Source organism: Catenuloplanes niger, assembly GCF_031458255.1.
GTDB classification, from domain to species: domain Bacteria; phylum Actinomycetota; class Actinomycetes; order Mycobacteriales; family Micromonosporaceae; genus Catenuloplanes; species Catenuloplanes niger.
The window spans coordinates 1491842-1603888 of sequence record NZ_JAVDYC010000001.1 but is presented as its reverse complement, the minus strand read 5'-3'; the positions used below and the strand labels follow the sequence as shown (position 1 = coordinate 1603888).

The window sequence follows — 112047 nt, the reverse complement described above, 5'->3', positions numbered from 1 at the left end:
GCGCCGCCGCCCCGGTGCGACGATCGATCGTGACGGGGATCAGTCGGACACGGGGGATTTGTCATGATCGGGTGGCGAGGAAGCGCGGTGCTGTGCGGTGCACTGGCCGCGGTGACACTGCCGAGCGGCGCGGCCGTCGCGGCCGGCTCCGCGGTGCCGGCCGGGATCGCGTCGGCCGGGATCGCGCCGGCCGAGATCGTGCCGCCCGGGCCGGCGGTGGTGCGGAACGTGGGACTGGACGCGTGCCTGACCGCGGTCAGTGCCGCGACGGTCCTGATGGAGCCGTGCGACGGCAGTCCGCGCCAGGTCTTCCGGATCCAGCCGTCCGGCGGCGCCGGGCACATCATGATCAGGCACAACGGCTGGTGCGTGCGGACCGGCCCGGGCACCGCGCCGCGCGACCCGGCCCGCCTCGATCACTGCACCGAGGAGACGTCCTTCCTCCCCACGTCCCTCTGGCGCGACTCCCGCTTCGTGCTCTACCGGGCCGGCGGCCCGGGCTACTACCCGCTGCGCGCCGGCCAGGTCGGCGAGCCGCCGTTCGTCACCTGGACCGACGACGCGCCGGCGGCCTTCCAGGAGTGGCAGATCCGCCCCGCGATCTAGGCCCTGTATCGACGTGTGCGGCCGGGCTGCGGCGTGGTTCGAGCGCCGGCACCGGGCCCGGCGCCGGTCAGGCGAGGAGGCCGGCGCGGCGGCCGAAGACCGCGCCGGCGGTCAGGCCGGAGCCGCCGGGATAGTTGCCGCTGAACAGGCCGCCGAGCATCTCACCGCAGACGAACAGGCCGGGCAGGTGGCCGCCGCCCGCGGTCAGCACCCGGCCGTGGTCGTCCGCGCGGAGACCGCCGAACGTGAACGTGATGCCGCAGGTGACCGGGAACGCGTAGAACGGCGGCGTGCTGATCGGCAGCGCCCAGTTGCTCTTCGGCGGCGACGTGCGCGCCGCACGCCCGTCCTTGACGGACGGGTCGAACGGCGCCGACGTGTCGATGGACCGGTTGAACGCGGCGACCGTCTCGACGAACGTGTCCACGTGCACGCCCATCGCGTCCGCGAGGTCGGCGGGCGACGACGCGACGATCTCGGTCGCGCCCGGTGCGTCGTACTCCTCGGTGCGCAGCATCGGGCGGGTCGCGGCGTCGAAGACCTGGAACGCCACGCCGCCGGGCTGCCGCAGGATCTCCCCGCCGTACCGGGCGTAGGTGTAGTTCCGGAAGTCCGCGCCCTCGTCCAGGAAGCGCCGGCCGTCCCGGTTCACCACGATGCCCAGCGGATAGCTCTGCCGGGTCAGCCGGTTCGTCAGCGTGCGGTCGCCGGTCCCGGACGCGCCCGCGTCCCACGCCACGCTGTGGCACGACGACCAGTCGCCACCCCGGTCCGCGCCGGCCGCGAGCGCGGCGCGCAGCATGTCGCCGGTGTTCAGCGGCGTGCCGCGGACCAGCGCGCGTTCCCAGCCGTCGCCGAGGTACGCGCGCCGCCACTCCGGATCGGCCTCGAACCCGCCCGCGGCCAGCACCACGGACTCCGCCTCGACCGTGCCACCACCATCCGCGCCACCACCATCCGTGCTGCCGCCGCCCGAGTCCGAGCCCGCGGCCGTGCCGCCCGAGTCCTCGGTGCCGGCGGGCACGCCGAGGCCGGTCGCCGCGCGGTAGCGGACGCCGGTCACCCGGCCGTCGCGCAGCACCAGGGCCTCGGCGCGGTGGCCGTAGCGCACCTCGATGCCGGCCGCGGTGGCCGCGGCCGTGTGCTGTGCGATCAAGCCCTTGCCGCCGCCGGTGCTGCCGATCGCGAGGCCGCCCCAGAACGTGTGCCGGCCGGCCGCGTCCCGGTAGGACTGTCGCTCGTACATCAGGCGGAAGCGCAGCCCGCGCGTGTGCAGCCAGCCCAGCGTGGCGCGGCTCTCCGCGGCCAGCACGCCGGCCAGCACCGGGTCCGTGCGCCCCTCGGTCACCCGTTCCAGGTCGGCGACGAAGGCCTCCGCCGGGTACCGCGGGAGCACGGTCGCCGCGTGCCGGTCGTCGTGGTCCAGGATCCCGGCCAGGTCCGGCAGCCCCGCGTGCGCGACCCGGAACGCGCCGGCCGTGTAGTAGCTGTTGCCGCCGGCCTCGTCCGGCGCGCCCTTCTCCAGGAGCAGCACCCGGCGCCCGCGCCCGGCCGCGGCCAGCGCGGCGCAGAATCCCGCGTTGCCGCCGCCCACGACCACGACATCATAACGATCGTCGATCATGGAGGCCCCCACAACATTGAAAGTCTTGAAGATCCAACTAACTGAATGTATACAGAGACGGGTCGTCGAGTCCACGGCAAGGAGGCGGTGCGATGCGCTGGCGCAGTTCGGTGCCGTACGCGGCCGCCGCGCTGGTCGCGGTTCTGCTGGTCGCGACCACGCTGGCCGGGCGCGGCGGACAGGCCGACGCCGGGTTCCTGGACGGCCGTCAGCTGCGGCTGCTGGCACCGGCCGCACCCGGTGGCGGCTGGGACCAGACCGCTCGCGAGATGCAGGCCGCGCTGCGTGGGACGGCCGGCCGCACCGAGGTCTACAACGTGGCCGGCGCGGGCGGCACGATCGGTCTCAGCCAGTTCGTCCGGCACGACGGCGACCCGACCCAGATGATGGTGTTCGGGCTGGTCATGGTGGGTGCGATCGAGAGTGACGACGCGCCGGTGCGGCTGGACGAGACCACGCCGCTGGCCCGGCTCACCACCGACTACGAGATCCTGGTCGTGCCCGCGGACTCGCCGATCCGGGACCTGTCCCAGCTGACCGAGCGGATGCGCACCGACCTGCCGTCCGTGTCGTTCAGCGGCGGCTCGGCCGGCGGCGTCGAGCAGATCCTGACCGGGCTGATCGCGGGCGCGATCGGCGCGGACCCGGCCCGGGTCAACTACGTGGCGCACTCCGGTGGCGGCGAGGCGCTCGCCACGCTGCTCTCCGGCCGGGCCACCGCGGGCATCTCCGGTGTCTCCGAGATGATCTCCCAGATCGAGGCCGGTACGGTACGGCCGCTCGCGGTCTCCAGCGCGGCCCGGCTGCCGGACCTGCCGACCGTGCCCACGCTGCGCGAACAGGGTGTCGACGTGGAGCTGTCCAACTGGCGCGGAGCGGTCGCGCCGCCGGGGATCAGCGCGGCGGACGAGGCCGCGCTGGAGAAGCTGATCACCGACATGACCGCGAGCGAGGCCTGGCGCCGGACGCTCGCGGACCGTGGCTGGGGTGACGCCACGCTCACCGGACCGGAGTTCGAGACGTTCCTCGACGAGGAGCAGCGCCGCGTCGCGGACGTGCTGGCGAAGATGGGACTCGCATGACGGCACCGGAGGAACGACCGCCCGGCCCGCCCACGGCGAACGATCCCGCCGCGGCGAACGATCCCGCCTCGGCGAACGGTCTTGCCACGCCGGTCGACCCGCGGGACGGGGACGCGGCGGCCGGCGGGACGACGGAGCCCGACGAGGCGGGGGAGGAGCGCGCGACCCTGCTGCTCGCCCTGCTGATGATCGTGGGCGCCGTCGTGGTGCTGACCGACGCCGCGACGCTGCGGGGCGGCGGTGGGCCGGTCGGGCCGGCGGCAGCCCCGATGCTGCTCGGCGTGCTGCTCGGCACGCTGGGCCTGACCCTGTGCGTGCAGTCGCGCGGCGCCGTTCGTACCCTCGGGGCGTTGCGGGACCGGCGCGCGAGACTGGGCCGCCTGGCGGCACTGATCGCCGCGTTGATCGCGTTCGCGGTGGTGCTGCCGTTCGCCGGCTGGACGCTGTGTGCCACCGCGCTGTTCACGGCCGCCGCGCTGCTGCTCGGCGCGCCGCACCCACGCCGGATCGTCGCCTACGGCTTCGCGCTGTCCGGCACCGTGTTCTTGCTCTTCGACGGCCTGATCGGGCTGATCCTGCCGGCCGGACCGTGGGGGTTCTGACGTGGACGCGCTGCTGACCGGGTTCGCGGACGCGCTCACCCCGATGAACCTGCTGTGGGCGCTGATCGGCGTCACGATCGGCACCGCGGTCGGCGTGCTGCCCGGCATCGGCCCGGCGCTGACCGTGGCGTTGCTGCTGCCGGTCACGTTCCGGCTGGAGCCGGCGGCCGCGCTGATCCTGTTCGCCGGCATCTACTACGGCGGCATGTACGGCGGGTCCACCACGTCCATCCTGCTCAACACGCCCGGCGAGAGCGCGTCCGTGGTGACCGCGCTGGAGGGCAACCGGATGGCGCGCGCGGGCCGGGGCGCCGCCGCGCTGGCCACGGCCGCGATCGGCAGCTTCGTGGCCGGCACCATCGGCACGATCGCGCTGAGCTTCGCCGCGCCGCTGGTCGCGGACATCGCGGTCGGGTTCGGCCCGCCGGAGTACGTGGCGCTGATGGCGGTCGCGTTCGTCACGGTCAGCGCGCTGCTCGGCCCGAATCTGGTCAAGGGCGCGGCCAGCCTGGTCATCGGCGCCACGATCGGCCTGGTCGGCATCGACACGCTGACCGGTCAGCCGCGGCTGGACTTCGGCCTGCCCGCGCTGCTCGACGGCGTGGACGTGGTGATCGTGGTGGTGGCGCTGTTCGCGCTCGGCGAGGCGTTCGGTCACCTGATCGCGGGCACCGGCGACAGCCGGGTCAACCCGATCGGTGGCCGGGCCGTGCTGTCCCGCGAGGACTGGCGCCGGTCCTGGCCGGCCTGGCTGCGCGGCACCGCGATCGGGTTCCCGATCGGCAGCCTGCCGGCCGGTGGCGCGGACGTGCCCACGTTCCTCAGCTACTCGCTGGAGAAGCGGCTGTCGAAGCGGCGGCACGAGTTCGGCCGCGGCGCGATCGAGGGCGTGGCCGGTCCGGAGGCAGCGAACAACGCGGCCGCGGCCGGCGTGCTGGTCCCGCTGCTCACCATCGGGCTGCCCACGTCCGCGACCGCCGCGGTCATCCTCACCGCGTTCCAGTCCTACGGCCTGCAACCGGGCCCGCAGCTGTTCACCGAATCCGGCGATCTGGTGTGGGCGCTGATCGCCTCGCTCTACATCGGCAACGTGATGCTGCTGGTGCTGAACCTGCCGCTGGTGCGCCTGTGGGCGCGTCTGCTGACCATTCCGGCGTACGGCATCTACGCCGGCGTGCTGGTCTTCGCCACGCTCGGCACGTTCGCGGCCGGCGGCACCACCACGGACCTGCTGATCCTCATCGGCCTGGGCCTGATCGGGCTGCTGATGCGCCGCGCGGACGTGCCGGCCGCGCCCGCGGTGGTCGGCCTGATCCTGGCGCCGCTGGCCGAGCAGCAGTTGCGCCGCGCGCTGGCACTGTCCGACGGTGACTGGGGCATCCTGCTCTCCGGGCCGCTGACCGTGACGCTGTGGACGGTGGCGATCCTCGCGCTGCTGGCCCCGGCCGTGGTGGCGATGCGCCGCCGGGCCGCCGCGACCGACGACTGACGCCGCTTTCCCTCAACCGGGTCTGATTCGTGCCGATGGGGCATTCGCTGTGTCGTTCACGGGCGAAGGGCCTGTCTGATGAGTCAAGTCGCGGAGCACCGCTCGGGTGGCGTCCTCACCCGTCTGGTGGCCGATACGAAGGTACGTACCAAGATCCTGGCCTCGTCGGTCGTGGTCATCGCGATCACGATCCTGGTCGGCGTGCTGTGCGTGCAGCGCATGTCGTCGCTCGCCGCACAGCTCGACGACATGAACCGGGAGCAGGTCGCCGGCACCGCCCACCTCGGCACGATGCAACAGGGCCTCAGCGGGATGTTCCGCGGCATGCTGCTGTTCAGCCTCGGCGCCGACGCCGCCGCGAAGCAGGACGCCGTCGCGGACACCAAGGAGGCGGACACGATGATCAGCGACGCGCTGGCCGAGTACACCGCGCTCAACGTCGGCACCAACGCCAGCGCGGAGCGGACCACCGCGATCGAGGCGTTCACCACCGGGTTCACCGACTACACGAACCTGCGGGACGTGAACTACTTCCAGCTTCCGCTGCCGGCCGGCTACACGCTGCCGGCCGACCCGCTGGCCGCCTACGGCACGGCCGAGACGGCGATGCGGGACGGGCTCGCGCAGCTGCAGGAGCTGGAGGCGGCGGATTCCGCGGCGGCGGCCGAGGAGGCGCAGTCGTCGTACGCCAACGCCCGCAACACGCTGATCGCGGCCGTGCTGATCGGCGCGCTGATCGCGCTCGCGATCGGCCTGATGGTGGCCCGCGCGATCACCGCGCAGGTGCAGACCGTCGGTGACGCGCTGCGCGCCATGGCGTCCGGTGACCTGACCAAGGACGCGGAGGTGCGTGGCCGCGACGAGATCGGCGCGATGGCGATCGCCACGAACGCGGCCCGCGACGGCCTGCGCACCACGATCTCGGCGCTCTCCGAGAGCTCCCGGACGCTCGCGGACGGCGCCCGCCGGCTCTCCGCGTCGACCGAGCGGATCGCGTCCAGCGCGGCCGAGGCCGCCAGCCAGGCCGACGTGGTGTCGAACGCGGCCGGTGAGGTCTCCGCGAACGTCTCCACGGTCGCGGCCGGCTCCGAGGAGATGGGCGCCTCGATCCGCGAGATCAGCCAGAACGCGAACGACGCGGCCCAGGTCGCGGCGGAGGCGGTCGGCGTGGCCAACCAGACCAACGACACGATCGCGAAGCTCGGCGAGTCGTCCGCGGAGATCGGCAACGTGGTCAAGACGATCACCTCGATCGCGGAGCAGACGAACCTGCTGGCGCTGAACGCGACGATCGAGGCGGCGCGCGCGGGCGACGCCGGCAAGGGCTTCGCGGTGGTGGCCGGTGAGGTCAAGGACCTGGCGCAGGAGACCGCGAAGGCGACCGAGGACATCTCCCGCCGGGTCGAGGCGATCCAGGTCGACACGCAGAACGCGGTCGAGGCGATCGGCGAGATCAGCCGGATCATCGCGCGGATCAACGACTACCAGCTGACCATCGCGTCCGCGGTCGAGGAGCAGACCGCGACCACCGGCGAGATGAGCCGCAGCGTCGGCGACGCGTCCGGCGGCACGTCCGACATCGCCAGCAACATCAACGGTGTGGCGAACGCGGCCCGCGCCACCACGGAGTCGCTGGTCGAGGCCGGCGAGACGGTCGCCGACCTGAACCGCGTGGTCAGCGAGCTGGAGACGGTGGTCGGCCGGTTCCGCATCTGAGGTCAGAAACCGTGCGGGGGTACGGCCGTCGGCCGTACCCCCGCACGGTTTGTCAGGACGGCGAACCCGGCCCGGATCGCCTAGTACCAGCCGGCGGCGTTGGAGTGCTCGAGGGCCGCGCACGGCGTGCTGTAGCGGCCCTTGATGTACCCGAGGCCCCAGATGACCTGCGTCGCCGGGTTGGTCTGCCAGTCGTCCGCGACCGACGCCATCTTGCTGCCCGGGTTCGCCTGCGGGATGCCGTACGCCTCCGAGCTCGGGTTGGCCGCCTTCGGGTTCCAGCCGCTCTCCCGCGTCCACAGCGTGTCCAGGCAGCCGAACTCGGAGACGTCGAAGCCCTGGCCGACCATGACGGAGCAGCCGGTCTTGCGGTGGCCGGAGTAGGAGGCGCAGGACGACGGGACCGGCCCGTCGTACGGCTTGATCGCGGCCTTGGCGGCGTCCTCGGCGGCCTGTGCGGCGGCCGCCTCGGCCTCGGCCGCCGCCTTCCGGCGGCTGACCGCGTCGTTCGCGGCGCGGGCGCGCTTCGCCTGCTCCTCGGCCATCGCGGCGGCGCGCTTGGCCGCGGCCCGCTCGGACTGGTGCAGGCCGGCGGCGAGCTCGGTGTACTCCCGGTGCCGGTCCTTGACGTAGAGCTCCTCGGCGCGGTTCGCCTCCCAGGCGGCCTGCGCGGCGGCGGAGTCCTCGGTGCGGGCGCGATCCTGGTGCAGATAGGTGCCGCCACCGACGCCGGCGATGAGCACGGCCACCGCGGCGGACTTGCCGACCAGCGACTTCACGTGAGGGGTCCCTTCCGCTCGATGGTTCGGCACGCTACCACGATGCGAGAAGTTCTCTCCTGCTCCACGGAGCGCTACCGGACCCCCTTGACGGACTGATGGACATCGATCAGGCTCAGCGTTAGAGAGCGCTCTCCCACGATCTCCTGGAGTCCTCATGTCCGTGAAACGAAGACTGGCGGCGGCGTTGCTGCTGCTCGCCGGGCTGCTCGTGGCCACGCCCGCCGAGGCCGCACCCGTCCTGCTCTCCGAGGCCGCACCCGTCCTGCTCTCCCGCGGCAAGCCCACGCTCGCCTCCTCCGTCGAGGGCGCCGGCACCCCGGCCGCGGCGGCCGTCGACGGCGACGCCGGCACCCGCTGGGCGAGCGCGTTCGCCGACCAGCAGTGGCTGCGCGTCGACCTCGGTGCCACCGCGACGCTGGACCGCGTCGTGCTCCACTGGGAGGCGGCGCACGCCCGCGCGTTCCAGATCCAGACCTCGCCGGACGGGACCGCCTGGACCACCGTCCACGCGACCACCACCGGCACCGGCGGCGTCCAGACGATCACGACCGACGGCACCGGGCGGTACGTACGGGTGCTCGGCACCGAACGGGCCACCGGCTACGGCTACTCGCTGTGGGAGTTCGAGGTCTACGGCAGCACCACGACCTCCGGCGGCGGCACCGACATCGCGGCCTTCAAACCGGTGGCGGCCTCCTCCTACGAGGGTGGCAACGCGCCCGGCGCCGCGCTGGACGGCCGCACCACCACGCGCTGGTCCAGCGAGCACGCGGAGAACCAGTGGATCCGCGTCGACCTGCAGGGCCGGGCCACGATCACCGGCGTGGTGCTGCACTGGGAGTCCGCCTACGGCACCGGCTACCGCATCGAGGTGTCCGACGACGCGGCCGCCTGGACCACGATCTACAGCACCACCACCGGGCGCGGCGGCGTGGAGACGCTGACCGTCTCCGGCATCGGCCGGTACCTGCGACTCGTCGGCACCGCGCGGGCCACCGGCTACGGCTACTCGCTGTGGGACCTGAAGGTGCTCGGCACGGTCGACGCGGCCGGCAGCGCGCCACCGCTGCTGTCCGGGCCGACCCGGCCGCCCGCGACCACCGGGCAGTTCGCGCTCACCGCGCCGGCCGACCAGGCGCTGATCACGGACACCCGGCGGCCCGTGTTCTCCTGGGCCGCGGTCGCCGGTGCCACCCGCTACCAGCTGTGGATCAACGTGAGCCGTACCGACTACGACTTCACCGCGTCCGGCAGCCTGCTGGACGTCTACACCCGGGTCGCGGAGGTGACCGGGACGTCGTACGCGCCGGCCTGGGACCTGCCGGACCGGTGGACCTACCGCTGGTACGTGACGGCCGGCTCGACCACGTCGCAGATCCGCACGTTCGGGCTGTACCGGCCGGCGCTGACCACGATCGCGGACGGCGTACCGGTGATCAACGGTGCCCGGGACGCGAACCGCAGCGGCGCGATCGACCCCTACGAGGACTGGCGCCGCCCGGTCGAGGCGCGCGTGACCGATCTGCTCGGACGCATGACGGCCGAGGAGAAGGCGTACCAGATGTTCTACAACGCGCAGGCGTACCCCCGATCGGGCTGGCACTTCGGCCCCTCGGAGGCGCCCGACCTGCACCGTGACCTGCTGGGGTCGACCGGCACCCGGCTCGGCATCCCGCTGATCTCGGCCGGGGACACGATCCACGGCTTCAAGACCACCTATCCGTCGCAGAGCGCGCTCGCGGCCGGCCGGGACTACCCGCTGCAGTACCGGCTCGGCGACATGCAGCGCCGCGAGCAGGTCGAGCTCGGCACCCGGGGCGTGCTCGGGCCGCTCGCCGAGGTCGGCACGAAGGTGCTCTACCCGCGCATCCAGGAGGGCAACGGCGAGGACGCGTACGTGGCGGCCGCGCAGGTCCGGGCGCTGGTGGCGGGCTTGCAGGGCGGTCCGGAGCTGAACCCGCGCTCGGTGCTGGCCACGGTCAAGCACTGGCCGGGCGAGGGCGCGGGCGGCGAGCAGCTCATCGTGTACGACGGCGTGACCATCAAGTACCACATGATCCCGTTCCGGGCCGCGATGGAGGCGGGCGCGGTCAACATCATGCCGGGGTACGCGGGCAGCTCGTTCCTGGACCCGGGCGGTCCCGGTGCCGGTGACAGCGCGCCGATCCTGGCCTACCTGCGCAACAACCTCGGCTTCACCGGCCTGATCACCACGGACTGGCTGCCGTCCGGCTCCTGGGTGGGCGCGGCGCGGGCCGGCTCCGACGTGATGGGCGGCGCGGACCCGGGCGCGGCCGGCTTCTCGATGGCCACGTTCCTCGCCCAGGTGCCGGCCGCCCGGATCGACGACGCGGTCCGGCGGGTGCTGCGGCTGAAGTTCCAGCTCGGGCTGTTCGAGAACCCGTACGGCGACCCGGTCAACGGCATCTACCGGGTGCACACACCGGCCGACGCGGCGCTGGCCAACCAGGCCGCGCGCGGTTCGCTGACCGTGCTCCGGAACTCCGCGAACGTGCTGCCGCTCCGGCTTCCGGCCGGCAGCGACATCGTGGTGACCGGGCCGCGCGCGACGGACACCGGATCGTGCTGCATCTGGACCAGCTACTTCCACCAGGAGTACGGATCGCTGTCCACGTACGACGCGCTCGCCGCCCGGGCCGCGTCCGCCGGGGTGACCGTCCACCGGGACAGCGCGCCGAATCCGAGCCTGGCGATCGTGGCGGTGGGGGAGCCGTACTACACCCACGCGACGAGCTGGACGCAGACGGCTCCGTACCTGCCGCCCGACCAGCTGGAGCTGATCCGGAGCTGGAAGGCGCGCGGCGTACCCGTGGTGGTGTTGCTGACCATGGCCCGGCCCTACGTGATCAGTGAGTGGCACGAGATCGCGGACGCCGTGGTGGTCAACTTCCGGGCCGGCGAGGAGGTCGGGCCGGCGCTGGCCGGCCTGGTCTTCGGCGATCACCGGCCCACCGGGAAGCTGCCCTGGCAGCTGCCGCGCACGCTCGACCAGGTGCTGCGGCCGGGCGGGCAGGACGTGCCGGCGGACGCGCGGGAGGCGTGGGACCTGCCGTTCGACCTCGGTGCCACGGACGCGCAGCGGGCCGAGATCCGCGCGCACATCGATGCCGGGCGGCCGGTGCCGCCCACCTACGGAAATCCGCTCTACCCCTACGGACACGGTCTGACCTGGTGAGGTGTCGCGGTCCCGCGGCTCCGTCGCGGGACCGCACGTCCGAAGAGCAGCGGACACGCTATCCGGAGGGTACTCTCACTTGACATGGAACTGGGACTGCACATCGCCGACTTCACCTGGGACGGTGGGCCGGCCGCGCTCGGCACCGCGCTCGGCCGCCACGCGCGCAACGCCGAGCAGGCCGGCATCACCCGGATCACGGTCATGGACCACTTCTGGCAGATCCGGGGCGTCGGGCCGTACGAGCACGAGATGCTCGAGGCGTACACCGCGCTCGGCTTCATCGCCGCACACACCGAGACCGCCCTGCTGCACACGCTGGTCACCGGCGTCACCTACCGCGAGCCCGGCCTGCTCGCCAAGGCCGTCACCACGCTCGACGTGCTCTCCGGCGGCCGGGCCGGCCTGGGCGTCGGCGCCGCGTGGAACGAGGACGAGTCCAAGGGCCTCGGCTTCGCGTTCCCGCCGGTCGCGGAGCGCTTCGAGCGCCTGGAGGAGGCGCTGCAGATCTGCCTGCAGATGTGGTCCGACTCCGAGGACGCGTACCAGGGCCGGCACTACCGCCTGGAGCGCACGCTCAACTCCCCGCAGCCGCTCCGCTCGCCCCGGCCGTACCTGCTGATCGGCGGTGGCGGCGAGAAGAAGACGCTGAAGCTGGTCGCGAAGTACGCGGACGCCTGCAACATCGGTCTCGGCCCGGAGTCCGCGCACAAGCTCGACGTGCTCCGCCGGCACTGCGACGACGTCGGCCGCGACTACGCCGAGATCGAGAAGACCGCGATGTTCGCGGTCGACCCGTCCAGCACCACGGAGGACGTGGTCCGCGACGCGAGCGCGGCGCGCGACGCCGGGTTCACGGTCGCCTACGTCTACGCCCACGACATCACCACCCCGTCGAAGATCACCGACATGCTCGGCGAGGCGCTGACCCGGCTCTGACCCGGCACGGTCGGGTGCCACCGCCCGGTGGCACCCGACCGGCGGCGCCACCGGGCGGGTGGCCGCGGTGCGTCACGCCGTCTAAAGTCACGCTGCGTAGGGTTCACAACGACGTCACAGGAAGACGCGGTACGGTCCCGGCGCGCGGAAAAGGGCGTGACGAGGGGAAACGATGGACTTCGCTGATGTCGGCAGGATCCTCCTGCGCCGGTGGCCGATCACCGCGCCGCTGATGTTGCTGACGGTGATGGCGGCCGCGTGGGCGATGCTCGGCCTGCCGCAGCAGGCGAAGGTGACCGGTCACGTCACGTTGCTGCCGCAGCGCGAGCAGTACAGCCCGGCGATCGGTGACACGGTGACGCAGAACCCGTGGACGCCGGTCACGCTGGCCGACGTGATCGAGGTCCGGCTGAGCAGCGCGTCGCTGGCCGAGGAGCTGTTCGCGCGGGGCTACCGCGGCGAGTGGACCGTCTCGGTCACCGACACCGGTGCCGCGATCATCGCGATCGAGGTGCTCGCGGACACCGAGGCGGAGGCCCGCCGCATCATCGACGTGATGGACGGCCTGATCGGCGAGGAGGTCGTGGCCCGCCAGGAGTCGTTCGGCCTGTCCGACGGCTCAAAGATCACCGTTGTCCCGCTGACCGACGCCGACCTGGTCGAGAAGGACAACTCGCAGCGCCGCCGGGTCGCGGTCGTCGCGGCCGGCGCCGGCCTGGCGGCCACGGTCTCCGCCGCCGCCCTCGTCGAGTGGCTCGCCCGCCGCCGCGGGCGCGCGACCACCGGCTACTGACGGGCCGTCACCGGGCGCCGGGGAGCCGGCCGTCAGGTGACCGGCAGCACCGCGACGGTCGTCCAGGTGTCGCCCGACGGCCCGTAGGTGAGGCTGCCGCCGTACCCGCTGATGTCCTTGGCAAGGCTCTTCAGGCCGAAGCCGGAACCGGCGGGGGACCGGGTGCCGTGGCCGCCGGAACTGACGATCGTGATCGTCAGCGACGGGCCGGTGCGGACGGCCGAGACGGCGACGTGGGTGCCGGGACCGTCGTGCCGGAGTGCGTTCGTGGCGGTCTCGCCGACCAGGCGGGCCACGACGTCGCGCAGCGGCGGGCTCAGGCCCGCGGTGAGCGCGGCCGGCAGGTTCTCCGGCAGGTGCAGGCCGGACGCGCGCAGCAGGGCGAGCCGGTCGGGCAGGTCGAGGACCGGTTCGGTGCCGGCCAGCGCGGCGCGGACGTCGGCCAGCGCCTCCCGGCCGGCGGCCAGCACGAGGTCCACCCGGCGCTGGTCGGCCGGGCCGAGCGGCGCGGTCGCGCGCAGCGCCTCGGTCTGCAGCAGCATGACCGTGACCGTGTGGGCGAGCGTGTCGTGCACCCGGCGCGCCAGGCGCTCGCGGTCGGCGGACGCGGCCACCTCCAGGCGCAGGCGGAGGTGCTCGTCGCGCTCGAAGCCGGCCAGCCAGGCGATCATCACCATGACGGCGGCCAGCAGGAAACCCTCGACCGGGCCGTGCCGGGCCGCGCTCGCGGCGGCGACGGCCAGACCGGCGGCCGGGCAGAGCACCCAGCGGGTCAGCGCGGTGCGCTGCGCGGCGGCCGTGAAGATCGCCACGGTGACCGGGAGGAAGCCGATCGCGCGGGCCATCCCGAGGGTGGTGTGCGCCGCGGTCGCGGCGGCCACCACGATCAGCACCGCGGCCGGGAGACGCCGCCGGAACAGCAGCGGGCTCACCTGGGCGACCGCGAGCGGCACCGAGACCGCGGTGCCGGAGCCGGCGAACAGCAGCGCGGCCGCGCCGGTCAGCGCCACGTCGGTGAGCAGCGCGCGGAGCTTTAGCATGGGCACATGATCCGGGTTGTCGTCGTCGACGACCAGGCACTGGTCCGGGAAGGGCTGGGCCTGGTGCTCGGCGCGCAGCCGGACCTGGAGGTGGTCGCGGAGCTGCCGGACGGTCCCGCGCTGCTCACGTTCCTCGAGACGGACACCGCGGACGTGGTGCTGCTCGACCTGTACCTACCGGGCGCGGACGGGATCGAGATCCTGCGCGGCGTCGACGGGCCGCCGGTGCTGATCCTGACCACGGTCGGCCGAGCCGCGGACGTGCGGCGCGCGCTGGCGGCCGGCGCGGCCGGGTTCGTGCTCAAGGACGCGGGCGGCACCGAGCTGGCGGCCGCGATCCGCGGCGCGCACGCGGGCGTGACCGCGCTCAGCTCCTCCGCGGCCCGCCTGCTGTGGCCCGCACCGGAGCAGGACCCGTCCCCGGTACGGCCGCCGGGACCGGCCGGCCGAGGACTGACCGCGCGCGAACGGGAGGTCTGGGGACTCGTCGGGCGCGGCCTGTCGAACCAGGAGATCGCCCGCGCGCTGTCGGTCGCCGAGCGCACCGTGAAGGTGCACGTCAGCAGCCTGCTGGCCAAGCTCGGCGTGACCAGCCGAACCCAGGCCGCGCTGCTCACCCGCGACGGACCTGCCCGAAAGGACTAGATCCTTCGCTCATTCCGCGACCGGCCGCGGGACGGCACCCTGCTGGGGTGAGACGAAAGCTTCTGATCGCCGCCGCCGTCGTCGTGGTGCTGGCCGGGACCGTGGCCGTCGTGAACAGCTCGCGCCTGTGGGGCGGCCGGGCCGGCGACCCGCCGCTGCTGGCGCACCGCGGCATCGCGCAGACCTTCTCGCTGGACGGCGTGCGGAACGACACCTGCACCGCGACCCGGATCCACCCGCCGGACCACACGTACCTGGAGAACACGCTGCCGTCGATGCGCGCGGCGTTCGCGGCCGGTGCGGACATGCTGGAGTTCGACGTGCAGGTCAGCGCGGACGGCCGGCTGATGGTGTTCCACGACAGCACGCTGGAGTGCCGGACGGACGGCTCCGGTGCCGTGCGGGATCACCCGTACGAGTACCTGCGCGGCCTCGACCTCGGGTTCGGCTACACCGCGGACGGCGGCGCGACCCATCCGCTGCGCGGCACCGGCGCCGGCCCGATGCCCACGGTCGAGGAGGTGGTGGCCGCGTTCCCGGACCGGGAACTGCTGCTGGACGTGAAGAACGACGCGGAGGGCGGCCCGGTCGCGGACTACCTGAACACGCTGTCGCCGCAGCGGCGCGCGACCATGGCCGCGTACGGTGGGGACACCGCGATGGATGTGATCCGGCAGCGGGTGCCCGGCTTCCGCGTCGCCTCCAAGAAGATCATGACGGACTGCCTGGTGGCGTACCTCGCGGTCGGCGTGACCGGCATCGTGCCCGGCGCGTGCGCGCACATCGAACTGCACCTGCCGGCACGGTACGGCCGCTGGCTCTGGGGCTGGCCGAACCTGTTCGTGGACCGCATGCGGAGCGTGGACACCCGCGTGGTGCTGGTCGACGGCGACGGCCCGTGGTCCGCGGGCTTCGACACCACCGCGTCCCTCGACCGGGTGCCGGACGGCTGGTCCGGATGGCTGTGGACGAACCGCGTGGACCGGATCGCGCCGTCACTCTGAGCACTGTCCACCGTGGTCGTACGATCCGGCCATGTTCTAGGCTGCGCTCGGTAATCACGGCCTAGGAGAACGATGACGCGCACCACAATCGCCGAGGCTTGCGAGACCGCGATCGAGCGGACCTGGTTCCACCTGGCCGGGCTCGCCCTGATCCTGGTGAACGCGGTCGCGCTGGGCCTGGAGACCTACGACCCGCTCGTCGCGTCGTTCGGGCCGGTGATCCGCGGCATCGAGTACGTCTGCCTGGCCGGCTTCGTCGTCGAACTGCTGATCCGGTTCGGCGCCCACCTGCGGGCGCCGGCCGGGTTCTTCACCGACGCGTGGAACGTCTTCGACCTGCTCATCGTGGTCGCGCCGCTGCTGCCCGGCGTGCGGGAGAACGTGACGCTGCTCCGCCTGGTGCGCCTCGCCCGGCTGGTCCGCACGTTCCGGCTGTTCCCCAGCCTGCGGGTGATCCTGGTCGGCATCCGGCGGGCGCTCCCCGGCCTAGGCAGCTTCCTCTCCGTCATGGTCCTGGTCCTCTACGGGTACGCGATGCTCGGCTGGATGATGTTCGGCGACGCGTTCCCGGCGCAGTACGGCACGGTCGGCCGGGCCATGCTCACGCTCTTCCTGCTGCTGTCGCTGGACGGCATCACGGACACGCTGATGACCGGCCGCGAGGTGACCGAGTGGGCCGTCCTCTATTACGTGTCCTACATGGTCGCGGCCTGCTACCTGCTGACGAACCTGCTGGTCGGCCTGGTGCTGACCGCGCTGCAGGAGGCGCACGAGGAGATGGCCGCGGCCAAGCAGCCGTCCACGGCGGAGACCCAGCGGCTCGCGGACGCGGCGGAGAAGGCGGCGAGCGCGGCCGGCAAGGCGGCGCTCGCGGCGGGCCAGGCCGCGGTCGCCGCCGCGAACCAGGCGGTCACCGCGAGGAACGCCGGCCCGGAACCGTCGGTGCGCGACCAGCTCGCCCAGGTCCGGCAGATCCTGGACGACCTGGAACGGCGCCTGCCCGCGCAACCCGCGCCGGCCCAGCCCGTGCGGGCCGGCCGGTGAACGCGTTCACGCGGCACATGAATACCGCTCAAGCACAGCATGCGGCGCCCGATTGCCACCTGCGGCCGAAGGGGACATCCCGCGGTTGACGGCTCCGGGCGCGCCTGCCGACGCTGGTGATCCCCCGCGGTCTCATCGACGCCAGGAGACGCCCATGATCACCACCAACTCGTCCACCGTCGTCGTCCGGCGGGCGCCCGCGCTCGTACCCGGTGACGTGGTCCGGATCGTCGCGACCGCGCACCCCGGCGACGCCCGCCTCGACCGGGGGCAGGCCGTGCTGGAGCAGCTGGGTCTGGTCGTGCAGTACGGCCGGCACGTCTACGCCGGCACCCGCTACCTGGCCGGCACGGACGAGCAGCGCCTGGACGACCTGAACGCCGCGGTCCGCGACCCGGCCGTGCGCGCGGTGATCGGCGCCCGCGGCGGGTACGGCACCCAGCGGATCATCGACGGCCTGGACATCGACGCGGTCCGCGCGGACCCGAAGATCTTCGTCGGGTTCAGCGACCTGACCGTGCTGCTCAGCCGGCTGTGGCGGGACGCGCGGCTGGTCAGCTTCTACGGCCCGGTCGCGACCTGGGTCGACGACCGCCTCGGCCCGGCCTCGATAGCGTCGCTCCGCGGCGCGCTGATGACCTGCGACGACATCGTGCTCACCCGCGACCCGGCCGAACCGAGCGCGGCGGTCCGGATCGACGGCACCGCGTCCGGACCGCTGCTCGGCGGCAACCTGACCATGATCGCCTCGGACGTGGGCACCGGGTCGCTGCCGGACCTGACCGGCGCGATCCTGCTCCTCGAGGAGGTGAACGAGGCACCGTACCGGTACGACCGCATGCTCACCCAGCTCATCCGGTCCGGCCAGCTGAACCGGCTGGCCGGCGTCGCGCTCGGCCAGTTCACCGGCTCCGGCAGCGGTACGCCGAGCGCCGCGACCGTGGTGGCGGAACGGCTCGGCACGCTCGGCGTACCGGTGCTCGGCGGTCTGCGGGTCGGGCACGGCGCCGGGCAGCTGACCGTGCCGATCGGCGCGCACGCCACGATCGACGTCGCGGCCGGCACGCTCGTGGTCGCACCCGGCGTCAGGTGACCTCGGCGGTCAACAGGCCCACGATCGCGTCGGTCAGCGCGTTCGCGGTCGCGTCCCAGGCCGCCGCGTCCGCGCCCACGCGCTCCTGCTCCGCGCACGTGTGCAGCATCAGCGTGCGCACCATGTCGAAGCGGGCGGCGCGGACCGCGGGCGGCAGACCCGGCAGCAACCGCTCGATGCCCTCGGCCACGGCCAGCAGCTCCGGCACGGCCAGCGCGTCCTCGATCATCACGTCGCGCAGCACCGGGTGCGAGATGAACTGCGCGACGCACCGCGCGTACCAGCTGGGCGCGCCCAGCGCGCTCAGCTGCTCCGTGAACGGCCGGACCATGCACGCCACCCAGTGACGCAGGTCCGTGCGGTCCGGGTGCGCCGCCAGCATCCGCCGCCGGATCTCGTCCACCGGCGCCTGCCGCTCGCGGACCAGCGCGCGGATCAGATCCGTCTTCGTCCCGAAGTGGTAGCCGACCGCGGTGTTGTTGCCCTGCCCGGCCGCCTCGCTCACCTGCCGGTTGGAGACCCCCTCGACACCCCGCTCGGCGAAGAGGCGCTCGGCGGCCGCGAGGATGCTCTCCCGGGTGGCCAGCGCGCGTGTGCTGACCCGGGCGGGGCTGGACGTGTCGGGCATCGGATCACTCCTGCGGGCGAGGTGCCCGACATTCTGCCCCGGCTCAGGCCTCCGCCGCCTCCGGGTCCGGCTCGGGCGTCTCGCGCAGCCGGACCTTGGTGATGGCGTGACCGGTGATCTCGACGACCTCGAGCGTGAGCCCGGCGGTGGCGACCACCTCGCCCGGGACCTTGGGGATGTGGCCCAGCCGGGCCAGGACCAGGCCGGCGATCGTGGTGTAGTCGCCGTCGTCGTCGGCCGCGGCCAGCTCGATGCCGATGTCCGGCAGGTCGTGGATGGGGAAGCCGCCCGGGAGCAGCTGCGCGCCGTCCGGCTCACGGACCACGGAGAGGATGTCCCGGTCGGTCTCGTCGTAGATCTCACCGACGATCTCCTCGACCAGGTCCTCGATGGTGACGATGCCGTCGATGGCACCACGCTCGTCGACGACCAGCGCGAACTGCTGGTGCTGCGCGCGGAGCTGGCGGAGCGCGTCGGACACCTTCAGCGTCTCCGGCAGGAACACGGCCGGGGAGGCGAACTCGCGCACCGGGCCGGTGGCGTCGTAGAGGTCACGCAGGTGCACCATGCCCACCACGTCGTCCAGCCCCATCGGCCCGGTCACCGGCGCACGCGAATGGCCCGACTCGATCAGGCTGCGCAGCGCGTCGTGCGCCGGCGTCTCCGCGCGCAACGACGTGACGTCCCGGCGCGGCACCAGGATCTCCCGCAGGATCCGGTCCGCGATGTCGAACGCGCCGCTGATGATGGTCCGCTGCTCCGGCGAGAAGTCCCGCTGCGCCGTGATCATGTCCCGGATCTCCTCCGTGGAGACCTCCTCACGGCCCGCGCCCGGATCACCGCCGGTCAGCCGGACCACCAGGTTGGTGGTCGTGCCGAGCAGCCAGATCACCGGCCGGGAGACCGTGGCGAGCAGGTCGAGCGGCCGGGCCGCGAGCAGCGCCCACCCCTCGGCACGCTGCATCGCGATCCGCTTCGGCGCCAGCTCCCCGATCACCAGCGTGACGAACGTGAGCAGAATCGTGACCAGCACGATCGCCACCGGCTCCGCCGCGTCCCCGAGCCCACCCAGCGGCCCGATCAGCGGCCGCGCCAGCGACGTCGCCGCCGCCGCCGACGCGAGGAACCCGGCCAGCGTGATGCCGATCTGGATGGTGGACAGGAACCGGTTCGGGTCCCGGGCCAGCCGGGCCAGCGTCCGGCCACCCCGCGACGTCCTCTCCAGCCGCTGCAGCTGACTCTCCCGCAACGAGATCAGCGCCATCTCGCTCCCGGAGAACGCGGCGTTCACGAGCACGAGAATCAGGACCAGCGCAACCTGCGCCCCATAGCCACCCACGGCGAGCCTTCCGAGAACCAACGACCGGCAGAGATTGATCCATATTCTGCCAGTTGGCGTGCGATATCCGGGTTGACCTGGGACAAAGTCACGTCGGCCGGTCGGAATCCACCGGGCCGGCGGATGTGTTTCCGGTGCTGGGCGAGGACCGGGTCGCGTTCGGTGCCGGCGACGGGTCGTGGCGCCGGCCGCGATCCGGGAGGCGGTGGGCTGCCCGGTCGAGGGCTGCGGGACGGATCCGGACTTCTGCGGGCTGATGACCTGGACCGCCGCTACTGGCGCGCCCCGCTGTGGAAAGCGCGTCCCGCTGTGGAAAGCGCGCCCCCGACGGAGCGGCGCCCGGGTGCGGTACGGAAGCGTGGCCGTCGTGTCCACCGTGGATGGCGGTGCTATTGATCACGGGGCGCACCACGTACCGCCGCGACGGTCCTGACATTAGATTTAGATCTTCTGATGTCCGGGCCGGGCGCTCTGCCCCCGGAGTCTCTCCGATCGAAACGGGTGGGCATGTTCGTGCGAAGAATCGCCACGCTGGGGCTGGCGATACTTGTGACAGTCGGTTCGGTGGCGAACAGCGCCGCGGCCGAGCCCGGCGAGCCGGCACCGGTGGTGAGCGAGGACGTCTTTCCCGGCGCGGTGCTCGGTGGTCCACGGACGGGGCCGCTCGCCACGTCGGTGCCGGCGGTGGGCGGTGACTCGCTGCGGGCTCTCGCGGCCGAGCCGACCACCGGCTTCACCTGTGACGGGACCGCCGGGCCCCGGGTCGAGGTGCTGTACGTGCGTGAGGCGTCGATGCCGGACCGGTACGCGGCGATGCAGCCGCTCATGCAGGCCTGGCTGGTCAACACGGACGCGGCGTGGAACGACGGCGCCGCCCGGCACGGCCGCAGCCGGCACATCAGGTACCTCACCGAGACCGTGGACGGTTCGTGCCGGGCCGTGATCCGCAACGTCGTGGTGCCGGCGGGCGCGCTGGCGACGTTCGACGCGTCGATAGCCGCGGTCAAGGCACTCGGCTACAACGCCGCCTCGAACCGCAAGTACCTGATGATCACCGAGGCCACGGTCGTCTGCGGGCTGGCCCAGACCACCGACGACGACCAGCCGGGTGCGGCGAACCTGGCCAACACGGCCGTGCGGTACGCCCGGGTCGACGCCTCCCCGAACTGCCTCGGCGCGAACGCGATCGCGCACGAGTTCGGGCACACGATCGGCGCGATCCAGGACAGCGCGCCGCACCACAGCGAGCCGGGGCACTGCAACCAGGGTTTCGACCTGATGTGTTACGCCGACACGTTCTCGCTGGACTGCCCGCAGTACGACCACAAGCGGATCCCCGACTGCGCCTTCGACGACTTCTTCAGCACCCAGCCGGCGGCGGGGACCTACCTGGCCACGCACTGGAACACCGCCAACAGCGTGTACTTCCGGGCCGGCACCACCGCGGACAACCAGAACTACCCGCGCTCCGGCTGGACCTACTCGGTTCGGAACGTGGCGTCCGGCGCCGCGCTCGACATCGACCCGGCCGGTGGCGCCGTGCGGGATTCGCTGAAGTACCTGCACGCCACCACGGCGTCGAGCACGGCGCCCAGCCAGAAGTGGCTCGTCACGTACGACACCGGTCTGCAGTTGCAGAACCGGGACAGCTTCTACTGCGTGGACACCGCCTACAGCGGCGTGACCGTGGGAACCCGTGTCCTGCAGTACCCGTGCAGCGGGCAGGACGGCATGCGGTGGGCCTACCTGCCGCACGCGGACGGCACGTTCACGATCCTGAACTGGCGCAACGGCCTGGCGCTGACCCAGCCGACCACCGCCGGGGCCCTCGTCGACCAGCAGGTCTACACCGGTGAGGCGAACCAGCGGTGGTCCTTCACGAGGATCGCCGACCCGGCCGGGCCGGTCGACAACGCGGTCTACAACATCGCCGCGCTGAGCAACCGGGCGAGCCTGGTGGCGCCGGTGGCCGCCCAGGTGGGCGAGGTGATCAGCCACGCCGCGCGTAGTGCGAACACCACGCAGCAGTTCCGGCTGGACGCGATCGGGTCGTACTGGCAGCTGGTGCACGTGCGCAGTGGCCTGTGCGCCGCGAACACGCAGGACGCGACGGAGGGTCTCGACCTGACGCTGCGGACCTGCAGCGCCAATCCGCTGGGGCAGCAGTGGACGCTGCGGCCGGTGGCCGACTCGCGGTTCATCCTCGTCAACCGGCACAGCGGGAAGGTCGCGACGATGACCACCGGGCTCGGTTCCCCCATCGAGCAGCAGACCGTCACGCCGGACAACGAGGCGCAGATCTGGGCGTTCGAGCGGGTGTGACCACCGTCTGACGTGCGGCGCCCGTCGCGTGAGCGCGGGCGCCGCACGCGCACATGTCACGCCCGCGTGCGTGTACGGAAAATGTGCGCGCGCTCTTTAGTCTCGGCGCCGACGTGACAGCGACATCACTGCTCCGGCCTTCGGAAAGGGACCCATGCGACATCACTCCCGGCTGCTCGCCGCCGGCCTCAGCCTCCTGCTCGGCGCGGGCCTGGTGGCGCCCGCCACCGCCGCGTCGGCGGCGGATCCCACGGCGAGCGCGCTGCTGCTCTTCGACGGCGGCGGCGAGTCCTTCAACGACGTCACGTACCACTCGTTCCGGATCCCGTCGCTGGTGCGCACCACGCGGGGCACCCTGCTCGCCTTCGCCGAGGGCCGGGTCGCCTCCAACCGCGACTACGGCAACATCAACATGATGGTGAAGCGCTCGGAGAACAACGGGGCCACCTGGTCCGGGCTCGGCGAGGTGACCGGGCAGGGGCAGGGCACCTGGGGCAACCCGACGAGCGTGGTCGGCGCCGACGGCACGATCTTCCTCTTTCTCTCGTGGAACGCGGCGGGCACGAGCCAGTTCGGCGACGAGGGCACCACCCGGATCAGCGCGTGGGGCGAACGCCGGGTCAAGCTCTTCACCAGCAGCAAGGCCGAGGACGGCACGGTGTGGCACGGCCCGGTCGACCTCACCTCGGCGGTGACCCCGCGGACGCACGCGGACGGCTCCGTCTGGGACTGGGACGCGGTCGGGCCGGGCGCCGGGATCCTCACGACGTCGGGGCGGCTGATCGTGCCGGCGACGAACCGCAACATCTACAGCGACGACGGCGGCGTGACGTTCCAGAGCGCTCCGATGGCGGCCGGGCAGGAGGTCACCGGCGAGAGCACGCTCGTCGAACTGACCGACGGACGGTTGATGCGCAACGACACCCCGGTCGGGTCGGTCTGGTCGACGGCCAAGACCAGGTGGGTCGCGCGTGGCACCATCGAGGGCGGCTTCGGCCCGTACGCCCCGGAACCCGCACTGCCGGACCCGCACGCGGAGGCGTCGATCCTGCGGTACAACCTCAACGACCCCGCGCGTCTGATCTTCCTCAACTCCGCGAGCACCGGCACGCGCACGGCCATGCGGATCCGGGTCAGCACGGATGAGGGAGAGACCTGGTCGGCCGGCCGTGCCCTCGCGACCGCCCCGCTGCCGGCGTGGCCGCAGCTGGGCACCGGCCGGGTCGCGGAGGGCGGCTACTCCAGCATGGCGAAGACCGCTGACTTCACGGTGGGCGCGCTCGTCGAGGTCAACGAGGACACCGGGAACAGCCCCACGTCACACCGGTCGATCGTCTTCCGCAAGCTGAACCTGCCCTGGATCACCGGCTGAGCGGCGTGGCCGCCCGTGCCGCTCCACTCGGACGGTGGACAGGTACGGTGCGGCCACGGCCTCGGCCGGAACGTGACAGTGATCGTCCGCGCGACCCGACGCCGGCCCGGCCCGGCGTGGTGCGGTACGGCCCGCTCAGAAGTCGTCGTGGGACAGCTCGCGGCGAAGCGTCGACAGGGATTGCGTGATCAGCCGGGAGATGTGCATCTGGGACAGGCCGATCCGCTCGGCGATCTCCAGTTGCGTGAGGTTGCCGTAGAAGCGCATGGTCAGGATCCGCGCGTCCCGTTCGCTGAGCCCGGCAAGGGCCGGGCTCAGCGAAAGCCTGAGGTCCGTCAGCGCGAATCCGTGGTCCTCCGCACCGAGCGTGTCGGCCAGGGTGAACAGTCCGTCGGTGCCGACCGGGGCGGACAACGAGACCGCCCGGTACGCGAGGCCGCCGCTGAACCCGTCCAGCGTTTCGTCCTCGGTGATGCCCAGGTGCGCGGCCACGTCGGCCACGGTCGGCGAGCGGCCGAGAACGTGGGTGAGTTCCGCCTTCGCCGCGGTGATGTCGACGTGCCGGTCCTGAAGGGAACGCGGAACGCGGACCGCCCACGTGCGGTCCCGGAAGTATCGCTTGATCTCGCCGGTGACGGTGGGGACGGCGAACCCGATGAATCCGGTGCCGTAGCCGGGATCGTACCTGTCCACCGCCTTGATGAGCCCGACGCTGGCGACCTGCAGCAGGTCGTCGTCGGACACCCCGCGGCCGCGGTACCGGCGGGCGAGGCGCCGGCACAGGGGCAGCCACGCCTCGATCGCCCGATCGCGGAGCGCCGGTCGCGCCAGGTCACCCATCGGCACCGCGGTCATCGCCGCCAGGACGCCGATCGCGCGGACGACGCTCCGATCGGCCGGCGACGGGTGCGTTCCGTGGCCGGGTGCCGCGGTGCCGGTGGACCCGTCGGGGCCGGCGGTGCCGGCGGACCGCGCGGGCATGGTGCGGCGCCCCGGCCGGGTGGAGGGGAGCGGCGATCGAACGGTGATGCTCATGGCAGGTCCCTCCCGTCCGCCGACGGCGTGGTACGCACGGCGGCGGACGGTGTATGTGGGATGGGAAGGTCAGCGATCGCCGTTGCGCCGGCGCGGCGGGGTGACGCGGGCCGGACCGGTCATCACGGTCAGGATCGCGGCTCCCACGCCGGCGCTGAGCAGTGCCAGCACCAGCGGCGTCGACCCCTGCCAGCCCAGCAGGCCGGCCTCGACGGCGCCGGTGTTCCGCACCATGAAGATGATCGTCACCACCAGGAGCGACGCGGCGGCGCAGCTGCCGAGGCGGCCGGCGCCGGTCCGGGTGCGGTGTGTCGCCGTGCGCCGCGCCGGATTCATGGCATCGGCGGGCGGAATGTGGTCCTCGCTGGACGACATGCGGGTTGCCCCCTAACGGGGCTCGCCGGGCGACGGCATCGCCACGTGGATGGCGTCGGCGCCGGACGATCCGATGGTACGCCTGTTCGCCCCGTGCCGCCGGGCGCGCCGGCCGTGGGAGGCCTCGCCCGGATGCCGGCCGGCGGGTGACCGGCCGACGGCGGATCGGGCCGCCGGAGCGACCGCGCCGGGCAGCGCCTGCTCGGGGATGATCTGCTCGGGCGGTCCCGGCCGCTGCGAACCGGCCGGGTTCGCGTGCGCCGCGGCGAGCGGAGCGCGGCTCGGCGAGCGGCCACGTTCCGGCACATCGCCGCGAACGGCGTAGGGTGAGGGTCCGACGCGTGGCGGTCCGACGGCTTGTGGCCGAACCCCAGGGGCGCGGTGTCTCACCGACGTGATGTGGGGTGGATCGTGCAGAGCATCGACAGTCATCATATGGATGATCGACAGAAGTTGATCACCGTGGCGCTCGCTGAGATCGCTGCGGGGGAGCACGGCGACACGATCGAGGCGGCGCACGCGTTGACCCGGTGGAGCCTGCGTCTGCTGGACGTCCGCGGGGTGGGCGTCATGATGGCCGATGACCGTGGGGTGCTGCGCTCGGTGGTGGTCTCCTCCGACGCGGTGCGGGTGCTGGAGGCCGCGGAACTCGATCGGGGGAGCGGGCCGTGCGTGGAGTCCCACCGCCGCGCGCGCGTGGTGATCCACCATGACCTCGACGTGCCGGACGACCGCTGGCCGGAGTTCGGGCCACAGGCCCGGGCGGGTGGGATGCGCGCCGCGCACGCGGTTCCCGTTCGTGATGGTGGCACGGCGATCGGTGTGCTGAACCTGTTCCGGGCGTCAACCGGTGGGTTGACCGCCGCGGACGCCGCGGTCGCCCAGACGCTCGCCGACGCCGCCGGCGTCGCGGTCTCCCGGCCGCCGGCCGAGCGGCAGGCGAGCACCGGGGAGATCGCGGCCGCGCTCGCCGACGCGGCGGTCATCGAACGGGCCAAGGGCATGTTGGCGGTACGGCTGCGCGTGGAGATCGACACGGCGTTCGCGGTGATGCGGCGGTTGGCGCGCGATCGCGGCGACGGGCTGGGGGACCTCGCGGCCGCGGTGGTCGCGGGCAGCATCACGGTCGCCCTGCCGCTGTCCGTCGATTCGCGGCCACCCGACGCGGCGGAGACGGAGTAGCAGGGAGCCGATGACGATGACCATGGCGACTCCTGCCCGTGGTGCGGTACGCCACCGGCGGCACGGTGCCGGACTCGAGCCCGGTCAAGGCCGGTAGTGGAGGCCGACCCCGGACTCGCGGCCGGCCATTCGGACGACGAGCGGCGCCGTCTGCGCCGGCTGGTGTCCGCGCTGCGCGCCCACGGTGGCGTCGGCGCGGTGGCCACGCTGTGCCACGCGGACATGCCGGATGTCGACGGTGTCGTCTTGACCGTCGACGCGGCGCACGCCGGGCGGATCATTCTCAGCGACAGCGGCCCGCACGGCGACCAGTTGGAGGATCTGCACGCCGTCCTCGGCGAAGGGCCGTGCATCGACGCCGTCGTCACGGCCGTTCCCGTCATGGCCGACGATCTCGCCCGCCCGCACGCACGGGTGAACTGGCCGCGGTTCGCCGAGCACGCGCCGGCCCGCGCGATCCGGGCGGTGTTCGCCCACCCGGTCCTGGCCGGCGATCGGCTGATCGGTGTACTGAGCGCGTATCGCGCGGACGCGGGGTCGCTGACCGCCGCCGAACGCGAGCAGCTCGGCCGGTACGCGACGGCCGCCGCGGTCGTGCTTCTGGATCACACGCCCGTGCACCGGGCCGGCGGACTCGACCTCGTGCTGCCGGCCCGCGCCGGGGAGGTGCAGCAGGCCGTCGGCGTGGTGATGGAGCTGGCCGGCGTCGACGCTCCCACCGCGCTGCACCGGCTGCGGGACTACGCGCGGCGCAGCGCGCGGCCGATGCAGGACGTGGTGGCCGAGGTCAGAACCTGCCGGCTGCCCTTCGACCCGAGCGCGGTGCCCTGACCGCCCGCCGCCGTTCTTCGTGACTGCCCGGCGGGCGGCACCGGCCGTGGTCGCGTTCTTGGTACGATTTCACGACCCCGATGTCGCTGCCCCAGTCCCAGGCGGCCCCTGGCCTGAAGTGGTGCCTGAAGCGGTGCCTGGAGTGAGCGGTGCCTGGAGTGAAAGGTGCAGCCGTGCGCGGCCACATGTTCCACCGGTGCCCTGTTCCGTCGGGCCGGCGCGGGCGGGAGTCCGGGCCACGGCGCCGGTGAGCGGCATGGACGATCACACGACGTCGATCAGAGGGCTCATCGCGCTGCAGCCCGCGGGCCCGGGCGGCTCGGCCGGGTTCCTGCAACGGGTGTGTACGGCCGCGACGGTGGCGCTGTCGGCGTCCGGTGCCGGCATCAGCGTGATGACCGACGACGGGCTACGCGGAGTGAGCGCCGCGTCGGACCAGCAGAGCGCCGACCTCGAGGAGTTGCAGTTCGTGCTGGGCGAGGGCCCGTGCATGGACGCGTTCGCCACGCGCCGCCCGGTTCTGGTCCCGGACCTCGCCGACGGTGCGACGGCCCGCTGGCCGATGTACACGCCGGCGGCCCGCGAGGGCGGGGTCCGCGCGGTGTTCGCGTTCCCGCTGCAGGTCGGGGCGGCGCGGATGGGTGTCCTCGACGTGTTCCGCGACTGCGCGGGCCCGCTGACCGCCGACGAGCTCCCGCTGGCCCTCGCCTTCGCGGACGTCACGGTGTCCACCCTGCTGGACCGGCAGGAGGATGCCGTCATCGTCGGCACCGGCGACGATCTGGCGGAGGCGGTCGAGTATCGCGCGGAGGTGTTCCAGGCGCAGGGGATGGTGATGGTGCAGCTCGGGGTGACCATCAGCGAAGCCATGGCGCGCATGCGTGCGTACGCGTACGCCGAGAACCGGCCGCTGAGCGAGATCGCACGGGACGTGGTCGCACGCCGCCTGAGGTTCGACCAGGATCACCCATGACCACACACCCCACAGCCTGGAGGCGGGCATGACCACTGTTTCCGTACAACGATTGGCGGACACCTTCGTCGAGGTCGCCGACACCCTGATCGCCGAGTTCGACCTGATCGAGTTCCTGGACATGCTCAGCGAGCGGGCCGCCCGCATCGTCGACGCGGCGGCGGCCGGGGTGGTCCTCGCCGATCAACGGGGCCGTCTCGCGTTCATGGCGGGTTCGGACGAGAACGTCAAACTGCTGGAACTCTTCCAGTTGCAGAACGATGAGGGCCCGTGCCTGGAGGCGTTCCGCACCCGGTAGCCGGTGATCAACGTTGACCTGGGCGGGGCGTCCGCCCGGTGGCCCCGTTTCGCGCCCCGGGCGACCGGAGCCGGTTTCCAGTCCGTGCACGCGTTCCCGCTGCGGCTGCGCGATGAGGCGGTCGGGGCACTGAACATCTTCGGTGCCACCAAGGGCGACGGTCTGCAGAAGGACGATGTAGCGATCATGCAGGCTCTCGCGGACGTCGCCGCCGTCGGGCTGCTGCAGGAACGCGCCATCCGCCGTGCGGAGGCGCTGACCGAGCAGCTGCAGGGCGCGCTCAACAGCCGGATCGTCATCGAGCAGGCCAAGGGCGCGACCGCGCAGGCCCGCAACATCAGCGTCGACGAGGCGTTCGTCCTGATCCGCGCCTACGCCCGCCGCCACAACCGCAGGCTGACGGACGTCGCGCACGCCATCGTCATGGACCCGAACGGCATCGACCTGAACCAGCCGCGGTAGTTCCGGGCCCCCGGCGAGGGCCCGGCCGCGGTCGTTATCTCCGCGCGTGCGTGGCGGCGAGCGTGCTGGCCAGCGCGTCCGGGGCGGACAGGAACGGGGAGTGGGACGTGTCCAGGTCGATGACGGTGGTCGGGGCGGCCGAGATCGCGTCGATCTCGGTGACGAAACGGCGCTGGAGTGCCGCCGGGACCGCCCGGTCGGCGGTGCAGACCAGGTAGGTGTGCGGCACCCGCCCGTACCGGGCCGGCGTCACCGGGAACGTCTCGCCCGGGATGCCGGCGCTGCCGTCCGTGCCGAGCAGCGCGATGGCCGCGTCCGCGGTGGCGGCGTCCACGTCGTGGTAGAAGCAGCCGCGGATCGCCGCGCGCCGGGCCGGGTCGGCCGGGTCGATGCGCAGCGCGCCGGTGGCCGCCGGGTCCGCGCACAGCAGCGCGCCGACCTGCTCGCCCGCGTTCTCCGGCAGGCCGAGGTAGGCCACGGCCGGGCGGCCGGCGACCGGCGCGAACGCGGTCACGTAGATCAGCTCGGCGAACAGTTCCGGTGCCAGCTCGGCCGCGCGCGTGGCGACGATGCCGCCCATGCTGTGCGCGACCACGACGGCCGGCCGCCCCAGTTCCCGCAGTTGCGCGATGAGCGTGTGCGCGGCGGAGGTGGCGGTGACGTCCGCGACCGGGGACGGCGCGGTCGCGAACGCGGCCGGGTCGAACGGGCGTGCCCAGCGCGCCTCCGGCGACCCACCGCGCAGACCGAAACCATCGAGATCAACAGCCAGCGAGGGTACGCCGAGGCGGGCGAGCCGCTGCGTGACGGGGCTCCAGGCCCAGGGGCCGTGCCAGAAACCGTGGACGAGGACGATCGGAGTGGTGTTCACGCCGGTCACGCTAGGCACGGCCGGACGCGGCAACCACGCACAACCAGGACGGGGTTAACGCTGCGGGGACCGGGCCAACGCCGCGAGCCGGGCCTCGGTGCCGGTGCCGGCGATCGGGTGCAGCAACAGCAGCCGCTGACGGGAGTGCGGGCTGGTCACCACGACGCAGCGCAGGTGCAGGCCGTCGATGTGCTTGTCCGAGCAGTGCAGCGCGGACACGTCGTGCTCGTCCCACATCCGGGTGAACTCCGCGCTGGCCGCCCGCAGGTCGTGGACCAGCGCGACCGCGCTCTCGTCGTGCCCGCGCCGCGCCACCACCGCGCGCAGGTCCGTCACGTACGCCCGCGCGGTGCCGGTGTGGTCCTCGCCCGGCTCCAGCAGCTCCCGCCAGGCCGGTGCGGTGAACCAGCGCCAGACCAGGTTCCCCGCCCAGCCGGGCCGGCCGGTGAACGGTCCGAACAGCGCGATGTTGAGCGGGTTCTGCGCGATCACGGTGCCGAGCTCGTCGGCGAGGTAGCCGGGCGTGAGCGAGTTCGCGTGCAGCAGCGACAGCAGTCCGGGGTCCGGCGTCTCGTCCCCGTCCGGGCTGCCCGGCGCGGCCTGCCCGGCCAGCCGGAACAGGTGCTCCCGCCGTTCGCCGGTGAGCCGCAGCGCGCCGGCGAGCGCGGCCAGCGTCGCGGCCGACGGATGCGGGCCGCGGCCCTGCTCCAGCCGCTCGTAGTAGGTGACGGACAGGTGCGCGAGCGCGGCCACCTCGTCCCGCCGCAGGCCGGGCGCCCGTCGTCGCCCGCCGTCCGGCAGGCCGGCCGCGCGCGGGCTGAGCGCGTCGCGCCGCCGCCGCAGGAAGTCACCGAGTTCGGCCAGCCGGGCGGTACGCGAGTGGGGCGCGATCGTCACCGGCACACGGTAACCGGTGCCGGATGAGCAGCCGGTGAACTGGTGCCCGGGCAGCCGCGTATCGCACTGTGCACGACGCTCGCTCGTTCGCGGAAGAAAGGCACCACCTGTGGCGCACAACGGCATCGACGTGGCGGGGCTGGCGGCGGCCGTCACCGGTCACGTCGCGGTACCCGGCGACGACGGGTACGACGCGGAGTGCGCGACGTACAACCCGTACACGCCGCTCCGCCCGGCCGTGGTGGTCGGCGCCGTCAGCGGCCGGGACGTGGCCCTCGCGATCCGGTTCGCGGGCGAGCACGGCCTGCCGGTCGGCACGGTCACCACCGGCCATCAGGCCCGCGGTGTGGACGGCGGCGTGCTGATCAACCTGCGCCGGCTGAACCGGGTGAGCGTGGACCTGGAGGCGCGCACCGCGCGGGTCGGCGGCGGCGCGCTCTGGGCCGAGGTGCTGGCCGCGACCACGCCGCACGGGCTGGCCCCGGTGCACGGTTCCGCGCCCGGCGTCGGCGCCACCGGCTACCTGCTCGGCGGCGGCCAGAGCCCCACGCTGGGCCGCCGGCACGGGTACGGCGCGGACACGATCCGCTCGGTCGAGATCGTCACCGCGGACGGCAGCGCCCGGCGGGTCACCGCGGACTCCGACCCGGACCTGTTCTTCGCGGTCCGCGGCGGTAAGGGCAACTTCGGCGTGGTGACCGCGGTGGAGATCGCGCTGTTCCCGGTCGCCCGCTTCTACGGCGGCGCGGTGTTCGCGTCCGGTGCGGACGCGCCCGCGCTGCTGCACGCGTGGCGCACCTGGGCACCCGCGCTGCCCGAGTCCGCGACCACGTCCGTGGCCGTGCAGCGGCTGCCGCCGGACCCCGCGCTGCCCGCACCACTGCGCGGCGCGTTCGTGGTGGCGCTGCGCTTCGCGTACGTCGGCGACCCGGCCGAGGGCGAGGCGCTGTTCGCGCCGATGCGCGCGGTCGTGCCGCTGCTGGTCGACGGCGTGCTGGACCGGCCGTACGCGGAGGTCGGCCTGATCCACGCCGATCCGCCCGGCCCGCTGCCGTACGTGGACCGCACGGCCGGCCTGCGCGAGCTCCCGGCCGAGGCGGTCGACGCGCTGCTCGCGCTGATCGGCCCCGGCACGGACTGCCCGCTGGCCGGCGTGGAACTGCGGGCTCTCGGCGGCGCGCTCGACCGGCAGCCGGAGCCGCCGAACGCGGTCGCCACCCGCGGCATGCCGTTCGTGCTGTTCGGCTTCGGTGTCGGCGGCCCGGACGCACTGCCGGGACTGCGGAGTCACCTGGCCCGGGTGACGGACGCGGTGGCGCCGTGGGCGCACGACCGCAAGATGGTCAACTTCATGTCCGCGTCCGACGAGAACGACGTGCGTGCCGCGTACGGCGACGAGATCTTCGAGCGCCTGGCGAAGATCAAGCAGGTGTACGACCCGGAGAACCTCTTCCGGGCGAACCACAACATTCCGCCGGGCTGAAAAGGGGCCGGACGGGTGAAGCTGCCGGACACAACGTACTACTTTGCCCGTTTTTGCGGATTTGCCGGTGCGGGGCGGGTAGACCGGACGTGATCGTCCGAGTCTCACGTCAGGAGTTGTCATGATCCGCCACCTCGCGGCCGCCGTCCTGGCCGCGGCCGCCACGGTCGCCGTGCTGCCCGGTGCCGCCACCGCCGCGCCCGCCGCCTTCACTCAGCCCGGCGGGCGTCCCGGCGCCGCCCCGGCCGCGGTGCGACCCGCGCCGGCCGCCGCGCCGTTCGCACGCCTCACGCTCAAGGTCACCGGTGACCAGGTCACCGGCCGCGCCGCCGCGCCGCTCACGCTGACCTGCGGCCCGGTCGGCGGCACCCACCCGGCCGCGCCGGAGGTCTGCGCCGCGTTGAAGAAGACCGGCGGGAACGTCTTCGGGCTGCCGCCGCGCGACGGGGTGTTCTGCACGGCCGACTACCGCCCGGTCACCGCGTCCGCGACCGGGCACTGGGGCAAGCGGGCGATCAACGACCGCCGTACCTTCGGCAACGCCTGTCAGCTCGGCATCGAGGCCGGTGCCGTCTTCACACCCGGGCGAAGCTGACCGGCAGCGACTCCGGGCCGAACGTGCCGAGCGCGGGCCGCCAGGGCAGCGGCTCCGCCGGCAGTTCCGGCGGGCCGAACCGCGCGGCCAGCAGCGGCAGCGCCTCGGTCAGCTCGGTGCGGGCCAGCGCGGAGCCGAGGCAGTAGTGCGGGCCCGCACCGAACTGCAGCAGCGGTGCGTCGTAGCGCGCCGCGATGTCGAAGACCCGGCCGCCGGGGTACGCCCGGGGGTCGCGCTGCGCCGTGGCCACGGCCGTCGTGAAGATCATGCCCTCGGGTACGTCCAGCCCGTGGAACGTCAGGTCGGCCGAGGCGCGGCGGATCAGCGCGCCCGCGGACGGCCGCCAGCGCATGCACTCCTCCACGGCCGAGCCGGCCAGCGACGGGTCGGCGCGCAGCCGCATCCACTGGTCCGGGTGCTCGGCGAACGTGACGATCGAGTTGGAGAACTGGTGCCGGGTGTTGTCGTGCGCACCGAACACCAGCGTGACCAGCAGGTTCCGCACCTCGTCCCGGCTGGCGGTGCCGTCCTCGGCCATCGCGGCGAGCAGCACCGAGATCACGTCGCCGCCGCCCGGCCGGGCGGCCTTGCGGTCCATCAGCCCGGCCACGTACGCGTCCAGGCCGGCCACCGCCCGCTCCACCCGCGCGGCCGTGTCACCGCCGTTGGCCAGGCCGAAGACCAGCCCGATGTCGGCCGACCACTGGCTGAACTCGTCGTAGTCCTCCGCGGGCACGCCGAGCAGCTCGCACATGACGGCCAGCGGCAGCCGGTTCGCGAACGCGTCGACGAACTCGACGCTGCCGCGGTCCTCGATCTCGTCGGCCAGCTGCACCGCGCGCGCGTGGATGAACGGCCGCAGCGACTCCACCATGCGCGGCGTGAACGCGCGCGCGACCAGCCCGCGCAGCCGCCGGTGATCGGCGCCGTCGTGATTGACGATCATCGGCACCCACCAGTCGTAGATGGGGCCGGAGGTGACGCCGTTGGCGCGCAGGAAGTCTGCCCCGCCGTGGTCGAAGCGCTTGTCGCGGAGCAGCTCGCTCGCCTCCGCGTAGCGCACCGTGACCGGGCCGATCGGAGTGTCCGCGTACCAGTTGTCGTCCTGGGCCGCGAACGCCTCCGGCGACGTGAAGCTGAACGATGGTGCCAGCACGTCGAGGTAGGACATTCACGCAGTGTGCCGCAGCGAACACCATGAACGGAATGCCGATCCGGAGGTCATCACGGGTCCCGCACCGATCGGGCACCGCCGGGGCCGGCCGGGGCCCGCGCCGACCCCGCCGGCGGGCGCGGGTCGCGCGTGCCGCCGCCCACCTACCGACATGTTCGATTCACTGTGGACGGTATGGTGTTCCCGTCGCGGCCGGTGGACATCCCGGCCGGAACACCGGCGCGGTGGCCGGTCGGGCCGGACGTGGCGGGCGTGCGGATCGACCGGGCCACCGTGTCCGCCCGGAACGGTGCTCCCCGGCCCGGTGCCCAGGTAACCGGTGGGCGGAAATGCCGGGTGAGCTGCCCGCCCGGGCGCGTGGACGAGACCATTTATGATGGCCACTGCTGTCCGCCGACGGGGGAGGGGCGCGCATGGCTGACGGATGGGCGGTCGACCCGGACCAGATCCGGGACCACGCCACCGCCGTCGACGGCCTGGCCGGACGGATCGACACGGTGCAGGGCGCGAGCGCGCACATCGCGCGGAACGACGAGGCGTACGGGTTGCTCTGCGGCTGGATCGGGGCGGTTCTGGAGGGCCGGCACCAGCGGCAGGACGAGCTGACCGGGCGGCTGCAGAGCAACCTGCGCACCGCGGCCGAGCTGCTCCGCCGGTCCGCGGACGGCTACGACGCCGCCGACGCGGACTCGGCCGCCGGCCTCAGATCCATCGGAAGCCGCCTCGATCCATGAGCGAGCCCGCGGGTGAGGCGTCGCGACCGCGGCGCGGCGGTACACCGGCATGAGCGACAACCCGCTGGTCGCCGACGTCACGTACGGCGAGGACAGCCCGTGGACCGGCGCGGGGCTGCTCGACGGGATCGAGGACGTCTACGTCGCGGTCACCGAGGGGACCTGGGTGGACACCACGCTCGCCGGGGTGGGTCTCGGGCTCGAGGTGGCCTCGGCCGCGCTGGACCCGTTCAGCGCATTGCTGGCCAACGGGCTCGGGTGGGCGATGGAGTACTTCGAGCCGCTCCGCGAGATGCTCGACGCGCTCACCGGGATCCCCGCGATCACCCAGGCGCACGCGGAGACGTGGCGCAACATGGCCGGCTACCTGGAACAGCTCGGCACCGACCTGCAGTCGCACCTGGCCGGGGACGTGCCGGACTGGCAGGGGCACGCGGCGGTGGCCTACCGGTCGCTGATGGTCAACAACGTGGACGCGGCGATGGGACTCGGCGGCGTCGCGCTGCTGATGGCGGCCGCGACCGACGGCGCGACCGAGTTGATCGCGCTGACCCGGGACATCGTCCGCGATCTGATCGCGGACCTGGTCGCGCGCGTGATCGTGTGGGCGGTGGAGGCGATCTTCGTGGTCACGATCCCGGTGGTCGCGGCGCAGATCGCGGCGGCGGTGGTGAAGTGGGCCGGGCGCATCCTGCTGTACACGACGGCACTCGTCACCAGCCTGACCAACCTGTCCAAGCTGGTCGGCTGAGGAGCCCGGATGGCGCGCGGGGGCGGCGGCAGGCCGCCGGGCGGAGGCGGCGGGCCGGGCGGCAACGACGGCTCGGCATCCGGCGGGTCCGGGCGTGACGGCGGGTCCGGGCGTGACGGTGGAGCAGGGACCGGCGGGTCCGGGCGCGACGGCGGGTCGGGCTCCGGCGGGCCGGGCCGCGGCCGCCGACCGGCCGGCAATGCCGGTAGCGCCAGTGAGCGGCACGAACAGCTTGCGCTTTCGCTCGACCTCGGCCAGCCGAACGGCGGAGCCACGCCAGTAGGCGGCGCACGCCCGAATCCCGGCGCGGGCTCGGGTCCCGGCACGGATTCCGGCACCGGCACCAGCTCTGGCACCGGCTCCGGCTCCGGCACCGGCTCTGGCTCTGGCTCTGGCACCGATTCTGGTTCCGGCACTGGCTCCGGTTCCGGCTCGGGATCAGGCACTGGCTCCGGTTCCGGCGGCGGTGGGCGGCCCGATGACCGCGGCGCCGCCGAGGACAACGGAGGCCCTCGCGACGGCGACGGCACCGGCGACGGCGCCGGTGATTCCGGTGCGGCACCGGGCGGTGCCGGCACGCCGGGGCCCTTCGATCCGGTCGACGGCGACTGGGAGCGGTTCGACGCGAGTGACCCCGACGTGTCCCCGGAGGTCCGGGCCGCCGGCGCGACCATGCTGGACCGGCCGGAGGGTGTCAACCGGCCGACCACCGGGCAGCGCGTCGACGACCCGAACGCGGAACCGGTCTACTCCGGCGGCCGTGACCGGGGCCCGGCGAACGACGTCGACCACTCACGCATCCACCGCCCGCCGGACGGCGCGCCGTGGCCGCAGGCGCCCGACGTGCTCTACCAGCACGTGGAGATGAAGATCGCGGCGGACATGCGGGCCGGCGGCGACACCCACGCCGAGGTCGTCCTGGACAACGGCACCTGCGGCACCCGGGCGCGGGACCAGCGCAACGGCGTCGACTGCGACACCCTCCTGCCCGGCGTGCTGCCGGCGGGCAGCACAATGACGGTCTGGACCACCACCGACGGCGGCCAGACGTACTACCGGAAGACCTACCAGGGCGACGGGAGCCTGTTGCGGCCATGACGATGCTGCTCATCGACTACCAGGCCTACGTCGAGCCGATCCCGGACCGGGAGACCGCGGCCGAGGTCTTCGACGACGTCGCGTCCATGATCCGGCAGACCGGCGGCACCGGGCAGGCGATCTGGATCCGCCCGCGCGGCGACGGCGAGGACATCTCGCCCCGCGCGTTCTCCCAGGGGTACGCCGGCAACGGCGACGGCCTGCGGGTCGAGATCGACGTCGAGGCGGGCCGGGCCGCGGTGACCTGGCTGCTGGACGGCACGATCGCGGTGGAGCACCCGCCGGGTGAGCCGCTGACCGTGATGTGGTCGGCCGACGACGCCCCGATCACGCTGTCCGGTTCCCGGGTGCGGGTGAGCGCCGCGACCGCCCGCCGCCTGGTCCTGGAGTACGTCACCACCGGCTCCCGCCCGACGGCCGGCGTGACCTGGGAACCGATCATCTGATCGCCGGGACGCCCGGGGCACCGGCCGTGCCGATGCCCCGCCGTCCGGCCTCAGGAGATCTCGGAGATCTTCCCGACGTGCAGCGTCCCGTCCGTCAGCGGCACGGCGAACGCGTCCAGCACGCTCGCGTCGCCGTCGATCCGGGTCGGTGACGGCCAGGTGCCGCCGCCGCGGGCCTGGTGCCAGAGCCCGAGTCCGGAGCGGACCGTGACCAGTTCCAGCGCCGTGCCGGGCCAGCCGGCCGCGGCGAGCGCGGTGACCTGCCCGGTGCCGGCCCGGGTCGGCACGGCCGCGGACGACTGCCACGCGCCGGCCGCGGTCCGCACCCGGTGGAAGACGCTGCCCCAGTGGGTGACCGTGAACGCGTGCACGGTGCCGTCCGGCAGCGCGGCGGCCGAGACGCCGGCGAGCGTACCGTTCTCGTCGATCTTCGCACTGGAGCGGAAGACACCGGCGGTGCTGCCGGTCCGGTGCCAGACGCCGCTGCCCGGCACGACGGTCAGCACGTGCACCGTGCCGGCCGACGGGCTGACCGTGGCCGCGATCGCGGAGACGGACCCGTTCTGGTCGATCTGGGTGGAGTGCTCGGCCCAGACGCCGCCGGTGCGCTTGCGGTACCAGACGCCGCCGCCCGGGACCAGCGTGAACACGTGCAGGTTGCCGTCGGCATCGGCCGCGATCGCCACCTCGCTGATCTGCGTGTTGTCGTCGATCTTCGCGGCGCTGTTGATCGTGCCGGACGCCTCCCGGCTCTTGTACCAGACGCCGCTGGCGTGCACGAGGCTCACCGCGTGCAGGCGCCCGTCCGGGGTCGCGGCCGCCGCGCTCCGGCGGATGTTCGCGTTGTTGTCGAAGGCCGTGGGTGCCGCCCAGGCGCCGGCCGCGTTCCGGGTCACGTCCCGCACCCGGCCGCGCAGCGCCTCGTCCGCGACGCTGTAGTACGGGCTCATCACGCGCGCCTTGTAGATCGCCGCGCCGCTGCGGGTGCGCCTGCTGTCCGGCCCGAAGAAGTCCACGGTCTCGGTGCACCAGTCGCGGAACGAGTCGTTCGGGTTGTTCAGGTAGCAGGCGCCCTGCGGGTTCTTCCGCACGTCCACCATCGTCTGCACCACCTGCCCGGACGGCTGGCTGCCGACCGCCTTCACGAACGGCCGGTCCCAGGCCGCGCCCGGTGCCGCGAACGTGCCGGTGACCTTGTCGTAGAGGTAGGTGCGCGCGTTCGTGGTCACCCACAGCTTGGCCGGGTCGGACTCGTGGGCCGACACGTCGTGCGCCCACTGGCTGTCCAGCACCACCCGGCGGTCCTCGCGCAGCACCGGCGCGGAGGCCGGGCCACCGACCTCGAGCGAGATCAGCGCGCCTCGCGGGCCGGCCGCGGTGTCGACGTCACCGGCCACCCAGAGCCGGTCGAACTGCGGGTCCCAGAGCGTGGCGTGCGCACCCGCCAGCACGTACTCGCCGTACGCGGTGGCGGACGGGCCCTGCGACGCCGCGTACACCCGCACGTAGCCGCTGCCCCCGGTGGCGGCCACCGCGACGTTGCCGTCCGGCAGCAGCTCGATCGAGTGCCGGTTGTCGGCGGCCGGGGCCTTGTGCGCCCAGATCCGCTTCTTGTCGTCGGCGCCGCCGTAGCCGATCACGGTCGCCAGCCCCGCGCCGTCCACCACCACGACGCGCTGCGCACCCGTCGCCGTACGCCGCAGCCGGAAGTCGTTGCCGCCCCGGAAGCCGGCGAGTTCGGCCGCGGAGAAGCCCCGCGCGGCCGTCGGCGCCCACTCCCACTTCACCGCGGCGGCACTGTTCCAGTTCGGCACCGCGGGGTCCATCTCCAGGATCGTGTGGTTCCGCAGGTCGCCGATCAGGATCGAATAGTCGTCCGCGGCGGCCCGCGCCGGTGCTCCCGGCGCCAGCAGCGCCGCGCACACCGCGGCCGCGACCGCGCCCCCGATTCCCCGTGCGTTCATCGACACTCCATTCAGGATCGATCGTCCGGGCCCGGATGGTAGTGGAGGCTTTCACGTTCCGGCACCGTTGAGCAGGCCGGCCAGGGCGTGCGGCGCGCCGGCGCCGAAGATGAACTCGATGGTCTCGTGGGCCGCGACGGCCTCGGCCCCGGCCCGGTCGAACATCACCCGCTCGTACTCCGCGAGCGCGTCCTCCGGCGCGCCGGGGTGCCGGGCGATCGCCTGGCCGAGTTCGGCGCCGTCGAGCATCGCGACGTTCGCGCCCTCGCCGCCGGGAACGGTCACGTGCGCCGCGTCGCCGAGGAGCGTGACGCCGGGCACCCGGTCCCACCGGTGACGGTCGGGCAGCCGGTGGACGGCGCGCAGGACCGGCGCGGTGTCGGCGTCGGCGATGAGCGAGACGAGGGCGGGTGCCCATCCGTCGAACTCGGCGGCGACGCGCTTCCGGGCGGTGCCGGCGTCGGTGAAGTCGATGTCCTCGAACCACGCGGCGGGCCGGTGCAGCACCACGTACACGTGCACGGTGTCGCCCCTCTCGCGGTGCGCGAGGAAGCCTTCGCCGGGAGCGAGGGCGTACGTCGCGCCGTCGCCGACCGCCGCCGCGACCGCGGGGTGGCGCTCGCTGACGTCGTGCAGGAACGTGTCCACGTAGCTCAGTCCCGCGTACGCCGGAACGTGCGTGGAGAGCAGTGCCCGCACCGTCGACCAGGTGCCGTCGGCGCCCACCAGCAGGTCGGAGACGGCGGTGGAGCCGTCCGTGAACGTGAGTTCGTGGCGGCCGCCACCGGCCGGTGTCACCGTGCGGAGGCGCCGTCCCCACCGCACGGTGCCGCTCGGCAGCGACTCCAGCAGGATGCGGCGGATGTCGCCGCGCAGCGCCTCCGGCCGCGCCATCGAGCCGTCGTCGGGGACGTCGGCGAGCACCGTGCCGTGCCGGTCGAGCACGCGCTGGGCGCCGCCGCCGCGGTGGATGATCGCACGGTACGCCGCGGTGAGCCCGGCGATCTCCAGGGCGCGCTGGCCGTTGTGTTCGTGCAGGTCGAGTTGCCCGCCCTGGGTGCGGGCGCCGGCGGAGGCGTCCGCCTCGTAGACGGTGACGGCGATGCCGTGCGTGTGCAGCACCCGGGCGAGGGTGAGGCCGCCGAGGCCGGCGCCGACGATGGTGACGGGGGTGGTCATGATCGTCCTTCCGTTCCGAAGATTGGACCAGCGGTCCATGGCCACCACTATTGGACCGTCGGTCCAAGTCTGTCAAGATGGGATCATGAGCCCTCGGCGCGGCGACGCGCTCTCCCGGGACCGCATCGTCGACGCCACCGTGCAGCTCCTCGACGCGGAAGGCGAGGCCGGCCTGACGGTCCGCGCGGTGACCGCCCGGCTGGCCACCGGCCGTGGCGCGATCTACCACCACGTGAGCGGCAAGGACGACCTGCTCGCCGCGGCCGCGGACGGGGTCGTCGGCCGGGCGCTCACCGGCCTGGCCGACGACGACGACGCGGAGCGGGCGGTCCGCGCCGTGGCGCTGGCGATCTTCGAGGCGATCGACGCGCACCCGTGGCTGGGCGCGCAGCTGGCCCGCGACCCGGCACAACCGGCCGTCCTGCGGATCTGGAAGACGGTCGGCGGGCCGCTGCGCCGGCTCGGCCTCACCGGAACCGCGCTGCCGAACACCGGATCGGCGCTGGTCAACTACGTGCTCGGCGCGGCCGCCCAGCACGCCGCGGGTGCCCGGCGCGCCCCGGACGAGGCCGCCCGCCGCGCCTACCTCGAGGACCTGGCCACGCGCTGGGCGCAGCACGACGACGACCCGATCGTGCGGGAGACGGCGGCCGTGCTGCGCGACCACGACGACCGGCAACAGTTCCTCGCCGGGGTGGACATCTTCCTGGCCGGGGCGCGAGCCCTGACCCGGCCCGACCGGTCCTGACCCGGCCCGACCGGTCCTGACCCGGCCCGACCGGTCCTGACCCGGCCCGACCGGTCCTGACCCGGCCCGATCGGTCCTGACCCGGCCCGGGGCGCCGTGACGTGCTCGGACCGCGCCGGGAAGCATCGCCCGGGCCGCGGCCGGTCGTCCGCTCGCCGGAGGCCGGTGGGGTCAGCAGCCGACGAACCGGCGGTCGGCGGACCAGCCGGTGTTCGCCCAGGTCTCCGGCGCGGCCGGGGTGAATCCCGGCAGGATCCCGGCCAGCTCGGTGAGCAGCCAGGCGGTGAACCGGGCCGCGCCCTGCGGGCAGGTGTGCACGCCGTCGCTGCTGCGGTCCCGCTGCTGGAACGTCTTGCCCCAGACCGCGGCCGCGTCGAGCAGCCGGGCGCGGCCGGCGGACGCCCGCACGGCCGCGTGGGCGGCGTCGCGCGCGTGCGCCAGCTCGGCCATGTGCGGGGCGTAGAAGTCGTCCGGCCGGATCGGCGGCATCGTGACGACGACCAGGGTGGCTCCGGCCTCCGCGACCGTGCTCGCCAGGCGGGTGTAGGCGGCCTCCTGGTCGCGCACCGTTCCCCAGTCGTAGGTGGTTATCTGGTAGACGACCACCGCGGGGTCCTCGGTGTCCAGCGCGGCGGACAGGGTCTGCCAGGTCGCTGCCGCGTTCGGCCCGACGACGTTGCCGCCGCCCTCCGCGGCGATCGACCGGAACCGCACGCCGGCGGCGGCGAAGGCCTCCGACATCGGTACGGACTGGCCGGCCGCGATCGAGTCGCCGGCGAACAGCACGGTGGCGCCGCCGGGCGGGGCCGGCGCGGGGCCGGCCGAGGGCGCTGCCGTGGTGCAGGCGGAGGTCAGGGCGAGCGTGCCGAGGAGTCCGGTGGCCAGGGTGCGGAAGATCTGCATGCCGTCGACGGTGCCGCCGCGATGTCCCGGTCACCGCGACGCCGTGTCGCAGCTGTGTCGCAGCGGCCGCGTACCGCTGGCGTCCCGGACCGGGCCCGGGATACTCGACCGGTGGTGGCGATACTGCTGATCGAGGACGACCCACTGGTCAGGCGTGGTCTTGAGCTGGCGCTGACCCGGCACGGGTACGACATGCGCACGGCCGGGACCGGGACGGCCGGGCTGCGTGCGCTGACCGCGGCCCCACCGGACCTGGTGCTGCTCGATCTGATGCTGCCGGACCTGGACGGGTTCGAGGTCTGCCGCCGGATCCGCGCGCACGGCGACCTGCCGGTGATCATGCTGACCGCGCGGGCCGACGACGTGGACGTGGTCGGCGGTCTGGAGGCGGGCGCGGACGACTACGTGGTGAAGCCGGCCCGGCCCGCCGTGCTCGACGCCCGCATCCGCGCGGTCCTGCGCCGCAGCGTCGGCGACCCGGACGGCATCCGTACCCACGGTGATCTGCGGATCGACACGGTGGCGCTGACCGTGTCGATCCGCGGTGAGCCGGTCTCGCTGACCCCCACCGAGATGCGGGTGCTGCTCACCCTCTCGCGCAGCCCCGGCCGGGTCTTCAGCCGGCAGCAGCTTCTCGAGGAGGTGTGGGAGCACGGCTACCTGGGCGACTCGCGGCTGGTCGACAACTGCGTACAACGACTCCGCGCCAAGATCGAGACTGATCCGGCCTCGCCCGAGTACGTACGGACCGCCCGCGGCTTCGGCTACCGGTTCGGGCGATGACCGGGCTGCGCGGCCGGTTCCTGGCCGCGTTCGTCAGCGTGACCGTGCTCGGCGCGGTGGCCGCCACCTGGGCGAGCGTCACCTCGGCGAGCGCCGCCCTGGTCACCGCCGCCCAGGAGCAGTTCACCGTCGCGGTCGCGGGCCAGATCGCCGCGGTCGCGCCGGAGCTGCTCCATCCACCCGACCAGGCGAGCCTCGACCGGCTGCGCGCCGCCGTCGGCGCGGACACGCTCGTCACCTACCACGCCCTGCGTTCCGCGGCCGGCACGATCACGGAGCTGGACCTCGGCGCGGTCCGGGCCGCGGTGCGCGCCGAGCGCCGGCTCGTCGCGCAGCGCACCGTCACGGCCGGCCGGCCCGAGCTGCTGATCGGCACACCGGTGCTGGTCACCGCCGTGGACGGCACCCGGACCCCGTCCGGCATCGAGGTCTACACCGTTCGCGATCTGGGCCCGGTCGACCGGCGCATCGACGGGCTCGTCCGGTCCGCCGGGCGGACCGCCGCGCTGGCGCTGCCGCTGTCGGTGCTGCTGGCACTGGCCGCCGCGGGCAGCGTGCTGCGCCCGGTCCGGCGCCTGCGGGACACCGCCCGGCGCCTGGCCGCAGGCGACCTCGGCGCGCGTGCCACGCCGCGCGGCCGCGACGAGCTCACCGACCTGACGGTGACCGTCAACGAGATGGCCGCGTCGTTGCAGGCCTCGATGGAGCGGACGCACCGCATGCGCGCGGAGGCGAGACGGTTCGCCGCGGACGTGTCGCACGAGTTGCGTACGCCGCTGGCCACGCTCACCGCGGTGGTGGACGTGCTGGAGGCCACGACCCGTGACCTGGAACCGGACGCGCGCGAGTCGGCCCAGATGGCGATCACCGAGGTGGGCCGGCTCACCCGCCTGGTCGAGGATCTGGTGGAGGTGTCCCGCTTCGACGCCGGCACCGCCCGGCTGCGCCTCGAGGACGCGGATCTCGGCGAGACGGTACGGGACTGCCTGCGCGCCCGTGGCTGGACCGCCGCGGTGGACCTGTCCGCACCGGACCGCGTCCGGGCCCGGCTGGATCACCGCCGGGTCGACGTGATCGTGGCGAACCTGGTCGGCAACGCGCTCCGGCACGGCCGGCCGCCGGTCCGGATCCGGGTCACCGCCGACGCCGGGCACGCGCTGCTGTCGGTCGCCGACGCCGGGCCGGGACTGCCGGCGGACGTGCTCCCGCACCTGTTCGAGCGCTTCTGGAAACGCGATCCGGCCCGGACCCGTACCCCCGGCAGCGGTCTCGGTCTGGCCTTGGCGCGGGAGAACGCGCGCCTGCACGGCGGTGACCTCACCGCCGCCGACACCGGCGCCGGCGCGCTGTTCACGCTCCGGCTGCCCCTGCACCCCACGGAGGATCGATGAGACGCCACCGGCCGTTGCCGGCCGTGCTGTCGGCCGCGCTGCTGCTGGCCGGGTGCGGGGTGCCCGCGTCGGACCCGGTCGCGGCGGGCGACGCGCCGACCGGGGTGGCGCCGGGCGTGACGCTGTACTTCGTCGACGACGCCGGGCGGCTCGTCCCGCAGCTGCGCGAGACCGGCCGGCTGGGCACCGTCCCGGAGGCGCTGGCGTTGCTGCTGGCCGGCCCGCCGCGGGACGGCGACGTGCACACCGAGATCACGTCCGCCGGCGGGGTGACGCGCGTGGTGGTCACCACCTCGCCGGGACTGATGCACCTGGCCGTGCCGCTCGCCGGCTACGAGGTGACCTCGCGCGGCATCGACCAGATCGTGTGCACCGCGGTCGGCGTCGCGGTGCAGCGCGGCGAGCCCCGCGACATCCGGGTCCGGGTGTCGTTGACCATCCCGTCGCCGGAGTCGGGCACCGTGCGCGACTGCCCGGTCATCGGGGCAGGTCGGTGACGTCGACCCGGGCCGGCGCGGGTTCCGGCACCAGCCACCACAGCGCGGCCGGCACCAGCATGGCGGCGGCGAGGACGGCCGCTCCGGTGCGTCCCCGCGCCCACCGGGCACGGAACCGGACCGGTTCCTCGACCAGGTGTTTCGACAGCATGGCCGCGCCGACCGAGACGGACGTGACGACCGCGGTCCAGGCCCAGCCGTCCAGGCCGGCCCGGTCCGGTGGCAGCAGCACGATGACCGGCCAGTGCCACAGGTAGAGGCCGTACGAGATGCCGCCGGCCCAGCGCAGCGGCCGCCAGGACAGCGCCCGGGCGACCGGTGTGCGTTCGTCGTGCACGCACAGCGCGATCAACGCGGACGCGGCCAGCGAGTAGAGGAACAGCCCGGCCGGGTCGCCGGCGTCGTCGGTCAGCAGCCAGGCCGCCCCGATCCCGGCCGCGAGCAGGGCGGACGGCACGGCCGCCGGGGTTCTCGCCGGCACCGGCACCGCGGCGGCCAGCGCGCCCAGCAGCAGGGCGAACGCGCGGGTGTCGGTGCCGGTGTAGACGCGACTCGGATCGGCCGGATCGACCAGCGCGACCGCCACGAGCAACGAGACGACCGCACCCGTCGCCGCCACCCACCCGGTCCGGCGGCGGCCCGCGATCAGCACCGCCACCGGCCACCCCAGATAGAACTGTTCCTCCACCGCGATGCTCCACAGATGCGCGAAGACCCGGGGTTCGCCGAACCGGTCCCAGTAGCCGGCCGACTCCGCGAGCAGGTGCCAGTTGACCAGGCTCGCCTGCGCCCACGGTCCGTCCGTCAGCGTCGTGCGCCGCAACCGTTCCGACCCGAACGCCCACACCAGCAGGACGGTCACGGTCAGCAGCACCAGCAGCGCCGGGAACAGCCGCCGGATCCGCCGCTCCCAGAACTCGGTCAGGGTGAGGTCCGGGGTGCGCAGCAGCTGCGCGGTGATCAGGTAACCGGACAGCGCGAAGAACAGGTCCACGCCGAGGAACCCGCCCGGCAGGTGACCGGTGTGGAACAGCAGCACGCCGGCGACGGCCAGCCCGCGCAGCCCGTCCAGTGAGGTGACGACTCGCATGCCCGCGACGCTGCCCGCGCCGGGTCCGGGTTCCGCGGTGACGACGTCGCGATCGGGTCGCGAACCGGGACGGTGCCTGCCCGGGCTCAGCGTTCGGTTCGCGTCGGGTCCGCCGGGGCATCGTTCGCGTCGCGCGGGGTCGCCGGGACCTGGTGCGCGTCGCCCGGGTCCGCCGGGGCCCGGTGCGCGTCGTCCGGGGTCGCCGGCCGGCCGCGCCGCAGCCGGGTGACGAGCGGCAGCACCGTCACCGCGACCAGCGCGGCCAGCAGTACCGCGGCGATCGGGCGGGTCAGGAACCCGGCCGGGTCGCCGCCGAAGAGCAGCAGTGACCGGCGCAGCGAGCTCTCCAGCAACGAGCCGAGCACGAACGCGAGCACCAGCGGGCCCGGGTCGAAGCCGAGCTTGCGCATCAGGTAGCCGAGCGCGCCGAACGCGACCACCAGGCCGATGTCGAAGACGCTGTTGTTCACCGTGTACGCGCCGATCAGCGTGATCAGCACGGTGACCGGCGCGAGCACCGCGGGCGGCACGCGCAGGATCCGCACGAACAGCCCGACCAGCGGAATACTCATGATCAGCAGCAGTACGTTGCCGACGTACATGCTGTTCACCACGCCCCAGAACAACTCCGGGTTCTGCGTGACCAGCTGCGGGCCGGGCGCCACGCCCTGGATCAGCAGCGCCCCGAAGATCACCGCCATGGTCGCGTTCGCCGGGATGCCGAGCGACAGCAGCGGGATGAACGACGAGGTGGCGGCCGCGTTGTTCGCGGTCTCCGGCGCGGCCACCCCCTCGATCGCGCCGTTGCCGAACCGCTCCGGCGTCCTCGACCGGCGTTTCTCCAGCGCGTACGCGGCCATCGAGGACAGCACGGCCCCGCCGCCGGGAAGCACGCCGAGGGCGAACCCGAGCACCGACCCGCGCCCGATCGCGCCGCTCGCCTGCCGCAGCTCGGCGCCGCTCGGCCACACGTTGGCGACGCGCGCGGGCGCCTCCGGGGACCGCTGCCGCTCCTCCAGGCTGTAGAGGATCTCCCCGAGACCGAACAACCCCATCGCCACCGGTACGAAGTCGATGCCGTCCGCCAGCGCGAGGCTCTCGAACGTGAACCGTTCCGCGCCGGTGAACCCGTCCCGCCCGACCGTCGCCAGCAGCAGCCCGACCGCGGCCGCGACCAGCGCCTTCAACCGCCCGCCGGCGGAGATGGTGGCGACCAGCAGGATGCCGAGCAGCGCCAGCATCGTGTACTCCGGCGGGCCGAAGTCCAGCGCGAACCCGGCCACGAACGGTGCGACCAGGGACAGCGCCACGATCGACGCGGTGCCGCCGACGAACGACCCGATCGCGGCGATGCCCAGCGCGGTCCCGGCCTTGCCCTGCCGGGCGAGCGCGTGGCCGTCGAACACGGTGACCACGGAGGACGCCTCGCCGGGCAGCCGGAGCAGCACGGACGTGATGGTGCCGCCGTACTGGGCGCCGTAGAAGATGCCGGCCAGCATGATGATCGCGGTGACCGGTTCCAGGCCGAACGTGACCGGCAGCAGCATCGCGATCGTGGCGGCCGGCCCGAGACCGGGCAGCACGCCGATCAGCATGCCGATGAGCACGCCGATCAGGCAGTAGAGCAGGTTCGCCGGTTCGAGGACGACCGCGAACCCGCCGAGCACGTCACCCACGGACGACCTCCCGGGCTAGAACAGGTGCGGGACGGTCACGTCCAGCGCGGCCACGAAGAGCAGGTAGAGCGCGGTCACCAGGCCGAGGCTGAGCAGCGTGGCGAGCAGCCACGACGTGCGGCCGAGGAGGCGCAGCCAGACGAACGCCAGCAGCGCGGCCGGGATCTCGAAGCCGACCACGCCGACCACCGCGGCGAACCCGGCCATGCCGGCCAGCGCGGTCAGCACCGGCAGCGCGCCGCGGGTGAAGCGTTCCGCGTCGCCGGTGACGCGGGCGCGCAGGCCGAGCGCGATGCCGAGCAGCACGAGCGCGCCGCCGAGCACGGCCGGCCAGGCGCCGGGGCCGGGCTGTGCGGGACGGCCGGTGCCGAGCGCGATCGCCCCGGCCAGCGCGGCCGCGCCGAGCGTCGTGACGGCCCCGGCCACGGCCAGGTTCGTCCCGACGCCGGCCGCTCTCACGGCGTACCGCTGAGGTCGATGTCGTACTTGGTGACCAGGTCGCGGTAGGTCCGCAGCGATCCGGTCCACTGGCCGACCAGCGTCGGCCCGTCCACCTCGTTCGGCGTCAGCAGGCGGGTGGCGTTGAAGTCCCGGTACGCCTGCGCCGCGAACGCGGTGCCGAACGCGCCGCGCAGCCGCTCGACGATCTCCGGTGGCGTGCCCTTCGGCACCGCGATCGCCCGCGACTGCTGCACCGGTACGTCGTAGCCGGCCTCGACCGCGGTCGGCGTGTCCGGCAGGTACGACGGGCGGGTCCGGGCGAACGTCACGATCGGCGTCACCGCGCCGGCCCTGATCTGCTCCTGCGCCTCGCCGAGCTGGATCGACGCGACGTCGACCTGCCCGCCGAGCACCGCGGTGAGCGTCGGCGCGCCGCCGTCGAACGGCACCGCGGTCGCCCGCACGCCGGTGGTCTGCGCGAACAGCAACGCCTGGGTGAGCTGGCTGCCGGTGCCGACGCCGGTGGTGCCGTACGTGATCGGCCGCCGCGCGCCGACGATGTCCGCGACCGTCCGGAAGCCGGTGTCCGGGTTCGCGACCAGCACGAAGTCGTCCTGCGAGATGCCGGTGACCACGTCGTACGCGGTGATGTCGACCGCCTCCGCGGGCGAGACCGCGAGCGGCGTGATGTAGGCGAGCGTGCCCGGGAAGACGAACAGCGTGTACCCGTCCGGCTTCGCCGCGGCCACCTCCTTCGCGGCGACCGCGCCGTTCGCGCCGGGCCGGTTCTGGACCGTGACCGGCTGCCCGAGCTCGTCCGGGAGCCGGTCGGCGAGCGCGCGGGCGATCAGGTCGGTGCTGCCGCCGGCGTCCTGGCCGACCAGCAGCGTGATCGCCCGGCTCGGGAAGTCGCCGTCGGTGGACCCGGTGCCGAGGTTCCCGCCGCAGCCGGCGAGCGCAAGGGTGAGGACGGCCGCCGCCGCCCGGATTCGGTGTGTCATGGCGTATCCGACCTCCTGTGAGGTGGGTCACTGTCTCCCGAACGTAAGTCCGTACATCCATGCATGTCCAAATCTCTTATGGCATTGATCGATACCTTGGTGGCATCGGGTGATGCGAAAACGCTCTTAGACAGGCCCGCTCGCCGCTTCCTACCGTGGGCTGCATGCGGCCCACCGAACTGGCGGCCCGGCTGACGACCGGACTGCTGTCCTTCCCGGTCACCCACTTCGACGACCGGCTGGCCTTCGACGAGACCCGCTACCGCGAGCACCTGGCCTGGCAGGCCGGGTTCGGGGTGGCCGGGCTGTTCGCGGCCGGCGGCACCGGCGAGGGCTTCTCGCTCACGTCCGCGGAGACGCGCGCGGTGGTCCGCGCCGCGGTGCGGGAGGTGGGCGGGCGGCTCCCGGTGATCGCGCCGGCCACCGGCGGCACCGCGCGGGCGGTCGCGCAGGCACGGGCCGCGGCGGAGGACGGCGCGGCCGGGCTGCTGCTGATGCCGCCGTACCTCACCGAGGCCAGTCAGGCGGGCCTCGCCGCGCACGTGGACGCGGTCTGCGCGGCGGTCGATCTGGGCGTGATCGTCTACAGCCGGGCCAACGCGGTCTTCGACGACGTGACGGTCGCGGCGCTGGCCGAGCGGCACCCGAACCTGATCGGGCTGAAGGACGGCGTCGGCGACATCGAGCGGATGACCAGGACGTACGCCCGGGTGGGGGAGCGGCTGGTCTACATCGGCGGGTTGCCGACCGCGGAGACGTTCGCGCTGCCGCTGCTGCAGCTCGGCGTGAGCACGTACTCGTCCGCGCTCTACAACTTCCTGCCCGAGTTCGCGCTGCGCTTCTTCGCGGCCGTGCGCGCGCAGGACCGGACGGCCGTCTACGCGATGCTGAACGCGTTCGTCCTGCCGTACCTGGACATCCGCGACCGCAGCAAGGGCTACGCCGTCTCGATCATCAAGGCCGGGCTGACCGAGGTGGGCCGGGACGGTGGGCGGGTCCGGCCGCCGTTGACGGATCTGACCGCCGCGGAGCGGACCGCGCTGGCGGACCTGATCAGAAAGGTGCGGTGATGGATCGCATCGAGCGCGTGACCCTGTCCACCGTCCGGTTGCCGTTGCCGGCCGCGATCAGCGACGCCAAGGTGCTCACCGGGCGGCAGCGCCCGATGACCGAGGTGATGATGCTGTTCGCGGAGATCGGCACGGCGGACGGGCACACCGGCACCGGCTTCGGCTACGCCAAGCGGGCCGGCGGTCCCGCGCAGTTCGCGCACGCGGTCGAGATCGCGCCGGACCTGATCGGCGAGGACCCGAACGACATCGGCCGGCTCTGGACCAAGCTGGTGTGGGCGGGCGCGTCGGTCGGCCGCAGCGGCGCGGCCACCCAGGCGATCGCCGCGCTCGACGTGGCGCTCTGGGACCTGAAGGCCCGGCGGGCCGGCCTGCCGCTGGCGAAACTGCTCGGCGCCTACCGCGACTCGGTGCGCTGCTACGACACCTCGGGCGGGTTCCTGCACGCGCCGGTCGCCGAGGTGATCGACAACGCCACCCGGAACCTGGCGCTCGGCGTCGGCGGCATCAAGATCAAAGTCGGGCACCCGGACCCCGAAACCGACCTCGCACGGGTACGGGAGGTGCGCTCCCGGCTCGGCGACGACGTGCCGCTGATGGTCGACGCGAACCAGCAGTGGGACCGGCCGACCGCACAGCGGATGGGCCGCGCGCTGGAGGAGTTCGGGCTGGTCTGGATCGAGGAGCCGCTCGACGCGTACGACGCGGCCGGCCACGCCGAACTGGCCCGCTCGCTGGACACCGCGATCGCCTCCGGCGAGATGCTGACCAGCGTCGGCGAGCACGCGGAGCTGATCCGGCACGGCGCGGTCGACGTGATCCAGCCGGACGCGCCCCGGATCGGCGGCATCACCCAGTTCCTGCGCCTGGCCGCGCTCGCCGAGCAGCACCACCTCACGCTCGCGCCGCACTTCGCGATGGAGATCCACGTGCACCTGGCGGCCGCGTACCCGCACGAGCCCTGGGTCGAGCACTTCGACTGGCTGCACCCGCTCTTCGACGAGCGGCCGGCCATCCGCGACGGCCGCATCCACCTGTCCACCCGGCCCGGGCTCGGCGTGACCATCAGCGAGCGGGCCCGCGCCTGGACCGTGGACCGCGCGGAGATCCACCAGCGGTGACCGCGACGTCCCGCGGATCGCGTCGGCGACCCGCGGGACACCCCGGTCAGACCTTCCGGCGGTAGACCACCATCGCGGCCAGGTAGGCGACGACCGTGACGCCGGCGCACCAGGCGAGCGCGGTCCAGATGCCGGTGCCGACCGGCTGCCGGTCCAGCAGCGCGCGGATCGTGTCCACGATCGCGGTGACCGGCTGGTGCTCGGCGAACGCGCGGACCGGGCCGGGCATCGTGTCCGTCGGGACGAACGCGGAACTGACGAACGGCAGGAAGATGATCGGGTACGAGAACGCGCTCGCACCGTCCACCGTGGAGGCGGACAGCCCGGCGATCACCGCGACCCAGGTCAGCGCCAGCGTGAACAGTGCCAGGATGCCCACGACGGCGAGCCAGGAGAGCACCCCGGCCGTGGACCGGAAGCCGATGGCCAGCCCGGCGAGCACGATCACGGCCACCGAGATGCCGTTGGAGACCAGCGAGGTCAGCACGTGCCCCCAGAGCGCGGCCGAGCGGGCGATCGGCATCGAGTGGAACCGCTCGAAGATGCCGCTCCGCATGTCGTTGAACAGGCGGAACGCGGTGTACGAGATGCCGCTGGCGATCGCGATCAGCAGGATCCCGGGCATCAGGTAGTTGACGTAGTTGTCCGTGCCGGCCTGGATCGCACCGCCGAAGACGTAGCGGAACAGCAGCAGGAACGCGATCGGCATGATCGTGACGGTGATGATCGTGTCCATGCTGCGGGTGATGTGCCGCATCGAGCGGCCGAGCATCACCGAGGTGTCGCCGAGAAAGTGCGTGGTCATGGCCGCTCCTTCGCGCCGACGACGGACAGGAAGATCTCCTCGAGCGTGGGCTGCCGTTCCACCAGCTCCGTTTTGGCCGGCGGGAGCAGCTCACGCAGCGCGGCCAGCGTGCCGTCGACGACCACGGTTCCCCGGTGCAGGATCGCGATCCGGTCGGCGAGCTTCTCCGCCTCCTCCAGGTACTGCGTGGTGAGGAAGACCGTGGTGCCACCGCCGGCCAGCTTCTGGATCTCGTCCCACACCTCGATCCGGGCCTCCGGGTCCAGGCCGGTGGTCGGCTCGTCGAGGAAGATCACCGCCGGATCCCCGATCAGGCTCATCGCGATGTCCAGCCGGCGCCGCATGCCACCGGAGTACGTCCCGACCGGCCGGCCGCCCGCGTCGGTCAGGCTGAACCGGGCCAGCAGGTCGTCGGCGACCCGCCGCGGATCGGCCACCCGCCGCAGCCTGGCGATCATGACGAGGTTCTCCCGGCCGGTGAGGATCTCGTCGACCGCGGCGAACTGGCCGGTCAGGCTGATCGACTCGCGCACCCGGGCCGGCTGCGCGACGACGTCGAACCCGTTGACGGTCGCGGTCCCCGCGTCCGGTCTCAGCAGCGTGGCGAGGATCCGCACGATCGTGGTCTTGCCGGCGCCGTTGGAGCCGAGGAGCGCGAACACGCTGCCCGGCGCCACCTCCAGGTCGACGCCCCGGAGCACGTCCAGTGCGCCGTAGGACTTGCGCAGTCCGCTGATTCGTATCATGGCCGCCCTGCTCTCATGGTTGTCCCTACTCGACGATCACGTCGGCGGGCGCGAGGCCGTAACCCTTGAGCCCGGCATAGGTGAGCTTGTCCATCCGCGCGCCGGTGAAGTCGACGGTGCGCAGCGCGTTGCGGTACTTGCGGGACCAGGCGCGGAAGGAGACGTCGCGCAGGATCGCGCCGCGGAAGGAGGCGCCCTCCAGCCCGGCCCGGTCGAACCGGACGCTGGTCAGCGCCGCACCGTCGAAACTGAGTTTGCGCAGGTCGGAATAGGTGAAATCGACGCCGGTGAAGGTGCAACGCTCGAACACCACGCGCCGGACGTCGGTCGACCGGAACTTGACGTCGGTCAGCGCGCTGTCCGCGATGACGATGTCGTTGAGCCCGGACGTGCTGAAGTCGGTGCGCACCAGGATCGCGCCACGGAACGTGGCACGGGTGAACTCGCTCGCCGTCATGGTGACGTCGGTCAGGTTCGCACCGTCGAAGTTCGCCTCCGCCACGTCGCTGCCCCGGAACGTGCTGCCGGTCAGGTCGGCGTGGGAGAAGTCGGCACCGCGCAGCGCGCTGCCGTCGAACCGGCCGTTACGGGTGATGACGCCGGCGAAGTCGCCACCGGCCGAGTCGGTGCCGTCGAAGCGCGTCACGGTCTGCCGCTCGAGCACCCGGGACAGGTTGGACACCTCGCGGACGGTCTGCTCGATGTCGCCGATGCTGTCGATGGTCAGCGCCAGCGCGGTCGCCTCGTCCTTGCCCTCGGCGCGCAGCTCACGGAACCGTTCGTGCAGGTCGGCCAGGAGGTCGCGCTTCAGGTCGCCGACGCTCCGCGCGCCCTCGTAGGGGGCGAACACGCCGTTCACGTACTCGTCGATCTTGTCGGTCATCTGCGTCGTCGCCCTCACATCAGGGTGTCGAGCACGCGTTTCGCGTACTCCCAGTTGGCTTTGTTGCGGGCGTAGGTCTCGCGCCCCTTGTCGGTGATCCGGAAGTACTTGCGACGGCCGCCCTGCGACTCGTCGCCCCAGTACCAGGTGATGTCGCCGTCCGCCTCGAGCCGCCGGACGCTCGAATACATCGTGGCTTCCTTCAGCTGGTACTCGCCCTGCGAGCGCTCCGCGATGACCTTGACGATCTCGTAGCCGTACCGATCCGACTCGGTCAGCAGCTTCAGGATCATCGTGTCCGTGTTGCCACGCAGCAGATCGGAGGTGACCTTGCTCGTGCTCATGACGACTAATGTATGGCCTAGTACTGTGACAGTCAAGGTACTTAGCCCATCGGGGTACATGGACCGGCGTAGTACGTGGTCGGCCGCCGGAGGCGCGCGTGGGCGTCGGCCAGGCCCGGGCCGGTGCCGGAAAACGGCTTGCGCGCGCTGATAGCGTTCGCGGCGATGAAGACCTCTACTCTTCGCAGATTGGGGGCCCGCTTCACCGAAGGTGAGTGCTGATGCGCTCCCGCGCGGTGAACACGGACCTCTGGCGGCGCGTCCGGGCCTTTGCGGTGCCGCCCTCGATGATCATGTCCGCTGGTGCGCGCCGTCGCGCCGGCGACTGGGCGGGCGCCTGCGCGGCGGCCCGCGTCGACGTGGACCTCGACCTCCGCGAGCTCGGCCGCACCCACGGCGCCGACCTCGCCGCCGCGATCCGCGCCGACCTCCGGCACCTGGCTCCCGATCTGCTGCGCTGGCACCTGCCCCGGATCGCGCCCGACGGGCTGCTCCGGCCCGCGCTGACGATCGGCCTCGCCCGGTACCCGACCGCCGCCGGTCCACTGTGGCTGGTCGCGCGCACGGCGCCGGCGTGGGCCGACGCGGGCCAGCGGATCAGCCTCGCGGTCTGGCCGGGCGGCCACGCCGGCCGGCACCCGCACCCGCACCCGCACCCGCGCTTCCGCCTCGACCTCCACCGGCACCTCTGGCACGCGCACCACGCCCCGGAGCTCCGCCTCCGTGCCGGCCTGCCGTCCACACCGGACTTTCCGGCCGCCCCGGCTGATCCGGCCGCCCCGGCTGATCCGGCCGCCCCGGCTGATCCGGCCGCGCTGGCTGCGGTGACCGGCTCGGGGGCCGTGTCGGCCGCGCCGCGCGGCGGTGGGCCGGTGCGGCGCGGAGGCCCGGCCACGCTCGCCGCGGTGGTCGGTGCCGTGGGTGGGATCGAGACGTCAGTACCCGGCCTGCCGGATCGGCTGCGGGCGCGGGGATGCGCGGTCGACCGGTGGGCGGCCGAGGCGGCGATCCTGCTGCGGGCCGAGGGGCGGGCCGGCGACCGCGCGATCGCGATCCGGGCCGGGGCCGGCGAGCGGCTGGTGCTGCACCGCGCGGCCGGGGCGCCGCCGCGCCTGACCGCGGGCACCGGCCGCGGCCTGCCGGTGCTGCCGGAGGCGGCGGTCTGGGAACCACCGGACCTCACGTTGCTGCGCGCCGGCCTGATCACGCCGGACGAGCTGCATCCGCTGGTCGCGGCCGCGCTCGTCCCCGGCTGGGTCGCCGCGGAACCGGTTGTGGGAGCAACGGCGAACCCCGCGCGGGTACGCGTGGTGCGCTGCCGCGGCGCCGACCACCGGATCGGGCTGGTGGACGGCGTGCTGCGGCCGCTCGACCACGACGACGCCACGCTTCGCCGGGAGGAGACGCTGGCCGCCCTGACCGGCACGCCGCTGCCCTGTCTGCGCGTCGTCCACGAGCTGCACCGGCGCCCGGCGGGCCTGGACGACGTGCGGGCCCGCCTGGACCACGGCGACACCGAGGGCGCGCTGCGCGACGTCGAGGACCTGCTCGGCCCGGCCGCGGTGCTGCCCGGCGGGCCGCTGCGGGACGAGCTGGACGCGGCCGTGGAGCACCGCGCGACCTACGCCCGGTACCGGGCGGTCACCGGGCCGGCCGACCTCGGCGACCCGGACCACCAGCTGCGGCCACGCACCGACTGGCGGTACGCCGTCGACCGCGGCCACACCCGGCACCGCCCCCGGCGGAGACACCGCTGACCGGGTGGCCGGCGCCCGCGAGACAGCGGATGCCGCCGCTCCGAGCGCGGGACCCGGCGCCTCCGGAACGCGGACGCCCGCCGGAACGAGTGCTGACGCCACCGTACCGGCGAAGGAATTTGATCTTTTGAGAGATGAGGGTGATGACACGGATGCGCAACGACGACCAACTCGGCACCGCGGCGGAACTGCTCGCGCTGCTCGGCGACACGGCAACGGAGGAGCGGCGCGACGTGCAACTGGACGCGCTGACGCTGGCGGTCGCGGCGGACCTGCCGGTGCTGCTGTGGGGTGAGCCGGGGATCGGGAAGACCGCCGGGCTGACGCAGCTGGCGGCGGACCTCGGCCTGCCGCTGACCACGGTGATCGCGAGCGTGCACGAGCCGTCCGACTTCGCCGGGCTGCCGGTGGTGGGCGACGATCCGGCCGTCCGGGGCGTGCCGATGGCGCCGCCGGACTGGGCGGTGCGGCTGGTCGAGGCCGGCCGCGGGCTGCTGTTCCTGGACGAGCTGTCGACCGCGCCGCCGGCGGTGCAGGCCGCGCTGCTGCGGCTGGTGCTGGAACGGCGGGTGGGCGCGCTGACGCTGCCGCCCGGCGTGCGGATCGTGGCCGCGGCGAACCCGCGCGGCTCCGCGGCGGACGGCTGGGAACTCAGCCCCCCGCTGGCGAACCGGTTCGTCCATCTGCGGTGGACGCACGACGCCGCGGTGGTGGTCCGCGGGCTCGGCGGCGTGTGGCCGCGCGCGGTGCTGCCCCGGCTGGACCGCGCGCGGCTGCCGGAGGCGGTCGCCTACGCCCGGCGGGCCGTGCAGGCGTTCCTCACGGCACGGCCGGGCCTGGTGCACCGGCTGCCCGGCGCGGACCAGGCCCGCGGCGGTGCCTGGCCGTCGCCGCGCAGCTGGGACATGGCGCTGCGGCTGATCGCGTTCGCCACCGCGGCCGGCACGTCCCGCGAGGTGCTGTCGATGCTGGTCCGGGGCACGGTCGGCGACGGACCGGGCCTCGAACTGCTGGCCGGCCTGGACCGGCTGGACCTGCCCGGCCCGGAGACGCTGCTGGCCGACCCGGCGGGCGCACCGCTGCCGGAACGCGGGGACCTGCGCCAGGCCGTGCTGGACAGCGTGATCTCCGCGGTACGGGACCGGCCGACCCGGGAACGCTGGGACGCGGCCTGGGCACTGCTCGCCCGCGCGGCCGAGACCGGCCCGCCGGACCTGGTGGTGGTGCCCGCGACCACGCTCGCCGCGCTGCGCCGCGAGGAGTGGGACGTGCCCGCGCTGATCGACCGGCTGGCCGGCACGGTCTCGTTGTCCCGGCGGGCGGTGGCGGCCTGATGGACCTGGAGAAGCTCTACGCCGCGCGGCTGCACGCGGTGCGTGAACGCCCCTACCTGGCGGCCGCGCTGTTCGCGCTGCACGTGGTGGAGTCGCCGGCCACCCCGACGATGGCGGTGGACCGGCACTGGCGCTGCTACGTCTCGCCCGCGTTCGTGGACCGCCGCACCGTGCCCGACCTGGCCGGCGTCTGGGTGCACGAGGTGTCGCACCTGCTGCGCGACCACCACGGGCGGGGCGACGCCTACGCCGCGGAACACGGTGTGGACGGCCCCGGCGAGCGGCTGCGGATGAACATCGCGGCGGACGCGGAGATCAACGACGACGTGTACGACGCGGCGCTGCCGATGCCGCCGGACGCGGTGCGCCCGGAGTCGCTCGGACTGGAAGCCGGCGAGGTGATGGAGTTCTACCTGCGCCGGTTCACGTTCGGCGCGCGCACCCAGCCGTTCGCGTGGCTCGATTGCGGCAGCGGCGCGGACGGTGGCGCCCGGCCGTGGGACCTCGGGCCGGCCGGTGCGCGCGGACTGACCACGGAGGAACGCGACGCGGTCCGGTTCCGGGTCGCGCACGGCATCGTGGGCGCGCCCGGCGACGCGCCGGACGGCTGGAAGCGCTGGGCCGAGCAGGTGTTCCACCCGCCGCAGCCGTGGCGGGAACTGCTCGGCTCCGCGGTGCGGTCGGCGGCGAGCGCGGCCGGCGTGGGGGAGGACTACACCTACCAGCGGCCGGGCCGGCGCGCCACCAGCCTGCCCGGCGTGGTGCTGCCCGCGCTGCGCCGCCGTCCGCCGTCCGTGTGCGTGGTCGTCGACACGTCCGCCTCGGTCTCGGACCGCGAACTCGGCAGCGCGCTGCTGGAGGTGACCGCGATCGGCCGCGCGCTCGGCGGCCGGCGCGACCTGGTCACCGTGATGTCCTGCGACGCGACCGTGGCCACGGTCGGGCGGTTCTGCCGGGAGCGGGACATCCCGCTGGTCGGGGGCGGCGGCACGGACATGCGCGCCGGCGTCGCGGCCGCGCTGGAACGCCGGCCGGACGTGATCGTGCTGCTCACCGACGGTCAGACGCCGTGGCCGTCCGCGCGCCCGGCCGCCCGTACCGTGGTGGGACTGTTTCCCCGGCCGTCCGAGAAGTGGGTGGCCACGCCGCCCTGGGCCCGCGTGGTCCGCGTCGGCGGCTGAGCGCGCGGCGTTCCGGTGTGCGGCTTCCATGCCCGGGCCGCGGCGTTCCGGTGCTTCTCTCTCGGCCGGGTCGCGGCGTTCCGGTGTTGTTCTCATGACCAGATCGCGGCCGGCAGGCCGTCGCTGAAGATCTCCGGCTCCGCGGGTACGCACCGCGCCTCGCCCGCCGCGGCCCGGCGCGCGGTCCACGCCACCGCGGCCGCGTCCAGCACGTCGTCGACCGGCACCAGCCGGCCGGCCGGGCCGATGTCGCTAGGGAGACGGACGCCGTGCCGCCGGAGCAGCTCCGCCCGCTGCATCGCGCCGGACCAGGTCTTCTTGCTGTCCGGCAGCGGGCCACCGGCCATCCGGGCGAAGGACAGCTCGGGGTGGACCTCGATCGTCCGCGGGTGCCCGCCGCCGCGCAGCCACGCGTCCACATCCAAGATCCGCGGACCCAGCCGGTACGCCTGCGCGGACATCCCCTCACCGGCCAGCCGCCGGTTCTCCGCGTTGGCGGCGGCGTAGTCGGCGCAGCTCAGCGCGGCCCGCACCGGCGTGTTGAACACCGACGACGCCCGGCGGCCGAGCTGCGCCCGGGCCTCCCGGTCGGCGCGGCGGCGCGTGGCGTCCGGCAACCCGATCGGGATGTCGATGCCGACCACGTCCAGCGGACCGGCCCACGCGACCAGCGCCGCGATCCCCGGCGCGGCGCCGACCTCGACGCGGTCCTGATCGAGCAGGACACCGACCCAGCCGCCCTTGTACGCGTCGGCACCGAGAACCCTGAACGGCATCCGGCCACGCTACAGCGTCGTGCCCGCCGGTCGATTCCGCTGCTGTGCCTGGTCAAGGCCGGGTGGACCGGACGACCTCTGCGTGTCGGGGTCCGGCATCGCCGTTGCTACAATGCCGCCTCCGTATATCGGGAGGCTTTTCATGCGGAATCTCATCTACCTCGCCCTGGGAATCGCGGGCGTTGTCATTGCCTGGTGGCTGGTGGGCCGGCTCCGCAAGCCTTCGGGCTCCGGCGCTCCGGTCCCGACTACCAAGCCCGTCAAGACGGATTCTTCGGACACTTCGGATTCGTCGGTTTCGGCTACCACCATAACCGACGCCACCACTGTTTCTGACACCACCTCGTCCGGTGCCACGGAGGCGAACCCGGCCACGCCGGCCGTCACCGAGGCGTCCAGCGCCGCCGCCGTTTCCGGTACCGCGACCAAGGACACCGACGCGTCGGCCCCGGCCGCCGCGGCACCGGCCACCGGGACGACGGCGGACTCCGCCGCGACGCCCACGGCGAAGGATGCCGCCGCGAAGGCCGTGGTGAGCGAGGATTCCGCCGCGTCGGCGGCGGGCCAGGAGTCCGCCGCGACGCCTGCGGGGGCTGGCGAGTCCGCCGCGACGCCTGCGGGGGCTGGCGAGTCCGCCGCGACGCCTGCGGGGGCTGGCGAGTCGGCCGCGACGACGGCGGTGGCGGAGCCCGCGATCACGGTGCCGGCCGGCGCGGACGCGCCGGAGACGGCGCCCGCGGATGACGAGGTCGCGAAGCCGGTCTCGGCCGTGTCGTCCCCCTCGTCTCCCTCGTCCGCCGCGGACACCGCGTCGGGTGCGGGTGCGACGCCGCCGTTGCCGGAGGCGGGCATCGCCGCCGACTCCACGTCCACGTCGGTCACGGAGCCGGCCTCGACCGACGCGCCGGTGTCGTCATCCGTCGCGACCGGCGGGTCCGGGAAGAGCGTCACGCCGCCGTTGCCGGAGGCGGGCATCGTCGACTCGGGAACCGCGACGACCACGCCGTCCACCACCGAGACCGTGGCCCCGTCGGCCGCGGTCGCGGCACCGGCGGCCGCCGAGTCCGCCACGTCGGATGCCGAGTCCGCCACGTCGGACGCGAAGCCGGCGGCGACCGCCGAACCCGGCTCCGCGGCGACGGCGGTCTCCGGCGGCACGGACTCCGCTGTCGTCGCCGGTGACGAGCCGGCCAAGCCCGTGAACGACGCTGACCTGGCGTCCGGCGCGGACACCACCCCGGTCGTGGCACCCGCCACGACCGAGGAGCCGGCCACGACCGAGACCACGCCGGTCGCGGCACCCGCCAAGGCCACGCCGGCGCGGAAGACCGCCGCCAAGCGGACACCCGCAGCCAAGAAGGCAGCCCCGGCCGCGAAGGCAGCGCCCGCCGCGAAGGCGACGCGCGCGGCAAAGGCCGCACCGGCCGCCGCCTCCGTACCGACGACGCCGGTTGCACCGGTTGCACCGGTTGCACCGGTTGAGCCGGTTGCGCCGGTCGAGCCGGTTACCGCGTCTGAGCCGGTTACCGCGATCGAGCCGGTCGCGCCGATCGAGCCGGTCACCGCGGTTGGGCCGGTCGAGCCGGTCACCCCGGTGTCTTCCGCCACGGCGGATACGGCGTCGATCGTCGCCGCCACGCCGGCGACTGCCCCGGTGGTCGTTCCGGAGCCGGAGGCCGCGTCGGTGGTCGTTCCGGAGCCGGAGACCGCGCCGGCTGCCGACCCGGAGCCGGTGGTTGCCGCAGACCCGGAGCCGGTGGTCGTGCCGGCCCCGCCCGCCACGGCGTCGGTGGACAACCTGACGAAGATCGCGGGCCTCGGCCCGAAGTCCGCGCAGGCACTGCAGGCAGCGGGCATCACCACCTACGCCGCGCTGGCGGCAGCCGGTGAGGCCGGGGTTCGTGCCGCGTTGACCGCGGCCGGGATCCGGGCCACCACCAGCGTGCCCAACTGGCCGGTCCAGGCCCAGGCGCTGGCTGACCAGAAGAACGCCTGACCTACGTCACCGCTGGCGGCCGCCGCCCGTGCCTCACGGCACGAGCGGCGGCCGCTTCGTCTCAGCACCACTTCGACGTCGCTGCCGACCGGGGGCTCGATGTCACACCACCCGCCGGATGTAACGCGACATGCCCGACATAGGCACGAGGTCCGCGTCGCCGCGGGCACACAGATCTCGGCGGCACGGGCGGCCGCTCCGCTCGCGGGAAGCCGCTCGTGGGAAGTCGGCCGTGGGAAGTCGGCCGCGGGAAGCCGCTCGTGGGAAGTCGGCCGCGGGAAGGCGGTCGCGGAGAGTCGGCTGCGGGGAAATCACTTTCGTTGTACAGATCCGCGCTCCCTGCACGGTGGACGATCGCATCCCGCACGCGGGACACTCGGCGGCTTCCGACCGCTCGCGTCGCACGATCGGGATAAATCACCAAATGTCCTGACGTAGCCCCCGCTTGAGGGCTCAGGACGGCCACGGTGCGATCCGTCGATGGCGGGAAAGCAAGCGGGGGCACGGTCGGCGGCACATCGCAAAAACCCTGGTGAGGCCCGGTATCAGGGCGCCGCGCCGACACCACCAGCCCCGGGAGGAGCGCGGCGTGTCCCGTGGCGTGCGGGAGATCACACGGCGGCCGCACGCAACGCGAGACGAAGCCCCCGACGCGGCACGCGTTGTGAGACGGAGCGCGGCGTGAGACGGAGCGCGGTGTGAGACGGAGCGCGGCGGCTGTGAGCGGCGTGCGGCGATGGGTGGCCGGGGGTGTGCGGGTGGTGGTGGGGCCGCAGGTTGCCGCGAGACCGGGCGCGGCAACCTGCGGCGGAGGGGGAAGGTCAGCGGAGGCGGCGGATGTCGCCGTAGGCGCGGTAGAAGCCGCCGCGGGCGGCCTCGCGGATGCCGGAGACGACGTAGCGGGCGCCGGGCTCGCGGATGCCCTTGGGGAACTGGACCTGCCAGTTGTGGTCGTAGCCGGCGGAGACGACGCGGATGCGGAGGCGGCCGGCGTCCTCGACGCACTCGACGACGACGTCGCCGGCGGCGTCGGCGAGGTCGTGGACGGTCTCGACGGTGGTGGACGGGGCGACCGTGGGCATGGCCGGTGGCACCTTGACGTCGACCGGCTGCGGGACGCTGCCGCCCATCGCGGCCGAGATGGCGGTCTCGCTGGCGTCGATGCAGGCCAGGGTGCCATTCGTGGTGACGATGTAGAGGCGCTCGTCGTGGTACTGCATGGAGTAGGCGGAGCCGCAGCCGGTGGCGAGCTTCCACAGGCGGGTGCCGTCGGCGGCGAAGCAGTAGACGGAGGAGGCGCTGTCACCGGCGAAGACGAAGCGGCCGTCGGGGGAGGCGGCGCAGGAGAAGACGGCGGCGTCGCACTGGTACGTCCGGTGGTGGGTGCCGTTCTTGCCGAGCTCGACGACCTGGCTGCGGGCGGTTCCCGCGTACAGCTTGCCGGGCTCCTGCCAGCCGAACAGGACCGGGCCGCCGGTGCCGGTGTGCCACAGCTCCGCGCCGGTGCGCCAGTCGTAGCTGGTCACGCCCGCGGAGTGGCCGTGGTGCAGGGCGTCGGCGTCGCAGCGGACCATCCAGGCGGAGGTGCCGCGGCCGGGACGCTGCCAGAGGAACTCGTCCTCGTGGTCGATGGCGGAGATGCCGCCGCGCGCGTCGGAGACGCCGAGCACGCCGTCGTGGATGTCCAGCCAGTAGATGTCGATGCCGGGATCGATCGCGTACGCCAGGCGGGGGATCTTGCCGGAGAGGTCGTAGACGTTGCCGTCGTCGCAGCCCGCGTAGATCCAGCCGTCGTCGGCCACGATGCACTTCACGCCGTCCGGCAGGCGGAACTGGCGCTGCACCGAGGCGTCGTGGCCGAGCGTGGTGATCATGCCGCTCTCGTTGCCCACCATGCACACGTCGTCGTCGACGAAGATGCCGAACGCGGCGCTGCCCGACGAGTAACGCCAGAGGATCGGCGCGGCCTTCGCGGTGGAGCGGGTGCTGACGATCTGGCGGCGGGTGACCGAGCGCTTCTGCCGGCCGCCGGCGACGGCCGGCGCGTACCCCTTCCGGACCTTCTCCCCGATCTTCTTGGCGGCCTCGGACCTCGCCTTGTCCGTGGTCGGGAACGACGACCGCTTCACCTGCCCGTGGTCGCCGATGCGTCCATAGCGGATGGTCAGGTCGGTGCCGTCGACGGTCACCTCGTAGAACTTGTGCGCACTGCCGGAGTCCTCGGAGAGCTCGAGGTATGTGGTGTCGGCCGGCATCGGGGAGACCTTTCGTCGGAAGCGAAGTCCCCGGGAACCTATCCAACGGGTACGACAAGAAGCCGCTCCGGTGCTCGCGCGCCCATAGCCAGGACGGGGCGGCTTAAACCAGCGTTTTGTCATGACTTCCGGTGCAGATCAGGCGTGCATCGCATGACGCGCAGCACTTCAGGAGACCCCTGTCGATAGGCCACTCTGGTCCATGTCAACAGCCGAACGGCCGAGAGGGGGCAGAGATGGACGAGCGATACGACTCCTACTGCGCTGTCGATCCGCTCTTCTACGACGCCCTCACCAACACCAAGGCCCGGACCGTCGAGTACGGCGAGGAGCTGGTTCTCCCGGCCGGCTGGAAGCGCGCCGCGCAGGACGACTGGACCGTGGTCGGGCCGGATGGCGACCGGCTGCCGGCACAGGGTTGGAAGGTGCACATCTCCGCACGCCGTGAGGACGCGGCCGAGGTGCTCGCACTCGTCTGGGACTACTGCACCGCCCGGGGGATCGGGTTCAAGTTCCTGCGCGGCCCGCAGATGCTGCTCATGCGCAACAGCAAGTACGCCGGCCGGGGCAGCAGCGGCAAGTTCGTCACCGTCTACCCGCACGACGAGACCGAGCTCGAGGCGGTCTGCGCGGACCTGAGCGCGCTGCTGGCCGGCCGGGAGGGGCCGTACATCCTCTCCGACCTGCGCTACGGCGAGGGCCCGGTCTACGTCCGCTACGGCGGATTCGCGGCCCGCTACTGCCTCGACGAGTCCGGCAAGGTCGTCCCCGCGATCGAGGACGCCACCGGCACGCTCGTCCCGGACCGCCGCGAACCGGTCTTCAAGGTTCCGGCCTGGGTCGAACTGCCCGCGTTCCTCCGCCCGCACCTCGAAGCGCGCGGCGCCGCGAAGGTCGCCGCCGTACCGTACGCGATCGAGAAGGTGTTGCACTTCTCCAACGGCGGTGGGCTCTACACCGGCCGGGACACCCGCACCGGCGACAGCGTCGTGCTGAAGGAGGCGCGCCCGCACGCCGGGCTGGACGCCACCGGCGCGGACGCGGTCACCCGCCTGCGCCGGGAGCGCGACATGCTCCGCCGGCTCGCGGACGTGCCGCAGCTCGCCCGGGTGCACGACGAGTTCCGCCTCGGCGACCACTACTTCCTCGCCCTGGACCTGATCGAGGGCGAGCCGCTCAACAAGGCGCTGGTCCGGCGTTACCCGCTCACCCGGCCGGACGTGACCGACGACGACCTGCGCGCGTTCACCAGCTGGGCGCTGGACGTGCACGCCCAGGTGGACCGCGTGCTCCGCGAGATCCACCGGCGCGGCGTGGTCTACGGCGACCTGCACCTGTTCAACGTGATGGTGTGCCCGGACGACCGGATCACGCTGCTCGACTTCGAGGCGGCCCGGGACGGCACCGAGGACGCCCGGCCCGCGCTGCGCAACCAGGCGTTCGCGGCGCCGCGTGACCGGACCGGGTTCGCGGTCGACGAGTACGCGCTGGCCTGCCTGCGACTCGCGTTGTTCCTGCCGCTCACCGCGGTGCTGCGGCTGGCGCCGGAGAAGGCCGCGCACTTCGCCACGATCATCAGGTCCCGGTTCCCGGACGTGCCGGACTCCTATCTGGACGACGCGGTGCGGACCATCCGTGGCGCGGACGCGGCACCGGCCCGGCCGGTCACGCTGGACCGCGACCGGATCGCCACCGGCATCCTGGCCACCGCCACGCCGGCCCGCGACGACCGGCTGTTCCCGGGCGACATCGAGCAGTTCCGCAGCGGCGGGCTGAGCCTCGGGTACGGCGCGGCCGGCGTGCTGTGGACGCTGCACACCTGCGGCGCCGGCCGGTTCCCCGAGCACGAGCAGTGGCTGGCCGACCGGGTCGCGCCGCCGCCGTCCGGCAGCCGCCTCGGCCTGTGGGACGGGCTGCACGGCGTCGCGTTCGCGCTGGACGCGCTCGGCCGTACCGGCGACGCACGGTCCCTGCTGGACATCTGCCTGGCCGAGCCGTGGCGCGAACTCAACCATGACCTGGTCAGCGGCCTCGCCGGGGTGGGTCTGAGCCTGGACCGGTTCGGCGTGCGGGACCGCGCGGACGAGGTGTTGCAGCTGCTCGCGGACCGGCTCGACGCGGCGCCGCCACCCGCGGAGACCAGCGGGCGCGCGCACCCCTACGCGGGCCTGACGCGCGGCTGGACCGGCCCCGCCCTGTTCTTCCTGCACCGGTACGAGACCACACGCGACCCGGCCCTGCTCGACCTGGCCGCCCGCGCGCTCCGCCGTGACCTGCACACCTGCGTGCTCACCGACGACGGCACGATGCACGTGAACGAGGGGTGGCGGACCATGCCGTACCTCGCGCACGGCAGCGTCGGCATCGGCATCGGGCTCGACCGCTACCTGCGGTACCGGCCGGACGACGAGGCCTTCCGGGACGCGTCCGCCGCGATCCGCCTGGCCGCCCGATCCCCGTTCTACGCGCAGTCCGGCCTGTTCGCCGGCCGCGCCGGGATCGTCGCCTACCTCGCCGCACGGGTCGCCGCCGGCATCGTCGCGGACGCACCCGCGCTGGCCCGGCAGGCCGGTGCGCTGGCCTGGCACGCGTTGCCGTACGGCGAGCATCTGGCCTTCCCCGGGGAGCAGCTGCTGCGGCTCTCCACCGACCTGGCCACCGGGTCCGCGGGCGTGCTGCTCGCGCTGACCATGGCCCGCGATCCGGAGCGCACCGCGCTGCCGCTGCTCGCACCGACCACCGCCGTCGCGCCCGCGCCACGCACGGCCGTACCCGCCGGAGCACCGGCATGAGACTTCCGGCGCGCGGAAGAAAGAAAAGAACAGTCACCCGTCAGAACGACAGAGAGAGAAGGTGTTGAGCATGACGCTGCTCGACCTCCAGGGCATGGACATCGAGGACGCGACCGGCGGCGGCGGGGGCGGCGGGAGCCAGGCCAGCCTGCTGCTCTGCGGCGACAGCTCGCTGAGCGTCACCACCTGCAACTGAGCCTCCGGCTCACGCACCACATACCCGCACGGTCCTGCCCCGGCGCGCATGCGCCGGGGCGGGCCCATATCTGGGGGCGTCATGACGAACCGCATCCTGCTCGGCTGCGTGCGCGCGGCCGGCGGTCACGCGGTCCTGCTGGCGGTCGCGTCGATCATCGGCGCGGTCGCGGCGCTGCTCGTCCCCGCCGCGATCGGCCGCACGGTCGACGCGGTGTTCGCCGGCTCCGCGCACGCCTGGATCGGCATCACGGCCGCGCTGGTCGTCGTCGCCGCGGTCGCGGACGTGCTCACCGACCTCGCCGCCGCCACCGGCACCGCCCGCGCCACCGCGCACCTGCGCCGCGCGCTGCTCAGCCGGATCTTCACGCTCCCGCACCCGATCGGCCGCCCGGCCGGTGACCTGGTCGCGCGGCTCGGCACCCAGGCCGCGGACGCCGGGTCCGCGGTCGGCGCCACCATCGGCGGTCTCGTCTCCGTGCTGCCACCGATCGGCAGCCTGGTCGCGCTCGCGCTGATCGACCCGTGGCTCGCGGTCGCGCTCGTCGCCGGGTTGCTGCTGCTCACCGCGCTGCTGCGCGGATTCGTGCTCAGCGCGTCCACGTTCGCCCGCGGCTACCAGCGCGTGCAGGGCGACATCGCGGCGCTGCTCGCCGAGGCGATGACCGGCGCACGCACGATCGCGGCGGCCGGTACCGCGGAGACCGAGATCCGCCGCGTCCTGCGGCCCCTGCCCGAGCTGGGGAAACACGGCCGGGGTACGTGGTCCGCGCTCGCGGTCGCGGCCGGCCGGACCGCGGTGCTCGGGCCGCTCACCCAGATCGTCGTGGTCGCGGTCGCCGGCGTGCTGCTCACCGCCGGCCGGCTCACGCCCGGCGAGCTGATCGCGGCGCTGCAGTACGCGGCCCTCGGCGCCGGCCTCGGCGCGATCCTGGGCACGCTCAACCGCCTGGTCCGCGCGCGCAGCGGCGCCACCCGCGCCGCCGAGATCATCACTGAGCGCCCCCGCCCGCACGGCGCCCGTCACCTGCCCCCGGCCCGCACCGGGACGTCCCCGATCCGGCCCGCCGGACACGTTGATCATGGAGTGGGGGAGCTGCGTCTCGAGGGCGTCACGGTCCGGGCCGAGGACGGGCGGGTGCTGCTGGACCGGCTCACGCTGGCCGTGCCCGGCGGCGCCGTGGTCGCGGTGGTCGGCCGGTCCGGGGCCGGCAAGTCCACGTTCGCCGCGGTCGCCGGGCGGCTGCGCGACCCGGACGAGGGCACGGTCCGGCTCGACGGCGTGCCGCTGCCCGCGCTGTCCCGGGACGCGCTCGCGGTCGCGGTCGGCTACGGCTTCGAGCGGCCGGCGCTGGCCGGCCGCACGATCGGCGACGCGATCGCGATGGGCCGCGACCCCGGCTTCGTCGCCGAGGCCGCCCGCGTCGCCGCCATCGACGACTACGTCCGGCGGCTTCCCCGCGGGTACGACACGCCGCTGGCGGACGCGCCGATGTCCGGCGGCGAGGCGCAGCGGCTCGGCCTGGCCCGCGCGCTGCACGGCGCCCGGCTGCTGGTGCTGGACGACGCGTCGTCCAGTGTGGACAGCGTGACCGAGGCGCGGATCGGCGCGGCCCTGACCCGGCACGCGCACGGCGTCACCCGGCTGCTGGTCACCCACCGCCGGGCCACCGCCGCCCGCGCCGACCTGGTCGCCTGGCTCGACGGCGGCCGGCTGCGCGCGTTCGCCCCGCACCGGGTGCTCTGGGCCGACCCGGCCTACCGCGCGGTCTTCGCCGGTGCGTCCCCGGTGGCGGCACCGCGCACGTCCGGCGAGACGCCGCCGGCCGCCCGGCCGGGCCGGCACGGGGTGCGGACCGGGTCGCGGCCCGTCGCCGGCGGTGGGCGCGGTGCCGGCTGATGGGCGCGGCCACCCGCTACACGCGGCAGGAGCTCTGGCGGGACCGGCGTGCCGTCGCCGGCCTGGCCGTCGCGTCGCTGGCCGAGACCGCGCCCGCGCTGATCAGCGGATACGCCACCGCGCGCGCGATCGACGACGGCTTCCTCGCCGGTGACGTCGGCACCGGGCTGGCCTGGCTCGGCGGCTACGGGCTGGCCGCGTGCGTGGGCGCGGCCGGCGCACGGGTCGCGTACCGCCGGCTCGGGGACGTGGTCGAACCGTTCCGGGACCGGCTGGTGCGCCGGGTGGTGACCGACGCGCTGCGCGGCGCGGCCCGGCCGGACCGCGCGGCCGTGGCCAAGCTGACCCGTCAGGTGGAGGTGGTCCGGGACACGCTCGCCGGGCTGCTCACCACCGTGCGCGGCTTCGTGTTCAGCCTGGCCGCCGCGATCGCCGGTCTCCTCGCGCTGGCGCCGGTGCTGGCCGGGCTGGTCGCCGTACCGCTGCTGCTCGGTCTGGGGTTGTTCGCGCTGCTCCTGCCGCGCCTGGCGCGGCGCCAACTGTCCTATGTGCGTGCGGACGAGGACCTGGCCGCGACCGCGGAGCCGATGCTGCGCGCGCACCGGGACGTGACCGCGGCCGGTGCCGGCGACTGGGCGACCGGGGTGGTCGCGGACGCGGTCGACGCCCAGTCCCGGGCGGAGCGTGCGCTCGGCACGGCCGGGGCACTCCGCGGCGCCTGCCTCGCGGTCGGCGGCTGGGGACCGCTGATCGTGCTGCTGACCGCCGCGCCCTGGCTGACCGGCCGCGGGATCGGCGCCGGTGTGCTGCTCGGCGCCATGGTCTACGTGCGGCAGGCGCTGGTGCCCGCGCTGCACCTGCTGATGCACGGCCTCGCCCAGGGCGGCCTGCGCTACGGCGTCACGCTGCGCCGCATCCTGGAGCGGCCCGCGCCGCAGTCGCAGCCGGCCCCGGCCCCGGACCGCGGCCTGCTGCGCATGCGTGGCGTCACGTTCCGGTACGGCCCGGCCGCCGCGCCCGTGCTCGACCGCTTCGACCTGGACGTCGACCCGGGCGAGCACCTCGTCATCGTGGGCGCGAGCGGCATCGGCAAGTCCACCCTGGCCGCGCTGATGGCCGGCCTGATCGCGCCGCAGCAGGGTGACGTGCGCTGCGCCGACCGCGTGCTGCTGCCGCAGGAGGCGTACGTCTTCACCGGCACCGTGCTGGAGAACCTGCGCTACCTGGCCCCGGACGCGCCGGTGCTGCGCGGGATCGCCGCGCTCGGCGCCTGGCCGCTGATCGACCGGCTCGGCGGACTGGACGGCCTGATCGACCCGGCCACCCTCTCGGCCGGCGAGAAGCAGCTGATCGCACTCGTCCGGGCGTGGCTGTCACCCGCGCCGCTGGCCATCCTGGACGAGGCGACCTGCCACCTCGACCCGGTCGCGGAGGCCCGTGCGGAGGCCGCGTTCGCGGCCCGGCCGGGTGCGCTCGTGGTGATCGCACACCGGCTCGCCTCCGCCGCGCGCGGCCGGCACGTGCTGCTCTTCGACGGCGCCGCACCGCTGCTCAGCACGCACACGGAACTGCTGCGCACGTCCGCCGCGTACCGCGAGATGTCAGATCCAGCCCTTCTCCTTGGCCAGGTGGATGGCCTCGATCCGGTTGCGGGCGCCGGTCTTCGCGATGATCCGGGACAGGTGGTTGCGCACCGTACCCGGTGACAGCGACAGCGTGCGCGCGATGTCCTTCACCGGCGTGCCGAGCGCGGCCACCTCCAGCACGCGCAGCTCCCGGTCGGTCAGCGGCGACGTCGGCGTCAGCGCCGCGACCAGCAGGTCCGCGTCCACCACCGGCTCACCCGCGGCCAGCCGGCGCACCGCGTCCACCATCCGCTCCGGCGACGCGGTCTGCGCCAGGAACCCGATCGTCGGCGAGACCGTGGCGATCTGCGAGGCGACGCCGGGCCGGCGCGGGTCGACCAACACCAGGATCTTGCTGTCCGGCAGCTCCGAGTGCGCGGCGCGGGCCACGCCGGCCGGGTCCTGCCCCGGCCCGTTGAGCAGCTCGAGGTCGAGCACCGTCACGTCCGGCGGGTCGGACCGCACCGCCTCGATCGTGGCGTCGACCGCGTCGCGCTCCGCGACCACGTCCATGTCCGGATGCGTGGACAGCACGTATCTCAGCGCGCCACGCAGCAGCCCCTGCGGCATCGCCAGCAGAATGCGCACCACGCCGGGCCCCTTATCGACAGATCGACACAACGGGTTAACCACATGGCAATACCCGTTCACATTCAAGCACAGAGGATCGGTTGGGAGCGCGTCCAAACCCGGGTGTAACCCTTTGGCGTCACTGTCGGAAGGTTGTCGCCCGGCCGGGTCGCTTTTGTCGCGACCCGGCCGTTGAGCTGTGCCGATGCGTCAGATCCAACCGGCCTCCTCGGCGAGACGGGCCGCTTCCAACCGATTTCTGCAGTTCAGTTTCCGTACCGCTGAAGATAGATAGTTCCGAATTGTTCCTTCGGACAGAAAAAGTTCGGACGCAATCGCCGCACCGGGCATCCCACGCGCCGCGAGACGCAGCACGTCCCGCTCCCGCGCGGACAGTGGATTGTGCATCGCGGCGAGCGTCGCCAGCGCGGTACCCGGATGAATCATCCGCTCGCCGCGCCCGACCCGCCGGATCAGATCCACCAGCTCGGCCGGCGGCTGCTCCCGCGACGCGAACCCGCGCGCGCCCGCGGTCAGCGCGGCCCGCAGCGCATGCGGCGTGTGCCGCCCGGTCAGCGCCACCACCGCACACTCCGGCAGCTCCGCCACCAGCAGCCGCACGGTCCGCAGCCCCTGCCGCCCCGGCCCGTCCAGATCCACCACGATCACTTCCGGCCTGATCTTGTGTGCCGCCGTCAGCACCTCGCCGTCGTCACCACCCACGGACGTCACCTCCAGCTCCGTGGACAGCACCGCGTGCAGGGACTCGCGCAGCAGCACATGGTTCGAGAAGATCATTGTGCGAATCATCGGTTCGCTCCCATCACGCCTCACCGGCGACGTGCGCCGGCGTCGAAAGTCCGTCAGGCGAGACCGATCACCGGCCCTTGACCAGGGCCGGAACCGGTTGGGAACGATCACCCAGGTGAGTCGGGAACCTCGATCACCCGTGAGTCACGGTGCTGGTCGGCCGGGCGGGGCGCGAACTCCGCGCGGGTGTCCAGCGCGGCCGGGCCGGCCGCCGCGTCCGCCAGCGGCGAACCCGGCTGATCCCCGCCGCGCAGACCGTGGGCCGATCCCGGCACCGCACCACCGGTCGGCGGCCCCACCGGGCCTTCACCCCCACCGGAACCATCCGGCGACGGTACGGCGCGGCCCGCCACCGCCACCGCCCCCGCCGACCCGATCGGCGCGGCGGGAGCGCAGGACGGGCGGGCCGCGGTCTGCGCACCGCGTACCGGGGCCGGGCGACGCGGCTCCATCGCCGGCCACCACCGGCGGCCCGGGTCCGGCGACCAGGCCCGGCCCGGGCCGGGCGCGTGGCGCGACGCGGTGTCGTGCGGTGCCGTGCCGGCCGGGGTTCCGGGCGCGGGCGGCGTCGCGGCGTGGGCTGTCAAACCGGCTCGGGCCGCGTGCGCGGCCTCGGCCAGGTATGCGGCCTGGGCGGCGTATGCGGCCTGGGCGGCGTATGCGGCTTGGGCTGCCTGGGCGGCGTATGCGGCTTGGGCCGCGTATGCGGCGCGGACCGTGGTCACGGCCCGGGCGACGGTGTGGGCCGACGCGTGCGTGGCCGCCCGCACGGTCGCGACCGTGGCGACGGCGGCCAGCCCGACCGGTGTTGCGACCGCCTGGGCGACCGGCGTCACCGTCGCCGCCACGACGGCGCCGGTCCACACGATCGTGCGCGCGGCGACGCCGGAGATCAGGTGGGTCGTGCCCCGCAGGGCCATGACCACCGGCTCGGCCGCCGGCGCGATCACGGACCTCACCGGCGGCACGGCGACAGTCCCGGCAACCGGCGGGAGAACGGCCGCGAGCACATCCCCGGCCGGCACCACCGCCGGCCGCACCGACGCCACACCGCCCACGGCCGTGACCACGCCGGTCGCGGACCGCGCCACCGGATGCGCAGGCACCACCCCGACCGCCGCCGCAACCGCGCCGATCACGGGCGTGGTTACTCGTCGTCCGAGCGCCGCGTCGGCCGCTGTCGTGATGGTTGCGGGCGTGGCCGCCGGTTGTCCGAGTGCCGCGTCGGCTGCTGTCGTGATCGCGGTGGTCGCGGGCGTGGTTACTCGCTGTCCGAGTGCCGCGTCGGCTGCTGCCGTGGCCGCGGTGGTTGCGGGTGTCGCCTCGGTCAGGCTGAGCGCCGCGTCGGTCCCTGCCGTGATCGCGTTGACCGCGGGCGTCGCCATCGGCTGTTCGAGTACCGCACCGGCCGGTGCCGTGGCCGTGCCGCTCGCGGGTGTCACGTGACGTCCGGTGGCCGCGAGGAGCGGCTCCGCCACGACCGTCACCACCGGATCGACCGGCGCCCGGACGGCTTCGGTGACGGGTGCGACCAGGCTGCGAGCCGTCGTGGTGATCGGCGGTGTGAGTGGTTCGGCGACGGGCGTGATCACGACGTCGTCCGTCGTGGCGATCAGCGATGCGACCGGCTCGGCGGCGGACCCGACCACCGCGTCACCCGCGGTACCGGTCAGCGGCGTGCCGACGGCCTCGATCGTGGACGTGAGCGTGTCGCCGACCACGTCGCCGGCCACGTCCGGAGCCGGTGCGGACGCGCCCGAGGCGGCGCCGGCCGAGTCAGGACGCGCGGTGGTCGCGCCCGCGGCTCTGCCGGCTGCATTCGTGACAGGTACGGGTGCATCCGCGGCCGTGACCGCGCTGGTCGTGGCCGCGCGGGCTGTCTTCGTGACGGGTGCGGTCGCGTCCGTGGCGGCGTTGTTCGTGGCTGTGCTTGCCGCGTTCGTGACGGGTGCGCCCACATCCATGGCCGCGCTGGTCGTGGTTGTGCTGCCTGCATTCGTGACGGGTGCGGTCACGTCCGAGGCGGTGCTGGTTGTGGCTGTGCTTGCTGCGTTCGTAACCGGTGCGCTCACGTCCGTGGCCGCGCCGGCCATGTCAGCCGCGTTCCCGGCGGATGCGGCCACCTCTGTGGCCGTTTCAGCCACCTCCGTGGTCGTCTCGACCACATCCACGACCGGGGCGGCCTGTTCCGCGGCCGGTACAGCCTGTTCCGCGGCGGGCGCAGCCTCTTCCGTGGCTGGGGCGTCCTGTTCTGCGGCGGGCGGAGCCGGCTCCGTGTCCGGCGCGGCCTCTTCCGTGACCGGGGCAGCTTCTTTCGTGGCGGGGATGGGCACTTCTGTGACCGGCGCGGTCACCTTCGCGGCCGGTGCCGGCTCGGACGCTGCCCGCTTCCCGTTCGGCACCGCCGCCGCGGTTGTCTCGCCGCCGGCGTGGTGCTGTTCCCGGGTGGTCTCGCCGGCCGGTGCCGTCGCGGGCGTGACGGGCGGCAGGGTCGTCACGATGTCCGTTACCTCCGCCGCCGCGTCACCCACCGTGATCGGCGGTCCGGTGCCGGAGCCCGGTGCGGCCTGGGCGGGGGAGGCGGAGAAGAGCAGCAGGAAGAGCCAGACGGCGGCCGGGCCGAGGGTCAGAAGGGCGAGTTTCAGCAGCAGGCGGTCGGTCGCCTGAGGTCTGCGCCGGCTTGAGCCGATCATCCGTCTCCCGTAGAAATCGATGTCGCTCGGTCGAACCTAGCAGTGCCCTCGCATGATCGCAGCGTGACCGCCGACGGCCCTGGCAGGACGCATGATCGACGCGCGCCCCTGGCCACACCACGCAAGATCGACGAGACTCGGTGGAGGGAGAGAGGCGGGTACGGCATGACCGAGGGGCAGCAGCCGCGCGACTACGACTACTCACCGTGGCTGTTCACGGACCGTGCGGACGACGCGGCGAGGGCGCGGCAGCACACGTACCAGCGGAGTCTCGGCGGCACGATCGGCGCGGGCTGCTTCGTCTCCGAGCACGCGTCGGTGCACCCGGACGAGCTGCGGCTCGGCGACCGCAGCTACGTGGCGGCCGGCGCCTACCTGACCGGCACGCTGCGCACCGGGCGCGACTGCTCGATCAACCCCTATGCCGTGGTACGCGGCGACGTCACGCTCGGCAACGCGGTGCGGATCGGTGCGCACACCTCGATCCTGGCGTTCAACCACACGATGGACGACCCGGACGTCGAGGTCTTCCGGCAGCCGCTCACCAGCAAGGGCATCACGATCGGCGACGACGTCTGGATCGGTTCGCACGTCGTCGTGCTGGACGGGGTGACCGTCGGTGATCGCAGCGTGCTCGCGGCCGGTGCGATCGTCACCCGGGACGTACCCGCGGGCGCGGTCGTCGGCGGTAATCCGGCCCGGGTGATCCGTTGGCGGGTCCCCGCCTCGCGGCCGGCCGGCACGGACCTCGCGTCGGCCGGCACGGACCTCGCGTCGGCCGTCGCCGGGTTCGCCGAGCGCGCCCGCGCCCAGGCCGACGACGTGCTGGCCCGCTGCTGGGACGCCGGCCGCGGTCTCTTCACGGACACCCCCGGCACCCCGCCGACGGTACGGGCACAGTGCGACGCGATCGAGATCGCCGACCTGCTGCTGTCCCGCGCCCCCGGCCAGCTCCCCGCCGCCGAGCAGGCCGACCGGCTGCGCCGCTGGCAGGACCCGCGGACCGGGCTGGTCGGCGAGCTGGACGAGCGCGGCTCACCCCGTACCCCCGGAGCCGGTCTTTTCGACGAACCGGCCGGCTATCACGTGCTGTCCGCCGGTTACGCGCTGGATCTGCTCGGCAGCGAGTTCCCCGAGCCGATCGTGGTGGTCGCCGACGCGACCGCGGCCACGATCGTCGAGGGCCTGGAGCGCCAACCGTGGCACACGAACGCGTGGGGCGCCGGCCACTGGGTGGACATCCTCGGCACCGCGCTGCACCGGAACGCGCGCCGGGGAATCCGCGGTCCACGGGAGACGGTCACCGGCTGGCTGCTGATGCACGCGGACCCGCACACCGGGATGTGGGGCACGCCCGCCCCCGCCGACGGCCTGCTCCAGATCGTCAACGGCTTCTACCGCGCGTCCCGGGGCACGTTCGCGCAGTGGGGCCTGCCCGTCCCGTACCCGGAACGGGTGGTGGACACGGTCCTGCGGCACGCCCGCGACGCGCGCTTCTTCCGCCCCGAGCACCAGAACGCCTGCAACGTGCTCGACGTCGCCCACCCGCTGTGGCTGACCCGCGCCGCCGGCTACCGGGCCGGCGAGGTCACCGCGCTGGCCACCCGGCTGCTCCGGGACGCGCTCGGCCACTGGACCGACGGCGCCGGCTTCGGCTTCCGGGCCCCGCACCCGTCCACCCGCGGCGACCGCGCCACCGTCCCCGGCCTTCAGGGCACCGAGATGTGGCTCGCGGTCATCTGGTTCCTCGCCGACCTGGCCGGCGTCGCACCCGGCCTCGGCTACCGCCCCCGCGGCGTCCACCGCCCGGAGCCCGCCACGTAGCCGGTTACATCGGGGCCGGCGCGGGCACGCCGATCGACAGGGGCGCGACGTCGTCGAGCGCGGCCCGCAGCCGGGTCACGAACGGCCCGGCGTCGTCGCGCTCGAAGATCTGCCGCCCGAACGCGACGCCGGACGCGCCCGCCTTCACCGCGCCACGCGCGCGCTCCAGTGCCTCGTTCGGGTCCACCAGCGCCTCACCCGCGATCAGCACCGGCACCCCCATGGCCGACTCGACCACGGTCCGGAACGTCTCCGGCGTACCCGTGTAGATGGTCTTGATGGCGTTCGCGCCGAGCTCCATCGCGATCCGCGCGCAGTGCCGGACCAGTGCCGCGAACCGCTCCGGGTCCTCCTGGCGCAGCCGCAGGTGGTTGTCGTCGGTGCCGTCCGGGTGGCGGGCCCGCGGGTAGATCATCGCGACGACCGGCACGCCGAGCAGGTCCGCCTCGGTGATCCGGCGGGACAGCTGGTCCAGTCCTTCGTCCTCGAACGGCGAGGTGACGTTGACGTGGCAGGCGATCGCGTCCGCGCCGGCGCGGACCGCGTCGGCCACGGTGCCGACCGGCATCTTCCGGGTGTGCTCGTGCCGCGTGGTGCTGGCGCTGAGGTTCATCACCACGGGCGTGTCGATCAGCCGGTCGGCCGCGGCCGCGAGCGCGCCCCGGAAGCCGAGCACCGCGGTCAGGTGCCCGACGACGTCCGGCGTGAGCAGCGTGCGTACGTCGCGCAGGTGATGCTCGGGCCCGGAGATGAGACCGTCGTCCAGCGGCAGCCAGAGCGCGGCGCGACCGGGCGGGAGCAGCCGGTGCATGCGTCGGTGCAGACCGGGCGGATGGAGCACGTAAACCTCCGTTGGCGACACCGAGCGGCGCGATGACACCGTGCACAATGGAGGCACGTCGCACTCTCTGCTATCGGGCAAACGGGTAAATCGGACCCGGGGATACGTGCCGACGGCGGCAAAAAGACGTTCGGATCTCTATCCGAGCAGGTCAGGTGTGTCGAAGCGGACCAGCACCGCGAAGACCTCCGCGGGTGAGAACGTCCGTGCCAGGATCTCCAGTTTCGCCAGGATCTCGTCGTCGGCCGCGGGCGGAACGCTGTCGGTCAGCGTGGCGATCTCGCCGACCACGTCGTGCGCGCCGCCGTGCATCTGGTCGTCGCCCGGTTTGCCGCCCGCGTGCTCAGCGACGCTCATGATCGGCTCCCTCCATCACGTAGCGGAAACCGACGTCGTTGTTCTGGGCGTCCACCACTCCCCGCCCACGATAGGCGGGGTGGGCCCGCCACGCCTCGTGCCGCCATGAGCCGCCTTTCAGGATGCGCCGATTGTGATGACCGGGTGCGTAGTAGTCGAAGTTCCACTCGAACACGTTGCCCAGCATCTCCACCGGCAGCCGCCGGACCTCCTGCGTGGTGGTCGCGTACGTCCTGATCGGCGTGGTGGCCTGGAAACCGGACTCCATGGTGTTGCCGAAGTCGGTGCCGATCGTCCCGGCCACCGCGGCACAGTCGGTCAGGCCGAGGGAGTGCAGGCAGGCGGCCTCCCACTCGTTCTCCGAGGGCAGCCGGACGGTCTTGCCGTACTGGTCGGTGAGCCAGGCGCAGAACGCGTTCGCCTCGAACCACGACACGCCCACGACCGGCTGCAACGGGTTGCTCAGCGCGGGGGTGTCCCAGGCCCCGGGGCTGCGGATCGGCCGGTCCTGTTGCGAGCGGACGTAGTCGACGATCTCCGATTCGGACAGCCGCGCGAACCGCAGCAACGCGGCCGCGGAGGCCGGCGTGGCCCGCCGCTCGCGCAACAGCCGGACGATCTGGCTGAGATCGCGGTTCAGGATGTTCTGCCGGCGCAGCCACTCGACCACGGACTGCTCGACGGCGCGGGAGTTCGTCACCCACTGCCAGCCCTCGGGCGTCCACCAGGCCTTGTCGTCGTATCCACCGGCCTCCACGAACGTCCGGTACTCGAGGTTCGAGACCGGGAACCGGGAGATCCGGAAACTGCCGAGGCGGACCGTGCGCGTCTCGCTGTCGGTGTCCACCTCGGGCGTGCCCTGCCGGTCCCGGTGGCCGAGGTGCCACTCACCGGCCGGCACCACGGCCAGCGCCTCCGACCCGCGGAAGCCGGGCGTCGGCAGGCGCCACCCCAGTTCGCCCAGCGCGGCCGTGATCGCGGCTCGCCGCGGTCGTTGCACCTCGTCGACCAGGCTGTTCGCCAGCGTCGCGCGGATCTCGTCGATGCCGTTCTCCGCGTCGAGCCCCGCCGCGAGGTACGTCCGGGCGGCGAGCACCGGGTCCACCCGCAGCAGCAGCCGCGGCACGTCCGGCCGGAGCTGCGCCGCGAACTTGAAGAGCTCTCCGTACCGGTGGTCGGCGTACGGTGGCAGACGCCCGGGGGACCAGCGGTGCGGTGCGGCCGGCCGGTGCGCGGACGACTGCCGCTCCTGTTCGGCCAGCGCGACGATCTCCTCGTCCGTGCAGCCGGACGCGGCGAACAGGTGCTGCAGGGACGGGTGGATGAACCGGACCTCGCCGCGCTGCTCCTGGAGGATGTCGAAGTCCTTCGCCGCGTCCAGCGCCAGCGGTGCCTTCGCCGGGTCGTACCGCGCCTCGGCGAGCGCGTCCGCGAGCACCTCGATGGCCCTGGACGGCGCCATCGTCAGTCGTGCGGTCCCGCCCGGCGTGGTGGGGAACGTCAGCCGCTTGGCCAGCGCCGCGAACGCCTTGATCATCGGGATGGTCTCCAGCTCCAGCCACGGGTTGCCGTCGTCCGTGACGGAGCCGGCGCGCAACCGGGCCGCGGCCGAGTCCGAGATGAGATCACCGTGCGGGTTGTCCTGATCGAGATCACGCAGGATCGCGGCCACGATGACCAGCCCGAACAGGCGAGCCTCGGTGCCGACGATGTCGTCCGCGCCCGACTCGAGGAACTTTCGCAGCCGGAACGGGCTCGCGTACAGGTCGGCGATCCGGGCGTCCTCGGCCAGCGCGTTCTTCAGGCGTCGCGCGATCCGCGGGTCGGCCTGGGTGGCGATCGCCACGATGTCGTCGGTCGACAGCGGCCGCAGGCTGACCTCGGTCGCGGGCTCCCTCATCTGGATGAGCTGGTCACGCGTCCGGCAGCTGACCACCACCTTGAGCGCGCCGGTCTCGAAGAGCTGCGTGATGACGTCCCGCCACCGGTACATCCACTCGCGCAGCGGCAGTGAGCGGATGCCGCCCTCGTTGAGTCCGTCCAGCAGCACCGTGCCGCCGTCCGCCAGGAACGTGGGCAGATCGTGCCAGCGCGTGGTGTCGGCGATCATCGACCACTGCCGGGCCAGCCACTCCATCGAGATGTCCGGCTGCGACGGCTGGGCCGAGAGCGCGACGTAGAACGAACCGGGCGCCCGCGGGCCGCCGTCCTGCTGCTGGATCGAGCGGAGCGCCGAACGTGCGTCGAAGTACCGCAGCTGCTGGCTCTTCCCGGTGCTGGGCTCGCCCAGCAACATGACCAGCCGGCGGGTGCGGAGATCGTCCAGCACCTCGTCCAGCGAGCGCGGCCGTTCCGGGCGGATCGACGGCTTCTCCGAACGGGTCAGGCGGGTGTTGATGAACGGCCGGTGCTTCTCCTGCGCCGCCCAGCGCACCAGCCGGAACAGGTCGTACTCGTTGCGGCTCCGCGCTCGGGGCGCGTGCAGCAACTCGTCGTACAGGCTGCGGGTGAGCGAGACCAGGCGAGGTGCCTCCGGGCGCCGCAACTGCTCGATCAGGTCGTGCATGCCGGCGGCCAGCGGAATGCCGGGCAGCGGCGTGGACGTGGGCAGAAAGGCCGGCAACGCGGTGGAGAGCAGGCCCGGCGGACGGACCAGGTCGACCAGCGCCTCCGCCACCCGCGACAGATCCGGGTAGTGGCCACCCCAGTGCAGCGTGGCATCCCGCGGCCACGGCGGCGTGTCGTCCACGCCGGGCCGGTGTCCGTCGATCGCGATGGTGATCTTCGCGCGATTCGCCAGCCGGGTCAGCGTGGCCAGCTCACCCGGTGCCAGCTGCGGTTTCTGGGTCAGCACGACCAGGCACTCGATCGGTGTGCCGGTGTCACCGCCGACGGTGATCGCGTGCACGCCGGACTCGCCCAGGTCGGACTGCAACCGTTCGGCGGCCACCACGCGGTCGCTCCAGATGCCGAACGAGACCCGCGCGCTACCCGTCACTGGCTGACCTCCAGCATCGACCGCGGTCTCATTCGTTCGTAGCCTACCCGTGGCGCACGGTAATGCTACGGGGAGCCGTTCAGCCGATCGACCACTTGGGAAGAGCCACCCGGCGGGTACGATTCCGGCTGCTCGGAACGCGTGCGGATGCTGAGCGCCACCACGAACGGCCAGAGCGCCTGGGCCGCGGCGGCGGTGCGTTCGGCCAGTCCGAGCGGGCCGCCGACCGCCAGCGTCGCGCCGAACCAGGCGACGAGCGCGAGCAGTACCGTACCGGCGGCGAGGGTGGCCGGCCGCCGCAGCAGCCCGGTCCGGGAGCCGCCGGTGAACGGCCACACCGCGAGGGCGGTGAACGCGACCGTCGCCGCCACGGTGTGTGCCGTGGAGCCGCCGTCGCCGGCCGGCAGCGGGAACACGCCCACCAGGGCGGTGGCGATCCCGCCCGCCGCGATCAGCAGTCGGCCGGCGCGGGAGACCTCGGTCAGGCCGGCCGCGGTGACCAGGTGCGCGAGGCCGACACCGAGCAGCGCCGCCGTCATGATCTGCCGGTCGGCCGCGTCGAGTGCGGCCAGGTCGCTGATCGCGTCGCGGAGCGGATCGAAGCCGGGCGGCTGCCGGGACTCGGCGAGCAGCCAGCCGCCGATCAGCAGCACGGGCGCGGCGGCGGAGGAGACGAGGGCGGGCGTTCTCATGCGGGCGACATCCGTTCCCAGGGCGACGGCGTCCCGCCGGACGTGCCCGGCGGGACGCACCGGTCCCGCCGGACGTGCCCGGCGGGACGCACCGTAACCCTAGGCGACCGTGCAGGCCGTGCCGTTGAGCGTGAACGTGGCCGGCTTCGCCGGGCTGCCCGAGTGGGTGGCCTGGAAGCCGAACGTCTGCGTGGCTCCGGCGGTGAGCGTGCCGTTGTAGGAGACGTTGCGGGCGGTGAGCGCGCCGCTCGCGGGGCTGACCGTGGCGTTCCACGAGTTCGTCACGGTCTGGCCGGCCGGGAGCGTGAACGCCAGTGTCCAGCCGTCGACCGTGGCCGTGCCGGTGTTCTTGATCGACACGGACGCGGTGAGGCCGCTGTTCCACGAGTTGACCGCGTAGGTGACCTGGCAGGGACCGGCCGGCGCGGGCGTGGTCGGCGCCGGTGTGGTCGGACCCGGTGTGGTCGGCGCCGGCGTGGTCGGTGCCGGCGTGGTGGGGGACACCGGCGTGTCCAGGCCCATGAAGTGGATGGCGGCGGCCGCGTCGACCGGCAGGTTGTGCGACACCCCGCTCATGCTGATCGCCTCGACCGGCGCCCGGTCGCCGGTGCCGCCGTAGCGGGTGCGGGTGTATCCGGACTGCGGCGTGTCCGTGTAGGCCGGTGTCTGGGACACGCCCAGCACGTTCGTCCACTGCTTGATCTGCTCGCCGAAGTTCGGGTAGCGCAGCACCTCGTCGTTCGTGCCGTGCCAGGTCTGCATGCGCGGCCGCGGCCCGGCGTATCCCGGGTATGCGTTGCGTACCAGGTCACCCCACTGCTGAGGGGTCTTGGTGATCAGCCCGTTGGCGCAGTCGCTGTTCCACTCCGACCCGTTCGTGGTGGCGAAGCACCCGAACGGCACACCGGAGAACGCGGCGCCGGCGACGAAGACGTCCGGGTACACGCCGAGCAGCACGTTCGTCATCATCGCGCCGCTGGACACCCCGGTCACCCCGATCTTCGACGCGTCCACCGGGTAGCGGGCCCGCACGTAGTCGACCATCGACTTGATGCCGACCGGGTCGCTGCCGCCGCCGCGGGTCAGCGCCTGCGGCGAGGCGACGTCGAAGCACTGGCTCGACCGCGTCACCGACGGATAGATCACGATGTAGCCGTGGCGTTCGGCGAGCTCGTCGAACTGGCTGCCGCTGAAGAACGCGGGGCCGGTGCCGGTGCAGTAGTGGACCGCGACCAGCAGGCCCGGTCGCGCGGCGAGGTTGTCGGGCACGTACACGTACATGCGCAGGTTGCTGGGGTTTGCCCCGAACGACGTGATCTCGGTGAGCGAGGCCGCCGACGCGGGCGTGGCCAGGCCGACCGCGGCCATCAGCGCGACCAGCGCGACGGCCAGGACGTGACGAAGTCTCATGGGTGGGTTCCTTAGCGAGTCGCGGACACGAACCTGCGGCGAGGGCTGCCCGGCGCCCCACCGCTCCCGGCCCAGGAAGCATCGACAAGTATCTACGCGATGAGCGCGGCGCGCCAGTCGCCGGGCGTCGCACTGTGCTGTAGGTGCTTGCAATGGTGTGTGAGACACACTATCGTTTCTGGCATGACAATGGATCCGGCGCTCGCGGGCCACCTGCAGGAGCTGCGCCGTGGCACGGTCGTCGTCGCGAGCCTCACCGTGCTGCGCACGCCGGGCTACGGATATTCGCTGCTGGAGACGCTGGCCTCGGCCGGCTTCGAGGTGGAGGCGAACACGCTCTACCCGCTGCTGCGCCGCCTGGAGGCGCAGGGGCTGCTCACCAGCGCGTGGAACACGGACGAGGCCCGGCCGCGCAAGTTCTACACCACCACCCCGCGGGGCGACGCGGTCGCGAAAGCGCTCCGCACCGAGTGGTCCCGCCTCGACGCCGCCATCAACGACCTGTAGAAGGAGCCGGACATGACCACCCTCATCGACCGTTACGTGAGCACCGCGCTGCGCCGCATCCCGGAGGGCCAGCGCGCGGACATCGACCGTGAGCTGCGCGCCTCCATCGAGGACGCGGTCGAGGCGCGCGTCGACGCCGGTCAAGCGCCCGACGCCGCGACCCGGGGAGCGCTGATGGAGCTCGGCGACCCGGACCGGCTCGCCGACCGATACAGCGGCCGGCGTCACCAGCTGATAGGTCCGGAGATCTACCCGGCCTGGCGCCGCACGATGATCGCGCTCTACACCGTGGTGCTCCCGATCGTCGTGACCGTCACCGCGGTGGTGCAGCTGATGGACGACCCCGCGATCGGCAAGGTCATCGGCGGTGTGGTCACCTCGGTCATCACGGTCGGCGCGCACCTGGGCTTCTGGGCCACGGGCACGTTCGCGCTGCTGGAGCGGCTCGGCGTGACCGATTCGCTGCGCCGGCCGTGGACCCTCGACGACCTCCCGGAGTACGAGTCGGGCCGCGTCGCGCACACCCGGCTCGTGCCGAACGTGGTCTGGCCGGTGCTGCTCATCGCCGGTCTGGTGCTGCAGCAGTTCACGTTCACCGACGTGCCGGTGCTGGACCCGGCCAACTGGTCGTTCTGGTGGCCGTACCTCGTCGCGGTCCTGGTCCTGGAGATCGTCTGGGCGATCCAGGTCTTCCGCACCGGCGCCTACACCCGGGCGACCGCCGCCGTGAACGCCGTGCTCGCGCTGCTCACGGCCGTGCCGGTGATCTGGCTGGCGGTGCAGGACCGGATCTTCAACCCGGAGTTCCCCGGCCTCGCGCCCGGCAGCGACGCGCTCTACGTCGCGACCATGGTGGTGATCGCGACGTTCGCGATCGCCACGGTCTGGGACATCGTGGAGATCGCGGTCCGGGCCGAGCGCGCCCGCCGCGGCATCCCGGCCGCCGTCTGAGATCGATGGGGTGCACCGTTGTACGGTGCACCCCATGCGTCTTTCGGTCGGATGCGCGATGTGGACCCTCAAGCCCTGGCAGGGCCGCTTCCTGCCACACCCGTCCAGCGCGGGCGAGCGGCTGCGCGCCTACGCCGGCTGGTGCGACGCGGTCGAGGGCAACACCACGTTCTACGCCACCCCGGCGCGGGAGACGACCGAGGTGTGGGCCGCGGAGACGCCCGAGTCGTTCCGGTTCGTGCTGAAACTGCCGAAGCCGGTCACCCACGAACACCGCCTCTCCGCCGCCGCGTTCCCGCCGCTGGCGCAGTTCCTGACCGCGATCGAGCCGCTCGGCCCGCGCGTCCACGCACTCTGGATCCAGCTGCCCGGCTCGTTCGCTCCCGCGGACGTACCGGCGCTGTCGTCCTTCCTGCGGCGCCTGCCGACCGGTTACCGGTACGCGGTCGAGGTGCGCCACCAGGGGTTCTTCGACGATCCGGCACCGCTGGAGGCGGCACTGGCACCGCTCGGCGTCGAGTGGGTCCCGTTCGACACCACCGCGTTCTTCGCGAAACGCCCGACCAGCGACGCCGAGCGCGAGGCGTGGACGAAGAAGCCGCGCATGCCGCTGCGGGCGTCCGCGCTGACCGGCCACCCGATCGTCCGCTACCTCGGCCGCGACAACCCCGGCGAGACGGCCGACGGCTGGCAGCGCTGGGTCGCCACCGCCGCGACCTGGCTGCGCGAGGGCCGCTCACCCACCGTCTTCATCCACACCCCGGACAACGCGGACGCCCCCGACCTGGCCCGCCGCTTCCACGACGAGGTCCGCGCCCGCGTCCCGGAGCTGCTCCCGCTGCCCACGCCGGAACCGGTCGGCCCGCCGACACTCTGCTGACAAACCGGGCACATTCCTTTCCCGCTTCCGGCGTGGTCACGTTCCCGGTGCTCCCGCGGGCACCGGTCGGCCGCGGGCGGCCTCCCTGCACGTCGCGCGGGTGGTCACGAAAAACCCCGGACCGTGCGCCGGGCCGGTGACGGTCCTCAGCGGAGGCTGGCGGCGGTCAGCGACAGGTGCCGTTCCAGGAGGGCGGCGGCGGTGTCGGCGTCGCGGGCCAGCGTGGCCTCCTCCAGCCGGCGGTGCTCGCCCACGTGGTCCCGGTCCGGCGCGCGCCCGGCCGCCCACGCGCGCACCAGCTCGCTGGCCAGCCACAACCGGTCGAACGTCGCCAGCAGCACCGCGTTGCCGCAGCCCTCCAGTAGCGTCCGGTGGAAGTCGCGATGCGCCCGCGACCACTCCGGGTTGACCCGCGTCGCCTCACCGACGCCCTTGCCGCTCGCCTCACCGCCCGGGCCGCCCGCCTTGCCGCCCGGGCCGATGGTCTTGCCGTGCACCTCGCCGCCGGGGGCGCCGGCCGGGTCGAGGGCCGGGGTACGCGCGAGCCGGTGATGGGCGGCGCGGACGCGGGCCTCCCAATCCAGGTCACCGCGCGCGATCGCCAGCCGTAGCGTGGCCGGTTCCAGCGTGCGGCGCGCCTCGGCGACGTCCTGCCAGCGCTGGTCGGAGCGCTCCGGCACGGCGAAGCCGCGGTTGGTGAGCCGGTCCGCGAGCCCGTCGCCGACCAGCCGGACCAGCGCCTCCCGCACCACCGCGAGGCTGACGCCGTGCGCCCCGGCCAGCTCCTGTGGCTTGAGCGCGGCGCCGGGCGCGAAGTCGCCGCGCAGGATCGCCTCCCGCAGCTCGGTGTAGATCCGCCCGGAGAGCATCTGCTTCGCCTCAGCCATGGCCTTATCGTAGACCATTTGACGGATAATCGATTTTCGGTGTTAGAGTCGATTGTGTTGACAGCCCTCCGGAAGGAACCCCTCATGAACGACCCGTTCGCCCGCCTCCCCGAGGCGGGCACGTTCACGGTCACCAGCACCACGGTCACCGACGGCGGCACGCTCGGCGCCGCCCAGATGTCCGGCCTCTTCGGCGTGCCCGGCGGCAAGGACGTCTCACCGCAGCTGTCCTGGGCCGGCGCGCCCGAGGCCACCAGGAGCTACGCCGTCACCGTCTACGACCCGGACGCGCCCACCGGCTCCGGCTTCTGGCACTGGGCCGTCGCGGACATCCCGGCATCCGTCACCGACCTCCCCGAGGGCGCGGGCGACGACACCGGCTCCGGCCTCCCGCAGCCCGCGTTCCAGCTGCCCAACGACGCCCGCCTGGCCCGCTTCGTCGGCGCCGCCCCGCCGGCCGGCCACGGCCCGCACCGCTACGTGATCGTCGTCCACGCGCTCGCGGTCGACTCCATCGGCGTGCCGGCCGACGCGACCCCGGCGGTCCTCGGCTTCACCATGGCCGACCACATCCTGGCCCGCGCCGTCCTCACCGCCACCGCCGAGATCCCGGCCTGACCACCGTCACCCCCAGCCCGCCGCCCGCCGCCGGCACACGCCTTTCCGGCCGGCTTTCCGGCCGGCTTTCCAGCCGGCGGCTGCGGGGTGCTCCGGGCGACGGGCCGGGTGCGGTCGTCCGGGCACTGCGTCGTCCGGGTCCTGCCGGTGCCGTCGGGTCCGCTGGGGCCGAGTGCGTCGGCCGTCCACGCCGCGTTCGCCCGGTTCGGCCTGGGCGGTGAGGTTTTCGGTGCGGAGTTGCCGTTCGTGGCCTTCGACGCTCCCGCCGATGCCGATTTCGGGGCGATCCAGCGGGTGCTGGCCGATGGTGAGTCGCAGGGCTGGTGGCACTTCGAGGTGGGATGTGGGACCGACCGTTGGTGGCGTTCGGAAAGGTCCTGAGCGCGGCTTGCGGGCGTTGGCCGGGTGCGGGCGGCGGAGCGCGGCATGTCGACGAGCCGGCCAGGCTCGCGCCGGTGATGCCGGTGATGCCGGTGATGCCGGTGATGCCGGTGATGCTGGTGATGCTGGTGATGCTGGTGATGCCGGGGACGTGCGGGACGGCGGCGACGTGCGGGACGGCGGCGACGTCGCGGCGGACCGGTGGGCTCGCGTGTGCGCGGAGATTCGCACCGATCCCGCACAGCGCCCCGGCGGCCCGCTCGCGGAAGCGGGCCGCCGGGGCGTCGGGGCGTCGGGGCGTCGGGGCGTCGGTCGTGCCTGCCGGACCGGCCTGGGGTCGTAGCGCTGGTGGCGCGAGTGCGGCGGGTGGATCCGCGGGGCCGGTGCGGGGACGGTCAGGTCAGGTCGTCGGCGGCGAGGAGGGCGGACATGCCGAGGAACGTGACGCCGGTGCCGACGGCGACGCGGCGCTGGGTGCGGGCCGGGATGCCGGTGGCGCCGATGCGGTGGCCGGCGGCGATGTAGAGGAGGCCGACCAGCAGCTCGATCAGCAGGTAGGCGGCGCCGAGCAGCGCGATGTTGAGGTTCGCGCCGGGCGCGGTGGTGTCGGTGAACTGGGGGAGCAGCGCGGCGAAGAGCAGCAGCGCCTTCGGGTTGCTGATCGCGACGGCGAACTCGTGCGTGATGATCGGCCAGACGCCGTGCCGGGTGGTCGCCTCGGCGTGCTGGGCCTCGGCGCGCATCGCGCCGCGCAGGCTGGTGACGCCGAGCCAGGCGAGGTAGACCACGCCGACCCATTTGATCACTTCGAGCGCGGTCGCGGACGCGGCCAGGATCGCGCCGAGGCCGGCGACGACCAGGCCGATCAGGACGACGAACGCGGCCAGCCGGCCACCCACGCCGGCCAGTGCGCGGAGCGGGCCGTGCCGGACCGCGTTGCTGAGGCCGAGCAGCTGGTTCGCGCCGGGGATCAGCGAGACGAGCAGTGCGGCGGGGATGAAACCGGCCCAGTCGATCATCAGACCAGCGTGCGCCGCGCACCGCTCGATCACCAGCTCACCCGGTGCTCATCCGGTCCTCGACAATGTCGGCGCGCAGCGGGGCCAGCGCGGCCTCGATCTGCGCGGTCTCGTGCGCCGGGACGCCCAGGCCGGTCAGCGTGCCGGCCAGGTGCGCGACCACCGCGTCGAAGTCCGCGTCGGTGATGCCGAGCCCGGCGTGCGCGTCCGACATGGACCGCCCCGGGTACGCCGCCGGGCCGCCGACCGCGACCGCGAGGAACGCGCGCTGGTGCGCCTTGAGCCGGGCCACGTCCACCCCGGCGAAGTATCCGGCCAGGTCCGGATCGTTCAGGACCCGCCGGTAGAACTCGTCGACGGCGGCCCGTACCGCGGCTTCGCCCCCGATGGACTCGTACAGCGTCATGTCTGTCGATGGTTCATCGGCGGCCGCCGTCAGGCAAGGGGCGGCTCGTCGTAGTGCCGGTGCAGGACGGCGCGGCGGCCGTCCGGGTCGAGGCGGCCGATGATCGCCTCGGTGATCTCGTGGAGCTGGGACATCTGCTCCGGGGTGAGCGCGTCGATCACGTGCTGGCGCACGGTCTCGACGTGGCCGGGCGCGGCCTCCTGGACCTTCGCCCAGCCGGCGTCCGAGAGGCGCGCGTTGGTGGCCCGTTTGTCGAGCGGGCAGGGGAAGCGTTCGACCAGGCCGCGCGACTCCAGGCGCTGCACCACGTGCGACAGCCGGGCCAGGGTGGCGGCGGTGCGCTCGGCGAGTGCGGTCATCCGCAGCGTGTGGTTCTCCGCCTCGGAGAGCATCGCGAGCACGTAGTAGTCGAAGTGGGTGAGTTGCGCGTCGCGGCGCAGCTGCGAGTCGAGGACGCCGGGCAGCAGCTCGATCACGGCGAGCAGCCGCACCCAGGTCGACAGCTGTTCGCGGGTGAGCCAGCGGGTGTCCATACCCACAATTGTGCCACGGATGGTTGTAGCGACAACTTGAGTGTGCAATGGTTGTAGCAACAACCAAGTGGATCGAGGGAGATCGTCATGGCACACGTCAGCATCATCGGCAGCGGCAACATGGGGCAGGCCGTCTCGGGCCTCGCGGCCAAGGGCGGCAACTCGGTCGAGCTGTTCAACAGCTCGGACGCGGACCGTGCGGTCACCGGTGACATCGTGGTGCTGGCCGTGCCGTACGCGGCGGTCGCCGGCATCGTCCGGGCCCGCCGTGCCGAGCTGGCCGGCAAGGTCGTGGTCGACCTGACCAACCCGGTCGACTTCGAGACGTTCGACGGCCTGGTCACGCCGGCCGACGGTTCCGCCGCCGCCGAGATCGCGGCCGCGCTGCCGGAGTCGCGCGTGGTCAAGGCCTTCAACACCACGTTCGGCGGTACGGTGGTGTCCGGCTCGGTCGGCGGCGTCGCGACCACCACCGTGCTGATCGCCGGCGACGACGCGGACGCGAAGGCCGCGGTCGCCGCGCTCGTGCAGGGCGGCGGGCTCACGGCGGTCGACGCGGGCAGCCTCAAGCGCGCCCGTGAGCTCGAGGCGCTCGCCTTCCTGCAGATCACGCTGGCCGCGGCCGAGAAGATCACCTGGACCGGCGGCTTCGCGGTCGTCAACTGACCACTCGGCCAGCCGGCGCCGGTCCGCGGCTCGCCCGGGAGCGCCGGTCCTCGACCGGCCCGGGCGGCGCCGGTCCGCGGCGCGGCAGGTGGTGCCCGCCCGGTGCTCCGTGCCCGCCCGGGTCCGCCCGGCGCGGGTGGGCCGCGGGCGGCGTCGCGTTTTCCCTCACGATCCGGGCTCGCCCGCCGATCGGGTCGTCGATGAGCGACGGCGTCATCTACGACAGCGTGCGCACGAGCATCGCCCGGGCGACCGGCGAGCCGGGCGTGCTGTTCAAGACGCCGCGCGGCCCGCACGGTGCCCGGCGGATCGCGCACGAGCGCACGGTCCTGGCCCGGCTGGCCGGACTGCCGGGGGTGCAGCAGGTCGCGCCGGGGGACGGGCACGAGGACCGGCTGGCGCTGATCGCGTACGACGCGCCCACGCTCGCGGAGAGCTGCGCGCACCGGCCGATGGACGCGTCCGAGCTGCTGCGCTTCGCGACCGAACTGGCCGAGGCGGTGGCCGGCGTGCACGCGCGCGGCGTCGTGCACAAGGACCTCAACCCGGCGAACGTCCTGGCCGACGGTGAGCCCCGGCGGCCGATCCTGATCGACTTCGGCCTGGCCACCACGGTCGCGGAGGGCCGGCCCGAGTTCACCCACCACTCCGAGATCGAGGGCACGCTGCCGTACCTGGCGCCGGAGCAGACCGGGCGCACCGGCTGGCCGGTCGACCAGCGCGCGGACCTGTACGCGCTCGGCGCCACGCTCTACGAACTGGCGTCCGGCACGCCGCCGTTCGGGCGGGACGGCGACCCGCTCGACCTGATCCGGCTGCACCTGTCCGCCGTACCGGCGCCGCTGACCGGCGTGCCCGCGCCGTTCGCCGCGATCGTGGCGCGCCTGCTGGAGAAGGAGCCGGGCCGCCGCTACCAGAGCGCCGAAGGGCTGCGGTACGACCTGCGCCGGCTGGCCGCGCACCCGGACGCCGAGTTCCCGCTCGGTGAGCACGACTTCCCGGCGCGGCTCGTCCCACCGGCGCGCCTGGTCGGCCGGGACGAGGAGCTGGCGACGCTGCGCGGGGCGTTCCGGGACGCGGTCGCCGGCCGTACCCGCTGCCTGTTGGTCTCCGGCCCGCCGGGGGTCGGGAAGAGCAGCCTGATCGACCAGCTCCGGCCCACGGTGACCGGCGCGGGCGGCTGGTTCGTCTCCGCCCCGTTCGACGCGCTCCGGCGCGGCGCGGACGCCAGCCCGGTCCGTCTCGCGGTCGCCACCATCGCCCGCATGCTGCTGGCCGAGCCGGAGGAGGAGCTGATCGAGGCGCGCTGGCGGCTGCGCGACGCGCTCGGGGTCGAGGCCGGCCTGCTCGCGGAGATCGTGCCGGACTTCCGGACCGTGCTCGGCATCCCGGCCGATGACGACCCCGGCCACCCGTCGCCGGCCGGAGCGCCCACCGAGCCGGCGGACCCGCGCACCGGCACCGCCCGGCTCGCCCGCGTCGGCCTGAAGCTGCTGCAGGTGGTGGCGCGCCCGGACCGGCCGGTGGTGCTGGTGCTCGACGACATCCAGTGGGCCGGGCCGGCGCCGCTCGGCCTGATCGACGAGGTGGTGGACGCGGACGACCTGACCGGGCTGCTGCTGGTCGGCACGTACCGGGACGCGGAACTGGACCCGGCGCATCCGCTCACCGCGCTGCTGGACCGCTGGCAGCGGATGCCCGTTCCGCCGGTACGGATGGAGCTGGCCAACCTCGGCGAGGCGGACGTGGGTGTGCTGCTGACCGACCTGCTCCGGCTGCCGGCCGAGGACGCGGCCGGGCTCGCGGCCGCGGTCGCCGCGCGCACCGGCGGCAACCCGTTCGACACGGTGGTGCTGGTGAACGCGCTGCGCCGGGAGGGTGTGCTGACGCCCGGCCCGGACGGGTGGCGCTGGGATCCCGAAGCGCTGCGCCGCCACATCGGCGACGGTGACGTGGTCGGCCTGCTCGGCGCGCGGATCGCGGCACTTCCCGCGGACACCGCGCAGCTGGTCGCGGACCTGGCCTGTCTCGGCGGTCACCTCGCCGGCCCGGTGCTGGCCGCGCTGACCGGCGGCGACCCGGAGACCGTGCTCGGGCCGGCGCTGACGGACGGGCTGCTGGTCGCGGAGGGCACGGACGGCGTGCGGTTCCGGCACGACCGGGTGCGGCAGGCCGCGTACACCGTGGGGGACCCGGCGGACCGCGCGGCCCGGCATCTGCGGCTGGCCCGGCAGCTCGCGGACCGGCCCGGCTGCGGCGGGCTCGCGGCGGAGCAGTACCGGCTGGCCGGCGCGACGGTCACGGACCCGGCGGAGCGGCGGCGCGCGGTCGGGTTGCTGGTCGCGGCGGCCGGACAGGCCCGCCTGCTCTCGAACTACGCGGCCACCGAGACCCTGCTGTCGGCCGCGGCCGAGCTGATGCCGGACGGTGACGACGAACTCCGGCTCGCGGTCGACGTGGAGCGGCACGCCGCGCTCGTCGGGCTGGCCCGGCTGGACGAGGCGGACGCCGCCTACCGCGCGATCGCGGCCGCGGCCACGCCGCTGCGGCTGGCTCCGGCCGCGACGCTGCAGGTCGGCAGCCTGATGATGCGCCGGCGGGCGGACGAGGGCTGCGCGCTCGGCCTGAGCGTGCTGGCCGCGCTCGGCCACCCGGTGCCGGACGAGGCGGCGACGGCGGCCGCGGTGCACGACGCGGTCGACCTGGTCTCCGCGTGGGCGTCCACCCCGGACGGACTGCCGGAGAACACCGACCCGGGTACGGCCGCGGCCGGCATGCTGATCAACCAGTTGCTGCTGTGCGCGTACATGGCGCGGCCCGGCGTCGTACCGTGGCTGGTGTCCGAGGGGGTTCGGCTGCGGGTGCGCGGCGGGCCGTGCCGGGAGCTGGTCGGGCCGGCCGCGCACGTCATGTTCCTCACCGTGCTCACCCGCGACGACTACCGCACGGGATATCTCGCCGCGCTCGAGGTCCTGGCGGAGAGCGAGATCCGGGGGTACGAACCGGCGACGTCCCAGGCCCGGTACCTGTGTGCGATGACCGCGCTGCCGTGGTTCGAGCCGCTCGAGGAGGCGCTGCGCCAGCTCCGCCGGGCGCGCGAGGGCCTGCTGCGCGCCGGGGACCAGGGCAGCGCGTGCATGGCGTACTGGGTGAGCGTTCCGGTGCTGATGGACTGCGGTGCCACGCTCGACGACCTGGCCACCGAGATCGACCAGGGGCTCGCGCTGGCCGCGCGGACCGGCAACGACCTGATCGGCGGTGGCCTGGAGTGCTGGCGGCACCTGGTCCACACGCTGCGCGGCACCGGCGACACCGGCTTCGCCCGGGACGACTACCTCGCGCGGGTACGGGACGTGCCGATCGCGGCCGCGCACCTGATCTTCACGGAGGCGCTGGCCGCGGTGATCTTCGGGGACGACGACGCGGTGGACCGCGCCACGTCCGCCGAGGACGCGATGCGCGTCGGCGTCGCCACCCCGCTGAGCCTGACCGGCTGTTTCCTGCGCTGCCTGGCGCTCACCGCCCGGCTCAGGCGCCCGGGGGTGCCGCACCGCGCCGATCTGCTGGACGAGCTGGACCGGCACCGGTTCTGGCTGGCCGCGCGCGCGGCGCAGGGACCGGCGAACATCGCGCACCTGCACCTGTGCGTGGAGGCCGAACGCGCGGCCGTGGACGGCGACTTCGACAGCGCGATCCGCCTCTACGACGAGGCGTTGCAGTTGGCCGGCCCGCGGCGACCGTGGCACCGCGCGCTGATCGCGGAGCGGGCCGGCCGCTACCACCTGGCCGAGGGCCTGCGCTTCGCCGGTGAGCGCCTGATCAGGGACGCGTTCCACTGGTACGGCGAGTGGGGCGCGATCGACACGTGCCGCCGGTTGACCGCGGAGTTCGCGTTCCTGCGCCGTGCCGCGCGACCCGCCACCGGTGGCAGCGCCACGATCACCTCGGACGCGGTCGATCTGCTCGCGGTGCTGCGCGCGTCCCAGGCGCTCAGCTCCACCACCCGGGTGGGCCGGCTGCAGGAGCGGGTCGCCGAGGTGCTCGCCGCGCTGACCGGCGCGACCGGCGTCCGCCTGGTGCTGCGCGACGTGGAGACCGGCGGCTGGTTCCTGCTCGGCCCGGACGAGGACGTCATCCCGCTCGCCGAGGCGGGCGACCGGCTGCCGCTGACCGCGATCCGGTACGCCGAGCGCACCGGCGTACCGCTGCTGATCGGGGACACCGCGGACGACGACCGGTTCCGCGGCGACGCGTACCTGCGGTCCGTACCCGGCTGCTCGCTCCTGATCGTGCCGATCCTCAGCCGCGGCGCGCCACGCGGGCTGCTGGTGCTGGAGAGCCGGCACGGCCGGGACGCGTTCGCCGTCACCGGCATCGACGCGGTGCGGCTGATCGCCGGCCAGCTCTCCGTGTCGCTGGACAACGCGCTGCTCTACGCCAGCCTGGAACGGAAGGTGGCCGAGCGCACCGAGGCCCTGCGCGCCGCGAACGAGCAGCTGGAGCTGCTCGCCGTCACCGACCCGCTGACCGGCCTGGCCAACCGCCGCCGCCTCGCCGAGGTGCTGGAGGAGTCCTGGCGCCGCGCGGTCCGTCCCGGGCTGTCGCTGGCCGTCGCGCTGATCGACGTCGACCGGTTCAAGCTGTTCAACGACTCCTACGGCCATCCGGCCGGCGACGAGTGCCTGCGGTCGGTGGCCCGGACGCTGCTCCGCGCCGTCCGCGACACCGACACGGTGGCGCGCTTCGGCGGCGAGGAGTTCGCCGCCGTGCTGCCCGGCGCCGACCTGGAGACCGCGATCGTGGTGGCCGACCGGATGCGCGCCGCGGTCGAGGCCCTCGGCCACCGCCACGAACTCTCCGAGCCGGGTGTGGTCACCGTCAGCGTCGGCGTCGCCGCGGTCGTCCCGGATCGCGTCGGCCGCCACGAATCCCTGGTCAAGCTGGCCGACGAATCGCTCTACGCCGCGAAGGCCGCGGGCCGCAACCGCGTCGTGGCCCACGAATAGCGGGCCACTCCGGGTGCCGCGCTCAACCGGGCCGGCGGGCGTCCACCTCGATCTCCAGTTTCATGCGCGGGTCGGCCAGCCCGCAGACCAGCATGGTGGCGGCCGGGCGGGCGCCGGCGAAGTAGCGGCGGAAGCTGGGCCAGCAGGGCTCGAAGTCGGCGCGGTCGGGGAAGTAGTAGCGCACGCGGACCACGTCGGCGGCGGTGCAGCCGGCCTCGGTCAGCGCGGCGGTGATGTTGCGGAGGCACTGTTCGGCCTGGTCGACCACGTCGTCGGCGATCGTCATCGTGGCGTAGTCGAAGCCGGTGGTGCCGGAGACGTGGACGTGGTCGCCGTCCACGACGGCGCGGGCGTAGCCGATCTGCTCCTCGAACGTGGAGCCGCTGACGATGGTGCGTCGCTCTGCCATCGGGGAAGGGTATGACGGATGCGATGGAGATTCGACGGGTGGATCGCGGGTCTCGGCACCCGGTCCGGGACCCGGATCGTGCTGGGTCACTGGCCCCGGTCGCCGCTCGGCGCGTTCTCGGACGTGATGGTCGAGCGGCCGGACGGGCACCGGGTCCTGCTGGCCCCGTCCGGCGAGGTGGCCGAGTTCGTCGGGGCGACGTACCGGTTCGACGAGGTGCGCACGGTGCCGGTGCGGGTGACGACCGGTGCGCGGTGGCGGGTCGAGGCCGGACCGCTGCGGATGTGTTTCGTGCCCGGGCGGCGCGGCGTCCTGGGAGTGCTGTTGCGCGGCGTGCCACCGCCACTGGCCCGGATGCCGGCCTGGATCGCGGTGATCGACCGTCCGGCGCGGATGCTGCTGCCGGGGGTGCGCACGCGTGGCTCGGCCGGCAACGGACGGCGGGAATGGTACGGGGCGCAGGACCTGCGGCCGATCACCGAGGTGCGGGCCGGCTGGAACGGTGCGGACCTGGGCGGGCTCGCGGAGGTGTCACCGCCGGTGCGGTTCGGGTTCGGGTCGGTGCCACCCCGGCCGGCGCTGGTGCGGGTGACCACAACGGTGTCGGCGGGCCCGTGATCCACGACGGGGTGGCGGGCCTGTGATCCGCCGCGGTGTCGGCGGGCGGGTGACCGCGGCGGTGTCGGCGGGTGCCGGAGCGGCGCCCGCCGGGCCGCGCCGGGCCGCGCCGGATCAGCCGCCGGTGATCGCCAGCTGCTCCGCGGGGAACGTGCCGTGGGCCGGATTGATGTCGGCTCGCCGCCGCGTCCGTGCCCTGGGTCAGCGGGCCGTACCGGGGCACGCCGTCGCGGACCGCGACGAAGCCGAACGTCCAGCCGGTCGCGCCGGTCTCCGCGTGGCCCTTGAGGTGCAGCCGGATCAACCCACCGTCGGTGTCCGGCGTGAGCCGGATCTTGGTGTAGCCGTAGTCGGACGGTGCCAGCGCGCCGGGATCCGGTGGTGCCGCAGGCCCGCGTCGACCGCCTCGACCGGCGCACCCCGGTACGCGGTGCGGAACCCGGCACCGTAGACGCCGCTGATGAACGGCATGAAGTCCGCGCGGTTCGAGTAGTCCCGGGTGACGTTGTGCTGGGCGTACTCGCCGAGCCGCCGGTTCAGCTCGGCCTGGCTGATCGCGCTGATCCGGCGGTACGTCTCGAGCGGGTGCTCGCCTCGTTCCAGACGCGGTTGAACATGGCGAGCCCGTCACGGTCCTTGATGTACTGCGGCAGCATCCAGGCGCCGTGGTGGTGTCGCGAGGACGGGTAGTAAAGGTTTTCGGTCCGCAGCCACCGGGTCAGGTCACCGGCCGCGGTCCACGGGTACACCTGCATGGCCATGAACCCCGCGCCGGACGGTCACTGATGAACGTCAGTGTGGGCGCATGTTTGAATCGACGCAATTGAATGCTAGGGTGGCCTCGAAAACGTTTTCGTGACGTTTCGATCTCTCGACGGAGCCCTCATGCGCACACGTTCGCGAATCGCCGCCGTGGCCGCCGCCCTGCTGGTCCTCGCCGGAGCACCACCGGCCCACGCCGCCCACGCCGCCCCCGCGGCCGTCGCCGCCCCTGCGGCCACCGAGGCCGACGCCGCCCCCGCGGCCGACGCCACGTCGACGGAGCCGGCCGACGCCGCCCCCGCCACGTTCACCAACCCGATCAAGACCCGCGGCCCCGACCCGTGGCTCACCTACCACGACGGGTACTACTACCTGGCCACCACGACGTGGAACAACACCGTCACGATGCGGAAGGCGCGCACGCTCGGCGGCCTGCGGACCGCGCCGGACACGCTGATCTTCACGCTGACCCGGCCGAACGGCGCCGGCACCATGTGGGCCCCGGAGTTCTTCCTGCTCAACGGCCCGAACGGCCCGCGGTGGTACTTCTACTACACGGCCGGCCGCGAGCCGTACAACCTCGGCACGCAGCGCATCCACGTGCTGGAGAGCGCCGGCACCGACCCGATGGGGCCGTACGCGTTCAAGGCCTCGATGCTCGACCCGGCCCAGGACAACACCTGGGAGCTGGACCCGAGCATCCTGCAGCTGAACGGCCGGCTCTACCTGCTCGGCACGTTCTACAACGGGTCGCAGCCGATGTTCATCCGCCCGCTGTCCAACCCGTGGACCGCCGCCGGCACGCGCCGGATCCTCAGCACGCCCACCTACCCGTGGGAGACGGTCGGCGGTGCGGTCAACGAGGGTGCGGAGGTGCTGCAGCGCAACGGCAGGACGTTCATCGTCTATTCGGCCAGCCACTGTTCCACGCCGGACTACAAGCTCGGCCTGCTCACCTGGAACGGTGGCGACCCGCTCAACTCCGCGTCCTGGGTCAAGTCGCCGCAGCCGGTGTTCCAGCGCAACAACGCGGCCGGCGTCTACGGCCCGGGCCACAACGGCTTCTTCACCAGCCCGGACGGTACCGAGGACTGGATCGTCTACCACGCGAACAGCTCCGCCTCCGGTGGTTGCGACATGAACCGCTCCACGCGCGCGCAGCGGTTCACCTGGAACGCGGACGGCACGCCGAACTTCGGCACCCCGGTCGGCGCCGGCGTCGCACTGGCGGGCCCGTCCGGCGAGCCCGCGTCGTAGAACGGGCCCGCGTCGGAGAGAGAGCCCGCGTCGGAGAAATACTGTGAAGCGGCCCGGGGTAGCTGGCAGGATCTCAGTCGATGCCAACCGAACTGCACCCCAGCTACCCGGTCCGCACCGAACGGCTGCTCCTCCGGCCGCTGCGCATGGCGGACACCGATGCGCTCGTCGCGTACCGCAGCATTCCCGACCTCTGCCGGTTCGTCCCGTTCGCACCGCAGAGCCGGGCGGACATCGAGGCCCGCATCAGGGGCGTCTTCGCGAACCACGCGCTGACCGCGGAGGGCCAGAACCTCACGCTCGGCATGGAGCTGGCCGCGACCGGCGAGCTGATCGGCGACGTGATCCTCTTCTATCACAGCCGGCTGCACGCGGGTGGCGAGGTGGGCTGGATCCTCAACCCGGCCTACGGCGGCCACGGGTACGCGACCGAGGCCGCCCGCGCGATGCTCCGGCTCGGCTTCGAGGAGCTCGGCCTGCGCCGGATCATCGCGCGGATCGACGAACGCAACGTCGCCTCCGCCCAGCTGGCGCGCCGCCTGGGCATGCGTCAGGAGGCGCGCCTGGTCGAGAACGAGTTCTTCAAGGGCGAGTGGACCACGGAGCTGGACTTCGCGATGCTCGCCACCGAATGGTTCGCCTCGCACGCCGGGGACCGCGTTACAGGGTGAGCCGCCAGCCCTCCAGCGTGCCCGGCTCGTTGCCCCAGATGTCGTCCGACACCTGCAGCGTCCACACGCCGTTCGCCGGCTTGCCGGACACGCGGGTGATGTGGGTACGGAACGAGTTCGGCGAGTAGTACGCGCGGTTGATCTGCAGGTCGATCCGCTCGCCGTCCGGCGCGACCAGGTAGACGGCCAGGTCGCGCTCCTGCGGGTGCCGGATGCGCACCTCGACGTAGCTGCTGTTCGCGGGCGCCCGGGCGCAGTCGGTGACCGTGATCGGGCTCCGCACCGTCTCCATGTCCACGAACGAGTAGTCCGTGGTGGAGACGCCGCCGCAGGCCGGCGCCGGCAGGTCCTCGCCGGCCAGGTTCAGCACCCAGGAGTCGGTCTCGCCGATGCCGCTCGGCGCGTTGTCGAACACGGACAGCTTCCACACGCCGTCGGCCGGCTCCGCGGACAGGTCGTGGGTGAACGTGTAGTCGATGTCCCGCGCGTCGTCGCCGGTGCGGCTGACCAGGTTGTACTCGTTGCCGCTCGGCGCGATCAGCTTCACCTCGAGGTCGGCGACGTAGGTGTGGTCGATGTGCACCTCGACCGTGCTGTTCGCGGCCGCGTTCACACCGCAGCCGGCGATCGTGACCGGCAGCTCGACCGGGTGGTCGCTGGTGGTGGAGACGTTGCGGTCGCTGGCGCCGACGCAGCCGGCCGCGGCCGTGACGGTCAGTGCGAACCGGACCGGCCGGGTCGCGCTCGGGCCGGTGCCGACGACCAGCACGTCGTACGTGCCGGGCGCGGTCCGCGCGGTGGTGGTGACGGTCAGCTCGGAGGTGCCGCCGGAGCCGATCGTCGCGGGTGCGAACGTGGCGGTCGCGCCGGCCGGCAGTCCCCGTGCGCTCAGCGTGACCTGCTGTGCCGCGCCGCGGGTGACGGTGCCGGTGATCGTGGCGGTGGCGCTGCCGCCCGCGACCACGTCGCCGTCCGCGGGCGTGGCCGCGAGCGAGAAGTCGTTCGCGGGCACGGTCGAGTCGACGTAGAGCAGCCGGTTCGGTGAGCCGGTGCCGGCGTCGCCGACCACGTTCGGCGTGGCCTCGGCGAGCAGTTCGTCGGCGACCTGGGCCGGCGTGTACGTCGGGTGGTCGGCCAGGATCAGCGCGGCCGCGCCGGTGACGTGCGGCGCGGCCATCGAGGTGCCGCTCCACAGCCGGGTCGCGGTGTCGTCGCCGATGTTGGCGGAGCGGATGTCCACGCCGGGCGCGAACAGGTCCACGCACGTGCCGACGTTGGAGAACGGCGCGCGGGTGTCGTCCGGGCCGGTGGCGCCCACGGTGATCGCCTCCGGCACGCCGGCCGGCGTCCGGTCGCAGGCGTTCGCGCCGTTGTCGTTGCCGGCCGAGATCACGTAGGTGATGCCGTCCGCGATGGACCGGCTGACCGCGGCCTCCTCGGTGGGGAAGCGGCGCGCCGCGTTGATGCTCACGTTCGCCACGGCCGGGGTGCCCGCCTCGTGGTCCGCGGTGGCCCAGTCGATGCCCGCGATCACCGAGGCGACCGAGCCGCTGCCCGCACAGTCGAGCACCCGCACCGCGACCAGTTCGACGTTCTTTGCCACGCCGTACGTGGTGCCGCCGACCGTGCCGGCGACGTGTGTGCCGTGCCCGCGACAGTCGTTCGCCTCAGCGTCGTTCTCGACGAAGTCCCACCCGGAGCGGACCCGGCCGGTGAACTCCGTGTGCGTGAGGTTGATGCCGCCGTCGATGATGTACGCGGTCACCGCCGGCGCGACGCCCGGGTAGGTGAAGCTGTCATCGGCCGGCAGCGCGCGCTGGTCGATCCGGTCCAGGCCCCAGGACGGCGTGGGGGACTGCACGTCCGAGCCGGTCACCGTGGCGTTCTGGGTCACGGACGCGACCACCGGGTCGGCGGCCAGCCGGCGCGCCGCACGCTCGGTCAGGCGCGCCTCGAACCCCCGGGCCGCGTGCTGGTACGTCCGGACGACGGTGCCGCCGTGCCGCCCGGCCAGCGCGGCCGCGGTGCCGGGGACCGCGTCCGCGGCCACCGCGGCGTCCTTCAGGAAGACGATGTAGGAGCCGGCGATCGCCTGCGGGCCGTCGGCGCCGAGCACCGTGCCCTCCGGTTCGGCGGCGGTCGCGGGTGCGCTCGCGCCGACGGCCAGCAGCGTGACGACCGCGGCGACCAGGCCTCTTCGTACCGATATCAAGGAATTCCTCCCTGTCTAGGCAGCATGGTCATGCTAGGGAGATTCGGTCGATATCGACAGTGATGAGATTGACAGCGGCTGCCGGGAACCGGGTGCCGGTGCCGGTGAACGCGCTGGTCGGCGGCGTCTGCCGACGGGCTCGGAGCGGGATCGGGGAAGGTGGCGCCCGTATCGTCGGGAAAATGTGGTCTTGATCCGCCGTGAAAAACTTCTGGCCGGCCTACAACCGGGCGCGGCGAGGGCGTGTCTGTAGTTCGTGACATGTCGACAGGAGCGGACATGAGCGACAGTACGGACGCCGATTACCTCGCGTACGTGCACGGACGGATGGCGGCGCTGCGCCGGTGGGCGTACCTGCTCAGCGGCGACACGCATCAGGCGGACGACCTGGTGCAGGAGACGCTGACCACCGTGTACTCGCGATGGAACCGGGTGTCGCGGGCGGACAACATCGACGGGTACGTGCACCGGATCCTGGTGCGCACGTTCCTCAACGAGCGCCGCCGCGGATGGTGGAAGGTGCGCCTGTTCGGCGAGACCACGCCCGAGCGGCAGTCGGGCTCCGTGAACGTGGAGGAGCGGCAGGTGCTGCGGGCCGCGCTGGCCCGGATCACCCCGAGCCAGCAGGCCGTGCTGGTGCTGCGGTTCCTCTGCGACCAGAGCGTGGCCGACACCGCGCAGGTCCTCGGCGTGTCCGAGGGCACCGTCAAGTCCCAGACCAAGCACGCCCTGACCGCCATGCGCAGGATCCTCGGCGAGCGGATGCCGAGCCTGACCCTGGAGGTATCGCGATGAACATCGACAAAGAGGAAGAGGAGGCCCGGCGGATGATGTCGCCACTGGCCGAGGAGCCCCCCGCGGACGCCCACGTGGACGTGCCGGCCACGATGGTCGCCGGCACCCGGCGGCGCCGGACGCGGGCGGTGGCGGGCGGTGCCACGTTCGCGGCCGTGCTGGCGGTGACGGCGGGCGTGGGCTTCGCCGCGCTGCCGGGCACCGGCGGCTCGTCCGGGTCGCCGTTCGCAGCCGGGCCGTCGGCGGAGGCCGTGCCGCCGAACGGGTCGTCGGCGCCGTCCGGTGCCGGCTGTACCACCGCCGACTTCGCGGTGCGGAACGTCGTGCCGCTCGCGGCCGACCGCGGCGGCCGGTGGGTCGTCGGCATGAACGGCAAGTACCAGGCGCCGACGCTGTTCGACAACGGCACCGAGGTGGGCAAGCTGCCGATGGCCGGCGTCGGTGAGGGCGGCGTGCTGATCCCCACCCAGATCAACTCCGCGGGTACGTTCGCCGCCTGGTCCTATCGGATCGACGAGACGTCGAAGGCGTGGGTGTTCACCGGCACCACGCCGAAGCAGCTCACCGGCGAGGACGCGCAGGCGCTGGCGATCTCCGAGAGCGGTGACGTGGCCGGCGGCAAGGTGGGCGAGACGCCGGTGGTGTGGAACGTGGCGAAGTCGGAGCCGACCTCGCTGCGGCTGCCGGCGACGTACCGGTCCGGTGAGGTGGTGGCGTTCGGCGACGACGGCAAGGCCGTGCTCGGTACGGTCGGCACCGGCGAGACCACGGACATCACCGCGGCGGGTGGCACCGGGACCGGCGTGATCTGGCCGTCCGCCGACGCCGACCCGCAGTTGCTGCCGCTGCCCCAGGGCGCGGAGTGGGTGCGCCCGACCGCGATGCGCGGCAACTGGGTGGTCGGGCTGGTCTCGGACGGGTCCGCGTTCCGCTACCACGTCGCGGACAAGCAGATCGAGCGGCTGCCGTCGCAGATCCGCTGGCCGGTCGCGGTGGCCTCGGACGGCGCGGTGGCCGGCACGACGGTGCAGCCGCCGGCCGTGTTCGCCCGCGGGACCGGCGCCGTGCTGCTGGACGGCGACCAGGTGCGGCCGCTGCGGCCGGACGACGCCGAGGGCACGCTCTACGAGCTGGCCGGGCTGACGGACGACCACCGGGTCGTCGGGTACGTCATGCCGCCGGTGCCGGAGAACGGCGCCCTGCCGTCGAGCGCGGCCGTCTCCTCGGAGGGCTCGGGGGCCGGCAGCAGCCACGCGTTCGTCTCGACGTGCTGAGGCCTTACGCGTGAGGTGAGCGGTGCGGCGGCGGAGGTTCTCCGCCGCCGCACCGCCGTGCGTTACGCGACCGTGCCGGTCACCGAGGTGCCGGACCTCGTCACGTGGTAGGTGACCGTGGTGCCGCTCCAGAAGTGGAACGTCAGCGTCACCCGGGCGCCGTCGGTGACCTCCGCGAAGAACTCCGGTTTGAGCACGATGCGGTTGCCGGCGTAGTCCGGCGCGAACGTCACGTCGAACTCCTTGAACGCGGTCCAGTTGTGCGGGCCGGCGAACGAGCCGTCCGCGTACTTCGCCTCCATGGTGGCGAGCTGGTCACCGCGGAACTGGGTGGGCACCGCGAACGCGGCGGTGGTGCCGGTCGCGTTCGCCAGCAGTGGCGGGTCGTACGTGATCACGTCGATCCGCCACGGCACGCCGGTGGAGAACCGGGCCTGCAGCGTGGCGTTGATGCCGTAGGCGCGGTTGCCGACCAGCCGGGTGACGGTCTCGGCGCTGAGCGTCAGCGTGTTCCCGTTGAGCGTGTAATCGGCGCCGGTGAGCCCCTGGAACGTGGTGCCGTTCAGGTTCAGCGTCAGCGACTTCGCCGTGATCGCGCCGGTCCGCGGCACGTAGATCTGGTCGCTCGACGCGGTGCCGGACCGGACCGTCCAGCTCGATCTGATCTGCGCCCACAGCTCCGGGTCGGACCAGACGAAGCTGGTCCGGCCGAGGTGCTGGCCGTTGTCCCAGAGCATCGTGGTGATGTTCCGCAGCTTGGCGTAGTAGCCGAGGAACTCGAAGAACTTCAGCTTCTCGCCCTGCTGGATCGTGCCGGTGTGCCGGTCGAAGCCGAGCAGCCCGTACTCACCGATGATCACCGGGATGCCCTTGGCCACGAACGCCCGGTGGACCCGGTCGAACTGGTCGATCAGGTCCTGCTGGGTGGTCGCGTCGAACCGGGTGCCACCGGCCACGTTCACGCTGAACGGCCAGTACCCGTAGAAGTGCACGGTGGCGATCAGGTTCGGGTCGTTCAGCGCGGCGAACGTGGCGGTCAGCTCGTCGATCCGGGCCTGCTCTGCGGACGTGTGCAGGGTGGGCAGCACCAACAGCCGGGTCGCGTTGCCACCGCCGGACGCGCGCACGATCCGGTGGAACGACGTGTTCAGCTCGTTGAGCAGCTCCGCGTTCTGCGCGTCCCCGGACGAGCCGGTGAACTGCGGCTCGTTCACGCTCTCGAACGTCAGCTTCGCCGGCGCGTCCCGGAACGCGGCCGCGAGCTGCGTCCAGAGCGCGTTGTAGCGCGCGGTGACGCCGGCCCGGTCGGCCGGCATCGTGTTGATCCACTGCCACGAGTCGTGGTGAATGTTGATCATCACGTAGAAGCCGTCGTCCAGCGCCCAGCCGACCACCTCCTGCACCCGGGCCAGCCACGCCGGGTCGATGGTGTAGGCCGGGGCCGGGCCGTGGTGGTTGCTCCAGGTGACCGGGATCCGGATGCTGTTGAAGCCCTGCGCGCGCACGTTGTCCAGCAGCGCCTCGGTGACCCGCGGGTTGCCCCAGGCGGTCTCGTCCGCGCCGACCGCGTCGAAGCTGTTGCCGAGGTTCCATCCCGGTTGCATGGCCGCGACGGCCGCCATCGCGTCGCCACCGGGCCGGGGCGTGGCGGTCGGGGTGGGGCTCGGGCCGCCCGTCCCGGTCGGCGCCGGGCTCGTCGGATTCGTCGAGCCGGTGCACGTCGTGCCGTTGAGGCTGAACGTGGCCGGGCTCGGGTTGGAGCCGCTCCAGGAGCCGTTGAAGCCGAAGCTCACCGACGCGCCCGTGCCGAGCGCCGCGTTGTAGCTCGCGTTCCGCGCGGTGACCGCCGCGCCGGACTGGGTGACCGTCGCGTTCCACGCCTGGGTGACCGACTGGCTCCCCGGGAACGACCAGGTCAGCGTCCAGCCGTCGATCGCGTCGCCGAGGTTGGTGACCGCGATGTTCGCGGTGAACCCGCTGTTCCACTGCGACGGCACCGCATAGGTCACCCGGCACCCGGCCGCGGCCTGTGCGCTCGACGCGACGGCGAGGCCGCCGGCGAGCAGCACCGCGGCGGCACCGACTGTGAGACCGGCTCGCCACCGGCTCCTGATGGTCATGATCGTGCGACTCCTGTCCTCCGGGCGTGGGCGAAGACCCGGTCAGCCGGAGGTTAAGTTGAGTCGCCAAACTTTGTCAATCGACGTAGGTGAGTGCCGACCGCAGCGTGGCCAGCGCGTCGGCCGAGCGGGAGCCGGGTTGCGCGTGCAGCACCAGCACCTCCAGGCCCGGCGCGCCGGCCACCAGCAGCTTCTCCGTCATCAGCTCCAGGTCACCGGCCGCCGGATGCCGGAGCACGATCGTGCCGCTGCCGCCGCGGTGCACGTCGTGGCGGGCCCACAGCCGGCGGAACCGCACGCTCTTGCGCGACAGCTCGCCGATCAGCGCGTCCAGCCGCGGGTCGCCGGTGTCCGTGCCGCACAGCGCACGCACGTACGCGACCGCGCCCGCGGTGAGATCCGCCGGCCCCGGGTGGTGCAGCGGGACCGGCCCGCCCAGAAAGATCGTCCGCAGCAGGTTCACGCCCGGTCGCAGGAACGGCGCCAGCTCGCGGGCGAGCGGGTTCGCGGCGAGCACGTCGCAGTACCGGTTGAACACCACGCACGGCACCTCGAGCGTGCGCACCAGCACGGCGAGGCTCGGCGGCAGATCCTCGTCGCGGGCCGGCGTGGGCTGCGCGGCGCGACCGGCCAGCGTCATCAGATACTCCGTGCTCTCCTCGTCCAGCAGCAGCACCGAGGCGAGCGCGCCGGCCACCCGCGCGGACGGGCTGCGATCCCGGCCGCGCTCCAGGCGCAGGTAGTAGTCGATGCTGATGCCGGCCAGCATCGCCACCTCCTCGCGGCGCAGGCCGGGCACCCGGCGCGGCCCGTTGCCCGGCGGCAGGCCCACCTCGGCGGGCGTCACCAGCTCCCGCCGCGCGCGCAGGAAGTCACCGAGGGCGTTGTCCATGCCGTCCACGGTAGGGCGCACGCCGTACCGCTGGGGTGGTCCTTTTTCTCCCTGGATCTTCGCTCCCTGCCACCGGCCGCGCGATGCCACGAGGATCGGACCCGCACACCTCCGAAGGGAACGACCGCATGCTGATCGACGGCAAACTGGTGGAGTCCGGCTCGCGCTTCGCCAACATCAGCCCCACGACCGAAGAGATCATCGGGTACGCCGAGGACGCGACCGCCGCGGACATGGACGCCGCGATCGCCGCCGCCCGCCGCGCGTTCGACGGGACGGACTGGGCCACCGACCACGCGTTCCGCCGGCACTGCCTCACCCAGCTCGGCGACGCCATCCGGGAGAACGCCGAGGAACTGCGGCGCATCGACGTCGCCGAGCTCGGCGTGCCCGTCACCGCGACCGGGCTGACCGTCGACACGATGCTGCCCCGGGCCGCGCAGCTGGCCGAGCTGGCGGAGACGTACGGCTACGAGCGTCCGCTGCCGAACGGCGCCGGGATCCTGCGGCGCGAGGCGGTCGGCGTGGTCGCGGCCGTGCTCACCTGGAACTGCGGGTTCTTCCTGTGGATCGAGAAGGTGCTGCCGGCGCTCGCGGCCGGCAACACGGTGGTGGTCCGCCCGGCACCGGAGACGCCGTGGGGATCGACGTTCATCGCCCGGCTGATCGCGGAGCGCACCGACATCCCGGCCGGTGTGGTGAACGTGGTGACGTCCAGCAGCCCGGCGCTCGCGGTCCAGCTGACCGAGGACCCGCGGGTGGACATGGTCTCGTTCACCGGCTCCACCGCGGTCGGCCGGCGGGTCATGGCCCAGGCCGCCGGCACGGTCAAGAAACTCGTCCTCGAGCTCGGCGGCAAGTCCGCGAACATCGTCCTCGACGACGGTGACCTCCGGGCGGCCGTCGCCACCACGGTCGGCCAGTCCTGCGCGTTCGCCGGCGAGATGTGCGGCATGCTCAGCCGCCTGCTGCTGCCCCGCTCCCGCTACGAGGAGGGGATCGCGCTCGCGGCCGCGATGATGCGCGACGTCGAGGTCGGCGACCCGGCGGACCCGGCCACCCGGCAGGGCCCGCAGATCTCCGCCGCGCACCGGGACCGGATCCTCGGCCTGATCGCGACCGCGCGGGCGGAGGGCGCCCGGGTCGTGGTCGGCGGCGGCGTGCCGGACGTGGCCCGCGGCTTCTACGTGCAGCAGACGCTGCTCGCGGACGTCGACCCGGACTCCACCATCGCGCAGACGGAGGTGTTCGGCCCGGTCGTGTGCGTGATCCCGGTCGCGGACGACGACGAGGCCGTGCGGGTCGCGAACAACAGCGTCTACGGGCTCAACGGCGCGGTCTGGAGCGCGGACCGGGAACGGGCGCTGAGCGTGGCCCGGCGGGTGCGGACCGGCACGATCTCGGTCAACGGCGCGCACTACTTCCAGAACGCGCCGCTCGGCGGCTACAAGCAGAGCGGTCTCGGGCGGGAGACCGGCCTCTGGGGCTTCGAGGAGTTCCTGGAGACGAAGGCGATCGGCGTGAGCTGAGGTCAGCGGGACTCGTCGAGGTGCGCGGCCCAGATCGGGCCGGCCTTCTCGTGCGCGTCGACGCCCTGGAAGAACGCCTCCGCCACCCGCTGGTACTCCTCCTGGGGCGCGCCGGTCACCCCGAGGAACTTGGGGCGGTGCACGGCGAAGCCACCCGGCGCGTCCTGCGGGCGGTAGGGGATCGCCATGCGCAGCAGGAAACCGTCCGTGTGACCGGCCGCTTCCACGATCAGCGCGTCGGTCTTGCCGTCCGGCAGGTCGATGAACGCGTCCAGCACCGTCACCGCGTGCACCGCGCCGCGCGCGTTGTCCCGCAGCGCCGCCTGCACCGCGGCGGCGCCGGCCTGCAGATCGCCGGGAAACCGGTCGAGGCCGCGCTTGCCGTCCGGCGTCTCGTAGCCGTACATCGGCACCAGCGTCGCACCGTCGGACACGCTCCACACCGCGTGCGCCGCGAAGTACCCGGCCATCCGGGCGGTCTCCCACATCCCCCCAGCCTGCCATGCCGGGGACCGCCGCCCTCAGCGGATCTCCACGACCGTGCCCGCGCGACCTCCCGGCGCGGTCCGCAAGAGTGGTCCGGGAAGACCGGTGCGGTACGGGACGGGGCGACGGAGAATGGCGGTCATGAATGATCGTCGTGTGAGGGCACTGGTGCTGCGGGGCGGCTGGGAGGGACATCGGCCGGTCGAGGCGACCGATCTGTTCCTGCCGTTCCTGGAGGCCGGCGGCTACGAGGTGCGGGTCACCGGGGACACCGCGGTGTACGCGGACGCGGACGAGATGGCGCGCACGGACCTGATCGTCCAGTGCGTGACCATGTCGGAGATCAAGGCCGACGAGGTGAAGGGGCTGCGGGCGGCGGTCGCGGCCGGGACCGGGTTCACCGGATGGCACGGCGGGATCGCGGACTCGTTCCGCGCGTCGTCGGACTACCTGCAGCTGGTCGGCGGGCAGTTCGCGACGCACCCGAGCAAGGAACCACAGGCGTGCGCGGGCGGACCGGAGGACAACTTCCTGCCGCACCGGATCACGTTCACCGCGCTCGGCCGGGAGCACCCGATCACCGCGGGACTGGACGACTTCGGCCTGACGACCGAGCAGTACTGGGTGCTGCACGACGATCTCAGCGACGTGCTCGCGACCACCACGCACCCGGCGCCGGAGTGGCATCCGTGGCACCGGCCGGTCACCTCGCCGGCCGTCTGGACCCGGCTCTGGGGCGCCGGCCGGATCGTGGTGTCCACCCCCGGGCACAGCCTGGACGTGCTGGAACACCCGAGCGTACGGACGATCATCGAGAGGGGCATGGTGTGGGCGACCCGCACGGCATCGGCATCGTAGGCACCGGTTACATCTCCGGTGCGTACCTGGACACGCTGGCCGGGCACCCGGCCGCCCGGATCACCGCGGTCGCGGACCTGGACGCGGACCGGGCCGCCGCGGTCGCGGCCGAGCTGCCCGGCGCCCGCGCGCTGACCGTGGACGCGCTGCTGGACAGCCCGGACGTGGACACCGTCCTGAACCTCACGATCCCGGCCGCGCACGCGGAGATAGCGCTCCGGGCGGTCACCGCGGGCAAGCGGGTCTACGGCGAGAAACCGCTGGCCGCGACGTTCGAGGAGGCCGCGGACGTGGTCGCCGCGGCCACCCGGCGGGGCGTCGCGCTCGGCTGCGCGCCGGACACCGTGCTCGGCACCGGCACGCAGACCGCGCGCGCCGCGATCGACGCCGGAACGATCGGCCGGCCGCTCTCCGCGCTGGCCGTGATGGTCACGCCGGGGCACGAGCGCTGGCACCCGAACCCGGACTTCTACTACGCGCCCGGCGGCGGCCCGCTGCTGGACATGGGCCCGTACTACCTGTCCGCGCTGGTCCACCTGCTCGGCCCGATCCGCGCGGTGACCGGCGCGGGCGCGCGGCTGCGCGGCGAGCGGACGATCGGGTCCGGCACACGCGCCGGCGAACGCATCCCGGTCGGCGTGGACACGCACGTCACCGGCGTCCTGGAACACGCCGGCGGCGCACTGTCCACGATCATCACCAGCTTCGACGGCGTCCGCACCGGCGCCCCTCCGATCGAGGTGCACGGGGAAGCCGGCACGCTGGCCGTCCCGGACCCGAACACGTTCGGCGGCGACGTCCGGCTCTTCCCGCTCGACGGCGACGCCTGGCGGCCGCTCCCGCCGTCGGCCGGCTACGCCGACTCCGGCCGCGGCATCGGTCTCCTCGACATGCTGACCACCGCGTCCGCCGAGCCACGCGCCGGTGGCACGCTCGCGCTGCACGTCCTCGAGGCGATGACCGCACTGCTCCGCTCCGCCGCCGACGGCCGCCGCATCCCGCTCGCCACGACCACCGACCGCCCGTCCCCGGTTCCACTCACCCCGGCCGCCACCTGGCGCCGCTGACCACCGCCACCCCGACGAACCCGGACCCACAATTCGCTCTACCCGCTTCCGGCGCGGTGCGGCCCGCATGCTCCCGCGGGCACCGGTCGGCCGCGGGCGGCCTCCCTGCCGGTCCCGTGGCCGGTCACCACCACCCCCGGCGCACCCGGCCGGGCCCGGGTGACCGGCCACGGATCGGCAACCGCCGCCCACGGCAGCACCGGGGGCCGGCCACGCCGACGCGGGACGGCGAAGTTCAGGCCAGGAACTGACCGGTACGGCCGGCAGGGTGGGCGGCATGAGCGAGACCATGCTGTTGGCGGCCGGCGACGTGCCCGAGGGCGCCGCCGTGCTGAACCCCTTCGTGATCGTCGACGACGCGGCCGGACTGATGGAGTTCGTCTGCCGGGTGTTCGACGTGGTGGAGACCGTCGAGGCGCGCACGCCGATGCCGGACGGGCGGCTGATCCACGCCCAGGTGCGGCTGGGCACCGTCGATCTGATGATGGTCGACCGGCTCGACGGATGGCCGGCCCGGCCCGGCCTGCTCCAGGCCTGGGTGCGGGACGCGGGCGCGGTGCTGGACCGGGCGGTCGCGCGCGGTGCCCGCACGGTGACCGCGCCGCTTCCGTTCTACGGCGAGACGACGCTGGCCCGCATGCTCGACCCGTGGGACAACCTCTGGTGGCTGTGGTCACCCGCGCCCGGCCGGCCGGACCCGGCACCGCCGTGGGAGGGCGGCGATGACACCATGTTCACCACGCTCGACACGACGCTGCGGGAACTCGCGGCCTGACCGTCCGTCCGAGGGCTGACCAGCGCGATCGAAGCTGTCGGCACGCGCGTGATGACGTGTGGTGACCTGGTCGGCCCTCCTGCGGAACTCTGACAAAACGGCGTTATCATCTGCCGATCGTGCGCATAATGGCTCTCCTCGTCGTCCTCCTCGGCTCGGCCGCCCGGATCGTCCGCTGGCTGGCGGACCAACCGTTGTGGCTCGACGAGCAGATGATCGCTATCAACATCCGGGACCGTGGGTTCGCCGGTCTCGCCACCGACCTCGCCCACGACCAGAGCGCACCGATCGGGTGGCTCTGGCTGCAGCGGGTGGTGTACCTGGTGCTCGGCGACGGGGGCCTGGCGCTGCGGCTCGTCCCGCTGCTGTTCGGCGTCGGCACGCTGGTGCTCGCGTACTGGGCCGGCCGCCGCCTGCTCGGCCCCGCGGGCACGCTCGCGCTGGTCACGCTGCTCGCGGTGAACGGCTCGCTGATCCGGTACGCCACCGAGCTCAAACAGTATTCCGCGGACGCGTTCACGGTGCTCCTGCTGCTGGTGCTGGCGGTATCCGCCACCCGCCGGCCGGCCGCGGGCCCGCCCGCGCTGTACCTCTGGATCGCGGCCGCGATCGGTGGACTGTTCAGCACCGCCGCGATCATGGCGACGCCCGGCGTCGCGCTGGTCGTGCTGGCCGTCGCGGTCCGGGAGACCGGCTGGCTCACCACCGCGCGGCGGCACGCCGCCGGCATCGCGCTGTGGGCCGCGTCGGTCGGCGCGCACTACCTGCTGGCGCTGCGGTACGCGCTCGGCGACGACACGCTCGCCGCGCTCAACGCCCGCCTCGGATTCCCGCCCGACGGCCTGGTGCCGACCGCGCGCTGGCTGCTCGCCCGGCCGCTCACGCTGGCCGGCGACCCGATCGGCGTGCCGTGGTGGCTCGCCGTCCTCTTCTGGCTGCTGGCGGTCACGGGCATGATCGCGGCAGCCACCCTGCCACGCCGCTCCACCACCGTCGACCTCGCCACCGCACCCGACCTCGCCACCGCACCCGGCCCGGCCACCGCACCCGGCCCGGCCACCGCACCCGGCCCGGCTGCTGCGGAGGTGCCCGGTGCGGCCGGGCGGGTGCCCGGCTGGCGGGGCGGGCCGCGGTGGGTGCTGGGGCTGGTGCTGGCCGCGCCCGTGGTGACCGCGTTCGCGGCGGCGGCCGTGCACGCGGTGCCGCTCTACGGGCGTTTCGCGGTGCAACTGCTGCCGCCGCTGTTCCTCGCGGTCGCGATCGCCACCGACCTCATCGCGGCCGCACTGCCGCCGGTGCTCCGTTCCCCGGCCGCGCTGCGCCGCCCGGCGACCGCGGCCCGGTCGCTCACGGCCGCCGGTGGCGCGGTCGTGCTCGCCGCGCTGGCGATCTTCGCGGTCGCGCCCGCCGCGGTGGGCGCGACCCGGCCGGCACCGCTCACGAACGGCGTCGACGACCGGGCCGCGATCGCGGCGCTGACCGCGGCGTACCGTCCCGGCGACCTGGTGGTGGTCACGCCGTCCTCCTGGCCGGCCGTCGAGTGGTACGCGGGCGCGACCACGTTCGCCCCGGTCCTGCTGCTGCACACCACGTGCAACCGGTCCGGGCCGGTACTGGAGCAGGTCGCGCCCGACTACGCGCGGGTGCTGGTCTACCTCGGCATGCAGGCGGGCGGCACACCCGGTGAGGCGAAGGTGGCCGCCATGCTCGCCCGGCACGGCACCGTCACCGGCCCGGAGCGGTTCGGGGCCGGTGCGCTCTACACGCTGACGCTCGGCCCGGCCGGCCCGAGCCCGCTGGCCGCCGTGGAGCTCACCAGGGACGACTGCCTGAAGGTCATCGCCGTCGACGGCTGAGCTGGCGCGGCCGCATCGGGACCCGACCGGGACGGGCATCCCGGTGCGGCGGCCGCCTCGGCCGCGGCCGCTTCGCGTACGCCCAGGATCGGCAGCCGGCGGATCATCCGGGACGAACCAGCCGCGCCGAGCGACTGGGCGGACACGGGCGGCGGTTCCAGCGTCGGGCCGCTGCGGGCGCGCGGCCGGCCCGGGACGCCCGCGGTACCCGGTTTCCACCGGCTGTCCCGCCGGCGACGGCCGACGGCGCCACGGACGCGGACTCGGCCGAGGCGGACCTGACCCCGACAGCGGATCACCGCGACAGCGGATCACCGCGACAGCGGATCACCGCGATGGTGGTGATCCGCGACGGCGGATCGCCACGACGGCTGGCGGCAGACGGGCGCGACGCCGCTGATCCGGTCCCCGGACGGGTTGCCGGCCGGACTGAGTTCGAATTCACGCCTGCCCTGATCCCGGCCCGGTGGGAGCGCGCCGCCGCAGGTCAGCGTGGGTCGTTTGTGGACGGACGGGCGTCCACTCAGGCTGGTGCAAACCGGGCGTCTTCGGTAGGGTCGTCGAATCGCCCTCGCTGATCGGGCCCGGCGATCCTGTGTGGCCGATCAGCGGATGGGGAGGGCTGACAGCTCCTCTTCGCATGCCCGCATGCCCGCACTCGGTCAGGAACCTCGAAGCATCGTGACGAAGCGACCCGATCCCCGCGCCGCGCAGGCGAAGGGCGGACGACAGCAGTCGATCAGCCGGCGGGTCATCCGGCTCGTCCTCATCCCCAGCGTCGTGGCGCTGATCCTGGCGCTCATCGTCGCCGGATACCTGGTGTTCAACGGCTACTACACCCGCGCGGTCGCGGTCAGCGTGCGCGAGGTGTCCATCCCGGCCGCCACCGCGCTCGCGGACGTGCAGCGGGAGCGCCGCCTGAGTATCGACTTCGCGGCCCGGTCCGGCGCCGCCGCGCAGGAGCTGCAGGATCAGCGGGTCCGCACCGACGCCGCGCTCGCGCGGATGCGCTCCAGCGCCGAGGAGGCGCTGGCCGCCGCGCCGAACTCGATCACCACCCGGTGGGACGACCTGGTGGCGCGGCTGGACCAGTTGCCGCAGCAGCGCAGCGCGATCGACTACCGGGCCACGTCGCGGGAGAAGGTCACCGAGTACTACGACGGCATCCTGGACGCGGCGACCGCGCTCTTCGACGAGCAGTCCCGCGTGGTCCCGTCCAAGGACGGTGCGATCGGCGGTAACACCGCGACCGAGGCGTTCCGCGTCTCCGACCTGATGTCCCGCGCCGCCTCGGTGATCGTCAGTGCGTACGGTGCCAGGTCGCTCACGGCGGAGGAGCACCGCGCGTTCGCCGGCCTGATCGGCGCGTACCACGGTGAGCTGGACGAGGTGTCCGAGGCGCTGGAGCCGGCCGCCGGCGAGCGGTACGAGGCGCTGCTGAAG

At 73.5% G+C, this 112047-nt stretch carries 100 protein-coding genes and 2 pseudogenes (1 of these 102 running past the window's edge); 59 read left to right on the top strand and 43 right to left on the bottom strand.

Annotation, left to right across the window (positions count from 1 at the left end):
• Window positions 1–63 precede the first annotated feature (63 nt).
• Complete coding sequence (locus tag J2S44_RS07030; RefSeq protein ID WP_310409987.1) at window positions 64–606, top strand: ricin-type beta-trefoil lectin domain protein; 543 nt, start codon at window positions 64–66, stop codon at window positions 604–606.
• 67 nt (window positions 607–673) lie between these two features.
• Here the strand turns inward: J2S44_RS07030 and J2S44_RS07025 are convergent, their stop codons facing one another.
• Window positions 674–2230 (bottom strand): FAD-dependent oxidoreductase, encoded by a 1557-nt coding sequence (locus J2S44_RS07025; protein ID WP_310409986.1) that lies wholly within the window; start codon window positions 2228–2230, stop codon window positions 674–676.
• Window positions 2231–2322: 92 nt separating this feature from the next.
• Between J2S44_RS07025 and J2S44_RS07020 the strand changes: the two genes are divergently transcribed.
• The 4 genes from J2S44_RS07020 to J2S44_RS07005 all read left to right on the top strand — a co-directional run bounded on the left by J2S44_RS07020 (window position 2323) and on the right by J2S44_RS07005 (window position 7119).
• On the top strand, window positions 2323–3312 hold the full coding sequence (locus tag J2S44_RS07020) for a Bug family tripartite tricarboxylate transporter substrate binding protein (protein ID WP_310409984.1): 990 nt from the start codon (window positions 2323–2325) through the stop codon (window positions 3310–3312).
• On the top strand, window positions 3309–3914 hold the full coding sequence (locus tag J2S44_RS07015) for a tripartite tricarboxylate transporter TctB family protein (protein WP_310409983.1): 606 nt from the start codon (window positions 3309–3311) through the stop codon (window positions 3912–3914). Before J2S44_RS07020 ends, J2S44_RS07015 begins: the two co-directional genes overlap by 4 nt.
• A gap of 1 nt (window position 3915) precedes the next feature.
• On the top strand, window positions 3916–5403 hold the full coding sequence (locus J2S44_RS07010; RefSeq protein ID WP_310409981.1) for a tripartite tricarboxylate transporter permease: 1488 nt from the start codon (window positions 3916–3918) through the stop codon (window positions 5401–5403).
• Between the two features lie 78 nt (window positions 5404–5481).
• Entirely contained in the window at window positions 5482–7119 is a 1638-nt protein-coding gene (locus tag J2S44_RS07005) for a methyl-accepting chemotaxis protein (RefSeq protein WP_310409979.1), read from the top strand.
• Window positions 7120–7199: 80 nt separating this feature from the next.
• Here J2S44_RS07005 and J2S44_RS07000 read toward each other — a convergent pair whose 3' ends face one another.
• The gene (locus J2S44_RS07000) at window positions 7200–7898 is read right to left on the bottom strand and encodes an aggregation-promoting factor C-terminal-like domain-containing protein (protein WP_310409977.1); all 699 of its coding nucleotides are present in this window, start codon (window positions 7896–7898) and stop codon (window positions 7200–7202) included.
• A 157-nt stretch (window positions 7899–8055) separates the two neighbouring features.
• Here J2S44_RS07000 and J2S44_RS06995 point away from each other — a divergent pair, with 157 nt between their 5' ends.
• The 3 genes from J2S44_RS06995 (at window position 8056) to J2S44_RS06985 (ending at window position 12829) form a co-directional block, all read left to right on the top strand.
• Complete coding sequence (locus J2S44_RS06995; protein WP_374727806.1) at window positions 8056–11097, top strand: discoidin domain-containing protein; 3042 nt, start codon at window positions 8056–8058, stop codon at window positions 11095–11097.
• A gap of 84 nt (window positions 11098–11181) precedes the next feature.
• Complete coding sequence (locus J2S44_RS06990; RefSeq protein WP_310409973.1) at window positions 11182–12036, top strand: LLM class F420-dependent oxidoreductase; 855 nt, start codon at window positions 11182–11184, stop codon at window positions 12034–12036.
• Window positions 12037–12208: 172 nt separating this feature from the next.
• Entirely contained in the window at window positions 12209–12829 is a 621-nt protein-coding gene (locus tag J2S44_RS06985; protein ID WP_310409971.1) for a hypothetical protein, read from the top strand.
• A 32-nt stretch (window positions 12830–12861) separates the two neighbouring features.
• On the opposite strand, the gene J2S44_RS06980 is transcribed toward J2S44_RS06985, so the two are convergent.
• Window positions 12862–13869, bottom strand: a complete 1008-nt coding sequence (locus J2S44_RS06980) for a sensor histidine kinase (RefSeq protein WP_310409969.1) — start codon at window positions 13867–13869, stop codon at window positions 12862–12864.
• A gap of 6 nt (window positions 13870–13875) precedes the next feature.
• On the opposite strand from J2S44_RS06980, the gene J2S44_RS06975 reads away from it, so the two are divergent.
• From J2S44_RS06975 to J2S44_RS06960, 4 genes are all read left to right on the top strand, one after another.
• A complete protein-coding gene (locus tag J2S44_RS06975) occupies window positions 13876–14514 on the top strand; it encodes a response regulator transcription factor (protein WP_310409968.1) in 639 nt (212 codons plus the stop codon).
• Window positions 14515–14561: 47 nt separating this feature from the next.
• Window positions 14562–15518 carry a glycerophosphodiester phosphodiesterase family protein gene (locus J2S44_RS06970; RefSeq protein WP_310409966.1) on the top strand — a complete coding sequence of 319 codons (957 nt, stop codon included), beginning with the start codon at window positions 14562–14564 and terminating at the stop codon, window positions 15516–15518.
• A 72-nt stretch (window positions 15519–15590) separates the two neighbouring features.
• Window positions 15591–16562, top strand: a complete 972-nt coding sequence (locus J2S44_RS06965) for an ion transporter (protein WP_310409964.1) — start codon at window positions 15591–15593, stop codon at window positions 16560–16562.
• A 154-nt stretch (window positions 16563–16716) separates the two neighbouring features.
• Window positions 16717–17655: a S66 peptidase family protein gene (locus J2S44_RS06960; RefSeq protein ID WP_310409962.1), complete on the top strand. Its 939-nt coding sequence runs from the start codon at window positions 16717–16719 to the stop codon at window positions 17653–17655.
• Here J2S44_RS06960 and J2S44_RS06955 read toward each other — a convergent pair.
• Entirely contained in the window at window positions 17648–18283 is a 636-nt protein-coding gene (locus J2S44_RS06955; protein WP_310409960.1) for a TetR/AcrR family transcriptional regulator, read from the bottom strand. The two genes, J2S44_RS06960 and J2S44_RS06955, sit on opposite strands and share 8 nt — an antisense overlap.
• A 43-nt stretch (window positions 18284–18326) precedes the next feature.
• Complete coding sequence (locus J2S44_RS06950) at window positions 18327–19622, bottom strand: hemolysin family protein (RefSeq protein ID WP_310409958.1); 1296 nt, start codon at window positions 19620–19622, stop codon at window positions 18327–18329.
• A 564-nt stretch (window positions 19623–20186) separates the two neighbouring features.
• Here J2S44_RS06950 and J2S44_RS06945 point away from each other — a divergent pair.
• Together J2S44_RS06945 and J2S44_RS06940 are read left to right on the top strand one after the other, a co-directional pair.
• Window positions 20187–21944 carry an RICIN domain-containing protein gene (locus tag J2S44_RS06945; protein WP_310409956.1) on the top strand — a complete coding sequence of 586 codons (1758 nt, stop codon included), beginning with the start codon at window positions 20187–20189 and terminating at the stop codon, window positions 21942–21944.
• Between the two features lie 154 nt (window positions 21945–22098).
• Complete coding sequence (locus J2S44_RS06940; protein WP_310409955.1) at window positions 22099–23316, top strand: sialidase family protein; 1218 nt, start codon at window positions 22099–22101, stop codon at window positions 23314–23316.
• Window positions 23317–23451: 135 nt separating this feature from the next.
• Here J2S44_RS06940 and J2S44_RS06935 read toward each other — a convergent pair whose 3' ends face one another.
• Both J2S44_RS06935 and J2S44_RS06930 read right to left on the bottom strand, forming a co-directional pair.
• Window positions 23452–24351 carry a SigB/SigF/SigG family RNA polymerase sigma factor gene (locus J2S44_RS06935; protein ID WP_310409953.1) on the bottom strand — a complete coding sequence of 300 codons (900 nt, stop codon included), beginning with the start codon at window positions 24349–24351 and terminating at the stop codon, window positions 23452–23454.
• 69 nt (window positions 24352–24420) lie between these two features.
• Window positions 24421–24726: a LapA family protein gene (locus tag J2S44_RS06930; protein ID WP_310409951.1), complete on the bottom strand. Its 306-nt coding sequence runs from the start codon at window positions 24724–24726 to the stop codon at window positions 24421–24423.
• Between the two features lie 435 nt (window positions 24727–25161).
• Here J2S44_RS06930 and J2S44_RS06925 point away from each other — a divergent pair, with 435 nt between their 5' ends.
• The 5 genes from J2S44_RS06925 to J2S44_RS06905 all read left to right on the top strand — a co-directional run bounded on the left by J2S44_RS06925 (window position 25162) and on the right by J2S44_RS06905 (window position 28472).
• On the top strand, window positions 25162–25908 hold the full coding sequence (locus J2S44_RS06925) for a GAF and ANTAR domain-containing protein (protein WP_310409949.1): 747 nt from the start codon (window positions 25162–25164) through the stop codon (window positions 25906–25908).
• Between the two features lie 96 nt (window positions 25909–26004).
• Window positions 26005–26739 (top strand): GAF and ANTAR domain-containing protein, encoded by a 735-nt coding sequence (locus J2S44_RS06920; protein WP_310409947.1) that lies wholly within the window; start codon window positions 26005–26007, stop codon window positions 26737–26739.
• A gap of 256 nt (window positions 26740–26995) precedes the next feature.
• Window positions 26996–27712: a GAF and ANTAR domain-containing protein gene (locus J2S44_RS06915; RefSeq protein ID WP_310409946.1), complete on the top strand. Its 717-nt coding sequence runs from the start codon at window positions 26996–26998 to the stop codon at window positions 27710–27712.
• A 28-nt stretch (window positions 27713–27740) separates the two neighbouring features.
• Window positions 27741–28010: a hypothetical protein gene (locus J2S44_RS06910; RefSeq protein ID WP_310409944.1), complete on the top strand. Its 270-nt coding sequence runs from the start codon at window positions 27741–27743 to the stop codon at window positions 28008–28010.
• A 3-nt stretch (window positions 28011–28013) separates the two neighbouring features.
• Window positions 28014–28472 carry an ANTAR domain-containing protein gene (locus J2S44_RS06905; protein WP_310409942.1) on the top strand — a complete coding sequence of 153 codons (459 nt, stop codon included), beginning with the start codon at window positions 28014–28016 and terminating at the stop codon, window positions 28470–28472.
• 34 nt (window positions 28473–28506) lie between these two features.
• On the opposite strand, the gene J2S44_RS06900 is transcribed toward J2S44_RS06905, so the two are convergent.
• Both J2S44_RS06900 and J2S44_RS06895 read right to left on the bottom strand, forming a co-directional pair.
• Window positions 28507–29343, bottom strand: a complete 837-nt coding sequence (locus J2S44_RS06900; protein WP_310409940.1) for an alpha/beta fold hydrolase — start codon at window positions 29341–29343, stop codon at window positions 28507–28509.
• A gap of 54 nt (window positions 29344–29397) precedes the next feature.
• Window positions 29398–30240, bottom strand: a complete 843-nt coding sequence (locus tag J2S44_RS06895) for a helix-turn-helix transcriptional regulator (RefSeq protein WP_310409938.1) — start codon at window positions 30238–30240, stop codon at window positions 29398–29400.
• Between the two features lie 109 nt (window positions 30241–30349).
• On the opposite strand from J2S44_RS06895, the gene J2S44_RS06890 reads away from it, so the two are divergent.
• Entirely contained in the window at window positions 30350–31723 is a 1374-nt protein-coding gene (locus J2S44_RS06890) for an FAD-binding oxidoreductase (RefSeq protein WP_310409936.1), read from the top strand.
• Window positions 31724–31844: 121 nt separating this feature from the next.
• Complete coding sequence (locus J2S44_RS06885; RefSeq protein WP_310409934.1) at window positions 31845–32318, top strand: SSI family serine proteinase inhibitor; 474 nt, start codon at window positions 31845–31847, stop codon at window positions 32316–32318.
• Here the strand turns inward: J2S44_RS06885 and J2S44_RS06880 are convergent.
• Complete coding sequence (locus J2S44_RS06880) at window positions 32299–33489, bottom strand: cytochrome P450 (RefSeq protein ID WP_310409932.1); 1191 nt, start codon at window positions 33487–33489, stop codon at window positions 32299–32301. The genes J2S44_RS06885 and J2S44_RS06880 overlap by 20 nt on opposite strands.
• Before the next feature lie 416 nt (window positions 33490–33905).
• Between J2S44_RS06880 and J2S44_RS06875 the strand changes: the two genes are divergently transcribed.
• From J2S44_RS06875 to J2S44_RS06860, 4 genes are all read left to right on the top strand, one after another.
• Window positions 33906–34226 (top strand): type VII secretion target, encoded by a 321-nt coding sequence (locus J2S44_RS06875; RefSeq protein WP_310409930.1) that lies wholly within the window; start codon window positions 33906–33908, stop codon window positions 34224–34226.
• 49 nt (window positions 34227–34275) lie between these two features.
• Entirely contained in the window at window positions 34276–34977 is a 702-nt protein-coding gene (locus tag J2S44_RS06870; RefSeq protein WP_310409928.1) for a WXG100 family type VII secretion target, read from the top strand.
• A 639-nt stretch (window positions 34978–35616) separates the two neighbouring features.
• Window positions 35617–36075, top strand: a complete 459-nt coding sequence (locus J2S44_RS06865) for a DddA-like double-stranded DNA deaminase toxin (protein WP_310409926.1) — start codon at window positions 35617–35619, stop codon at window positions 36073–36075.
• On the top strand, window positions 36072–36521 hold the full coding sequence (locus J2S44_RS06860) for an Imm1 family immunity protein (RefSeq protein ID WP_310409924.1): 450 nt from the start codon (window positions 36072–36074) through the stop codon (window positions 36519–36521). Before J2S44_RS06865 ends, J2S44_RS06860 begins: the two co-directional genes overlap by 4 nt.
• A 50-nt stretch (window positions 36522–36571) precedes the next feature.
• Here J2S44_RS06860 and J2S44_RS06855 read toward each other — a convergent pair whose 3' ends face one another.
• Together J2S44_RS06855 and J2S44_RS06850 are read right to left on the bottom strand one after the other, a co-directional pair.
• A complete protein-coding gene (locus tag J2S44_RS06855; protein ID WP_310409922.1) occupies window positions 36572–38485 on the bottom strand; it encodes a DUF6528 family protein in 1914 nt (637 codons plus the stop codon).
• Between the two features lie 51 nt (window positions 38486–38536).
• A complete protein-coding gene (locus tag J2S44_RS06850) occupies window positions 38537–39664 on the bottom strand; it encodes an FAD-dependent oxidoreductase (RefSeq protein WP_310409920.1) in 1128 nt (375 codons plus the stop codon).
• 85 nt (window positions 39665–39749) lie between these two features.
• Here J2S44_RS06850 and J2S44_RS06845 point away from each other — a divergent pair, with 85 nt between their 5' ends.
• On the top strand, window positions 39750–40412 hold the full coding sequence (locus J2S44_RS06845) for a TetR/AcrR family transcriptional regulator (protein ID WP_310409917.1): 663 nt from the start codon (window positions 39750–39752) through the stop codon (window positions 40410–40412).
• Window positions 40413–40583: 171 nt separating this feature from the next.
• Here the strand turns inward: J2S44_RS06845 and J2S44_RS06840 are convergent, their stop codons facing one another.
• A complete protein-coding gene (locus J2S44_RS06840) occupies window positions 40584–41315 on the bottom strand; it encodes an SGNH/GDSL hydrolase family protein (protein ID WP_310409915.1) in 732 nt (243 codons plus the stop codon).
• A gap of 111 nt (window positions 41316–41426) precedes the next feature.
• On the opposite strand from J2S44_RS06840, the gene J2S44_RS06835 reads away from it, so the two are divergent.
• Genes J2S44_RS06835 through J2S44_RS06825 form a run of 3 tightly spaced genes read left to right on the top strand, consistent with a single transcriptional unit; the run spans window position 41427 to window position 43986 of the window.
• A complete protein-coding gene (locus J2S44_RS06835) occupies window positions 41427–42098 on the top strand; it encodes a response regulator (RefSeq protein WP_310409913.1) in 672 nt (223 codons plus the stop codon).
• On the top strand, window positions 42095–43489 hold the full coding sequence (locus tag J2S44_RS06830; protein ID WP_310409912.1) for an ATP-binding protein: 1395 nt from the start codon (window positions 42095–42097) through the stop codon (window positions 43487–43489). The genes J2S44_RS06835 and J2S44_RS06830 overlap by 4 nt, the downstream gene beginning before the upstream one ends.
• Window positions 43486–43986: a hypothetical protein gene (locus J2S44_RS06825; RefSeq protein WP_310409910.1), complete on the top strand. Its 501-nt coding sequence runs from the start codon at window positions 43486–43488 to the stop codon at window positions 43984–43986. Before J2S44_RS06830 ends, J2S44_RS06825 begins: the two co-directional genes overlap by 4 nt.
• Here the strand turns inward: J2S44_RS06825 and J2S44_RS06820 are convergent.
• The 4 genes from J2S44_RS06820 to J2S44_RS06805 all read right to left on the bottom strand — a co-directional run bounded on the left by J2S44_RS06820 (window position 43967) and on the right by J2S44_RS06805 (window position 48194).
• Window positions 43967–45076: an acyltransferase family protein gene (locus tag J2S44_RS06820; protein WP_310409907.1), complete on the bottom strand. Its 1110-nt coding sequence runs from the start codon at window positions 45074–45076 to the stop codon at window positions 43967–43969. The genes J2S44_RS06825 and J2S44_RS06820 overlap by 20 nt on opposite strands.
• Window positions 45077–45162: 86 nt before the next feature.
• Entirely contained in the window at window positions 45163–46752 is a 1590-nt protein-coding gene (locus tag J2S44_RS06815) for a tripartite tricarboxylate transporter permease (RefSeq protein ID WP_310409905.1), read from the bottom strand.
• A gap of 15 nt (window positions 46753–46767) precedes the next feature.
• Complete coding sequence (locus J2S44_RS06810; RefSeq protein ID WP_310409903.1) at window positions 46768–47211, bottom strand: tripartite tricarboxylate transporter TctB family protein; 444 nt, start codon at window positions 47209–47211, stop codon at window positions 46768–46770.
• Complete coding sequence (locus J2S44_RS06805; protein WP_310409902.1) at window positions 47208–48194, bottom strand: tripartite tricarboxylate transporter substrate binding protein; 987 nt, start codon at window positions 48192–48194, stop codon at window positions 47208–47210. The genes J2S44_RS06810 and J2S44_RS06805 overlap by 4 nt, the downstream gene beginning before the upstream one ends.
• 164 nt (window positions 48195–48358) lie before the next feature.
• Here J2S44_RS06805 and kdgD point away from each other — a divergent pair, with 164 nt between their 5' ends.
• Together kdgD and J2S44_RS06795 are read left to right on the top strand one after the other, a co-directional pair.
• The gene (gene kdgD, locus J2S44_RS06800; RefSeq protein WP_310409900.1) at window positions 48359–49264 is read left to right on the top strand and encodes a 5-dehydro-4-deoxyglucarate dehydratase; all 906 of its coding nucleotides are present in this window, start codon (window positions 48359–48361) and stop codon (window positions 49262–49264) included.
• Complete coding sequence (locus J2S44_RS06795; protein WP_310409898.1) at window positions 49264–50385, top strand: L-talarate/galactarate dehydratase; 1122 nt, start codon at window positions 49264–49266, stop codon at window positions 50383–50385. The genes kdgD and J2S44_RS06795 overlap by 1 nt, the downstream gene beginning before the upstream one ends.
• A 46-nt stretch (window positions 50386–50431) precedes the next feature.
• Here J2S44_RS06795 and J2S44_RS06790 read toward each other — a convergent pair whose 3' ends face one another.
• Genes J2S44_RS06790 through J2S44_RS06775 form a run of 4 tightly spaced genes read right to left on the bottom strand, consistent with a single transcriptional unit; the run spans window position 50432 to window position 53163 of the window.
• A complete protein-coding gene (locus J2S44_RS06790; protein ID WP_310409896.1) occupies window positions 50432–51190 on the bottom strand; it encodes an ABC transporter permease in 759 nt (252 codons plus the stop codon).
• On the bottom strand, window positions 51187–51936 hold the full coding sequence (locus J2S44_RS06785; RefSeq protein WP_310409894.1) for an ABC transporter ATP-binding protein: 750 nt from the start codon (window positions 51934–51936) through the stop codon (window positions 51187–51189). Before J2S44_RS06785 ends, J2S44_RS06790 begins: the two co-directional genes overlap by 4 nt.
• A 25-nt stretch (window positions 51937–51961) precedes the next feature.
• Window positions 51962–52819 carry a pentapeptide repeat-containing protein gene (locus J2S44_RS06780; RefSeq protein ID WP_310409892.1) on the bottom strand — a complete coding sequence of 286 codons (858 nt, stop codon included), beginning with the start codon at window positions 52817–52819 and terminating at the stop codon, window positions 51962–51964.
• A 14-nt stretch (window positions 52820–52833) separates the two neighbouring features.
• On the bottom strand, window positions 52834–53163 hold the full coding sequence (locus tag J2S44_RS06775; protein ID WP_307237982.1) for a PadR family transcriptional regulator: 330 nt from the start codon (window positions 53161–53163) through the stop codon (window positions 52834–52836).
• Between the two features lie 221 nt (window positions 53164–53384).
• On the opposite strand from J2S44_RS06775, the gene J2S44_RS06770 reads away from it, so the two are divergent.
• The 3 genes from J2S44_RS06770 to J2S44_RS06760 all read left to right on the top strand — a co-directional run bounded on the left by J2S44_RS06770 (window position 53385) and on the right by J2S44_RS06760 (window position 57435).
• A complete protein-coding gene (locus J2S44_RS06770) occupies window positions 53385–54920 on the top strand; it encodes a hypothetical protein (RefSeq protein WP_310409891.1) in 1536 nt (511 codons plus the stop codon).
• A 134-nt stretch (window positions 54921–55054) separates the two neighbouring features.
• Complete coding sequence (locus tag J2S44_RS06765; protein WP_310409890.1) at window positions 55055–56254, top strand: AAA family ATPase; 1200 nt, start codon at window positions 55055–55057, stop codon at window positions 56252–56254.
• Window positions 56254–57435: a vWA domain-containing protein gene (locus J2S44_RS06760; protein WP_310409889.1), complete on the top strand. Its 1182-nt coding sequence runs from the start codon at window positions 56254–56256 to the stop codon at window positions 57433–57435. Before J2S44_RS06765 ends, J2S44_RS06760 begins: the two co-directional genes overlap by 1 nt.
• Before the next feature lie 92 nt (window positions 57436–57527).
• Here the strand turns inward: J2S44_RS06760 and J2S44_RS06755 are convergent, their stop codons facing one another.
• On the bottom strand, window positions 57528–58211 hold the full coding sequence (locus J2S44_RS06755) for a DUF429 domain-containing protein (RefSeq protein ID WP_310409888.1): 684 nt from the start codon (window positions 58209–58211) through the stop codon (window positions 57528–57530).
• Window positions 58212–58367: 156 nt separating this feature from the next.
• Window positions 58368–59849, bottom strand: coding sequence for a hypothetical protein (locus tag J2S44_RS06750; protein ID WP_310409887.1), 1482 nt, complete (start codon window positions 59847–59849; stop codon window positions 58368–58370).
• 16 nt (window positions 59850–59865) lie between these two features.
• On the opposite strand from J2S44_RS06750, the gene J2S44_RS06745 reads away from it, so the two are divergent.
• Window positions 59866–60207 (top strand): helix-hairpin-helix domain-containing protein, encoded by a 342-nt coding sequence (locus J2S44_RS06745; RefSeq protein ID WP_310409886.1) that lies wholly within the window; start codon window positions 59866–59868, stop codon window positions 60205–60207.
• 821 nt (window positions 60208–61028) lie between these two features.
• On the opposite strand, the gene J2S44_RS06740 is transcribed toward J2S44_RS06745, so the two are convergent.
• The gene (locus J2S44_RS06740) at window positions 61029–62462 is read right to left on the bottom strand and encodes a WGR domain-containing protein (RefSeq protein ID WP_310409885.1); all 1434 of its coding nucleotides are present in this window, start codon (window positions 62460–62462) and stop codon (window positions 61029–61031) included.
• A gap of 236 nt (window positions 62463–62698) precedes the next feature.
• Here J2S44_RS06740 and lanKC point away from each other — a divergent pair, with 236 nt between their 5' ends.
• From lanKC to J2S44_RS06720, 4 genes are all read left to right on the top strand, one after another.
• Entirely contained in the window at window positions 62699–65254 is a 2556-nt protein-coding gene (gene lanKC / locus J2S44_RS06735; protein WP_310409884.1) for a class III lanthionine synthetase LanKC, read from the top strand.
• Between the two features lie 70 nt (window positions 65255–65324).
• Window positions 65325–65450: a SapB/AmfS family lanthipeptide gene (locus J2S44_RS06730; RefSeq protein ID WP_310409883.1), complete on the top strand. Its 126-nt coding sequence runs from the start codon at window positions 65325–65327 to the stop codon at window positions 65448–65450.
• 81 nt (window positions 65451–65531) lie between these two features.
• Window positions 65532–67349, top strand: a complete 1818-nt coding sequence (locus tag J2S44_RS06725; RefSeq protein WP_310409882.1) for an ABC transporter transmembrane domain-containing protein — start codon at window positions 65532–65534, stop codon at window positions 67347–67349.
• Window positions 67349–69055 (top strand): ATP-binding cassette domain-containing protein, encoded by a 1707-nt coding sequence (locus tag J2S44_RS06720; RefSeq protein ID WP_310409881.1) that lies wholly within the window; start codon window positions 67349–67351, stop codon window positions 69053–69055. The genes J2S44_RS06725 and J2S44_RS06720 overlap by 1 nt, the downstream gene beginning before the upstream one ends.
• Here J2S44_RS06720 and J2S44_RS06715 read toward each other — a convergent pair.
• From J2S44_RS06715 to J2S44_RS06705, 3 genes are all read right to left on the bottom strand, one after another.
• A complete protein-coding gene (locus J2S44_RS06715; RefSeq protein ID WP_310409880.1) occupies window positions 68951–69565 on the bottom strand; it encodes a response regulator transcription factor in 615 nt (204 codons plus the stop codon). The genes J2S44_RS06720 and J2S44_RS06715 overlap by 105 nt on opposite strands.
• 189 nt (window positions 69566–69754) lie before the next feature.
• Window positions 69755–70465 (bottom strand): LuxR C-terminal-related transcriptional regulator, encoded by a 711-nt coding sequence (locus tag J2S44_RS06710; protein WP_310409879.1) that lies wholly within the window; start codon window positions 70463–70465, stop codon window positions 69755–69757.
• Window positions 70462–72087: a hypothetical protein gene (locus J2S44_RS06705; RefSeq protein WP_310409878.1), complete on the bottom strand. Its 1626-nt coding sequence runs from the start codon at window positions 72085–72087 to the stop codon at window positions 70462–70464. Before J2S44_RS06705 ends, J2S44_RS06710 begins: the two co-directional genes overlap by 4 nt.
• A 115-nt stretch (window positions 72088–72202) precedes the next feature.
• Here J2S44_RS06705 and J2S44_RS06700 point away from each other — a divergent pair, with 115 nt between their 5' ends.
• Both J2S44_RS06700 and J2S44_RS06695 read left to right on the top strand, forming a co-directional pair.
• Window positions 72203–73021 carry a hypothetical protein gene (locus J2S44_RS06700; protein WP_310409877.1) on the top strand — a complete coding sequence of 273 codons (819 nt, stop codon included), beginning with the start codon at window positions 72203–72205 and terminating at the stop codon, window positions 73019–73021.
• A 191-nt stretch (window positions 73022–73212) separates the two neighbouring features.
• Window positions 73213–74871 (top strand): acyltransferase, encoded by a 1659-nt coding sequence (locus J2S44_RS06695; protein WP_310409876.1) that lies wholly within the window; start codon window positions 73213–73215, stop codon window positions 74869–74871.
• Between the two features lie 4 nt (window positions 74872–74875).
• Here the strand turns inward: J2S44_RS06695 and J2S44_RS06690 are convergent, their stop codons facing one another.
• The 5 genes from J2S44_RS06690 to J2S44_RS06670 form a co-directional block, all read right to left on the bottom strand.
• Window positions 74876–75712 carry a beta/alpha barrel domain-containing protein gene (locus J2S44_RS06690; RefSeq protein ID WP_310409875.1) on the bottom strand — a complete coding sequence of 279 codons (837 nt, stop codon included), beginning with the start codon at window positions 75710–75712 and terminating at the stop codon, window positions 74876–74878.
• A 138-nt stretch (window positions 75713–75850) separates the two neighbouring features.
• Window positions 75851–76069 (bottom strand): hypothetical protein, encoded by a 219-nt coding sequence (locus J2S44_RS06685; RefSeq protein ID WP_310409874.1) that lies wholly within the window; start codon window positions 76067–76069, stop codon window positions 75851–75853.
• Window positions 76056–79067 (bottom strand): SUMF1/EgtB/PvdO family nonheme iron enzyme, encoded by a 3012-nt coding sequence (locus J2S44_RS06680; RefSeq protein ID WP_310409873.1) that lies wholly within the window; start codon window positions 79065–79067, stop codon window positions 76056–76058. Before J2S44_RS06680 ends, J2S44_RS06685 begins: the two co-directional genes overlap by 14 nt.
• Window positions 79068–79132: 65 nt before the next feature.
• A complete protein-coding gene (locus tag J2S44_RS06675) occupies window positions 79133–79759 on the bottom strand; it encodes a DUF998 domain-containing protein (RefSeq protein WP_310409872.1) in 627 nt (208 codons plus the stop codon).
• Between the two features lie 99 nt (window positions 79760–79858).
• A complete protein-coding gene (locus J2S44_RS06670; protein ID WP_310409871.1) occupies window positions 79859–81169 on the bottom strand; it encodes an extracellular catalytic domain type 1 short-chain-length polyhydroxyalkanoate depolymerase in 1311 nt (436 codons plus the stop codon).
• A 183-nt stretch (window positions 81170–81352) separates the two neighbouring features.
• Here J2S44_RS06670 and J2S44_RS06665 point away from each other — a divergent pair, with 183 nt between their 5' ends.
• From J2S44_RS06665 to J2S44_RS06655, 3 genes are read left to right on the top strand one after another with little or no spacing between them, the layout of a single operon-like run.
• Complete coding sequence (locus J2S44_RS06665; protein WP_310409870.1) at window positions 81353–81676, top strand: PadR family transcriptional regulator; 324 nt, start codon at window positions 81353–81355, stop codon at window positions 81674–81676.
• Window positions 81677–81688: 12 nt separating this feature from the next.
• The gene (locus J2S44_RS06660; RefSeq protein WP_310409869.1) at window positions 81689–82627 is read left to right on the top strand and encodes a permease prefix domain 1-containing protein; all 939 of its coding nucleotides are present in this window, start codon (window positions 81689–81691) and stop codon (window positions 82625–82627) included.
• A 58-nt stretch (window positions 82628–82685) separates the two neighbouring features.
• Entirely contained in the window at window positions 82686–83507 is an 822-nt protein-coding gene (locus tag J2S44_RS06655) for a DUF72 domain-containing protein (protein WP_310429498.1), read from the top strand.
• A 146-nt stretch (window positions 83508–83653) separates the two neighbouring features.
• On the opposite strand, the gene J2S44_RS06650 is transcribed toward J2S44_RS06655, so the two are convergent.
• The gene (locus J2S44_RS06650) at window positions 83654–84394 is read right to left on the bottom strand and encodes a GntR family transcriptional regulator (RefSeq protein ID WP_310409868.1); all 741 of its coding nucleotides are present in this window, start codon (window positions 84392–84394) and stop codon (window positions 83654–83656) included.
• A gap of 84 nt (window positions 84395–84478) precedes the next feature.
• Here J2S44_RS06650 and J2S44_RS06645 point away from each other — a divergent pair, with 84 nt between their 5' ends.
• Both J2S44_RS06645 and J2S44_RS06640 read left to right on the top strand, forming a co-directional pair.
• The gene (locus J2S44_RS06645) at window positions 84479–85012 is read left to right on the top strand and encodes a YbhB/YbcL family Raf kinase inhibitor-like protein (RefSeq protein WP_310409867.1); all 534 of its coding nucleotides are present in this window, start codon (window positions 84479–84481) and stop codon (window positions 85010–85012) included.
• An 87-nt stretch (window positions 85013–85099) separates the two neighbouring features.
• Window positions 85100–85393, top strand: a complete 294-nt coding sequence (locus tag J2S44_RS06640) for a DUF4265 domain-containing protein (protein ID WP_310409866.1) — start codon at window positions 85100–85102, stop codon at window positions 85391–85393.
• Window positions 85394–85788: 395 nt separating this feature from the next.
• Here J2S44_RS06640 and J2S44_RS06635 read toward each other — a convergent pair whose 3' ends face one another.
• The 3 genes from J2S44_RS06635 to J2S44_RS06625 are packed head-to-tail and all read right to left on the bottom strand — an operon-like array spanning window position 85789 to window position 87351.
• Window positions 85789–86412 (bottom strand): LysE family translocator, encoded by a 624-nt coding sequence (locus J2S44_RS06635; protein ID WP_310409865.1) that lies wholly within the window; start codon window positions 86410–86412, stop codon window positions 85789–85791.
• Window positions 86413–86449: 37 nt separating this feature from the next.
• On the bottom strand, window positions 86450–86818 hold the full coding sequence (locus J2S44_RS06630) for a group I truncated hemoglobin (RefSeq protein WP_310409864.1): 369 nt from the start codon (window positions 86816–86818) through the stop codon (window positions 86450–86452).
• Window positions 86819–86847: 29 nt separating this feature from the next.
• Window positions 86848–87351 carry a MarR family winged helix-turn-helix transcriptional regulator gene (locus J2S44_RS06625; protein WP_310409863.1) on the bottom strand — a complete coding sequence of 168 codons (504 nt, stop codon included), beginning with the start codon at window positions 87349–87351 and terminating at the stop codon, window positions 86848–86850.
• An 87-nt stretch (window positions 87352–87438) separates the two neighbouring features.
• On the opposite strand from J2S44_RS06625, the gene J2S44_RS06620 reads away from it, so the two are divergent.
• Window positions 87439–88017, top strand: a complete 579-nt coding sequence (locus J2S44_RS06620) for an NADPH-dependent F420 reductase (protein ID WP_310409862.1) — start codon at window positions 87439–87441, stop codon at window positions 88015–88017.
• Window positions 88018–88217: 200 nt separating this feature from the next.
• Complete coding sequence (locus J2S44_RS06615) at window positions 88218–93023, top strand: diguanylate cyclase (RefSeq protein ID WP_310409861.1); 4806 nt, start codon at window positions 88218–88220, stop codon at window positions 93021–93023.
• A gap of 22 nt (window positions 93024–93045) precedes the next feature.
• On the opposite strand, the gene J2S44_RS06610 is transcribed toward J2S44_RS06615, so the two are convergent.
• Window positions 93046–93432 (bottom strand): RidA family protein, encoded by a 387-nt coding sequence (locus J2S44_RS06610; RefSeq protein WP_310409860.1) that lies wholly within the window; start codon window positions 93430–93432, stop codon window positions 93046–93048.
• A gap of 18 nt (window positions 93433–93450) precedes the next feature.
• Here J2S44_RS06610 and J2S44_RS06605 point away from each other — a divergent pair, with 18 nt between their 5' ends.
• The gene (locus tag J2S44_RS06605) at window positions 93451–94050 is read left to right on the top strand and encodes a hypothetical protein (protein WP_310409859.1); all 600 of its coding nucleotides are present in this window, start codon (window positions 93451–93453) and stop codon (window positions 94048–94050) included.
• A 238-nt stretch (window positions 94051–94288) separates the two neighbouring features.
• Here J2S44_RS06605 and J2S44_RS06600 read toward each other — a convergent pair.
• Window positions 94289–94354, bottom strand: a pseudogene (locus J2S44_RS06600) (hypothetical protein); the annotation flags it as partial.
• Window positions 94351–94805 (bottom strand): annotated as a pseudogene (locus J2S44_RS06595) (DUF6055 domain-containing protein). The pseudogenes J2S44_RS06600 and J2S44_RS06595, both read right to left, overlap by 4 nt.
• 130 nt (window positions 94806–94935) lie before the next feature.
• Between J2S44_RS06595 and J2S44_RS06590 the strand changes: the two are divergent.
• Window positions 94936–96069 carry a glycoside hydrolase family 43 protein gene (locus J2S44_RS06590; RefSeq protein ID WP_310409858.1) on the top strand — a complete coding sequence of 378 codons (1134 nt, stop codon included), beginning with the start codon at window positions 94936–94938 and terminating at the stop codon, window positions 96067–96069.
• An 80-nt stretch (window positions 96070–96149) separates the two neighbouring features.
• Window positions 96150–96740 (top strand): GNAT family N-acetyltransferase, encoded by a 591-nt coding sequence (locus J2S44_RS06585; protein WP_310409857.1) that lies wholly within the window; start codon window positions 96150–96152, stop codon window positions 96738–96740.
• Here the strand turns inward: J2S44_RS06585 and J2S44_RS06580 are convergent.
• Entirely contained in the window at window positions 96730–98952 is a 2223-nt protein-coding gene (locus tag J2S44_RS06580; protein WP_310409856.1) for a S8 family serine peptidase, read from the bottom strand. The genes J2S44_RS06585 and J2S44_RS06580 overlap by 11 nt on opposite strands.
• A 279-nt stretch (window positions 98953–99231) precedes the next feature.
• On the opposite strand from J2S44_RS06580, the gene J2S44_RS06575 reads away from it, so the two are divergent.
• Both J2S44_RS06575 and J2S44_RS06570 read left to right on the top strand, forming a co-directional pair.
• Window positions 99232–99747, top strand: coding sequence for a SigE family RNA polymerase sigma factor (locus tag J2S44_RS06575; protein ID WP_310409855.1), 516 nt, complete (start codon window positions 99232–99234; stop codon window positions 99745–99747).
• Window positions 99744–101021, top strand: a complete 1278-nt coding sequence (locus J2S44_RS06570; RefSeq protein WP_310409854.1) for a hypothetical protein — start codon at window positions 99744–99746, stop codon at window positions 101019–101021. The genes J2S44_RS06575 and J2S44_RS06570 overlap by 4 nt, the downstream gene beginning before the upstream one ends.
• A 62-nt stretch (window positions 101022–101083) precedes the next feature.
• Here the strand turns inward: J2S44_RS06570 and J2S44_RS06565 are convergent, their stop codons facing one another.
• Window positions 101084–103141, bottom strand: coding sequence for a cellulase family glycosylhydrolase (locus J2S44_RS06565; RefSeq protein ID WP_310409853.1), 2058 nt, complete (start codon window positions 103139–103141; stop codon window positions 101084–101086).
• Window positions 103142–103217: 76 nt separating this feature from the next.
• Window positions 103218–104033: a helix-turn-helix domain-containing protein gene (locus J2S44_RS06560; protein WP_310409852.1), complete on the bottom strand. Its 816-nt coding sequence runs from the start codon at window positions 104031–104033 to the stop codon at window positions 103218–103220.
• Window positions 104034–104161: 128 nt separating this feature from the next.
• Here J2S44_RS06560 and J2S44_RS06555 point away from each other — a divergent pair, with 128 nt between their 5' ends.
• Window positions 104162–105562, top strand: a complete 1401-nt coding sequence (locus tag J2S44_RS06555; protein WP_310409851.1) for an aldehyde dehydrogenase family protein — start codon at window positions 104162–104164, stop codon at window positions 105560–105562.
• A gap of 2 nt (window positions 105563–105564) precedes the next feature.
• Here the strand turns inward: J2S44_RS06555 and J2S44_RS06550 are convergent, their stop codons facing one another.
• Complete coding sequence (locus J2S44_RS06550; RefSeq protein WP_310409850.1) at window positions 105565–106050, bottom strand: hypothetical protein; 486 nt, start codon at window positions 106048–106050, stop codon at window positions 105565–105567.
• Window positions 106051–106189: 139 nt separating this feature from the next.
• Between J2S44_RS06550 and J2S44_RS06545 the strand changes: the two genes are divergently transcribed.
• The 5 genes from J2S44_RS06545 to J2S44_RS06525 form a co-directional block, all read left to right on the top strand.
• On the top strand, window positions 106190–106906 hold the full coding sequence (locus tag J2S44_RS06545; RefSeq protein ID WP_310409849.1) for a ThuA domain-containing protein: 717 nt from the start codon (window positions 106190–106192) through the stop codon (window positions 106904–106906).
• Window positions 106876–107973: a Gfo/Idh/MocA family protein gene (locus J2S44_RS06540; protein WP_310409848.1), complete on the top strand. Its 1098-nt coding sequence runs from the start codon at window positions 106876–106878 to the stop codon at window positions 107971–107973. The genes J2S44_RS06545 and J2S44_RS06540 overlap by 31 nt, the downstream gene beginning before the upstream one ends.
• A 277-nt stretch (window positions 107974–108250) precedes the next feature.
• A complete protein-coding gene (locus J2S44_RS06535) occupies window positions 108251–108748 on the top strand; it encodes a VOC family protein (protein ID WP_310409847.1) in 498 nt (165 codons plus the stop codon).
• Window positions 108749–108876: 128 nt separating this feature from the next.
• Window positions 108877–110604 carry a glycosyltransferase family 39 protein gene (locus J2S44_RS06530; protein WP_310409846.1) on the top strand — a complete coding sequence of 576 codons (1728 nt, stop codon included), beginning with the start codon at window positions 108877–108879 and terminating at the stop codon, window positions 110602–110604.
• A 681-nt stretch (window positions 110605–111285) separates the two neighbouring features.
• A protein-coding gene (locus tag J2S44_RS06525; RefSeq protein ID WP_310409845.1) for a sensor histidine kinase crosses the window boundary here: on the top strand, window positions 111286–112047 show its start. The gene runs 1674 nt beyond the window's last position; only the first 762 of its 2436 coding nucleotides appear in the window; it begins with the start codon at window positions 111286–111288; the stop codon falls past the right edge of the window.

What these genes read in the sequence shown, in the direction of transcription:
- J2S44_RS06980 (WP_310409969.1), bottom strand. Translation starts at nt 13,869, where the DNA reads ATGCTAAAGCTCCGCGCGCTGCTCACCGACGTGGCGCTGACCGGCGCG.
- J2S44_RS06585 (WP_310409857.1), top strand. Translation starts at nt 96,150, where the DNA reads ATGCCAACCGAACTGCACCCCAGCTACCCGGTCCGCACCGAACGGCTG.
- J2S44_RS06995 (WP_374727806.1), top strand. Translation starts at nt 8,056, where the DNA reads ATGTCCGTGAAACGAAGACTGGCGGCGGCGTTGCTGCTGCTCGCCGGG.
- J2S44_RS06880 (WP_310409932.1), bottom strand. Translation starts at nt 33,489, where the DNA reads ATGTCCTACCTCGACGTGCTGGCACCATCGTTCAGCTTCACGTCGCCG.
- J2S44_RS06930 (WP_310409951.1), bottom strand. Translation starts at nt 24,726, where the DNA reads ATGTCGTCCAGCGAGGACCACATTCCGCCCGCCGATGCCATGAATCCG.
- J2S44_RS06935 (WP_310409953.1), bottom strand. Translation starts at nt 24,351, where the DNA reads ATGAGCATCACCGTTCGATCGCCGCTCCCCTCCACCCGGCCGGGGCGC.
- J2S44_RS06630 (WP_310409864.1), bottom strand. Translation starts at nt 86,818, where the DNA reads ATGACGCTGTACGAGTCCATCGGGGGCGAAGCCGCGGTACGGGCCGCC.
- J2S44_RS06730 (WP_310409883.1), top strand. Translation starts at nt 65,325, where the DNA reads ATGACGCTGCTCGACCTCCAGGGCATGGACATCGAGGACGCGACCGGC.
- J2S44_RS07005 (WP_310409979.1), top strand. Translation starts at nt 5,482, where the DNA reads ATGAGTCAAGTCGCGGAGCACCGCTCGGGTGGCGTCCTCACCCGTCTG.
- J2S44_RS06645 (WP_310409867.1), top strand. Translation starts at nt 84,479, where the DNA reads ATGAACGACCCGTTCGCCCGCCTCCCCGAGGCGGGCACGTTCACGGTC.
- J2S44_RS06760 (WP_310409889.1), top strand. Translation starts at nt 56,254, where the DNA reads ATGGACCTGGAGAAGCTCTACGCCGCGCGGCTGCACGCGGTGCGTGAA.
- J2S44_RS06565 (WP_310409853.1), bottom strand. Translation starts at nt 103,141, where the DNA reads ATGACCATCAGGAGCCGGTGGCGAGCCGGTCTCACAGTCGGTGCCGCC.
- J2S44_RS06965 (WP_310409964.1), top strand. Translation starts at nt 15,591, where the DNA reads ATGACGCGCACCACAATCGCCGAGGCTTGCGAGACCGCGATCGAGCGG.
- J2S44_RS06655 (WP_310429498.1), top strand. Translation starts at nt 82,686, where the DNA reads ATGTGGACCCTCAAGCCCTGGCAGGGCCGCTTCCTGCCACACCCGTCC.
- J2S44_RS06755 (WP_310409888.1), bottom strand. Translation starts at nt 58,211, where the DNA reads ATGCCGTTCAGGGTTCTCGGTGCCGACGCGTACAAGGGCGGCTGGGTC.
- J2S44_RS06940 (WP_310409955.1), top strand. Translation starts at nt 22,099, where the DNA reads ATGCGACATCACTCCCGGCTGCTCGCCGCCGGCCTCAGCCTCCTGCTC.
- J2S44_RS06670 (WP_310409871.1), bottom strand. Translation starts at nt 81,169, where the DNA reads ATGAGACTTCGTCACGTCCTGGCCGTCGCGCTGGTCGCGCTGATGGCC.
- J2S44_RS07030 (WP_310409987.1), top strand. Translation starts at nt 64, where the DNA reads ATGATCGGGTGGCGAGGAAGCGCGGTGCTGTGCGGTGCACTGGCCGCG.
- lanKC (WP_310409884.1), top strand. Translation starts at nt 62,699, where the DNA reads ATGGACGAGCGATACGACTCCTACTGCGCTGTCGATCCGCTCTTCTAC.
- J2S44_RS06870 (WP_310409928.1), top strand. Translation starts at nt 34,276, where the DNA reads ATGAGCGACAACCCGCTGGTCGCCGACGTCACGTACGGCGAGGACAGC.
- J2S44_RS06615 (WP_310409861.1), top strand. Translation starts at nt 88,218, where the DNA reads ATGAGCGACGGCGTCATCTACGACAGCGTGCGCACGAGCATCGCCCGG.
- J2S44_RS06550 (WP_310409850.1), bottom strand. Translation starts at nt 106,050, where the DNA reads ATGTGGGAGACCGCCCGGATGGCCGGGTACTTCGCGGCGCACGCGGTG.
- J2S44_RS06625 (WP_310409863.1), bottom strand. Translation starts at nt 87,351, where the DNA reads ATGGACACCCGCTGGCTCACCCGCGAACAGCTGTCGACCTGGGTGCGG.
- J2S44_RS06650 (WP_310409868.1), bottom strand. Translation starts at nt 84,394, where the DNA reads ATGGCTGAGGCGAAGCAGATGCTCTCCGGGCGGATCTACACCGAGCTG.
- J2S44_RS07015 (WP_310409983.1), top strand. Translation starts at nt 3,309, where the DNA reads ATGACGGCACCGGAGGAACGACCGCCCGGCCCGCCCACGGCGAACGAT.
- J2S44_RS06635 (WP_310409865.1), bottom strand. Translation starts at nt 86,412, where the DNA reads ATGATCGACTGGGCCGGTTTCATCCCCGCCGCACTGCTCGTCTCGCTG.
- J2S44_RS06960 (WP_310409962.1), top strand. Translation starts at nt 16,717, where the DNA reads ATGATCACCACCAACTCGTCCACCGTCGTCGTCCGGCGGGCGCCCGCG.
- J2S44_RS06620 (WP_310409862.1), top strand. Translation starts at nt 87,439, where the DNA reads ATGGCACACGTCAGCATCATCGGCAGCGGCAACATGGGGCAGGCCGTC.
- J2S44_RS06770 (WP_310409891.1), top strand. Translation starts at nt 53,385, where the DNA reads ATGCGCTCCCGCGCGGTGAACACGGACCTCTGGCGGCGCGTCCGGGCC.
- J2S44_RS06610 (WP_310409860.1), bottom strand. Translation starts at nt 93,432, where the DNA reads ATGGCAGAGCGACGCACCATCGTCAGCGGCTCCACGTTCGAGGAGCAG.
- J2S44_RS06780 (WP_310409892.1), bottom strand. Translation starts at nt 52,819, where the DNA reads ATGACCGACAAGATCGACGAGTACGTGAACGGCGTGTTCGCCCCCTAC.
- J2S44_RS06545 (WP_310409849.1), top strand. Translation starts at nt 106,190, where the DNA reads ATGAATGATCGTCGTGTGAGGGCACTGGTGCTGCGGGGCGGCTGGGAG.
- kdgD (WP_310409900.1), top strand. Translation starts at nt 48,359, where the DNA reads ATGCGGCCCACCGAACTGGCGGCCCGGCTGACGACCGGACTGCTGTCC.
- J2S44_RS06765 (WP_310409890.1), top strand. Translation starts at nt 55,055, where the DNA reads ATGAGGGTGATGACACGGATGCGCAACGACGACCAACTCGGCACCGCG.
- J2S44_RS07020 (WP_310409984.1), top strand. Translation starts at nt 2,323, where the DNA reads ATGCGCTGGCGCAGTTCGGTGCCGTACGCGGCCGCCGCGCTGGTCGCG.
- J2S44_RS06725 (WP_310409882.1), top strand. Translation starts at nt 65,532, where the DNA reads ATGACGAACCGCATCCTGCTCGGCTGCGTGCGCGCGGCCGGCGGTCAC.
- J2S44_RS06845 (WP_310409917.1), top strand. Translation starts at nt 39,750, where the DNA reads ATGAGCCCTCGGCGCGGCGACGCGCTCTCCCGGGACCGCATCGTCGAC.
- J2S44_RS06860 (WP_310409924.1), top strand. Translation starts at nt 36,072, where the DNA reads ATGACGATGCTGCTCATCGACTACCAGGCCTACGTCGAGCCGATCCCG.
- J2S44_RS06875 (WP_310409930.1), top strand. Translation starts at nt 33,906, where the DNA reads ATGGCTGACGGATGGGCGGTCGACCCGGACCAGATCCGGGACCACGCC.
- J2S44_RS06955 (WP_310409960.1), bottom strand. Translation starts at nt 18,283, where the DNA reads ATGCCCGACACGTCCAGCCCCGCCCGGGTCAGCACACGCGCGCTGGCC.
- J2S44_RS06555 (WP_310409851.1), top strand. Translation starts at nt 104,162, where the DNA reads ATGCTGATCGACGGCAAACTGGTGGAGTCCGGCTCGCGCTTCGCCAAC.
- J2S44_RS06825 (WP_310409910.1), top strand. Translation starts at nt 43,486, where the DNA reads ATGAGACGCCACCGGCCGTTGCCGGCCGTGCTGTCGGCCGCGCTGCTG.
- J2S44_RS06840 (WP_310409915.1), bottom strand. Translation starts at nt 41,315, where the DNA reads ATGCAGATCTTCCGCACCCTGGCCACCGGACTCCTCGGCACGCTCGCC.
- J2S44_RS06805 (WP_310409902.1), bottom strand. Translation starts at nt 48,194, where the DNA reads ATGACACACCGAATCCGGGCGGCGGCGGCCGTCCTCACCCTTGCGCTC.
- J2S44_RS06535 (WP_310409847.1), top strand. Translation starts at nt 108,251, where the DNA reads ATGAGCGAGACCATGCTGTTGGCGGCCGGCGACGTGCCCGAGGGCGCC.
- J2S44_RS06985 (WP_310409971.1), top strand. Translation starts at nt 12,209, where the DNA reads ATGGACTTCGCTGATGTCGGCAGGATCCTCCTGCGCCGGTGGCCGATC.
- J2S44_RS06775 (WP_307237982.1), bottom strand. Translation starts at nt 53,163, where the DNA reads ATGAGCACGAGCAAGGTCACCTCCGATCTGCTGCGTGGCAACACGGAC.
- J2S44_RS06990 (WP_310409973.1), top strand. Translation starts at nt 11,182, where the DNA reads ATGGAACTGGGACTGCACATCGCCGACTTCACCTGGGACGGTGGGCCG.
- J2S44_RS06675 (WP_310409872.1), bottom strand. Translation starts at nt 79,759, where the DNA reads ATGAGAACGCCCGCCCTCGTCTCCTCCGCCGCCGCGCCCGTGCTGCTG.
- J2S44_RS06740 (WP_310409885.1), bottom strand. Translation starts at nt 62,462, where the DNA reads ATGCCGGCCGACACCACATACCTCGAGCTCTCCGAGGACTCCGGCAGT.
- J2S44_RS06560 (WP_310409852.1), bottom strand. Translation starts at nt 104,033, where the DNA reads ATGGACAACGCCCTCGGTGACTTCCTGCGCGCGCGGCGGGAGCTGGTG.
- J2S44_RS06605 (WP_310409859.1), top strand. Translation starts at nt 93,451, where the DNA reads ATGCGATGGAGATTCGACGGGTGGATCGCGGGTCTCGGCACCCGGTCC.
- J2S44_RS07025 (WP_310409986.1), bottom strand. Translation starts at nt 2,230, where the DNA reads ATGATCGACGATCGTTATGATGTCGTGGTCGTGGGCGGCGGCAACGCG.
- J2S44_RS06530 (WP_310409846.1), top strand. Translation starts at nt 108,877, where the DNA reads ATGGCTCTCCTCGTCGTCCTCCTCGGCTCGGCCGCCCGGATCGTCCGC.
- J2S44_RS06695 (WP_310409876.1), top strand. Translation starts at nt 73,213, where the DNA reads ATGACCGAGGGGCAGCAGCCGCGCGACTACGACTACTCACCGTGGCTG.
- J2S44_RS06575 (WP_310409855.1), top strand. Translation starts at nt 99,232, where the DNA reads ATGAGCGACAGTACGGACGCCGATTACCTCGCGTACGTGCACGGACGG.
- J2S44_RS06795 (WP_310409898.1), top strand. Translation starts at nt 49,264, where the DNA reads ATGGATCGCATCGAGCGCGTGACCCTGTCCACCGTCCGGTTGCCGTTG.
- J2S44_RS06975 (WP_310409968.1), top strand. Translation starts at nt 13,876, where the DNA reads ATGATCCGGGTTGTCGTCGTCGACGACCAGGCACTGGTCCGGGAAGGG.
- J2S44_RS06790 (WP_310409896.1), bottom strand. Translation starts at nt 51,190, where the DNA reads ATGACCACGCACTTTCTCGGCGACACCTCGGTGATGCTCGGCCGCTCG.
- J2S44_RS06820 (WP_310409907.1), bottom strand. Translation starts at nt 45,076, where the DNA reads ATGCGAGTCGTCACCTCACTGGACGGGCTGCGCGGGCTGGCCGTCGCC.
- J2S44_RS06885 (WP_310409934.1), top strand. Translation starts at nt 31,845, where the DNA reads ATGATCCGCCACCTCGCGGCCGCCGTCCTGGCCGCGGCCGCCACGGTC.
- J2S44_RS06925 (WP_310409949.1), top strand. Translation starts at nt 25,162, where the DNA reads ATGGATGATCGACAGAAGTTGATCACCGTGGCGCTCGCTGAGATCGCT.
- J2S44_RS06915 (WP_310409946.1), top strand. Translation starts at nt 26,996, where the DNA reads ATGGACGATCACACGACGTCGATCAGAGGGCTCATCGCGCTGCAGCCC.
- J2S44_RS06830 (WP_310409912.1), top strand. Translation starts at nt 42,095, where the DNA reads ATGACCGGGCTGCGCGGCCGGTTCCTGGCCGCGTTCGTCAGCGTGACC.
- J2S44_RS06910 (WP_310409944.1), top strand. Translation starts at nt 27,741, where the DNA reads ATGACCACTGTTTCCGTACAACGATTGGCGGACACCTTCGTCGAGGTC.
- J2S44_RS06855 (WP_310409922.1), bottom strand. Translation starts at nt 38,485, where the DNA reads ATGAACGCACGGGGAATCGGGGGCGCGGTCGCGGCCGCGGTGTGCGCG.
- J2S44_RS06570 (WP_310409854.1), top strand. Translation starts at nt 99,744, where the DNA reads ATGAACATCGACAAAGAGGAAGAGGAGGCCCGGCGGATGATGTCGCCA.
- J2S44_RS06665 (WP_310409870.1), top strand. Translation starts at nt 81,353, where the DNA reads ATGACAATGGATCCGGCGCTCGCGGGCCACCTGCAGGAGCTGCGCCGT.
- J2S44_RS06660 (WP_310409869.1), top strand. Translation starts at nt 81,689, where the DNA reads ATGACCACCCTCATCGACCGTTACGTGAGCACCGCGCTGCGCCGCATC.
- J2S44_RS06590 (WP_310409858.1), top strand. Translation starts at nt 94,936, where the DNA reads ATGCGCACACGTTCGCGAATCGCCGCCGTGGCCGCCGCCCTGCTGGTC.
- J2S44_RS06785 (WP_310409894.1), bottom strand. Translation starts at nt 51,936, where the DNA reads ATGATACGAATCAGCGGACTGCGCAAGTCCTACGGCGCACTGGACGTG.
- J2S44_RS06850 (WP_310409920.1), bottom strand. Translation starts at nt 39,664, where the DNA reads ATGACCACCCCCGTCACCATCGTCGGCGCCGGCCTCGGCGGCCTCACC.
- J2S44_RS06720 (WP_310409881.1), top strand. Translation starts at nt 67,349, where the DNA reads ATGGGCGCGGCCACCCGCTACACGCGGCAGGAGCTCTGGCGGGACCGG.
- J2S44_RS06685 (WP_310409874.1), bottom strand. Translation starts at nt 76,069, where the DNA reads ATGAGCGTCGCTGAGCACGCGGGCGGCAAACCGGGCGACGACCAGATG.